Source organism: Vibrio sp. 1288 (assembly GCF_033344475.1).
On record NZ_JAWPOX010000005.1, the window covers coordinates 1 to 115,343 of the forward strand.

The 115,343-nt window shown below is 45.3% G+C and carries 114 protein-coding genes (1 of these 114 running past the window's edge); 48 read left to right on the plus strand and 66 right to left on the minus strand.

What is annotated here, in order from left to right:
- Nucleotides 1–193: 193 nt before the first annotated feature.
- From R8O11_RS05255 to R8O11_RS05265, 3 genes are all read right to left on the minus strand, one after another.
- The gene (locus R8O11_RS05255) at nt 194–460 is read right to left on the minus strand and encodes a hypothetical protein (RefSeq protein WP_005373876.1); all 267 of its coding nucleotides are present in this window, start codon (nt 458–460) and stop codon (nt 194–196) included.
- Nucleotides 461–784: 324 nt separating this feature from the next.
- Nucleotides 785–3,943 (minus strand): efflux RND transporter permease subunit, encoded by a 3,159-nt coding sequence (locus R8O11_RS05260; protein WP_318132668.1) that lies wholly within the window; start codon nt 3,941–3,943, stop codon nt 785–787.
- Between the two features lie 13 nt (nt 3,944–3,956).
- Nucleotides 3,957–5,114, minus strand: coding sequence for an efflux RND transporter periplasmic adaptor subunit (locus R8O11_RS05265; protein WP_025767993.1), 1,158 nt, complete (start codon nt 5,112–5,114; stop codon nt 3,957–3,959).
- 518 nt (nt 5,115–5,632) lie between these two features.
- On the opposite strand from R8O11_RS05265, the gene R8O11_RS05270 reads away from it, so the two are divergent.
- Together R8O11_RS05270 and R8O11_RS05275 are read left to right on the plus strand one after the other, a co-directional pair.
- The gene (locus R8O11_RS05270) at nt 5,633–7,150 is read left to right on the plus strand and encodes a phospholipase D family protein (protein WP_318193972.1); all 1,518 of its coding nucleotides are present in this window, start codon (nt 5,633–5,635) and stop codon (nt 7,148–7,150) included.
- A 90-nt stretch (nt 7,151–7,240) separates the two neighbouring features.
- On the plus strand, nt 7,241–7,828 hold the full coding sequence (locus tag R8O11_RS05275; RefSeq protein ID WP_213972645.1) for a class I SAM-dependent methyltransferase: 588 nt from the start codon (nt 7,241–7,243) through the stop codon (nt 7,826–7,828).
- 54 nt (nt 7,829–7,882) lie between these two features.
- On the opposite strand, the gene R8O11_RS05280 is transcribed toward R8O11_RS05275, so the two are convergent.
- Nucleotides 7,883–8,353 carry an ASCH domain-containing protein gene (locus R8O11_RS05280; RefSeq protein ID WP_033906307.1) on the minus strand — a complete coding sequence of 157 codons (471 nt, stop codon included), beginning with the start codon at nt 8,351–8,353 and terminating at the stop codon, nt 7,883–7,885.
- Between the two features lie 200 nt (nt 8,354–8,553).
- On the opposite strand from R8O11_RS05280, the gene R8O11_RS05285 reads away from it, so the two are divergent.
- Together R8O11_RS05285 and R8O11_RS05290 are read left to right on the plus strand one after the other, a co-directional pair.
- A complete protein-coding gene (locus R8O11_RS05285; protein ID WP_064376187.1) occupies nt 8,554–9,399 on the plus strand; it encodes a tetratricopeptide repeat protein in 846 nt (281 codons plus the stop codon).
- A gap of 13 nt (nt 9,400–9,412) precedes the next feature.
- A complete protein-coding gene (locus tag R8O11_RS05290) occupies nt 9,413–9,808 on the plus strand; it encodes a DUF2391 family protein (protein WP_005373896.1) in 396 nt (131 codons plus the stop codon).
- Nucleotides 9,809–9,817: 9 nt separating this feature from the next.
- Here the strand turns inward: R8O11_RS05290 and soxR are convergent, their stop codons facing one another.
- A complete protein-coding gene (soxR, locus tag R8O11_RS05295; RefSeq protein WP_005373898.1) occupies nt 9,818–10,252 on the minus strand; it encodes a redox-sensitive transcriptional activator SoxR in 435 nt (144 codons plus the stop codon).
- 201 nt (nt 10,253–10,453) lie between these two features.
- Between soxR and R8O11_RS05300 the strand changes: the two genes are divergently transcribed.
- The 5 genes from R8O11_RS05300 to fusA all read left to right on the plus strand — a co-directional run bounded on the left by R8O11_RS05300 (nt 10,454) and on the right by fusA (nt 17,166).
- Complete coding sequence (locus tag R8O11_RS05300) at nt 10,454–11,662, plus strand: MFS transporter (protein ID WP_064376186.1); 1,209 nt, start codon at nt 10,454–10,456, stop codon at nt 11,660–11,662.
- 154 nt (nt 11,663–11,816) lie between these two features.
- Nucleotides 11,817–12,698, plus strand: coding sequence for a LysR family transcriptional regulator (locus R8O11_RS05305; RefSeq protein WP_318119586.1), 882 nt, complete (start codon nt 11,817–11,819; stop codon nt 12,696–12,698).
- 101 nt (nt 12,699–12,799) lie between these two features.
- Nucleotides 12,800–13,822, plus strand: a complete 1,023-nt coding sequence (dgcN, locus tag R8O11_RS05310; RefSeq protein ID WP_064376248.1) for an N-acetyltransferase DgcN — start codon at nt 12,800–12,802, stop codon at nt 13,820–13,822.
- 32 nt (nt 13,823–13,854) lie between these two features.
- Nucleotides 13,855–14,847, plus strand: coding sequence for an N-acetyl-D-Glu racemase DgcA (gene dgcA / locus R8O11_RS05315; RefSeq protein ID WP_064376185.1), 993 nt, complete (start codon nt 13,855–13,857; stop codon nt 14,845–14,847).
- Between the two features lie 294 nt (nt 14,848–15,141).
- Nucleotides 15,142–17,166 (plus strand): elongation factor G, encoded by a 2,025-nt coding sequence (gene fusA, locus R8O11_RS05320; protein ID WP_042523303.1) that lies wholly within the window; start codon nt 15,142–15,144, stop codon nt 17,164–17,166.
- 75 nt (nt 17,167–17,241) lie between these two features.
- Here fusA and R8O11_RS05325 read toward each other — a convergent pair whose 3' ends face one another.
- The gene (locus tag R8O11_RS05325) at nt 17,242–17,436 is read right to left on the minus strand and encodes a hypothetical protein (RefSeq protein WP_005373920.1); all 195 of its coding nucleotides are present in this window, start codon (nt 17,434–17,436) and stop codon (nt 17,242–17,244) included.
- 187 nt (nt 17,437–17,623) lie between these two features.
- Here R8O11_RS05325 and R8O11_RS05330 point away from each other — a divergent pair, with 187 nt between their 5' ends.
- On the plus strand, nt 17,624–18,436 hold the full coding sequence (locus tag R8O11_RS05330) for an aminoglycoside phosphotransferase family protein (RefSeq protein WP_165935375.1): 813 nt from the start codon (nt 17,624–17,626) through the stop codon (nt 18,434–18,436).
- On the opposite strand, the gene nqrM is transcribed toward R8O11_RS05330, so the two are convergent.
- The 3 genes from nqrM to R8O11_RS05345 are packed head-to-tail and all read right to left on the minus strand — an operon-like array spanning nt 18,414 to nt 19,418.
- Nucleotides 18,414–18,623, minus strand: coding sequence for a (Na+)-NQR maturation NqrM (nqrM, locus tag R8O11_RS05335; RefSeq protein ID WP_017635136.1), 210 nt, complete (start codon nt 18,621–18,623; stop codon nt 18,414–18,416). The genes R8O11_RS05330 and nqrM overlap by 23 nt on opposite strands.
- 1 nt (nt 18,624) lies before the next feature.
- A complete protein-coding gene (locus R8O11_RS05340; protein ID WP_005387209.1) occupies nt 18,625–19,131 on the minus strand; it encodes a NifB/NifX family molybdenum-iron cluster-binding protein in 507 nt (168 codons plus the stop codon).
- Nucleotides 19,128–19,418, minus strand: a complete 291-nt coding sequence (locus R8O11_RS05345) for a DUF134 domain-containing protein (protein WP_005373924.1) — start codon at nt 19,416–19,418, stop codon at nt 19,128–19,130. Before R8O11_RS05345 ends, R8O11_RS05340 begins: the two co-directional genes overlap by 4 nt.
- Before the next feature lie 500 nt (nt 19,419–19,918).
- Between R8O11_RS05345 and R8O11_RS05350 the strand changes: the two genes are divergently transcribed.
- From R8O11_RS05350 to ompV, 4 genes are all read left to right on the plus strand, one after another.
- Nucleotides 19,919–20,818, plus strand: a complete 900-nt coding sequence (locus tag R8O11_RS05350) for an ABC transporter permease (RefSeq protein WP_005373926.1) — start codon at nt 19,919–19,921, stop codon at nt 20,816–20,818.
- Nucleotides 20,811–22,040: a quaternary amine ABC transporter ATP-binding protein gene (locus tag R8O11_RS05355; protein ID WP_213907747.1), complete on the plus strand. Its 1,230-nt coding sequence runs from the start codon at nt 20,811–20,813 to the stop codon at nt 22,038–22,040. Before R8O11_RS05350 ends, R8O11_RS05355 begins: the two co-directional genes overlap by 8 nt.
- A 260-nt stretch (nt 22,041–22,300) precedes the next feature.
- Nucleotides 22,301–22,834: a copper resistance protein NlpE gene (locus tag R8O11_RS05360; RefSeq protein ID WP_005373930.1), complete on the plus strand. Its 534-nt coding sequence runs from the start codon at nt 22,301–22,303 to the stop codon at nt 22,832–22,834.
- Nucleotides 22,835–23,056: 222 nt separating this feature from the next.
- On the plus strand, nt 23,057–23,833 hold the full coding sequence (gene ompV / locus R8O11_RS05365; RefSeq protein WP_017635134.1) for an outer membrane protein OmpV: 777 nt from the start codon (nt 23,057–23,059) through the stop codon (nt 23,831–23,833).
- A gap of 75 nt (nt 23,834–23,908) precedes the next feature.
- Here the strand turns inward: ompV and R8O11_RS05370 are convergent, their stop codons facing one another.
- From R8O11_RS05370 to R8O11_RS05380, 3 genes are all read right to left on the minus strand, one after another.
- Complete coding sequence (locus tag R8O11_RS05370; RefSeq protein ID WP_238843201.1) at nt 23,909–25,576, minus strand: ABC transporter substrate-binding protein; 1,668 nt, start codon at nt 25,574–25,576, stop codon at nt 23,909–23,911.
- Nucleotides 25,577–25,736: 160 nt separating this feature from the next.
- Nucleotides 25,737–26,351 carry an outer membrane beta-barrel protein gene (locus R8O11_RS05375; RefSeq protein ID WP_005373936.1) on the minus strand — a complete coding sequence of 205 codons (615 nt, stop codon included), beginning with the start codon at nt 26,349–26,351 and terminating at the stop codon, nt 25,737–25,739.
- A 180-nt stretch (nt 26,352–26,531) separates the two neighbouring features.
- Nucleotides 26,532–27,416 carry a LysR family transcriptional regulator gene (locus R8O11_RS05380; protein ID WP_005387224.1) on the minus strand — a complete coding sequence of 295 codons (885 nt, stop codon included), beginning with the start codon at nt 27,414–27,416 and terminating at the stop codon, nt 26,532–26,534.
- A gap of 92 nt (nt 27,417–27,508) precedes the next feature.
- Between R8O11_RS05380 and R8O11_RS05385 the strand changes: the two genes are divergently transcribed.
- Nucleotides 27,509–28,390 carry a DMT family transporter gene (locus R8O11_RS05385; RefSeq protein WP_005373940.1) on the plus strand — a complete coding sequence of 294 codons (882 nt, stop codon included), beginning with the start codon at nt 27,509–27,511 and terminating at the stop codon, nt 28,388–28,390.
- 63 nt (nt 28,391–28,453) lie between these two features.
- On the opposite strand, the gene R8O11_RS05390 is transcribed toward R8O11_RS05385, so the two are convergent.
- From R8O11_RS05390 to pncB, 4 genes are all read right to left on the minus strand, one after another.
- Nucleotides 28,454–29,233, minus strand: coding sequence for a methyltransferase domain-containing protein (locus R8O11_RS05390; RefSeq protein WP_025768005.1), 780 nt, complete (start codon nt 29,231–29,233; stop codon nt 28,454–28,456).
- Between the two features lie 170 nt (nt 29,234–29,403).
- Nucleotides 29,404–29,922, minus strand: coding sequence for a glycine zipper 2TM domain-containing protein (locus R8O11_RS05395; RefSeq protein WP_005373945.1), 519 nt, complete (start codon nt 29,920–29,922; stop codon nt 29,404–29,406).
- A gap of 214 nt (nt 29,923–30,136) precedes the next feature.
- Nucleotides 30,137–30,496: a hypothetical protein gene (locus R8O11_RS05400; protein WP_005373947.1), complete on the minus strand. Its 360-nt coding sequence runs from the start codon at nt 30,494–30,496 to the stop codon at nt 30,137–30,139.
- 320 nt (nt 30,497–30,816) lie between these two features.
- Nucleotides 30,817–32,127 carry a nicotinate phosphoribosyltransferase gene (gene pncB / locus R8O11_RS05405; RefSeq protein ID WP_042523435.1) on the minus strand — a complete coding sequence of 437 codons (1,311 nt, stop codon included), beginning with the start codon at nt 32,125–32,127 and terminating at the stop codon, nt 30,817–30,819.
- 298 nt (nt 32,128–32,425) lie between these two features.
- On the opposite strand from pncB, the gene R8O11_RS05410 reads away from it, so the two are divergent.
- The 4 genes from R8O11_RS05410 (at nt 32,426) to R8O11_RS05425 (ending at nt 35,271) form a co-directional block, all read left to right on the plus strand.
- Nucleotides 32,426–33,151: an NUDIX domain-containing protein gene (locus R8O11_RS05410; protein ID WP_005373953.1), complete on the plus strand. Its 726-nt coding sequence runs from the start codon at nt 32,426–32,428 to the stop codon at nt 33,149–33,151.
- Between the two features lie 32 nt (nt 33,152–33,183).
- Nucleotides 33,184–33,837, plus strand: coding sequence for an isochorismatase family protein (locus R8O11_RS05415; protein ID WP_053307171.1), 654 nt, complete (start codon nt 33,184–33,186; stop codon nt 33,835–33,837).
- A 29-nt stretch (nt 33,838–33,866) separates the two neighbouring features.
- Nucleotides 33,867–34,223: a VOC family protein gene (locus R8O11_RS05420; protein ID WP_042523322.1), complete on the plus strand. Its 357-nt coding sequence runs from the start codon at nt 33,867–33,869 to the stop codon at nt 34,221–34,223.
- Between the two features lie 154 nt (nt 34,224–34,377).
- Nucleotides 34,378–35,271 carry a DMT family transporter gene (locus R8O11_RS05425; RefSeq protein WP_005373960.1) on the plus strand — a complete coding sequence of 298 codons (894 nt, stop codon included), beginning with the start codon at nt 34,378–34,380 and terminating at the stop codon, nt 35,269–35,271.
- Here the strand turns inward: R8O11_RS05425 and R8O11_RS05430 are convergent, their stop codons facing one another.
- A complete protein-coding gene (locus R8O11_RS05430) occupies nt 35,272–36,012 on the minus strand; it encodes a DNA-binding transcriptional regulator YciT (RefSeq protein WP_054865466.1) in 741 nt (246 codons plus the stop codon).
- A 217-nt stretch (nt 36,013–36,229) separates the two neighbouring features.
- On the opposite strand from R8O11_RS05430, the gene R8O11_RS05435 reads away from it, so the two are divergent.
- Nucleotides 36,230–36,709: a peptide-methionine (S)-S-oxide reductase gene (locus R8O11_RS05435; protein ID WP_132936985.1), complete on the plus strand. Its 480-nt coding sequence runs from the start codon at nt 36,230–36,232 to the stop codon at nt 36,707–36,709.
- 38 nt (nt 36,710–36,747) lie between these two features.
- Here R8O11_RS05435 and R8O11_RS05440 read toward each other — a convergent pair whose 3' ends face one another.
- The 4 genes from R8O11_RS05440 to R8O11_RS05455 form a co-directional block, all read right to left on the minus strand.
- Nucleotides 36,748–37,803, minus strand: coding sequence for a nitronate monooxygenase (locus R8O11_RS05440; protein WP_318193973.1), 1,056 nt, complete (start codon nt 37,801–37,803; stop codon nt 36,748–36,750).
- A gap of 187 nt (nt 37,804–37,990) precedes the next feature.
- Nucleotides 37,991–39,394, minus strand: a complete 1,404-nt coding sequence (gene eat / locus R8O11_RS05445) for an ethanolamine permease (RefSeq protein WP_318193974.1) — start codon at nt 39,392–39,394, stop codon at nt 37,991–37,993.
- 11 nt (nt 39,395–39,405) lie between these two features.
- Nucleotides 39,406–40,290 (minus strand): ethanolamine ammonia-lyase subunit EutC, encoded by an 885-nt coding sequence (gene eutC, locus R8O11_RS05450; RefSeq protein WP_017635123.1) that lies wholly within the window; start codon nt 40,288–40,290, stop codon nt 39,406–39,408.
- Complete coding sequence (locus tag R8O11_RS05455) at nt 40,283–41,695, minus strand: ethanolamine ammonia-lyase subunit EutB (protein WP_318193975.1); 1,413 nt, start codon at nt 41,693–41,695, stop codon at nt 40,283–40,285. Before R8O11_RS05455 ends, eutC begins: the two co-directional genes overlap by 8 nt.
- 184 nt (nt 41,696–41,879) lie before the next feature.
- Between R8O11_RS05455 and R8O11_RS05460 the strand changes: the two genes are divergently transcribed.
- Nucleotides 41,880–42,830: a helix-turn-helix domain-containing protein gene (locus R8O11_RS05460; protein WP_318193976.1), complete on the plus strand. Its 951-nt coding sequence runs from the start codon at nt 41,880–41,882 to the stop codon at nt 42,828–42,830.
- Nucleotides 42,831–42,874: 44 nt separating this feature from the next.
- On the opposite strand, the gene R8O11_RS05465 is transcribed toward R8O11_RS05460, so the two are convergent.
- Complete coding sequence (locus tag R8O11_RS05465; RefSeq protein WP_318193977.1) at nt 42,875–43,402, minus strand: helix-turn-helix domain-containing protein; 528 nt, start codon at nt 43,400–43,402, stop codon at nt 42,875–42,877.
- 122 nt (nt 43,403–43,524) lie between these two features.
- On the opposite strand from R8O11_RS05465, the gene R8O11_RS05470 reads away from it, so the two are divergent.
- On the plus strand, nt 43,525–43,746 hold the full coding sequence (locus tag R8O11_RS05470) for a hypothetical protein (protein WP_017635120.1): 222 nt from the start codon (nt 43,525–43,527) through the stop codon (nt 43,744–43,746).
- Nucleotides 43,747–43,844: 98 nt separating this feature from the next.
- Here R8O11_RS05470 and R8O11_RS05475 read toward each other — a convergent pair whose 3' ends face one another.
- Together R8O11_RS05475 and R8O11_RS05480 are read right to left on the minus strand one after the other, a co-directional pair.
- Nucleotides 43,845–44,216: a VOC family protein gene (locus R8O11_RS05475; protein WP_053304622.1), complete on the minus strand. Its 372-nt coding sequence runs from the start codon at nt 44,214–44,216 to the stop codon at nt 43,845–43,847.
- 59 nt (nt 44,217–44,275) lie between these two features.
- Nucleotides 44,276–45,166 (minus strand): LysR family transcriptional regulator, encoded by an 891-nt coding sequence (locus R8O11_RS05480; RefSeq protein WP_054728666.1) that lies wholly within the window; start codon nt 45,164–45,166, stop codon nt 44,276–44,278.
- 109 nt (nt 45,167–45,275) lie between these two features.
- Here R8O11_RS05480 and R8O11_RS05485 point away from each other — a divergent pair, with 109 nt between their 5' ends.
- Nucleotides 45,276–45,887 carry a LysE family translocator gene (locus R8O11_RS05485; protein ID WP_318193978.1) on the plus strand — a complete coding sequence of 204 codons (612 nt, stop codon included), beginning with the start codon at nt 45,276–45,278 and terminating at the stop codon, nt 45,885–45,887.
- Nucleotides 45,888–46,018: 131 nt separating this feature from the next.
- Here the strand turns inward: R8O11_RS05485 and R8O11_RS05490 are convergent, their stop codons facing one another.
- From R8O11_RS05490 to R8O11_RS05500, 3 genes are all read right to left on the minus strand, one after another.
- Nucleotides 46,019–46,228: a hypothetical protein gene (locus R8O11_RS05490; protein WP_005373984.1), complete on the minus strand. Its 210-nt coding sequence runs from the start codon at nt 46,226–46,228 to the stop codon at nt 46,019–46,021.
- Nucleotides 46,229–46,333: 105 nt separating this feature from the next.
- Nucleotides 46,334–47,932: a chaperonin GroEL gene (gene groL, locus R8O11_RS05495; RefSeq protein WP_053304624.1), complete on the minus strand. Its 1,599-nt coding sequence runs from the start codon at nt 47,930–47,932 to the stop codon at nt 46,334–46,336.
- A 33-nt stretch (nt 47,933–47,965) separates the two neighbouring features.
- Nucleotides 47,966–48,256 carry a co-chaperone GroES gene (locus R8O11_RS05500; protein ID WP_005373989.1) on the minus strand — a complete coding sequence of 97 codons (291 nt, stop codon included), beginning with the start codon at nt 48,254–48,256 and terminating at the stop codon, nt 47,966–47,968.
- 267 nt (nt 48,257–48,523) lie between these two features.
- Here R8O11_RS05500 and R8O11_RS05505 point away from each other — a divergent pair, with 267 nt between their 5' ends.
- A complete protein-coding gene (locus R8O11_RS05505) occupies nt 48,524–48,874 on the plus strand; it encodes a rhodanese-like domain-containing protein (RefSeq protein WP_025768015.1) in 351 nt (116 codons plus the stop codon).
- A gap of 93 nt (nt 48,875–48,967) precedes the next feature.
- Here R8O11_RS05505 and R8O11_RS05510 read toward each other — a convergent pair whose 3' ends face one another.
- The 4 genes from R8O11_RS05510 to R8O11_RS05525 form a co-directional block, all read right to left on the minus strand.
- Nucleotides 48,968–49,366, minus strand: a complete 399-nt coding sequence (locus R8O11_RS05510) for a GFA family protein (RefSeq protein WP_005388696.1) — start codon at nt 49,364–49,366, stop codon at nt 48,968–48,970.
- 252 nt (nt 49,367–49,618) lie between these two features.
- Nucleotides 49,619–49,882 carry a DUF3012 domain-containing protein gene (locus R8O11_RS05515; protein ID WP_005373992.1) on the minus strand — a complete coding sequence of 88 codons (264 nt, stop codon included), beginning with the start codon at nt 49,880–49,882 and terminating at the stop codon, nt 49,619–49,621.
- A 194-nt stretch (nt 49,883–50,076) separates the two neighbouring features.
- Nucleotides 50,077–51,096, minus strand: coding sequence for a type 2 isopentenyl-diphosphate Delta-isomerase (gene fni, locus R8O11_RS05520; RefSeq protein ID WP_258474183.1), 1,020 nt, complete (start codon nt 51,094–51,096; stop codon nt 50,077–50,079).
- Nucleotides 51,097–51,334: 238 nt separating this feature from the next.
- Entirely contained in the window at nt 51,335–53,134 is a 1,800-nt protein-coding gene (locus tag R8O11_RS05525; protein WP_104976290.1) for a cation:proton antiporter, read from the minus strand.
- A gap of 440 nt (nt 53,135–53,574) precedes the next feature.
- Here R8O11_RS05525 and R8O11_RS05530 point away from each other — a divergent pair, with 440 nt between their 5' ends.
- Entirely contained in the window at nt 53,575–56,238 is a 2,664-nt protein-coding gene (locus tag R8O11_RS05530) for a DUF2339 domain-containing protein (protein ID WP_412035059.1), read from the plus strand.
- 88 nt (nt 56,239–56,326) lie between these two features.
- On the opposite strand, the gene R8O11_RS05535 is transcribed toward R8O11_RS05530, so the two are convergent.
- Genes R8O11_RS05535 through flgB form a run of 12 tightly spaced genes read right to left on the minus strand, consistent with a single transcriptional unit; the run spans nt 56,327 to nt 66,317 of the window.
- Entirely contained in the window at nt 56,327–57,367 is a 1,041-nt protein-coding gene (locus R8O11_RS05535) for a flagellin (RefSeq protein ID WP_258662876.1), read from the minus strand.
- Nucleotides 57,368–57,385: 18 nt separating this feature from the next.
- Nucleotides 57,386–58,285, minus strand: a complete 900-nt coding sequence (gene flgL / locus R8O11_RS05540; RefSeq protein ID WP_005373998.1) for a flagellar hook-associated protein FlgL — start codon at nt 58,283–58,285, stop codon at nt 57,386–57,388.
- A gap of 13 nt (nt 58,286–58,298) precedes the next feature.
- On the minus strand, nt 58,299–59,672 hold the full coding sequence (gene flgK / locus R8O11_RS05545) for a flagellar hook-associated protein FlgK (protein ID WP_005374000.1): 1,374 nt from the start codon (nt 59,670–59,672) through the stop codon (nt 58,299–58,301).
- Nucleotides 59,673–60,221 carry a rod-binding protein gene (locus R8O11_RS05550; protein WP_005384422.1) on the minus strand — a complete coding sequence of 183 codons (549 nt, stop codon included), beginning with the start codon at nt 60,219–60,221 and terminating at the stop codon, nt 59,673–59,675.
- A gap of 10 nt (nt 60,222–60,231) precedes the next feature.
- Nucleotides 60,232–61,368: a flagellar basal body P-ring protein FlgI gene (locus R8O11_RS05555; protein WP_412035060.1), complete on the minus strand. Its 1,137-nt coding sequence runs from the start codon at nt 61,366–61,368 to the stop codon at nt 60,232–60,234.
- Nucleotides 61,353–62,024 carry a flagellar basal body L-ring protein FlgH gene (flgH, locus tag R8O11_RS05560; protein WP_017635111.1) on the minus strand — a complete coding sequence of 224 codons (672 nt, stop codon included), beginning with the start codon at nt 62,022–62,024 and terminating at the stop codon, nt 61,353–61,355. Before flgH ends, R8O11_RS05555 begins: the two co-directional genes overlap by 16 nt.
- A 32-nt stretch (nt 62,025–62,056) precedes the next feature.
- A complete protein-coding gene (gene flgG / locus R8O11_RS05565) occupies nt 62,057–62,842 on the minus strand; it encodes a flagellar basal-body rod protein FlgG (protein ID WP_005374008.1) in 786 nt (261 codons plus the stop codon).
- Between the two features lie 24 nt (nt 62,843–62,866).
- Nucleotides 62,867–63,598, minus strand: coding sequence for a flagellar basal-body rod protein FlgF (flgF, locus tag R8O11_RS05570; protein WP_005374009.1), 732 nt, complete (start codon nt 63,596–63,598; stop codon nt 62,867–62,869).
- Between the two features lie 12 nt (nt 63,599–63,610).
- Nucleotides 63,611–64,807 (minus strand): flagellar hook protein FlgE, encoded by a 1,197-nt coding sequence (gene flgE / locus R8O11_RS05575; protein ID WP_005374010.1) that lies wholly within the window; start codon nt 64,805–64,807, stop codon nt 63,611–63,613.
- Nucleotides 64,808–64,834: 27 nt separating this feature from the next.
- On the minus strand, nt 64,835–65,518 hold the full coding sequence (gene flgD, locus R8O11_RS05580; RefSeq protein WP_005384410.1) for a flagellar hook assembly protein FlgD: 684 nt from the start codon (nt 65,516–65,518) through the stop codon (nt 64,835–64,837).
- A complete protein-coding gene (flgC, locus tag R8O11_RS05585; protein ID WP_005374012.1) occupies nt 65,518–65,952 on the minus strand; it encodes a flagellar basal body rod protein FlgC in 435 nt (144 codons plus the stop codon). Before flgC ends, flgD begins: the two co-directional genes overlap by 1 nt.
- A 2-nt stretch (nt 65,953–65,954) precedes the next feature.
- Nucleotides 65,955–66,317, minus strand: a complete 363-nt coding sequence (gene flgB / locus R8O11_RS05590; RefSeq protein ID WP_005374013.1) for a flagellar basal body rod protein FlgB — start codon at nt 66,315–66,317, stop codon at nt 65,955–65,957.
- A gap of 77 nt (nt 66,318–66,394) precedes the next feature.
- Here flgB and flgA point away from each other — a divergent pair, with 77 nt between their 5' ends.
- From flgA to R8O11_RS05610, 4 genes are all read left to right on the plus strand, one after another.
- Nucleotides 66,395–67,192 carry a flagellar basal body P-ring formation chaperone FlgA gene (flgA, locus tag R8O11_RS05595; protein ID WP_054579236.1) on the plus strand — a complete coding sequence of 266 codons (798 nt, stop codon included), beginning with the start codon at nt 66,395–66,397 and terminating at the stop codon, nt 67,190–67,192.
- Nucleotides 67,193–67,327: 135 nt separating this feature from the next.
- On the plus strand, nt 67,328–67,609 hold the full coding sequence (gene flgM, locus R8O11_RS05600; RefSeq protein WP_005374016.1) for a flagellar biosynthesis anti-sigma factor FlgM: 282 nt from the start codon (nt 67,328–67,330) through the stop codon (nt 67,607–67,609).
- A 20-nt stretch (nt 67,610–67,629) separates the two neighbouring features.
- Complete coding sequence (gene flgN, locus R8O11_RS05605; RefSeq protein ID WP_005374018.1) at nt 67,630–68,067, plus strand: flagellar export chaperone FlgN; 438 nt, start codon at nt 67,630–67,632, stop codon at nt 68,065–68,067.
- Nucleotides 68,048–68,794: a lytic transglycosylase domain-containing protein gene (locus R8O11_RS05610; protein WP_031780892.1), complete on the plus strand. Its 747-nt coding sequence runs from the start codon at nt 68,048–68,050 to the stop codon at nt 68,792–68,794. Before flgN ends, R8O11_RS05610 begins: the two co-directional genes overlap by 20 nt.
- Before the next feature lie 435 nt (nt 68,795–69,229).
- Here the strand turns inward: R8O11_RS05610 and R8O11_RS05615 are convergent, their stop codons facing one another.
- The gene (locus tag R8O11_RS05615) at nt 69,230–69,748 is read right to left on the minus strand and encodes an NUDIX hydrolase (protein ID WP_005374021.1); all 519 of its coding nucleotides are present in this window, start codon (nt 69,746–69,748) and stop codon (nt 69,230–69,232) included.
- 277 nt (nt 69,749–70,025) lie between these two features.
- Between R8O11_RS05615 and R8O11_RS05620 the strand changes: the two genes are divergently transcribed.
- On the plus strand, nt 70,026–70,292 hold the full coding sequence (locus R8O11_RS05620) for a DUF333 domain-containing protein (protein WP_005374023.1): 267 nt from the start codon (nt 70,026–70,028) through the stop codon (nt 70,290–70,292).
- Nucleotides 70,293–70,541: 249 nt separating this feature from the next.
- Entirely contained in the window at nt 70,542–71,198 is a 657-nt protein-coding gene (locus R8O11_RS05625) for a hypothetical protein (protein WP_005374025.1), read from the plus strand.
- Here R8O11_RS05625 and R8O11_RS05630 read toward each other — a convergent pair.
- Nucleotides 71,188–72,030 carry a YdcF family protein gene (locus tag R8O11_RS05630; protein WP_258480753.1) on the minus strand — a complete coding sequence of 281 codons (843 nt, stop codon included), beginning with the start codon at nt 72,028–72,030 and terminating at the stop codon, nt 71,188–71,190. The two genes, R8O11_RS05625 and R8O11_RS05630, sit on opposite strands and share 11 nt — an antisense overlap.
- Before the next feature lie 131 nt (nt 72,031–72,161).
- On the opposite strand from R8O11_RS05630, the gene R8O11_RS05635 reads away from it, so the two are divergent.
- Nucleotides 72,162–73,532 (plus strand): L-serine ammonia-lyase, encoded by a 1,371-nt coding sequence (locus R8O11_RS05635; RefSeq protein ID WP_017819764.1) that lies wholly within the window; start codon nt 72,162–72,164, stop codon nt 73,530–73,532.
- Between the two features lie 121 nt (nt 73,533–73,653).
- Here R8O11_RS05635 and R8O11_RS05640 read toward each other — a convergent pair whose 3' ends face one another.
- Entirely contained in the window at nt 73,654–73,890 is a 237-nt protein-coding gene (locus R8O11_RS05640; RefSeq protein ID WP_017819763.1) for a hypothetical protein, read from the minus strand.
- Nucleotides 73,891–74,138: 248 nt separating this feature from the next.
- On the opposite strand from R8O11_RS05640, the gene R8O11_RS05645 reads away from it, so the two are divergent.
- On the plus strand, nt 74,139–75,014 hold the full coding sequence (locus tag R8O11_RS05645; RefSeq protein WP_005374031.1) for a LysR family transcriptional regulator: 876 nt from the start codon (nt 74,139–74,141) through the stop codon (nt 75,012–75,014).
- A gap of 68 nt (nt 75,015–75,082) precedes the next feature.
- On the opposite strand, the gene R8O11_RS05650 is transcribed toward R8O11_RS05645, so the two are convergent.
- From R8O11_RS05650 to R8O11_RS05670, 5 genes are all read right to left on the minus strand, one after another.
- A complete protein-coding gene (locus R8O11_RS05650; RefSeq protein ID WP_005374033.1) occupies nt 75,083–75,952 on the minus strand; it encodes a LysR substrate-binding domain-containing protein in 870 nt (289 codons plus the stop codon).
- A 200-nt stretch (nt 75,953–76,152) separates the two neighbouring features.
- On the minus strand, nt 76,153–77,133 hold the full coding sequence (locus R8O11_RS05655; RefSeq protein WP_005374035.1) for an OmpA family protein: 981 nt from the start codon (nt 77,131–77,133) through the stop codon (nt 76,153–76,155).
- Between the two features lie 455 nt (nt 77,134–77,588).
- On the minus strand, nt 77,589–78,713 hold the full coding sequence (locus R8O11_RS05660; RefSeq protein WP_318193981.1) for a M14-type cytosolic carboxypeptidase: 1,125 nt from the start codon (nt 78,711–78,713) through the stop codon (nt 77,589–77,591).
- A gap of 113 nt (nt 78,714–78,826) precedes the next feature.
- Nucleotides 78,827–80,227: an FAD-dependent oxidoreductase gene (locus tag R8O11_RS05665; RefSeq protein ID WP_318193982.1), complete on the minus strand. Its 1,401-nt coding sequence runs from the start codon at nt 80,225–80,227 to the stop codon at nt 78,827–78,829.
- Nucleotides 80,228–80,446: 219 nt separating this feature from the next.
- Complete coding sequence (locus R8O11_RS05670) at nt 80,447–80,806, minus strand: DUF3316 domain-containing protein (protein ID WP_017819758.1); 360 nt, start codon at nt 80,804–80,806, stop codon at nt 80,447–80,449.
- Between the two features lie 412 nt (nt 80,807–81,218).
- On the opposite strand from R8O11_RS05670, the gene R8O11_RS05675 reads away from it, so the two are divergent.
- Together R8O11_RS05675 and R8O11_RS05680 are read left to right on the plus strand one after the other, a co-directional pair.
- Nucleotides 81,219–82,145: a VirK/YbjX family protein gene (locus R8O11_RS05675; protein ID WP_005384371.1), complete on the plus strand. Its 927-nt coding sequence runs from the start codon at nt 81,219–81,221 to the stop codon at nt 82,143–82,145.
- A gap of 12 nt (nt 82,146–82,157) precedes the next feature.
- The gene (locus R8O11_RS05680; protein WP_005374044.1) at nt 82,158–82,709 is read left to right on the plus strand and encodes an outer membrane beta-barrel protein; all 552 of its coding nucleotides are present in this window, start codon (nt 82,158–82,160) and stop codon (nt 82,707–82,709) included.
- A 68-nt stretch (nt 82,710–82,777) separates the two neighbouring features.
- On the opposite strand, the gene R8O11_RS05685 is transcribed toward R8O11_RS05680, so the two are convergent.
- From R8O11_RS05685 to R8O11_RS05705, 5 genes are all read right to left on the minus strand, one after another.
- Nucleotides 82,778–83,683, minus strand: a complete 906-nt coding sequence (locus R8O11_RS05685; RefSeq protein WP_047102800.1) for an EamA family transporter — start codon at nt 83,681–83,683, stop codon at nt 82,778–82,780.
- 66 nt (nt 83,684–83,749) lie between these two features.
- The gene (gene phnR, locus R8O11_RS05690) at nt 83,750–84,454 is read right to left on the minus strand and encodes a phosphonate utilization transcriptional regulator PhnR (RefSeq protein WP_005442366.1); all 705 of its coding nucleotides are present in this window, start codon (nt 84,452–84,454) and stop codon (nt 83,750–83,752) included.
- A gap of 9 nt (nt 84,455–84,463) precedes the next feature.
- Nucleotides 84,464–86,188, minus strand: a complete 1,725-nt coding sequence (locus tag R8O11_RS05695; RefSeq protein WP_318193983.1) for a putative 2-aminoethylphosphonate ABC transporter permease subunit — start codon at nt 86,186–86,188, stop codon at nt 84,464–84,466.
- Between the two features lie 8 nt (nt 86,189–86,196).
- The gene (locus R8O11_RS05700) at nt 86,197–87,303 is read right to left on the minus strand and encodes a putative 2-aminoethylphosphonate ABC transporter ATP-binding protein (protein WP_239932336.1); all 1,107 of its coding nucleotides are present in this window, start codon (nt 87,301–87,303) and stop codon (nt 86,197–86,199) included.
- Between the two features lie 260 nt (nt 87,304–87,563).
- Nucleotides 87,564–88,574, minus strand: coding sequence for a putative 2-aminoethylphosphonate ABC transporter substrate-binding protein (locus R8O11_RS05705; protein ID WP_005384363.1), 1,011 nt, complete (start codon nt 88,572–88,574; stop codon nt 87,564–87,566).
- Nucleotides 88,575–88,840: 266 nt separating this feature from the next.
- On the opposite strand from R8O11_RS05705, the gene phnW reads away from it, so the two are divergent.
- The 3 genes from phnW to phnX all read left to right on the plus strand — a co-directional run bounded on the left by phnW (nt 88,841) and on the right by phnX (nt 92,255).
- Nucleotides 88,841–89,944, plus strand: a complete 1,104-nt coding sequence (phnW, locus tag R8O11_RS05710) for a 2-aminoethylphosphonate--pyruvate transaminase (protein ID WP_318193984.1) — start codon at nt 88,841–88,843, stop codon at nt 89,942–89,944.
- Between the two features lie 26 nt (nt 89,945–89,970).
- The gene (locus R8O11_RS05715; protein WP_025768031.1) at nt 89,971–91,350 is read left to right on the plus strand and encodes an aspartate aminotransferase family protein; all 1,380 of its coding nucleotides are present in this window, start codon (nt 89,971–89,973) and stop codon (nt 91,348–91,350) included.
- An 89-nt stretch (nt 91,351–91,439) separates the two neighbouring features.
- Nucleotides 91,440–92,255 carry a phosphonoacetaldehyde hydrolase gene (gene phnX / locus R8O11_RS05720; protein WP_025768032.1) on the plus strand — a complete coding sequence of 272 codons (816 nt, stop codon included), beginning with the start codon at nt 91,440–91,442 and terminating at the stop codon, nt 92,253–92,255.
- Nucleotides 92,256–92,339: 84 nt separating this feature from the next.
- Here the strand turns inward: phnX and R8O11_RS05725 are convergent, their stop codons facing one another.
- Both R8O11_RS05725 and R8O11_RS05730 read right to left on the minus strand, forming a co-directional pair.
- Entirely contained in the window at nt 92,340–92,702 is a 363-nt protein-coding gene (locus tag R8O11_RS05725) for a hypothetical protein (RefSeq protein WP_017819750.1), read from the minus strand.
- A gap of 9 nt (nt 92,703–92,711) precedes the next feature.
- Entirely contained in the window at nt 92,712–94,742 is a 2,031-nt protein-coding gene (locus tag R8O11_RS05730) for a S8 family serine peptidase (protein WP_053307150.1), read from the minus strand.
- A gap of 466 nt (nt 94,743–95,208) precedes the next feature.
- On the opposite strand from R8O11_RS05730, the gene R8O11_RS05735 reads away from it, so the two are divergent.
- A complete protein-coding gene (locus tag R8O11_RS05735; protein ID WP_017819748.1) occupies nt 95,209–96,465 on the plus strand; it encodes a type 2 secretion system lipase in 1,257 nt (418 codons plus the stop codon).
- Nucleotides 96,466–96,620: 155 nt separating this feature from the next.
- Here the strand turns inward: R8O11_RS05735 and R8O11_RS05740 are convergent, their stop codons facing one another.
- Nucleotides 96,621–97,220, minus strand: a complete 600-nt coding sequence (locus tag R8O11_RS05740; RefSeq protein WP_005374096.1) for a TetR/AcrR family transcriptional regulator — start codon at nt 97,218–97,220, stop codon at nt 96,621–96,623.
- A gap of 111 nt (nt 97,221–97,331) precedes the next feature.
- Here R8O11_RS05740 and R8O11_RS05745 point away from each other — a divergent pair, with 111 nt between their 5' ends.
- Complete coding sequence (locus R8O11_RS05745) at nt 97,332–97,874, plus strand: carboxymuconolactone decarboxylase family protein (RefSeq protein WP_005374097.1); 543 nt, start codon at nt 97,332–97,334, stop codon at nt 97,872–97,874.
- A gap of 96 nt (nt 97,875–97,970) precedes the next feature.
- Here the strand turns inward: R8O11_RS05745 and R8O11_RS05750 are convergent, their stop codons facing one another.
- The 3 genes from R8O11_RS05750 to R8O11_RS05760 are packed head-to-tail and all read right to left on the minus strand — an operon-like array spanning nt 97,971 to nt 102,503.
- On the minus strand, nt 97,971–99,347 hold the full coding sequence (locus tag R8O11_RS05750; protein WP_318193985.1) for an efflux transporter outer membrane subunit: 1,377 nt from the start codon (nt 99,345–99,347) through the stop codon (nt 97,971–97,973).
- A gap of 14 nt (nt 99,348–99,361) precedes the next feature.
- Nucleotides 99,362–101,326 carry a MacB family efflux pump subunit gene (locus R8O11_RS05755; RefSeq protein ID WP_029855402.1) on the minus strand — a complete coding sequence of 655 codons (1,965 nt, stop codon included), beginning with the start codon at nt 101,324–101,326 and terminating at the stop codon, nt 99,362–99,364.
- Between the two features lies 1 nt (nt 101,327).
- A complete protein-coding gene (locus tag R8O11_RS05760) occupies nt 101,328–102,503 on the minus strand; it encodes an efflux RND transporter periplasmic adaptor subunit (RefSeq protein ID WP_213971496.1) in 1,176 nt (391 codons plus the stop codon).
- Between the two features lie 769 nt (nt 102,504–103,272).
- On the opposite strand from R8O11_RS05760, the gene R8O11_RS05765 reads away from it, so the two are divergent.
- The 4 genes from R8O11_RS05765 to R8O11_RS05780 all read left to right on the plus strand — a co-directional run bounded on the left by R8O11_RS05765 (nt 103,273) and on the right by R8O11_RS05780 (nt 106,500).
- A complete protein-coding gene (locus R8O11_RS05765; protein ID WP_318193986.1) occupies nt 103,273–104,616 on the plus strand; it encodes an OmpP1/FadL family transporter in 1,344 nt (447 codons plus the stop codon).
- A 78-nt stretch (nt 104,617–104,694) separates the two neighbouring features.
- The gene (locus R8O11_RS05770; protein WP_005374104.1) at nt 104,695–105,414 is read left to right on the plus strand and encodes a carbonic anhydrase; all 720 of its coding nucleotides are present in this window, start codon (nt 104,695–104,697) and stop codon (nt 105,412–105,414) included.
- 79 nt (nt 105,415–105,493) lie between these two features.
- The gene (locus tag R8O11_RS05775; RefSeq protein ID WP_258477310.1) at nt 105,494–106,045 is read left to right on the plus strand and encodes a YtfJ family protein; all 552 of its coding nucleotides are present in this window, start codon (nt 105,494–105,496) and stop codon (nt 106,043–106,045) included.
- A 20-nt stretch (nt 106,046–106,065) separates the two neighbouring features.
- Nucleotides 106,066–106,500, plus strand: a complete 435-nt coding sequence (locus R8O11_RS05780) for a hypothetical protein (protein ID WP_318193987.1) — start codon at nt 106,066–106,068, stop codon at nt 106,498–106,500.
- A gap of 79 nt (nt 106,501–106,579) precedes the next feature.
- Here the strand turns inward: R8O11_RS05780 and R8O11_RS05785 are convergent, their stop codons facing one another.
- Together R8O11_RS05785 and yjjG are read right to left on the minus strand one after the other, a co-directional pair.
- The gene (locus tag R8O11_RS05785) at nt 106,580–107,119 is read right to left on the minus strand and encodes an NUDIX hydrolase (protein WP_318193988.1); all 540 of its coding nucleotides are present in this window, start codon (nt 107,117–107,119) and stop codon (nt 106,580–106,582) included.
- Nucleotides 107,120–107,170: 51 nt separating this feature from the next.
- Nucleotides 107,171–107,845: a pyrimidine 5'-nucleotidase gene (yjjG, locus tag R8O11_RS05790; protein WP_005374109.1), complete on the minus strand. Its 675-nt coding sequence runs from the start codon at nt 107,843–107,845 to the stop codon at nt 107,171–107,173.
- 138 nt (nt 107,846–107,983) lie between these two features.
- On the opposite strand from yjjG, the gene R8O11_RS05795 reads away from it, so the two are divergent.
- From R8O11_RS05795 to R8O11_RS05810, 4 genes are all read left to right on the plus strand, one after another.
- A complete protein-coding gene (locus R8O11_RS05795) occupies nt 107,984–108,907 on the plus strand; it encodes a LysR family transcriptional regulator (RefSeq protein ID WP_053307145.1) in 924 nt (307 codons plus the stop codon).
- A 115-nt stretch (nt 108,908–109,022) separates the two neighbouring features.
- Nucleotides 109,023–109,337: a hypothetical protein gene (locus tag R8O11_RS05800; RefSeq protein WP_318193989.1), complete on the plus strand. Its 315-nt coding sequence runs from the start codon at nt 109,023–109,025 to the stop codon at nt 109,335–109,337.
- A 47-nt stretch (nt 109,338–109,384) separates the two neighbouring features.
- Complete coding sequence (locus tag R8O11_RS05805) at nt 109,385–110,071, plus strand: helix-turn-helix transcriptional regulator (RefSeq protein ID WP_006741273.1); 687 nt, start codon at nt 109,385–109,387, stop codon at nt 110,069–110,071.
- Between the two features lie 164 nt (nt 110,072–110,235).
- The gene (locus R8O11_RS05810) at nt 110,236–110,418 is read left to right on the plus strand and encodes a hypothetical protein (RefSeq protein ID WP_042523437.1); all 183 of its coding nucleotides are present in this window, start codon (nt 110,236–110,238) and stop codon (nt 110,416–110,418) included.
- Between the two features lie 70 nt (nt 110,419–110,488).
- Here the strand turns inward: R8O11_RS05810 and R8O11_RS05815 are convergent, their stop codons facing one another.
- Together R8O11_RS05815 and R8O11_RS05820 are read right to left on the minus strand one after the other, a co-directional pair.
- The gene (locus tag R8O11_RS05815; protein ID WP_206946933.1) at nt 110,489–114,607 is read right to left on the minus strand and encodes a M66 family metalloprotease; all 4,119 of its coding nucleotides are present in this window, start codon (nt 114,605–114,607) and stop codon (nt 110,489–110,491) included.
- Between the two features lie 31 nt (nt 114,608–114,638).
- Nucleotides 114,639–115,343 carry the 3' portion of a hypothetical protein gene (locus R8O11_RS05820; protein ID WP_042523383.1) on the minus strand. It continues 165 nt past the right edge of the window, so only the last 705 of its 870 coding nucleotides appear in the window; its start codon lies off the right edge, out of view; its stop codon occupies nt 114,639–114,641.

Below are 115,343 nucleotides of genomic sequence, written 5' to 3' on the forward strand. Positions count from 1 at the left end.
TTAGCATGAGTAGTTTTACAGGCAAAGCCGAAACGGATGATAACCACCTACTGAAGTAGGTGGTTTAGGGCTGAAAACAAAAAAGCCAGCCTTAAAAGGCTGGCAAGTAGAGCAACAAGGTCAGTGCTTACTGCTAACTAACACCGAACTCGTATTGGATTCATTTTCGTCTGTTAGTCTCTTTTATCGGCGTTTATGACTTGCTTGCTTTCTCTTTGTGGCACGTTACCTTTACTAACTGTTCTTGCTCATCTTTAATGTTTTTCACGATACGCTCATCACGTGCGTGAATGGCATCCATGTTCATTTGCTGAATATCTGCTATAGCTTCATGTTTCATTTCAGAAAAGTCCTGACGTAAATCTGAGCTCCACTCCTCTTTGTCTAAAGTGTTAGCAGCAGCGATTGGTGATGACATTACAGCAATAAGACTTAGAGTAGATAGAAATACGCTTTTCATAATAAGCTCCTTGAGGATTAGCAGTTAATTTTAATTACAATTCATATATTGCACATACGATGCCAACTTTTATTTTGTTATTTTTCAACAACTTAAATAAAACCTCATATTCAACGTTATCTTCGTCTGGTAAATTTCGCTAACCAAGTGTCAAATTAACCATGCGAATTTAAAACATTAGAAACATACATATTAGAAATGCTTTGTCAGGCAGTTTTCTCATCAGATAATTACGTAACTGCCCACTAAAAAATCACTTTGAATCAAAATGCGGAAACAAAAAAGCAGCCCGAAGGCTGCTCCTAATCGTTAACATCAAGCTTGTTAACTCGATACGCTTGCTTCAACGCTCGACGTCACTGGCGACTTTCTGAAACGATTAATCAAACGATGGATAAACCTCTTAATCGATCTGAAAATATTTTTAATATCTTCAAGCATTAAATACAAACAAGGCACCAACACTAAAGTCAGAACCGTTGCGTACAACACCGCAAAGCCCAAAGCGACAGCCATCGGTATGACAAAACGCGCCTGCAAACTCGTTTCAAACATTATCGGCAATACACCCGCAAACGTCGTTATTGAGGTGAGCGTGATAGCTCGAAAACGAGCACAACCCGCCTCAACAACCGCTTGTTTGATGTTCATACCCTTTTCTCTCACTTGGTTTACGTAATCTGTCATAACCAGAGAGTCGTTGATAACCACGCCAGCAGCGGCGATCAAACCAAATGTCGACATCATACTTATGTCTAAACCTAGCCAGAAATGGCCCCAAATCGCCCCCGTCAGACTAAACGGAATGACGGACATTACAATCAAAGGTTGGGTATAACTTTTTAACGGTACAGCTAACAAGATGTAGACGATGATCATGCCTGCAATAAAGAACAAAATCTGTTCATTACGCTGCGCAGCCTGCTCTTCAATATCACCGCCCAATTCTGTTTTCACAGTTGGGAAGGCTTGCTTCATGTCCGGTAAGATATTGTCGTCAATGACCTTCACGATTTCTTGAGGTTCAACCAATTCTTCGTCTATGGAACCATAAACATAAACGGTTTGATACCCGCCTTCACGTCGAATGCTACTCACGCCCGGCTGCTCGTTGATCTTCACCACATCACCTAGCATGACCTTCTTACCTGCTGGTGTTGTAATCACAGCGTAACGCAATGATGAGAATGCTTCACGCGTCAGTTGCGGGTAACGCACCATAACTTTAATTTCTTCACCATCACGAATAATGCGCTGTGCTTCGCCACCATAAAAGCTGCCACCAACTTGCTCTGCGATCATGGTGAGATCCAGACCGAGATCGTACGCTACAGGCGCAAGAGACAGGAGTACTTCTTTGCTTCCAGAATCAATAGAAGATGAAATATCATATAACCCTTCTTCCTGCTGTAAACGCTCTATCAAGTAACGACCAGCCTCGTTGAGCTCATTGATGTTAGAACCAAACAACAAGTAGCCAAACTCATCTCTGTCACCACCACCCGCACTCTGCTCGCGGATTTTGATGCTCTTCATACCTGGAATAACAGGCATAGCTTCACGCCAACGTCGAGCCAGCTCAAATGTATTGAACGGGCGTAACTCTTCATCAACCAAAGGTACTAATACACGACCTTCGGTGCGGCTTCTGTTGTACGACAGCACATCACGAATCATTCCTTGACCATGTTCTGCAATGGTCTCAGATTCGATCTTTTGCATGACACGTTCAATAGTCTTGAGTGCACTGATTGTCTGCTCACTTGAAACGGTATCATTCATTTCAATAGTGATCGCAGGATAGTCAGTCGGCACTTTAGGGTTAGGGATCACCCGAACATAATTCGCGTTGATCAAAGCCGCGCTGATCAGCAGTAAACCACAGAACACTGCAAACACTGTCCAGCGCCAATGGGTGCATGTTGTTACAAAGTTACGATACGGACCGTTTACAAAGCCGAAGAAACGTTGGTTGAAACGATCTCGCCATCCACCTGGTTTAACTGGTTTAAAATGGGTATGCGCCAAGTGCGCTGGTAGGATCAACTTTGATTCAATCAAACTGAAGATCAAACACAGAATCACGACACCAGCAATGCCGTAAAAGAAAGCGCTATCAATACCACTCGAAAGCAAGAATGGTGCGAATACAGCAATCGTTGTCAGAACACCAAATGTCGCTGGCGTAGCAACACGTTTCACACCACGAACCACGTTCTCGACACCGCCGCCCTTTTCTTCAATTTCGCTGTAAGCGCTCTCTCCCATCACGATGGCGTCATCAACTACAATTCCGAGCACCATGATGAAAGCGAACAGCGAGACGATGTTCACTGTAATACCCAAAGCTGGCATCATCATCACCGCACCAAGGAAACACACTGGTAAGCCGATCATTACCCACATAGCCAAGCGGAAACGTAGGAAAATGGTCAGCATAATCGCGACTAATGCAGCGCCTTGCAGCAAGTTTTTCAACATCATGTCGAGACGCCCATTTAAATAATAAGTCGTATCAACTAAGACTTTGAGCTTAACATCCTGCGGTAATGTCTTGTTTTTTGTTTCAATATAATTACGAACGGACTGTGCAACAGGGATAATGTTCTGGTCACGAGTTGCTTCAACAGACATGTAGATCGCATTCTGACCTGAGTATTCAAAGTAGCGCTCTTCTTCCGTAAAGCCATCTTTTATTGTGGCAATATCTTGCAACAGAACCTTTGCACCATTTGCGCCAAGCTTTACAGGAATATTTCTAAACTCATCACCACGGTAGTATTGGTTTTCAATCCTTACTGCAATCATCCCTGAGTTTGTTTTTACTTCGCCCGCAGAAAAGTTGGCTGAGTAACGGCTGATCGCGCTGCTGATATCGCTCAACGTCAGGTCGTATTTACGAAGAACAAGTGGGTCAACTTCAATCGCTATTTCTTCTTCTGGCGCACTCAGGTACACCAGCATGACGTTTTCTAACTGAAGTAATTCATCTTCGATTTGCTTAGCAATCGGTTTAAGCTCCTCGAGCGGTCGGTCCCCAACTAACCCCATTTCAATTACATCTTGGCGCCATTCAACTTGGTAAACATTGATTGGTTCCATACCCGCTGGTAAATTAGACAAGGTATCAATACGTTGGTTTACATCATCTAAGACACGCTTGATATCGGCATTAACGTCTACCTCGATAGAAACATAAGCGCTACCTCTAGAGGCCGTTGAGACTGCTTTTTTAATCCCGGTGACGTCTTTAATCGATTCCTCGACCTTAACGAGAATACTCTCTTCTATCTCTTGAGGAGAAGCGCCAGGATAAGTCGCACGAACATCAATGTAGTTCACCTCAATATTCGGAAACATCTGCCTTTGAATAAAGAGAAAACTCACCACACCCATGATAATGATGAACACCATCAAAAGGTTGGCAGCGACGGGGTTATTCGCAAAATAGGCAATCAAGCCCTTTTGTTTAGTATCTTCCATGACATACTCCTACTTACTGTACGACGGTTTCGGAGTCGTCACTCTTTTTTGCGATTTGTACCGCCATGCCTTTTTGAGGGTACTCTGGTAAGGTCAGTACCAACTTATCACTTTGCTCTAAACCTTCGCCCACCAGCAAAAACTCACCTTCTGCTCTCAAAACCGTGACAGTTCTGGGTTGAAGTTGATTATCGCCATTCACTACCCACACGGTACGATTTTTTACTAATTCCTGTGGCAAGCGGTAGATATGCTTAAGTTCCTTACCAGTGAAGCTCACTTCAACGTAGGAGCCGAATTTAATTGGAGGCTGCTGGTTATCGACACCGTATGGGTCCGCGATTTGAATGACCATGTTAATCATTCGGGTAGCGCTATCAATCATGCCTAAATCACGAACTACTCGACCTTCTCTAGTGGTAGAAAACACACCTTGCTGCGTCACTGTCGCAGTGAGTTCACCAATGGATTCGGGTAAAAATGCACTATCAAAACCGGCAATGGGTACGTGCACCTCTGCCACTTCGATGTTGTTTAACGTGGCAACTCGAGAACCAGATGTAACAAATTGACCAACACCAATATCACGCTCAACAACCAGCGCATCGTAAGGTGCAACGACTTTGCAATTTTCTAACTCTCTTTTTGCTCGTTTGAGTGCCGCTTGGGCCGACTTCACTTGCGCTTGTGCGCTCAAAACGTGAGGCTTGCGTAAATACAGATCCGTCACTTGCTTATCGCTCAGTCTCTTTGCCTGACGTTTTGCCACTTCGGCTTTCGCTTGTTCCTCAATCAAGTTTGCGCGTGCACTAGCTAAATCGGCTTCAGCTTGTAAAACCGACGCTTCATAGTTGTCACTTTCAATTGTGAAAAGAACCTCTCCTCGTTTTACGATGCCACCCGTCACAAAATTCGGGTGCCAACTTATCACTTCACCACTAACTTGCGCGGAAAGGTGTGTTTTTTCAAAAGGGACTAATTCACCGTGACTGGTAATCACCACTTTGTGATCGGTAGGAAAAAGAGAAGAAGCCTGAACAGTAGGTTCTGTAATTGCATCTTTGGTTGACTCTTTTTCCGGCGCAGTTGCGGCAATTGCAGCATATCCTGCATAAGAGCCTCCAACGACGACGAAGGGTAAAAGCCAACGTAATATGGGTTTTGCTAACATCGAAAATCCTTTTTTATTGTTGTTTTCAACACCACTCTTTTATTCAGTCCATTGCTCCCGGTAAGCATGGTGGTGAGAGAATTGAATTTGAATAAACATCAAAGCGGCACTTGCCTAGTCTTTTAAGCAGCTAACTAGATAGTTATTGCCAATTCAAAGTTAATAAAATTAACAAAAAATTAACCAACTGCGCAAGTTGCTCTGACTTAACTTTTATTCTAAACAGCAAATGACATGCCAAGCATTTATTTATTAGAAATCATATGGTTATATAAAAACCATTATTTTATCCAGTGTGCTATTGGTCATAATCACCAGATATTAGTGATTATGACCAATACGGCCATAATGATAATTAAAATAAATGATTATCTGCGCTCTAAAAGTTGAACTTAGTGCAGGCTCTATGGCAATTCATTGATTAATCGCTCGTTATCAAACGGTTCTGGGTGCATGTGGCGTCAGCTTAAGTCTATAATTTGGAGTAGGTAACACTCTGTAAGACAAGGAAATGTGCTTTGTTACAAACGCTCGCCAAGTTGCTCTTCCCCTCGCTGCTCACTATTTTATCGGCATGCTCATCCGTATCGTTGAATGACGCCAGTGAAAAGTCCACCAGCTTTCAGCTCGGTTATCAAAAGGATTCTGTTCTTGCGCAGTACTTTGAAGCTTACGGGAGAGACCCTAAGTCCATAACTGGCTTTGCACCGTTAAATCAAGGACACGATGCCCTTCTTGCTCGAACCTCTTTGATCGAGTCCGCCCAGAAAAGCCTTGATCTTCAATACTATATTTACCGTGGTGACGAAACGAGTCAGCTAATAACGTGGCGCTTGTATGAAGCGGCAAAGCGTGGTGTTCGAGTAAGGCTGTTGCTTGACGATATGCAAAAGCGAAACGACGATGTGATGGCTGCCCTCAATGCACATCCTAATATAGAAATCCGCTTATTTAATCCGCATCAGTATCGCGACTCCCGTTGGTTCGCTCTTGCTAGCGATTTTGAACGCCTTAATCGTCGTATGCACAATAAGTCTCTGATTGCAGACAGTGTTTCCGCCATTGTCGGAGGTAGAAATATCGGCAATGAATACTTCTCTTTTGAATCGCAAGTTGAGTTTGGTGATTTTGATCTTCTGCTCTATGGTGAGGCGGTACAACAAACTGCCGATCAGTTCGACCTCTACTGGAATAGCGCCTATTCGATACCAATGGAATGGATTACACCGAATTCACAGCAAATTACCGACCAAGCGATTCAAAAGCAGGTCAATAAACTCCGGTTAGAGGAAAAGTTTTCAACCGGCCGCTATGACTTCACTCAACTGGATATGTACCAAGATCTAAAACAAGGCAAACTCAAGCTCTACTGGGGAGAAGCGAAAGTATGGTTTGACCTGCCCGATAAAGTCGCGACCCGAGAGAGCCAACTTATTGATAATTTGTCGGAATTGGTTAAAAGTGTTGAGAATTCATTTGTGCTCATTTCTCCCTATTTCGTTCCAACTGAAGCAGGTACTCAAGCATTAAGTAACGCGGCCAAGCGAGGCGTTGATATCACGATTGTGACCAATAGCCTCGCGTCTAACGATGTGTTTGCCGTGCATGGTTGGTACGCAAAATATCGAAAAGATCTACTCGAAGCTGGAATCAAGCTTTGGGAAGTAAAAGCGAGCGCAAAACTCAAAAGTAAGTGGAGCCTCACGGGGAGTAGCAGAGCAAGTTTACACGCTAAAGCAATGACGATTGATAACAAAACACTTTTCGTTGGTTCGATGAACTGGGACCCACGTTCGGCCGCTTTGAATACCGAAATGGCCGTTGTTATCGAACAGCCAGAATATGTGCAAATGTTTCTAGAACAACTGCCAAATCAACTGTCGAGTAACGCCTACGCCTTAACTCTGCGCGACGGGGACATTGTCTGGACCGACGTAAAAACAGGCGAAGAATACGACTCCGAACCAGAAGCAGGAGTATGGCGAAAAATGGGCGCTTGGTTCTCCGGAATATTACCGATTGAAGATCAGCTATAACAGCTGCCAATACTGCAAACCTCCCCAGTCAAGCAAAACAAAATGGACGCTAGTTTTGGGCAGGGGACACAACCAACATAAGGAAGTTCAATGCCAGCGCAATGGAATGAATACTATCAGAAAATTTTAAGCCAACCTCACCGCCCAAACGTGGAAAATGCCGTAAACCGACTTAAGATAGAAGGCAAAGTCGCTCTTGATATTGGCTGCGGAATAGGTCGAGACAGCCACTTTCTCCTCGAACAGGGATTTAAGGTTCACGCATGTGATAGCAATGAAGATGCAGTAAAAACTTGTTTAACACGCTTTGAAGGTAATAAGCGATTTTCGGTTTCGCAGTGCTGTTTTACTGAATTTAATTACCCTCAGTGCAGCTTGGTTATCGCAAATGCCAGTTTGTTCTTTTGCCCTGACACAGGCTTCAAACAAGTCTGGACAAAAATAGACAGCGCATTACAACCGGGCGGTATCTTCTGCGGCGATTTCTTGGGAGTGAAAGACTCCTGGGTTACCTCCGAAATGCACCCAAACATTACCGCATTAACAAAAAAGGAAGTGGAAAGCTTATTCGAAGGTTACGACCTCATTTCATTGCATGAAAGAGATGAAGACGGGACCACTGTAGTCGGAAGCCAAAAACATTGGCACATGTTTAGTGTGACCGCTCGAAAGCGCTAAAAATGGTCTCTCAGTAAAGAAAGCAGCACTTCAAATCAGTGCTGCTATCAGAGATTAATTGACGGGATACACCACTTCAAAACGCTCTAAAACCAGCGTACGTTTCTCATGCCAATCGATGTTCAACTCATCGCATTCAGCTTTAAAAAATGCAGTATGAGCATCACGCCACCAGTTTAAGGTTCTATCACCTTCGCCTTCTGCGTAGGCAAACTCTGCGGTTACATTCTCATATTTGCATGTACTTACGTCAGTAATTCGTATCACGCAAACCGGGTCCCCATCCCAATTCGTCACTACTTGTAAATGACCGACTTGGGGCATGATTTCACCATGCTCTCGATACCAAAGCTCCAAACTGCACGATGCAGTTTTCTGTCCAATACGAACCAAATCTGCGCATACATTCGCGTTGTATTCATCGGCACAATAATAGTCAGCACTGACTGATGGTACAGCTTCCCTTTGTTCTGGTGATAATAATTCTAGGAATTGTTCTAAGTAATCCTTAGCTCGCGCGTCCATGCTCACTCCATTAATCATAAATTCGCAAGGAGGATAAAAGATATCACAACAAATAACCACCAGGAACAAACTGAAAAACAACAAGAATATGACTTCTACGAAGACGACTGTGATTTCTTTTGTAATAACTTTGCTAAACGTTTGTGCTATTTGCTATTGTTGCATGGTCTATCTGTACTCTTCTCGTGAAAGGACGTTATATGCGCTTATTTATTGGTATTTTTTTCTCGCTGATGCTTGCCTTGCCAACAATGGCATCGGAGGAAAAGTATTCAGAATCGGATCTGTTAGATAGACCATTAATGGAACGCTATATTTTAGATGAACTAAAAGCGCTGCGTCAGGACTATCAAAGCCTAGAAAAGCGAATGATCACAGAGATCACCGATCGCGAGCTAACGGTCGCAGATAAATCGTTGAACTATGCCAACGTGACCGTTACATACTTCTTCTACATCATTGCTGGTGTCGCATCGCTGATTGCCTTTGTCGGATGGCAATCTCTGCGCGAGTTTAAACACAACACCAAAGAGATGGCTGATAAACGATTGGAGAAGATCGCCCAAGAATACGAGAAAAAGTTTGTCGCCCTTGAGCGAGATTTAAAACGCAAAACTCGCATTATCAGCGAAAACAACAAAGAGATTGAGAAAATCAACGAGATCCATAACTTATGGCTACGTGCACAAAGCTCTCAAACTCCAGAACAACGTATTGAAATCTATGATGAAATCTTATTAATTCGTCCAGGTGATTTAGAAGCGTTGACTTACAAAGCCGACGCAGCGATGGAAATCAACGAATACCATTGGGCACTTAGCATTTGTAACCGCGTACTTGAAGTCGATTACACCAACGGCCCTGCACTGTATCAACGCGCGTGTGCATACTCTCGCCTTGGTATCGAAGAGCAAGCTATTGAAGACTTGGAACGCGCAATTGAATACAGCCCATCCATTCGTGATTTACTTGCCGAAGAACGAGACCTCGAATTGCTGCACGGTAATGAGCGTTTTGAAAAGCTCTTACATCTAGCAAGCGAATAATGGAATAAACAGCATGAGCAGCCACTTTAATCTAGAAGACGCTAGCCAAGTATTGGTTGGCGCTTTTGCCCTAGCAGTCCCGATCTCATTTTCGGAGGAAGCGTGGCGATTAGGTGAGAGCCTACCAATGGCAAACTTGCTCATGCTGTTAAGTCTTTCTGTCATTTTCCTCAGTTTTTTCGCGTATCAAAGCGTGTTTCAAAGCCACATCAAGAATCGCGTATCCATCTTTATTTTTCGTGTGGTTATCGCGTACCTCATTGCGGCCGTTGTGGTAGCGTTAGTTCTTTTCTGTCTTGATAAACTGCCACTCATGAATGAGCCTTTGGTTGCGATAAAACGCGTTATCGTCATCACAATGCCTGCTTCGATGGGCGCGATCGTAGTCGACAGTTTCGACAAAGAATAGAGATAATCGCTACTCTTCTTCTAACGTTAAGTTCGACCCCGAGTGGTCTTTCCCTAATACATCTTCTGGGTTTCGAAGTGCGCAGGTTTCTAACGACAAGCACCCGCAGCCAATGCATCCGCCTAAATCGTTTTGCAACGCTTTAAGTTTTTGAATCTTTTGTTCTAACTGTTCATGCCAATGGCTTGCCATTTCTTCCCATTGCGCTTTGTTAGGGGCTTGGTGTTTCGGCAGTTCATCTAACGCATGTTTAATTTCTTCTAACGACAACCCAACTTGCTGCGCTGCTTTGATCACCGCAACACGGCGCAACACACTGCGATGGTAGCGACGCTGATTACCTTGATTTCTCCAACTCGAAATCAATCCTTTTTGCTCGTAAAAATGTAGGGCAGATACTTTCACTCCAGAACGTTTTGCCACTTCTCCTACGCTGATTTCCATCCTTGACTCCCTGTGTATCAATTTTGTTAAAAAAATGCTTTACCTCAAGTTTACTTGAGGTTTTAAAGTTGCACCATCTTAATTAACGCTAAACCCCGGCGATCTCAAGATAATGTGTTCAGCGCGAACGACTTGGTTGTTAAACACAAGACAGTTGGACATCAACCTTTTGAAATACATCGGGAGTTAGAGGCAAACATAATGAAAAATAAAACTCAGCCGTACTTAGCTGGCCGCTTCTTCGACAGCATTTCCTCTGGCTTATTCATGATGGCACTGCCATGGGTCATGCTTTCCGAACCTAACATGGGTACATTCGTCGCTTTAGTTTCTCTGAGCTGCACCGCGATTTCTTTTCTAGCAACGCCTTTCTTTTCCACTTTAATTGACCGACATTCACGCAAAGTACTACTCGTGCTCAATCAATGGATTCAATCGGGTATGGCTTTGGTGGTGTTCATTGCTTATTGGTTAGGGTTTGAGTCACACTGGTTGCTGGCTTTTGCGCAATTGGTGTATTGGGTTTCGAGTAATTTTGCATGGACGACCAACAACGCCTTCACCCAAGAAAATTATCAGCACCATGAGTATGCGAAAATTTCGGGTCAGCAAGAAATTGTAATGCAATCCACAACCCTCGGAGCTGGCGCGTTGGGTATTGTTTTGCTTGAAATGTGGGGTATGAAAGAGTTTGCTTTGTTTGCGGCCAGCGCCTCTGCGTTAGCAGCGATGTTCTATATTCTGACGCCTTATACCCAACAATTAAGGGCGTCAAAATCCGTTGCTTTCATCGCGCAACTCAAAGAGAGCAAACAAATATTCCGTCTCGAACCCCGATTTTATGGCTTTATTCTGCTCTCTTGCCTCTCTTATCCTGCATTGACGTATTTGAGCAAACTGGTGCCGATTTGGTTTTCTGAACAAGGCATCTCTGGCGATTGGTTTGCAGGGTTCAACATCAGTTTTGGCCTCGGCTCGTTGCTAACCGGCTTTATTGTCACCAAAGTGCTAAGCCGTGCCTCCCATAGCCACATTATGTTCGCTTCGATGGTTATGGTCTCTTTTGCGCTTATCGGGATGAGTTTTGCGATGAGCCCGCTGACCATCTTATTGTTTACGGCGCTGTTTGGCGTATTTAACGCGCTAAATCGCATTGCGAGAGTCAACTGGATGCATCACACCGTAGCGGTTCATCAACGAGGTCGCGTCGATGGCGGCATCAGCATGTTTGCCACCACCATTCAATCTCTCAGTTACGTCCTGATTGCAATGTTGAGTCATTACGAACTAACACAATACGGTTTTGCAATCGCAGCTGCTGTCATGGTGTTAGCAGTGATTTTGATGGGATTACTCAGTCAAGACGTCGAGCCGTTTAACGACCTGCCCCTTCATGCAGCAGCAAAGTGAAGCATAGAAATTGAGAAGTTGAGAAATTGAAAAAGCGAGATAGGAAGGCAACCAACATCGTCTTCCTATTTTTTACGCCAGCACTTTTACCTCTATCGCTTATCAGCAAGGTTGGGTATTCTGAGGTGACCAACATGAGCAGAGGGAAATCTCAGTGAACTTAAGGCAATTAGAAGTCTTTTACGCCATTATGCAAGCAGGAACGGTGTCAGGCGCGGCTCGCTTACTGCACGTTTCCCAACCTAATGTCACTCGAGTTCTCGCCCATACAGAACAACAACTGAGCTTCGCTTTATTTGAGCGTGTAAAGGGCCGTCTCGTTCCAACTCAAGAAGCCAAAGCCTTATTGCCAGAGGCTGAAAAAGTCTATCAACAACTCGGACAATTTCGCTCTCTGACCAACAAAGTCAAACAGGGAACTCAACATTTACGAGTTGGTGCTCCGCCTGTTTTGGCCGCACACTTGTTAGCGCCGACTGTCGCGTTGTTGTCGAAAGAGCACAGCATCTCCTTTGAGCTCTTAACGGCCAATCGCGATGAGCTGTGCTCAGGATTACTGAAACATGAACTGGATGTCGCCATTGCGTTCGGTGAAGAAACACCACCAGCGATCATGGGGCACATGTTATTGAAAGAAAACTTAGCACTGATCGCTCCTAAAAGCGCAGCGATACCCGCAGAAAAAACCGTCATTTTAGAAGAACTCATCAGTCACGATTTACCCATTATCGGTTTAGATAGCCGAGACCCTCTGGGCTTATTGCTGCATCAAACCTTATCAGCGCGTGACGAGCATTATCAACATGCCATTACCGTCCGCAGCTACTCCGCGGCGGCTGAACTGGTGAAAAACGAAGCAGGATTCGCGATTGTAGACCCTTGGACTGCAAAACAATATCGCCAAGATAATGCCGTTTCCGTGCATGCTTTGGAGCCAAATATGTCCTTCTCTGTCTCTATTTTATTCGCAGAGCACACACCTCAATCCATTGCGACAAAGCAATTTATCACCGCCCTAAAACAACAGATGGTTTAAAGGTATAACCTGAAGTTATACCTGCCTAACAAATAAGCATTCGGTTTCCTAAATCAGTCTGGCTACATTAATGAGCAATAACGATGACGAAGGGAACCATCATGCAAATTGCTCAACCTTACCTACTTTTTCTTGGCGATGTAACCGATCCACTCGCAGCAAAAACCGCGCGTGGCATATATCAATGGCGACCTGAGATTTGTCTTGGCCAAATCCGCCTGACGCCAGAAACCGTATCGCTTGGTTTAACCGACATGACACTACAACAAGCGCAGCAGCAAGGAGCAAAAACGCTGGTGCTTGGCACTGCAAATCCAGGAGGCGTCATTCCCGAAGCTTGGCAAGCAACCTTACTTGAAGCGGCAGAGATGGGATTTGAAATTGCATCGGGCATGCACCAACGTTTGGCGGAATTTGCTCTCCTTGCCGATCTAGAACAACGCGGATTAACCAAACTGTATGATGTTCGCCATTATGATGCCCCGCTCAAGGTCGGCAATGGCAAAGCTCGCGCAGGCAAGCGAGTACTTACTGTAGGGACAGATTGCTCCGTTGGCAAAATGTACTCTGCCCTTGCCATTGAGCATGCATTGAAGCGTAAAAACTGTCGTGCAGAGTTCAAAGCAACGGGTCAAACCGGAATTCTCATCGCAGGCAGTGGCATTTCGATTGATGCTGTAGTTGCCGATTTTATCTCCGGCGCAGTAGAAGCGATCAGCCCTGAGTTCACCGATCACGATTGGGACATCATCGAAGGGCAAGGTTCATTGTTTAACCCTTCGTTTGCTGGCGTAAGTTTGGGCTTACTTCACGGCGCACAAGCTGACGCTCTGATACTGTGCCATGAGATTGGTCGACCACACATCCGGAACTTACCACATGTGAGCTTGCCAACCATTGAACAAACGATAGAAGCGAATCTGGCCGCTGCTCGCCTAACAAATCCAAACGCTCAATTAGTGGGTATTTGCTTAAACACTTCTGCGCTCAGCGAAGAAGATGCAGCCCAGTTATGCCAGGATTGGAGCGACAAATACCAAGTGCCCGTCACCGACCCTGTACGTTTTGGCGTTGATGCGGTTGCAGGTAGGCTCCTTACAATTAAAGAAACATTTACGGTTTAGAAAATAACTGCGGTTTAGGGAAAACTAGTGAGATGAAAATTCATGTAGAACCTGTCACGATTGCCATGGCGACACCATTTCGCATCTCTCGCGGCAGTCGGACAGAGTGCCACGTAGTCCGCGTGACAATTGAACATCGAGGCATGACCGCCCAAGGTGAATGCACGCCATACCCTCGTTATGGTGAATCGGTTGAATCGGTGATTAAGGCGATTTCTCACGCCGCGCATGAACTGCAAAGTTTGTATGCCAAAGGCGAAGCTGATGTCATGGTTCTCAAAAGCCAGCTTCAATCGTTATTACCCGCAGGGGCGGCAAGAAATGCATTGGATTGCGCCCTTTGGCATCTTCACGCGCTTTTGAGCCAAAAGCAGCAGGTTCACGACCTCTTTACGTTACCCGAGGCGATTGTGACGGCGATGACGGTTTCTATCGACACGCCGCAAGCGATGGCAAAACAGGCACAAGCTTACCTTAGCCAAGGCGCAAAACTGCTAAAGGTAAAACTGGATGGTGAAAACGTGATTGAGCGCGTTGCAGCAGTACGCGATGCCGCGCCGCACGCACAAATTGTCTTAGATGCGAATGAAGCGTGGCAAAACCTCGACCTCGCGACGGTATTTGCTCAACTCGAACCGTTTAATATCACCATGATCGAGCAACCGTTGCCACAAGACTGCGACGACGTACTCGCCAGCATTCCACACCCCATTCCACTTTGCGCCGATGAGAGTTGTCACACCAGAGAGCAATTGCATCAACTGCTTGGCAAATACGAGATGGTGAACATTAAGCTAGATAAAACTGGCGGGCTCACTGAAGCACTATTATTAGCCGACGACGCCCAAAAACTCGGTTTTAGCCTCATGTCCGGTTGTATGTTGGGGACGTCGCTGGCGATGCGAGCCGCGTTACCCATTGCTGCTCAGGCGAGCGTTGTCGATCTTGATGGCCCGGTGTTACTAGGACAAGATGTAACGCCAAGCTTGGTTTATCGCGACGGCGAAATCGTTCTTTCCAAATAGCCTAAACAATCCAGAGGTTTTACTCCAAAAGTCAGAACCTCTGAGTTTATGATCTCGATAAAAAAAACAATCAGCCCCATCATGAAATAAGTCACATAAATTATATGGTTATTGAGGCATGCTAAGATTCCAGTAGTCCAAGAAGGTGATCTTATGCATCGAGTCATTCGGAAAATGACGTGGAAAACGAATAGGCGGTAATCCCGCCCTACTCCAATGCAGTGCGTGGGTTTCTATAACAACCCACTTCCTAGCAATTCGTAGGTTTTTCACGCCATCTTGCAAGGAGGCTCTATGCCTATCAATAAAATACGCAATATCGCTTTTGTCGGCCAAACCGGGACCGGTAAAACCACGCTGATAGAAAAACTGCTCTTCACCTGCGATGCCACCCACCATTTAGGCAGCGTAGAAAAAGGCGATACTGTTACCGACTTCGACCCTCAATCCATCCAATATCAACACAGTATTGAAGCAACGCCAGTCGCACTGCGCTGGAATAAACACCGGCTCAATATCATCGACACTCCGGGACAAAACGAGTTACTTGGCCGTACTATCAGCGTTTTTCCTGCCGTTGAAACATCCGCCCTTGTCATCGACCCTCAAACACCACTAAACCAAACTTCCGATCGCCTATTCACCTTTGCAAAAGAGCAGCAAAAATGTCAGATGATCATCATCAATAAGCTCGATAACCACGGTAATCAGTTAGAGAGATTGATGGAGAACATCGTTGAGCATTTTGGTGACCACTGCTTGCCGATCAACTTACCTTCGACTGACGGAGAATCTGTAGTTGACTGCTATTTCGAACCAGAATTGGGACGAGAAACCTTACTTGCAACGGTAGATGAAGCTCATGAGACCTTAATTGACCAAGTTATCGAAGTCGATGAAGAACTAATGGAACTGTATCTGGAACAAGGCTCCGAACTCACCGCAGAGCAACTGCATGATCCGTTTGAAGAAGCACTGAGAACTGGACATGTGATTCCTGTCTGTTTTGTCTCAGCACAAACCGGTGCGGGCGTCGAGCTGCTGCTACGCACCTTGGCGGAGATCATGCCCATGCCAAACGAGGGTAACCCTCCTCAACTGGAAAAGAACGGCAAAAAAATCAAAGTAAATTGCGAAACCTTAGAGCACACCGTCGCACACGTGTACAAAGTCAGCGTCGACCCATATATGGGAAAACTTGCCTACTTACGTGTATATCAGGGTGAAATCAATGCGGGCAGCCAGCTTTATATTGGCGAAAGCAACAAGGCATTCAAGGTTGGGCACTTATATCAACTGCAGGGCAAAGATAGAACCGAGATCCCTCGCGCGCTTACAGGCGACTTCTGCGTTTTAGCCAAAGTGGATGATCTCGAATTCGATTCAATCGTTCATGACTCTCACGAAGAAGATGGTGTTCAACTCAAAACGTTGGATCTTCCTGACCCCATGTATTCTTTGTGCTTGAAGCCTCTTAAGCGTGGAGATGAGCAAAAATTAGGAGATGTGCTGAATAAAATTGCCAGTGAAGATCCTTCTCTGCGCATCGAACATCGCGCTCGCACCAACGAAACCATCATCAGCGGCCAAGGGGAGTTTCACCTCAAAGTCGCATTAGAAAAGATGGCGAACGTGTACAAACTGGACGTCGAAACCTGCCAACCAAGCGTCGAATACTTTGAAACCATCACCAAACCTGCCGAAGGGCATTATCGACACAAAAAACAAAGTGGCGGTGCAGGCCAATTTGGTGAAGTGCAATTGAAGGTTCGTCCACTCGAACGTGGTGCCGGATTTAAGTTCATCAACAAAGTGGTGGGTGGCGCCATTCCAACCGCGCTCATTCCTGCTGTTGAAAAAGGTATTTTGCAAGCGTTAGAGGAAGGCGCGATTTCTGGCAACCCAATTAAGGATGTGGAAGTCACCGTTTATGACGGTAAATATCACTCCGTCGATTCGAAAGAAATAGCGTTTGTCATCGCAGGTAAGAAAGCCTTTTTAGATGCGATTAACAACGCAGATCCTATTGTGCTAGAACCCATTGTCCAGATGGAACTGCACATCCCAACCGCGAACGTTGGCGATGTTTCTGGAGATTTATCTGGAAACCGAGGCTTAATCGAAGGCACCGAGCCAATCGACAGTAGCTTCACCTTACTCAGAGCCAAGTCACCAGTAAACGAGCTGCAAGATTACGCTCGTCGATTACGAGCTATCACGGGTGGTGAAGGCAGTTTTAGTATGACTCTAAGCCATTACGAGCCCGCGCCACCAGCAGTGCAAAAACAGGTCTGCCAAGGCAGTGCACAACAAGGTTAATTCCCTACGATTCAAATCAATCACATAAACAAAAAAGCGCCCTCATTTTGAGGGCGCTTTTAGGTAAAAGAAAAATTATTTATCGAGAGACAAACCTATCTGACTGATTTTGCTTTCAAACTCTTCGATGCTGTTCGCTTTGTAAGTCGGAGCACCGTTAAAGTAGCGCGGTTTCTCTGGCAGCATCGCATTTTTCAGCTCTTGTTCTTGATCGATATTGTCATGGTAAACCGTTACACGATTTGGAATATCCTGCTTCATTACAGCCATTTTGGTTCTCCTTTATTAAGACGAATAGTAAGCGTAGAACGAATTTATCGGAGTACAGGCGAGACTGTGTAAAATTTAGACACTCACAGCAAAATCATATTTAAACAGTTGCATTTAATATTTTTGAGGCACTTTGTCGTGGCTATTGGAAAACGTGAGTGCAGCGGTTAAGGTGAGCTCTCTCTACATGAAGACAGGAAGTCCGGTGTCGCAACAAGAACTCAACCAAATGGGCAGTGCCAAAGTTTTTCTCATCGAAAAAGATGGCGTCCAAGTAATAGAAAAACGTAACCCTACTCAAATAGAAGTGGCGTTTTATCAACGCTATGCCGAGCAGTTTAACGCGCTTGGAATACACGTACCGCGCTTGATTCAACTCGACGACCAGAAAAACGTTCTGTACATTGAATACGTTCCCCACGCAGTCGAGCAAGCATTCTTACTTGAAGATGATCGAGTCATTGAACAACTCGTCAAACTGCACCGACTTCCACCAACATCAGATGGTGTTTATCACCGCCACCAGTGGACACCACAAGCGACTCAACAAGCACTCGCAACACTTAAACTGGGCTCAGAGACAGAACAGTTCTTCCACCAGCTACAACAACGATCGGCGCACCTTTTCGATGGGCAGAACTTGATCTCCGGAGACACCAATGCAGGAAACTGGGGACAGCGCCAAAATGGCGAGCTGGTGCTGTTCGACTGGGAGCGCTTTTCTACAGGGCATGTCGCGATAGATTTAGCGCCGCTCATCGAGGGCATGGGCACATTTGATGATTACTTGAACGTAGCAGACAAATATATAAAGTGCGCAGAGAAAGGTGAAACAACAGAATTGGCGCGCGATATCGGACTAGCAAAAGCGTGGATCGTTGTCGAGGTAGTCAACATACTGGTCTCCAGAGAGAATCCGCAGACCAGCAAGTATTTGGACTGGTTTCGGCAAACCTTGCCGCAATGGGCCAAAAGCCTTAGCGCTCAGGTGATGAGTTAGGCTCTGAGATTTGATATAAACGCCTTTCAGGTTCTGCGCATGAGGTTTCGCAGTTGCATACTTTATCAACACCGACGTTGTTTAAACCGCCGCAACTTCCTTGAATGCGCTTGTTGTGAAAAATGACGCCAAGTGACATCAACAAAATGATTGCGAGAAAACCAAGAAAGGTAAATAACCAAACCATATTAACCTGCCTTATTAGCCATCGACTCTAGCTTAAGTATAGCAGGGCTAGATGTTGCTTTGAGTAGCGCCTTAGGTCTTGCCAACAAGGAGGGTTTTGATTTTTGGCCACCACAACCACAGGAGCCGCAGCCGCCTTTTTGTTTGTGAACACTTTTCTTATGATTGTTTGATGGGCGTCCTTGAGAGGGCTCAATCAAAGGCTCTCTTGGAACCGCAAGCACATCTTCCAAGGAACTACGAGTAGACAGCCTAAATACTGGCGTGCCACTGCTAAGTAGCTTTGCCAATACACGTTCACCGATATTTCGCACAAGAACAGCATCCACATTGTACCCTTGTAGAGACTGAATCAACTGAGACTTCGCATTACAACCCGCTTGTGGCATAGAAGCTATGTTCGCTAAGTTTTTTAGCATACCGTCAGTATCAGAATAAATAGCAATGTATGGTGCTTTTACAAAGTGGTTTGCCACCCGCTCACCATCATTAGGAATAGCATAAATCATAAGTTTGACTCCTCATTCGGAAAAACTAATGCATGACCTTCAACTAAACTTTTTGCGACTTTCAATCTTGCACTTTTTACTGTGTTACCAAAAGTTTGTCTAGAAACGCCCATCTGCTCCGCAGCTTGCTGCTGGCTAAGCCCCTCTAAGTCGGCTAAACGTAGCGCTTCTAACTCTTCTGGTAATATGGCGACTTGCTCCAACTGATTAAATGGAATGCCATTGGGCTTAAAGCAATGGTGAGCCGCACGTCCGCATATTCGTCTTTCTATCTTTGGTCTTGCCATCATTGTCCCTCAAAAACACAGAGTCAAATTACGCCTTAAACTGGCATATGCCAATAACATTTTTAGCATATGCCAATAAACTAAGTTTGCAAAAATCAACACGACAAATACGTAATACATCAGCATTAATTAGACATCTAATAATTTAGGGATTTTGATGACAAACGAACAAAAAGATCAATTCTAATTAACCGGATAATAAAAACGTTAGTTTGCGCAGATTTTTCATACAAATACACGCTAATGTGTTCATTTTATTGAAGAAGAAAAACTATAATCCAAGCAAATCATTAGTTTGAACACTAATGATTGTTTTATTTAAAAGGATGTATACCTAAGAAACGAAAAAGAGAAGTTTGACGACATTGGCCTGAGCTTAAAGGGTAATACTTTCGATACAGAACCTGTCGAACGAACATTACTTGGCCTAGGTGCCCTACTCTTCTTGCCAAATTAAGTTTCTTGAGAGCGCTTAGGTATATCAGAAAAAGGAAGTACATATGTCTGACTCAAATTGGCTCAGCGAATTCCCGGAAATGGATGCCTCTGATCTCAGGGCGATTCGCAAAACACTCGACGGCGCCTACAGAGATTTCTCTCGCGAGTATGGTGAACTCATTGAGTCTCTGTTTGATCCACTCCTTGCGTTTCTTGTCTGGTTTGAAAAACTTCTGATTTCTACACCTTGGTTCATTATTTTAGGTGTCTGCACCACTCTCGTTTATGCCGCCAGCCGCTCTTGGAAACTGGCCGCTGCATGTTTTGGTTCGCTGATTCTGATTGGCTATTTTGGAATGTGGGAAGACACTATGCGTACGCTCAGTATCATCACTGTATGTACTATGCTTGCCATCGCACTTGGTATCCCTATAGGCATCGCTATGGCGCGCTCTAATCGCATTCAGTCGGTGGTAACACCATTACTCGACGTCATGCAAACCATGCCGGCATTTGTGTATCTCATTCCAGTTGTGATGTTATTGGGCATCGGGAAAATTCCTGGCCTTATCGCAGTAGTGATCTACGCGATTCCACCGGTTATTCGTTTAACCAATTTGGGCATTCGTCTAGTTGATAAAGAAGTATTGGAAGCCGCAACCGCATTTGGTGCCAGCACTCGGCAACGGCTTTTTGGGGTTCAGCTTCCGCTTGCAATGCCAACCATCATGGCGGGAATTAACCAAACGATCATGATGGCACTGTCAATGGTGGTCATCGCATCAATGATTGGGGTAAAAGGTTTAGGTCAGCCTGTTCTAAAGTCTATTACCAATCAATATTTCACTCTTGGTCTTCTCAATGGTTTAGCAATTGTCGCCCTAGCAATCCTTTTTGATCGTGCTTCACAAGCGTATGCGAAACGCACTCAAGCTCATTTAGGAGACTCAAAACATGACTAGTCCACTTATCGAAATCAGCGGTCTGTATAAAATCTTCGGCCCCAAGCCCAATAGCGTGATTGAGCGCGTTAAGTTGGGACATAGTAAAGAGCAGGTTTTAACGGAAACGGGCCACACGGTCGGACTAAAAGACATCAACCTGCAAATTCAAAAGGGTGAAATTTTTGTCATTATGGGATTATCCGGTTCTGGAAAATCCACCATGATTCGCCACTTCAACCGATTAATCGATCCAACCATGGGGCAGATTTTGGTAGAAGGGGTGGATGTCATGCAACTTTCGAACAAAGAGCTTGAACAGTTTCGCCGTCACAAGATGTCTATGGTGTTCCAGCGCTTTGGTTTGCTGCCTCATCGCACTGTTATCGACAACATCGCATATGGTTTGGAAGTTCAGGGAATGAATAAAGAGGCGCGCTTAGAAAAAGCAAATGAATGGTTAGAAACCGTTGGACTGACGGGTTATAAGCACCAGTATCCTGCTCAACTATCGGGTGGACAGCAACAGCGTGTGGGCCTTGCACGGGCACTGGCTACCGACGCCGAAATACTGTTGATGGACGAGGCTTTTTCAGCATTGGACCCTCTGATTCGGAGCGAAATGCAAGATCAGCTGGTAGAGCTGCAACAGAAGCTGCACAAAACCATTATTTTCATTACTCATGATTTAGATGAAGCGCTTCGACTTGGCGATCGCATCGCGATTCTTAAAGACGGTGAACTTGTCCAACAAGGTTCACCAGACGAAATTTTACTGCATCCTGCCGATGAGTACGTTGAAGCCTTTGTAAAAGACGTCAATAGAGCGCGAGCACTGACAGTCGAAACGCTGATGCAGCCACCTTCGTACTGTGTTCGCGCTGAAACCATTGAAGATGCGCTGAGTGAAATGAAACGTGTTAAACGTGATTATGCCTACCATGAGACCAATGCAGGCTATCAAGGCGTGATAACACAGCAAGGATTGCTAAACGCAGCGAAGTTAACTCACCGATCAGATTGGCGTGATGATATCTATGAAGAGGTGCCTATCATCTCTCCACATTTAGCCATTGAGCAAGTGCTGACTGAAGTCATGTCGTGTGAACATTCACTGCCCGTCATCGATGAGCACGGCCATTTGAAAGGCGAATTAAATCGTCAGGTTATTGCGGAGCTGTTTTCTGATCAACGAAGCACAAAACGAGGCACTTCACACTCAAGCTTCAATAACGTTTCTTAGATGATGTTGATAATACAGCTCACAACAATGTGAGCTGTTATCAATTAACTCGCTCACAATCCCCTTTTAGATATTTGTCTGTGGGCTCAAGCTTGATACCCAAAGCAACATTTACATTGTTCTGATTTTCCTGACAATTTCATGCTCATATCCGGTTTTATTGACATAGTTAGATCATTCTATTGCTTTTTGATGACGCAAATCCTCGATAAATGTCTACTATTACTCTCATACAAAATCTTGATTAAAAGAGGGATAAAATGAAAAAGACAATGTTGGCACTAACAGGCGCGGTAATCATTCTTGCAGGCTGTCAAGATGAGAAACCTGCCGAAACAAGCGCAGTTGAAGTACCTCAGGCAACGGAAACTGAAGTCACCACCAGTGCAGACGTTACGACTGAGACAATTGACACGTTACCAGTAGAAGAAGAACAGGTAATTACTGAAGAGACATTTGTAGACTCTGAACACAACGCACAAAGTGCTCTGGACTGGAACGGCACCTACAAAGGAACACTACCTTGCGCGGATTGTGCTGGTATCGATATGACCATCACACTAAATCAAGATGGCACTTACGTACTTGAAGAAAGCTACCAAGACAAAGAAGACGGTCAATCAAAATCTGAAGGTCAATTCACTTGGGACGCAAATGGCAGCATCGTAACGTTGACAAATGAAGATGCACCAAACCAATACTTTGTTGGTGAAAACGTACTTATGAAGCTAGACATGAATGGCGAAAAAGTAACGGGTGACCTAGCACCACTATACAACTTAACGAAACAGTAAGAAGCTAGTATCAATACCTGATAAATACCCAAAATCCGAGCCACCCCAGCTCGGATTTTTTCGCTGTTTTAACGAAAGCTATTCCAGCAACCTTTCTATTCTGAAGCAACATTCTGCTTCTTACCCTGATTGTTCATTACATTTCCATACGCTTTGCCGATAGATGCTTACAACGTCATTTTGTACAGTGTTCAAAACAAAACAGAACAACTCGGAAAAATGATGAAAAAAACATTAATTGCACTACTTACTCTGACAGCTGCTGGCTCAGCTTTCGCTGGCGATACTTACATTCGTAACGGTAACATCTACAACAACGAAGGCGGTTGGAACGTAGAAGCTGGTGTGGCTCAAGGCAGCGATCTTTTCAAAGATCAAAAGCATAATACAGCACCAATTCTCAACGGTGGTTACCATGGTGACGACTTTAATGCCGACCTAAGTGGCATTAACTACCGCTTCTTCGGTAACACCAATGAGTTAATCAACATGAGTGCCTACCTTGTAGGTAGCGGTGTAATGCGCGACGGTGATACAGCGAAAAGCCTGAAAGGCACAGATAAACGCCGTTTCGCCGTCGATCTAGGTTTAAACGCAGACTTTACACTGGATCAAAACAACGTCATTTCTACATACCTTCAGCACGATATCAGCGGTGCTTACAAAGGTTACTTAGCGGGCGCGACTTACTTCCACATAATGAAATTCGGTAGTGTTGATTTTGTTCCTTTTGCTAACCTAACTTATCAAAGTGAAGACTACGTAGATTACTACTTTGGTGTAAAACAACGCGAAGCAAACGCAAACCGCAAAGCATACAAAGGTGATTCAACGGTAAGCTATGGTGTGGGCTACAAACTTGTTATGCCAATCAACGACAACTGGCAAGTAAGCCAAATGACACAATACACGCGCCTAGGCAGCGGTATCAGCGACTCTTCTATCGTTGATAGTGCAAACCAATGGGTTGTTGGCGCAAGTGTGTCGTACAACTTCTAATCCGACACGCCCTTATAAAGCCATCATTTCGATGGCTTTATGCGTTGGACATTTGCATCATCTTGCACACAGACGTTAGTGTGAATGAGCAATCCATAACCTATGTAAGTCGCTATAGCCTGTATTCTTCACCTGCACACCTCGCACTTGCTGTGTTTTTGTCACTTCTTCGTAGCCAACAAACAAAGGCAAATATAGGTACTGATCGCGCAGCGCTTTCTCTAGGTTTAATAAAGACTGCAGCGAGTGATCATCAGCCATCGCCCTGCGAACCTTTTCTCTGTGGCTTAACATCTGGCTTTGATCAAAACTAAAACGCAGTCCAGTTGCTATCGACAGCCATTCGAAGATGCCATATTCAAATGGTGCTTCCATGACTTCCTCAATGAAGAGCAAATCTGCTTGGTGAGACACTACCTCAGGAAAACTAATGTCATCAATAACGACGATCTCCAACTCCAATCCCGTCGCACGAATCACACTGTGCAACCATTCGGAATGACGAATTAAACTCGGTATCGTCCAGACAGGTTCAGCTAATACCACTTTACCTTTCAGTTTAGGTATCACACCACCATCTGTTATTGATAAATCTTGCTCATGAGTCTCTAACTGAATGCTGTCAACGGCACTTGGCGCATCATAAATTCGCTTTTGCACATGGATGTAATCAGCGAGTTGATACCAAGTCTCTTTTGTGAGTTGGGATTCCGCGCGTTCGCGGTAGATCAGATATGAAAATGCGCTAATTTTTTCCACTTCAACGTGATCGGAGCTTTGGTTAAAGCTCAACATATTTAAGGTTTTAACATCACCATGAGACAGCGTTATTTGATCTAACAATGCGCGTGCTGAAAAATACTCTTTGTGCGCTTCAAGAGTCATACTCTCCTGGTTCCAGCCGCTGATTTTAAATGGCCCAGTCCCTATGTGGTAGGAATAACTAGAACCGAAAGAGACGACATCTCGACACAGAATAGACGCATGAGGAGTTGCTAGCATGTATGGAAACAACTTGTTCGGATACTTCAATATGATTTTTAAGCAGTTAGATGTTTCTGCAACCACGCTATCAATGCATTGCCAGAGCTCGTGAACTGGTCCTTTTATCTCCCTGAGTCTTTCTATACTCCAAACCACATCCTGTATATTAAGGGGCTCGCCATCATGGCGATATATGCCTGGCCGCAACCATAACGTCATTACCTTGCCTTCCATTTTCCATTCGTGTGCTAACGATGGCTCGATACCACCATTGGAATTTTGGGTCAGCAATACGTCATAAACGCTTTTCGCGACGTGTAATTCAGTGTGACGGTAAGTATTCGCAGGGTCGATTTTGGATACCCAAGGGTAAGAAGAAATCAAAATAGCGTTATTTGATTCGTTCAATCGATTCACTTTTTCAGAAGCGATAGTCAGTGCTCTAACCGCGGTTTGACCGAACCAATCAATAAGTTTCGTTATTGAGTTCATTCTTCCTCTGCCAAGCTCCTCAACCAAAAACTCGGTCATCGCTTGTTGGAGGGAAATATTAATACTGAGACGGCTAGCGTTACTTCGGCCAATCGCAGGTTGCCAATCGACCCAATCGTAAGTGGCAAGCTTTTTCATCACAATAGAAACATTGCGCCTCGACGTGCAAATCACCGCTTCTAGCTCAGAAAGCGTAACAAGGTGATACTGGTGAGGTTCAAAGTGCTTTAACAGTAGATCCAGATACCTAAGATTGACATCGTTCACAAAGATTCCTAAGAGTTATTCCAAAGCAAAAAAATAGCACAGGACGCTTAGCAACTAAACTTCCTGTGCTATATCTAAACAAATTCAAAGCTTGGACTCAGCTCGACCAACAGAAGTCAAAAACGTTTACTAAGCCAAGAGGTAACTTGAATAAGTATTCTTAGAAACGGTAGCTCATACCTACAGAGAATACATTGATGTCTGCATCAACCGTTACTTTTTCATTGCCAAATTTCGCAATGTCTAGCTCAGGCATCATGTATTCCCATTCAACTTGTAGAGCAAAGTTTTCAGTAATAGCGAACTCTGCACCTAAACCGTACATGCCTGTTACAGTGCTGTCAGAAATGGTGGTATGGCCTGCGCTACCGTCAATCACAGAGTTGCTAATTTTGAATTCAGCATTGAAGTAAGAAAGACCAGCTTTAGCAAAAAGGTTGAAACGATCGCCAATCGGTAGAGTCGCTTTTGGCTGAATCGATAGATACTTCATATCACCAACAGTAACAACTTTGCCGTCTAAAGCATCGTAGCCACCAATGGCTGCTTCTAGAGAAATGTATTCGTTGAATTTGTAACCACCGAATACTTTGCCTGAAAGGCTTGAGTCATCTTCAAGTTTAAGTTTAGTGCTAGCGTTAGTACCACCACCATTGATAGAGCCATTAACATCACCAAACGATGCTTGACCTACAGATGCACCAACGTAAGGAGCTGCGTTTGCAACAGAACATGTTGCTAGAAGGGCTGTCATTAGCCATGTTTTTTTAAACATTGTATTTCACTGCCTGTTAATTATTGAGGTTGTGTTTTGCCCATCCTTAAGCATGCCATGCTGTCCATTTCACTTGGTTTCAAAACCAAGTGGATGTTAATGAATAAAAACTCAATAAAACATGAAATATTTAGACACAACTTTGCCACTTTCTTTCTTAATTTTGACAATTTAGTCATTTCACAAGCATTGCTGCTTCAACCAGTTAGTGAGCTTGATGATTTCCGCTTGCTTGGCTCGACTCTTTTTATGAATAAAATAAAAGCTGTCTCCGGTTTCCAATCCATGAGAAGGGATATACACCAAATCGTGCGCTTTATCTCTTTCATTGAGCATAAAATCATTCGCAAATGCGATGCCTTGGTCATAACGCGCCGCCTCTATTGCCAACAACATATGACTAAAATGTTGAACATCGACATCTTTCGGCAAGGTGTAACCGCCCGCTCTGCACCACTCAGCCCAGTCTTTTCCTCTCTCACGATAAATTGAGTCTGTCGACAAAATAGGGTATCGCCAAAGCGCTTCTGGAATCGGTTGATCTTGCAACTCTTTCCAAATTTTATGGCTGCAGACCGGATACAGCGTCTCCGCGTATAACTTTACCGACATGTAGTTTCGCTTTGGCTTTTCTACCGTGATAAAACAATCGCCAACGCTGTCTGTCTGTTCAGGATCACCAACGACCATATTGAGTGTCAGATCGATTTCTGGATGTAAGCGCTTAAAATCAGACAAACGCGGAATAAGCCACTTTACGGCAAGCGAGCTATAAATCGCCAACCGTATGCTGCCTTTGTCCCCTTCTCGCACCTTTTGGCTGGCCATCGCAATTGAGCTAATTGCTGGGCTAATATCCTCTAAATAGCGGGTGCCCGTATCGGACAAAGAGAGCTTTCTGCCTTGACGGATAAATAATGATTCACCCAAATAATCTTCTAATAATCGTATCTGGTGGCTAACGGCACTTTGCGTCACATTGAGTTCTTCAGCAGCAAGCGAAAAGCTAGAGTTTCTGGCAACAGATTCAAAACAGTGAACCGCTCTGAGTGGTGGCAATTTCATTATCTAAAAATCTCATACTTAAACTAATAAATATCACTTCACTTCATCCTATGACATCACCTACTCTTTGGCAAAGAAAGAGGAGAGGAAAAGTGAAAGTTACATCGGTCGGAGCAGCGATGCTGCTATTAATTGTTGGAAATCTCATTGCGGTGCTTTCGGACTCTTTAATTAAAAGTGTCGGAAATGAAGTGCCTATTTTTCAATTTGTCTTTTTCCGACAAATTTCAGCGGTGCTTTTCCTGCTGCCAGTCTACTTGCTAACAAAAAATGCGCCTTTTCTTGAAGGGTTTAAGTGGCATGCTGTTCGCGCTCACGTATGGTTACTTGGTGCAATATTCATGGTTTTGGCGATCTCATCTTTACCGCTCGCAACTGCGAACGCGATCTTTTACGCCGCGCCATTGATCATGTTGCCGCTTGCAGCAATCTTTTTTGGAGAACAGTTGTCTAAGCAATCGGTCGCCGCAGCGATAATGGGCTTTGCCGGTGTATTGGTCATCATTCGTCCAGACCAAATCGATTGGGCAGCGATTTCAGCTTTAGTTGTTGCAATTACTCTAGCAATCAATAACTTGCTCATTCGAAAACTGCCAAAAAATCAGTCTGTGATGCAAACGTTATTGATGACAAACTTGGCAGGTATTCCAGTAGCCTTCTTGCTTGTTCTGATCGAAGCAGAACCTTGGGACTGGAGTGCTTTCCCTGTTGCTGCTGGCTCAAGTTTGTTCATCATGATTTATGCAGCAACATGTGTCATCGCTTACCGCTCGATCGATAGCAACAAAATTGCCAGCGCTGAATACAGTGGCTTAATTGGTGCCGTGTTTGTGGGATTGATTTGGTTTGGAGAAGTGCCTGATATATTTATGGCAATAGGAACCATTATGATTGTTGTGCCTCTGGTTTGGCTTTCTAAACGAGAGCGTCGCAAGAAAAAGTTGCAAGAGCAACAAGAAGCGCACGTTACTTAAAGTTGTGCTCTAACCCAAAGACTAAAAAACCGAGCCGTAAGTGCTCGGTTTTTTTATGTGGCTCTAATCGGTTTTTACGTAAGCGACTACGTGAGATAAAAACTGCCTTGCAAAGCGATCATTAAACCGGATGCGATATTCATGATCGGCTTCCGACACTAGACGCCAGCCTTCAGCAAAGTATTCTTTGATATCATCAACCGCCTCTTCTTTATTTTTGATGTGTTTCGCGTTCCACTGATAAGTGCAAGAGACAACGATCAGCCCACCCACCTTGGTGGTTTTTTTTAGAGCATTGATCACGCTAAGTGGCGACTCACATTGATCAATCACATTTAAACATACGACTAAATCAAAGCGAGATTGGAGAGTATCAAGCTCAAAAGGCTGGTTAATTAGCGTCAAATCAACATGAGCACATTTCTGTACGATATCTCTATTCTCTACCTCTAAAGTGTTTAAGGTGTTCACATCGTGAAGGTAAGTAAGCTCGACGCGTTGTTCTTCTATTAATAGTTGCTTCAAGCCATCCATTAACCTATTTGAAGGCTCCACAAGCGTCGCTTCTCTAAGGTTAGGTAAGCGTTGCACTAACTCATAATAATTTCTTCCCAGCGCCGCCCCAACCTCAAGTAGGGAATACGGCTGAACGCTGCTTTCGATTACCGCCTGCGCAATAAAATCAGCAACTTGGGAGCAGTGAGGTGATGACAAAAAAGAAAGTGGGACTTGTTTTGAGCGACTGGTTATCATCTCAATCTGTTGATCCTCAATGAACTTGTCGAACCATTGCGCTTCGAAATAACCAGCCAAACCGTGCTCGGTCAGGTAAAAATCTTCCATGTTTTTTCCGTTCGTACTTTTAGAAAAGTGATTGTATCGAACACGGAAATTAACGGGTATTTCTGGCCGCACATTCCAATAGGAAAACAGATGAAAACGCCGCGTATGTGAAAAAGCCCTTTCATCTCAAAGATAAAAGGGCTTGTTAATCGCTTCGGTTAAGTCGCTAACTATTGTGGTAGAACAACGTTACCATCTTGAATTGGGAACGTTTTTGTCGCTGGCTTGCTCGCCAAACGAACCGTCGTTGGTGCACCTGAAACTTCGTAAGTGACGTCGTAACCCACTACTTTATCAGATGTCGTATATTCTGTATGACACTGTTTTTTCGTCGTTGTTACTACATCACCTTTTTGCACATTCTCCTGGATCTTACGACCTGTCAGTGCACCAGCAATCGTACCAGCTGCAGTTGCAATCACTTTACCTGAGCCACCACCGATTTGGTTGCCCAGCGCTGCTCCAGCTGCTGCGCCACCAACCGTACCAATAATTTTATTGTCATCCGCAGGGGCAACTTGCTCGGTTACTACCACGTCTTTACATACTTGGTGCGGCTTTTTCACCGTTTCAGTCACCGCTTCAACCAAAGTAATGTTTGCTTGAGTTGGAGCTGGTGGCGTTTTGTCTTTACAGCCTGCTAGTACAGCAACAACTGCCGTTGCAATTGCGATAGATTTCATATTCATGATTTACATCCCAGTATGGTTTGCTTTGATGAGCGTTATGGTAAATCGCAAAAGGGAAATCACATCAGACGAAAACAAACCCTCTGTTATTAACAAGTAAAGAAACACTGTTTTATAAGAGGTACGTCAAGAAACACTCAGCAGAATGTCAACAGAGCTAAAACTGTATCACTACTGATTATGATTGGGCTGGACTAGTCTATGAGATTTATTTTTAAGCCAAGCTCAAAAATAGTTCGTCATCCGTTAAATACTTATGACGGTGGCTTAGATTACGCACGTGCATAAACATAAAATCAGGGAAACCAGGCGCTATAATGTTATTTGGTTCCCAGCATACACCGCCAACAAACACATATCGCCCCTGCTTGTCATCTTCGTGAAGGGGGTTATTAAGAGGAGAAGAAAACTCTGCTCGGCAACCTTCAACCACACAAACAATTTGTCCTTTAAAAAGGCCAATCACGCGCTTTACAAGATTTGCCTTGATACCACACTTCCATGCTTGGCGAGTGGCCATCTCATAGCCATATTTTCGGATCGCTTTCTTTTGCAAATGTACTACTAGGTTCATTTTGACTCCTGATTCAAGCAACTACGTGAAGCCCAAAGTCATAAAAGCAGATAGACGTCTATACCCGAGTGAGCTCATGGTACGTGGGAATAAACTACGTGATTAGACTGAGTTTAGTGTCGGATGAGATACACCGTCCACGATGCTGTAACGTATCGATTTACACCAATCAAAGGCAGATAACACATCAACTTTTGAGTGCTTTCCTGCGCTGTGTCTGGTTACTTCTGTATATTACTATAACGAAATCACCCTCCACGTTTACCTATATAAATTTGTCGTAACGATAGAGGGTGCTTATCATGGAGAGAGGATAACGCCTACGCGTCGATGAGATAATTTTGACCTTCAGTTTCTAAACGATCGATCATTTTACGACACTCATTTAAATCAAGAGGTTGTTCAAAGCGGCGCTTGAGATTCATCAAAAAGAAGATATCTTCACACATGGCTTTCTCAGGTTCGTCACTGATTTTGGCGACCGGTGAACCATTGCACGTGACCATTTTTATCACGATAGAAAGTGGCTGGTAGGCTTCACCATCTTTATTGACATAATCACCCATATCATTGGCAAGAAAAGTACCGATACCAAAACTCACCTGAATACGTCCTTGGAAATACTCGCAAATATCTAACGCTTGTTCGAAGTTAAGTCCGTCGGTAAACACCAGTGTTTTTGTTAATGGGTCTATATTCAGCGACTGGTAGTGTGCAATCATTTTTTCACCCCAGCTATAAGGGCAACCACTATCGTGACGTACACCGAAGTACGCGTTACTTAGTTCTTCATCAAAGTCTTTAAGGAAAGCATCGATACCAATCGTATCGGTTAACGCAATACCTAGTGCACCATTAAACATTTTTTGCCAACGTTGCAACGCCACTTTTTGCGAATCTCGCACATTCACCAGAGCTTGGTGTCCCATAAACCATTCATGAGCAACCGTGCCGATAGGCGTCAAGTTTAGCTCTTTTGCTAAGTGATAGTTGCTTGTTCCTGTCAAACATTCCGGCACTTCCTGGCACAAATATTCCAGCATAGTGCGCTGAGCTTGAAAGGAAAAACGTCGACGCGTCGACATGTCAGAAAATTTAAAGTTAGTAATGTTACGACGTTTTAGTTCCGACTTTAGGTGTCGAACTTTCTCTTCTAAAACAGTGGTAAATTGCGCAACAGGGATATCTGACCAACGCTGACGGCTACGAACTTCAGACACGATACTCATGATGATCGTTTCGTACAAGATGGTATCTCGCCACAAACCGTTAATGGTAATTCTTAACTGGCTTGAGCCATCAGCCATGGCTTTATTATGGAAAGAGACATCACTTTGTGGGTTGAAACGGAAATGGCGCAGTGCATCAACAAAGTCAGGATTCAGGTAAGGCGCGACACGCTTAATATATTCAATTTCTTCTTGCGTAAATTGAATATCTTGCAGTTTAAGGACTTCGGCTTTTACCTCAGGCAAAAGCTCAGAGAGGTCTTCCTCACTGCGCACGATAAACTTATATGACACCATCGCATCAGGGTAAAGCGCTGTTACAGCGCTCATCATATTGACTTTGTAGACATCGAAATCCAAAGCGCTTTGAATGATGCGGGAAGAAAATAGTTTGGTGGTCATTAGGTGCCCTTCTACATGCCCTTCCTGGGTATATAACTTTTTGTTACTAACTGATTTGCGTAAACAATAAACACCCATCTATAGTTTGTCAACTTTTGTTACTAACCACTCATTTTTATAAGGTTTTTTTGTCTAGAATTCGAGCAAGCATTGTGAATAAGTCAGAGTCATCCGTAAATTTATGCTCAAACCGTATTACGAACACTACCAAAAACGTTTCTAACAACTCGTTACTTACCCATTGATTGACCACTTGTTATGCGCTAGATTATTTACAAATCAATATTAGGACCCAACCATGATCGTATCTGTCGACATTATTCCATTCAGGCTATCTGGCTGTGCCGATAAGGGATTGGAAGTGTTGTTGATTAAACGTTCAAATCCAAATCGGCCATACCATGGAGTCTGGGCACTACCGGGCGGATTTGTCTTTGATAAAGACTTAACCAGTGAAGGCGGACGCCCGGCCGATGAAAACTTTGAAGCGGCGCGTCGCCGAATTTGCCGTGAGAAAATCCATACCTACCCTCGCCATTTTAGCGAAGCGTTTATCGACGGTGATCCAAAACGCGATCCAGAAGACTGGAGCTTAAACATTACGCACTACGCCTTAGTTGATCGTAACAATGTAGAGCAAATAAATAATGCAGGTGTACCGGAATGCCAACTTAAATGGTTTTCGCTACAGGCTATTCTCAATGGAGAAGAGACTCTCGCATTTGATCATCAAAAAACCATTGAAAAAGCGTGGCAAAAGCTTCGTGCATCCATTGAATACACATCGGTTCTTTTGTTTGCATTAGACAAAGAGTTTTTGGTTGCGGACATCATTTCTGCTTATCAAGAGTTTGGTATTGATATCAGCCGAATGACGATTAAGCGCCGCTTGATAGATTCAGGCGTACTAAAACCCACTAATAAAGTCGCTTCAACCAACAAAGGCAAAGGTGGAAAACCCGCAATGGTATATACGCTGACTAGCGACGAAGTAACCTTTTTTCAAAACTGTTTGCGTGGATAAACGCAGACAATCAGACAGACAAGGAGTCTGCCATGACTGTTCGAGTAAACTATCAAACTACAGCAGTGATCGACGTTGATCCAGAGAAAGGCTTTAGTGAGTTATGTCCAGATGAACTGCCCGTTGCAGGTGCGTTGGAAATCGTACCGGAACTTTTGAACAATCATGCCAAAGGCCGATTAAAACTGGTCAGTCGTGACTTACACCCACCAAAAGCAAAGTGGGATGCAGAATCGCCATCCAATATGCTTGAGCCCGTTGGTTTACCGAATGTGGATATAAAGTGGAACCGTCACTGTGTGCTTGGCACAACAGGTTCTGAGCTGCTAGATGGCTTACCACCCGTGTTGGACTATGATTTTCAAGTTAATAAAGGTATGGATCCTGACGCACACCCTTACGGTATTTTTTTCCATGATATTGCCGACACCAAAACGACAGGCGCGCATGAATTTCTAAAGTTCAACGGGATTGATACCTTAGTTATCGGTGGCCTTGCCTTAGACTTTTGCGTGAAAAAATCCGTCATGCAAGCGCTGGAACTTGGCTACAATGTGGTAGTTAATCTTGCTTCAACTCGTGCGGTGCTGCCTGATAATGTAGAGAATGTGCTGACAGAGCTCAGAGATAATGGCGCATTATTTGTCGAAAAAGCGGACGACATCATCGTAGAAAAGTTCGCTTAGAAACGATAGTAACCGAGAAGGATTTCACCATGCATCAACATGAAAAATTGAATTACGTTGAATTTGGTTCCACTAATGTCAGTGCGACCAAACAATTTTTTGAGCGTGCTTTTGACTGGAGCTTTACCGATTATGGTCCAGAATATTCTGCATTTTCAGGACAAGGGTTGGATGGCGGATTCTTCAAATCTGAGTTTATAAACCAAACCGCAAATGGTGGCGCACTTTTAGTATTTTATAGCTCAGACATTCAGGCCACTCAGACAAAAGTAGAGCAGCATGGTGGAAAAATTATCCGCCCTATTTTCGAATTCCCCGGCGGCTGTCGATTCCACTTCACTGAACCGAGTGGAAATGAATTCGCAGTATGGTCAGAGAGCCATTAAGTCATCACAAATCAACAACACACCATCAACGTGAGCCCAAGCTAGCCAGATCCGGAACTGGCATTACATTTCTGGTTGACCTCATCCTTGGTTTAATTCACTGTTAGCGCAACAATTAATCGATGAGGCGCTAGACCTCGACCAAGGATGTCAAATGACTGCCGTCAGTTTTTTTCGCTTACTCTGCCTCGCTGCTATTTGGGGTGGCTCGTTTCTGTTTATGCGAGTCGCCGCCAACACATTCGGGCCAGCTTACTTAATCGAATTTCGAGTTACATTTGCCGCCGTCGCTTTGTTATTGATCGCCGTATATTTGAAGAAGAAACTCACGTTAACTGCGCATACTAAACACTTCTTTATTATTGGCTTATTCAATAGCGCAGTTCCATTTTTACTCTTTGCGTACGCAGCCCAGACCCTGAATGCATCAACTTTAGCAATATTGAACTCAACCGCCCCAATATGGGGAGCACTAGTTGGCTTTGTTTGGTACCGCAGCCCACTCACAGCGAAATCTGTTCTCGGTATGCTAATAGGCATTGGAGGCGTTGCAGTCTTGGTCGGCTTAGATACTTCAACCATAGGTGAAGAAGCCATGCTCCCTATTGCCGCCAGTTTGATGGCTTCTTTCAGCTATGGCATTGCTACCAACTACACTAAAAATGCGCCACAAGTACCTGCTTTTGACAATGCTCACGGCAGCATGTGGGCGGCGGTTATTTGGGTACTGCCGCTGCTACCATTCTTACCAATGCGTGCAGAACCAAGTCATTTCGAATGGAGCTCTGTTGTCACGCTCGGCGTTGTATGCACAGGGTTCGCTTATTTGCTCTATTTCCGCTTAGTTTCTGATATCGGCCCAGCGTCAGCACTGACTGTCACTTTTCTTGTTCCTGTTTTTGGTATCTTATGGGGCTACTTGGTGCTAGATGAGCCCGTCGGCTCTAACACCATCATTGGAACAATTCTAGTGCTTAGCGGCACTATGCTAGTCACCGGTTTCTCCCCAACAGCAATGCTCGCGAAGCGAAAACGAAGCGTGGCTTAATCAGCCTAATATGACTTCCACACCTCGCTTTTTGATTTGTTCAAGGTCACTTTTCGGAGCGGCTTTGTCAGTCAGCAGCACTGATATTTCGTCAGTCTTACCAATTGATGAGGGATAAATCTGCCCAAATTTACTAGAATCCGTTAGAACAATATTGCGCCTTTTTTTCGCAATGATGGTTTCTGCAATCTCAGCGCGCATCATGTCGCGGCTAGTAAAGCCAGTGTCTTGATGGAAGCCGTCAATACCCAAAAAGGCTGTGCTGAAATGAATGTTCTCAATACACAACTTAGTCAGCGGTCCGACCAAACTCTCGCCTTGGTGCTGATATACGCCACCAAGCAAGATAATGTTGGCAGAAGTGTTACGGATGAGATGGGCGATATACGCCGATGGCGTAATAATGGTCACATCGCCGCGCTCAGCCAATGTCCGAGCCAACAACGCATTGGCACTGCCTCCTTCAATCAGCACTGTCTCATTCGATGCGACCAAATCCGCAGCTTGGTTTGCGAGCGATTGTTTAATATCGAAACGTACTTCTAGGCGGGCATCAATGTCATCACTTTGCAACGCGGTAGCTGCGCCGTGAACGCGCTTTAGGTAGCCCTGTTGCTCCAGAAAGTTCAAATCCTGTCTGATGGTCACACCCGACACGCCAATGATGTCAGAAAGCTCCGTGACTTGAACGCGTTTACGGTCGTTCACTAATTGCAGGATTTCATTTTGTCTTGGGTTCACAGATTCGCTCCTTATTGAAGAGCTTACAGTATACTCACCTGATGTTTCATATGAAAAGAACTTGAAAGTAAAAAGGAAAAAACGCGTGGTCTGATTAGCCAAGCTGCACCTTGCGAATATCGCTCCCATCAACAGATAATAGGGCAACGAAAATGGGATGGAAGAAGAGGGGTTAGATCCCTACATACCAACAACGGTAAAGACTAGGATAAAAGTAATGGAAGAAATTTACTTCGCAGGCGGTTGCCTTTGGGGCGTGCAAGAATTTATGCGCCACCTTCCGGGCGTAATCAACACAGAAGCCGGGCGAGCAAATGGCACAACGGATAACACTCAATCCGAATACGATGGCTACGCAGAGTGCGTGAAAACCCAGTTCGACCCTGAGCAAGTTTCGGTTGAAACTTTAATGGGGTATTTGTTTGAGATAATCGACCCTTACAGCGTTAACAAGCAAGGTGAAGACGTAGGTGAGAAGTACCGTACTGGTGTTTATAGCCAAAACGAACAGCATCTCACCATCGCGAAAGCGTTTATCGCAGCACGACGGGACGCCGACAAGATCGCCGTAGAAGTACTGCCACTCACAAATTATGTACCAAGTGATGATGAGCACCAAGACAGACTCACAAACTTTCCGAATGATTACTGCCACATCCCATTAGATTTACTACATAAGTATAGGGATAACTCGTAACCGTTCAGTCGGCATCGCTTTAAAAGGTAAGACGCACATCAGTTTAAATCGATGCCTTCCACTAATGACAATGTCATTTCTGCCGCCGATATTTCCTTACAACCCGACGAGTTTTGTCCGCACCACAACGGAGTGAATTCATCTCGGTTTTGCTTTTCCATAAGCGCTCTTAGTTGAGCCATTTCAATGGAGGCGTATGGGAATTTCGGCGCAAACTCACTGATGTAGCCTAGCTCCGACATCGCGCGATTCACAATGCCTCTCGCTGGTCGGCCCGAGAAAACATTGGTCACAGCGGTATGTTGCGCGCGTTCACTGGCAATGGCATATCGATGTAAAGACGATGTTTTCGCCTCATCACACAACAAATAGGCGCTGCCAACTTGAACGGCACTCGCTCCTAATCTCAACGCGGCTTCCACCCCTCTTCTATCAGCGATTCCGCCTGCAGCAATAACGGGCAAATTCACCCGTTTGGCGATTTGTGGTAATAACGCCATCAAACTTAATTGAGTAGTTAAATCATCCGATAAAAACATACCTCGGTGTCCACCAGCCTCCAAGCCTTGGGCGATAATACCGTCAACGCCTTTTGCTTCTAGCCAAAGTGCTTCGTCCACCGTGGTCGCTGACGAAAGGATCTTCCCTCCCCACCCTCTAATTCGAGCTAACAGATCATCGTCTGGCAAACCAAAGTGGAAACTGATCACTGGCGGTGCAAATGGTTCAATCGCGTCAGCAATATCATGATTGAAAGGCATCCTTGTCGGAGCGTTTGGCTGAGCCTGAACGGTTGCATCAACCTCGGAAAAATACGGTTGCAGCGTTTTTTGCCACTTTTCGTGCTTGTTGGCGTCATACTCCGGCATTTCATGGCAAAAGAAATTGAGGTTAAACGGTCGGTTAGTTGCCTGCTTGATAAGTTGAAGTTCTTTTACGATGGCGTCTTTGTTCAGCATTCTACAAGGTAACGAGCCAAGCCCGCCAACATTACTGACGGCGATGGTCATTTGGCTGTCTTGCACACCGGCCATTGGCGCTTGAATAATCGGTAACTCTGTTCCCAAAAGTGTATTAAATACCTTGTTTATCATGATCTTTCCTTGAAAACTTAACCTTTACCTGTGATGGATTTGCGCCATCGTTATCCAGACTAGACTTTCACATGATTAAACACTTATAAAGTTAAAGTGATGCATTTGTGCGCTATGCACTTTTGATAGAAATGACAAAGGGAGCCTATGGCTCCCTTAATATGCTGAATAAAAAGAATCAAAGTGACTATCGTACGACATCTGATTCAAGCTCTAGCTCTGCTACAGACAGCATGGCAAACTCTTCCTCGGCGGTTGCTGCCACCAATTTGTTGCGGCTGTATAACCCATAATAAACACCACCGATAAGAAACAATCCCATTGTCATAAAAAAGGCTGAGTGATCAAAAGCATAAACACCTGTCATTGCGACCAAAGAAAGCACCAGAGAAATACTCGAAGTAATTATCCCACCAGGCGTTTTATATGGACGAGTTAATTCCGGCTGTTTAATTCGCAATAAAATATGGCTCAAGGACATTAATGCGTACGATACAGTCGCACCGACAACAGCCATCGCCAAGATTAAGTCCCCCTCACCCGTAAGTGAAACCAAGAACCCAAAAACGCCCGGAACCAAAAGCGCACGAGAAGGCACTTTTTTGTCACTGGTTAATGACAAAGTTTGCGGTAAATAACCCGCGCGGGAAAGCGCAAACACCAAGCGACTGTAACCATAAATGATTGAAAAGAAAGAAGCGATAAGGCCAGCCAATCCAAGTAAGTTCACGGCCATTGCTACCGTTGAGTTGCCCGTAAGCTTTAGGGCGTCAACTAATGGCACCGCGCTATCGCCTATGACCTTTGAGCCAACCGCACCAGCCAAAAGGACGACTACCAGAGTTGCGGTTAGCAATAAAAACAGCATCGCACCAATGATGCCTTTGGGAACATCTTTTGCCGGATTTTTTGCCTCCTCTGCCGCTAAAGGCACACCTTCAACCGCAAGAAACAACCACATTGCAAATGGCAACGCAGCCCATACGCCATACCACCCAAACGGCAAGATTTCTGTTGCCTGAGCCGTCGCCGGAGCAATATCGAATAAGTTATTAACGTCAAAGTGACCAATAAGCACAGCAGCAGTAATGAGAATAGCTAGCACAGCCAAACCGCTGATGACCATCATTACTTTGAGAGCTTCGCCAACCCCTGCCATATGAATAGCGATAAAGACGGCGTAGAAAAGTGCGTAAACAACAGGGCCATCGATACCAACCAATTCATTCACGGCTGAGCCAATAAAAATCACTATCGCAGCAGGCGCGAGCGCATATTCAATCAAAACTGATAAGCCAGTGAAAAAGCCACCTGTCGGCCCCATCGCCTGTCTTGCGAAGCTGTAACCACCACCCGCAGCAGGAATAGCCGCAGACATTTCAGCTAAAGACAATACTAGCGTGAAATACATTACTGCCATCGCGATAGCAGCAATAAGAAAGCCTCCCCATCCTGCTTGAGCGATGCCAAAGTTCCAACCGGCGAAATCACCAGATATAACATACGAGACACCTAAGCCCGCAAGTAAAATCCAACCTGCGGTGCCTCTTTTTAGCTGCCTTTTGGCCAAGTACTCCTGATGTTTAGACATAGTAAATCCTTCTACTTTGATGAAATTAAAAAGTTGTCGCTGTGTTTATCTTCAACGCTTGCGCCACTTGGCTCATTGATATCTGAGCGATCTTTCAGGTTCACTCCTGACAGTTGTAATTTTCGAGCCTCCTTGAGCAAGTAAAATGCGCGTTCACAGGCATCGTCATAGTTGAGCCCCTGGGGACGCACATTGGAAATGCAGTTTCTTTGGGAATCTTTAGAGCCTCGTTTAGCCCCCCAAGTGAGATACATACCCATGCTATCCGGAGAAGTTAGACCGGGTCTCTCTCCAATTAAAACCAGCACGGCCTTGGCGTTAAAACATTCACCAACATCATCCCCTACCGCTACTCTTCCTTGCTTTACGATTGTGATAGGTGCGAATTTCCATTGATGTTCATCATCAGCGCTTAAAAGAGAAATCAATCGAGTAACAACAGGCACGGCATGGTTTTGAATTGCGACGGAAGAAAGTCCATCAGCAATAACAATCGCAAGATCAATGTCAGTGTTATGCTCATTTGCTATCAAGTTGAGCGTTTGCCAAGAAGATTCATCGAGTTGCCTTCCTAAATCGGGCCTTTGCAGGTACATAAGCCGATCACTTACTCGGCTGCTCACTACCACTGGAGGCTCTAAGGTATTTTCAAGAATCGAGTAAGAGTCCGACAAACCAGCAACGAGAGACTCAATATTCAAACTGCAATGCACTGCATCCATAGCTTGGGCATGATCCAGCTGAAATGAGAGTAACTCGTTGGTTGGTACACTGTTCCCGCTACGACCCAGAGCGATCCGAGCAGAGGTGAAGTCACGTAACTTGCCCCACGGGTTGTATGTGACAACTTCAGACTCATCTTGTGGGGACTGAGCAATGGTGATTACTTTACCCATGAGAATACCCCTTATTCAGTTGGTTAATTGCTCCCGAAAACGAGCGAGAGATTTGCTCACTTAACCGAACGTCTTGCACGCTCTCGAAAATCTGCATCTCCATTAACCATTGTTCGAACTCTGGTGCTGGCTTCAAACCGAGTACTTTTCTTGCGTAAAGGGCATCGTGAAATGAGGTAGTTTGATAATTGAGCATGATGTCATCAGACCCTGGAATACCCATGATGAACGAGCACTCGGCCACACCTAATAGTGTCAGCAAGTTATCCATGTCATTCTGATCGGCATAGGCATGATTGGTGTAACAGATGTCGCAACCCATGGGTAAACCAAGCAGCTTCCCACAAAAATGATCTTCAAGCCCAGCACGAATGATCTGTTTGCCATCAAACAGATACTCAGGGCCAATAAACCCAACGACAGTATTAACCAACAAAGGATCGAACTGTTTCGCGACAGCATAAGCGCGGGCTTCACAAGTCTGCTGATCGACCCCATGAAATGCATTCGCAGACAGCGCTGTACCTTGTCCGGTTTCAAAATACATCACATTGTTTCCTACGCTACCTCGATTCAAAGACAACGCGGCTTCATGGGCCTCTTTCAAAATCGACAAGTCGATTCCGAAGGTATCATTCGTCCCTTGCGTGCCGCCTATCGACTGAAAAACGAGATCGACTGGTGCACCCATTTCAATGGCTTCGATCGTGTTCGTGACATGAGTTAACACACAAGACTGAGTCGGTATTTGATAGTGTTGAATCACCTCATCCATTAAGTTCATTAACTTAATAGCTTGAGGTACATTATCTGTTGCCGGATTGATACCGATAACCGCATCGCCATTTCCGTACATCAGACCATCAAAAATGGTCGCTGCGATACCGTTGAGAGAATCAGTGGGATGATTCGGCTGTAAGCGAGTAGACAGGCGACTCGGCAAACCTATCGTATTCCGAAAAGACGTGACAACTTGGCATTTTTTAGCAACGAGAATCAAATCCTGGTTGCGCATAATCTTACTGACTGCGGCCACCATTTCTGGTGTTAAACCTTGACGAATTTTAGCCAACGTTTCACCATCGGCTTCTTCACTCAGCAGCCAATTTCGAAAATCTCCGACCGTCAAGTGCTCAATCGGCTTAAAGGCTTCAAGGTCATGCGTATCGATAATTAGGCGAGTGATATCGTCGCTTTCGTATGGAATAACCGCCTCGTTAAGAAACGTTTTAAGTGGTAACTCAGACAGCGCCATTTGTGCGACTACACGTTCTGCCGCTGACTGAGCACAAACCCCGGCTAACGCATCGCCTGAGCGCTCCGGTGTCGCTTTCGCCATCAAGTCAGCTAATGACTTAAAGGTATAGACTTTACTTCCTTGTTGCCGACGATAAGTTACCGTCATTGCTCTTCCTCTTCACTATTTGGTTCGCTTTTTGCTGAACTATCAATAAGCTTTAAGAAAGTATTGCCAAATGTGTTCCGTAGCGTTATCAAAAACTGGCAACATTTATAAACCAATAATAAACAATGAGTTATGTAAATACTGCTCCAACATGACTCACAAAAAAGGAATGAGCATCACAAGGATGAGTAACCAAATGCCCCAAACTGCACCAATGCTGTGCATCCATCACACTAAGGATGCAAACCAACAAGCTGCGAGTCTGATAAACTGGCAACAGGAATATGACCAACTCAGCGATGGTCGATTTTTAGGTCAAATTCGAGAACGACGATTTCCCAATTTCCATGTGTTTCGTGAAGACAGTAACCGCTCGCTAAGACAGCAATGCAGGGTTGAAGAGGGAGGTATTTGGTTGGGTTTGAGTGCGGAAAATAAGCCGCTACACCTAAATCACAGTCAGTTTAATTCAAGCCAGATTTTGCTTAGGCAAGGTGGCGCTGATTTTGAGTTAATGACACCGGAGCAGTTTTCTATCTATGGAATAGTGCTCGACAAAAACTTCGTTCACATCATAGAAAATCAACTTGAGCTTGGGAGTATCCAAAACAACACATTTCACTTAACGGGTTTGACGGAAAAACACATTCAACAACTTAAATACTACTTAGGCACGTTACTTGGTTCCGCCGAGCCAAGATGGTCTGAAACCACACATCAAGCAATCTTAAAAGATATTGTGCTGGAGTTGTTCTCACTCAGTTCACTGCACACGAGCCATCCGATATCAATCTCTCATCGTCAACACGTGATGCACCGTATAAAACAACAGCTACAGGATCTAGACTACCGTACACCGATAACCGTCAGTGAACTGTGTGATGCAGTACACGTCAGTCGTCGCACACTACAGTATACCTTTGAACATTGCTGTAATACTTCCCCAAAGCAGTTCATACATCGAATGCGCTTGAATCAAGTACGTAGAGTGCTACAAAGCCCTGAAGATAATCGAACAATTGCAGAAATCGCTTTTGACTTTGGTTTTTTCCATCTCGGGCAGTTCAGTCAAAGCTACAAGCGGCTATTTGGTGAGACACCAACTGAAACGAGAAAATGGGAGTCCAGCAAATAAGATGACAGGCAGTATATTCTTTCAGATCCTGCGTTGGGGCCATGTTATGCAGTCGCAATGATTTGCTGAAACTTAGCATGAAGCTCTTCAAGTGCCGCTTCAACATCCGGTCCTGCACGGCTCAAGTGCGAGATTAACGTCATAAAATAGCAGTCAAAAATCAGCGTTATTTTTCCCTCAAGGACGGAGCTTCCGTTTACAAATTGAAACAAAGCTTGGTTAAACGACTGATAATAATCCAAATCCCAAATCACCTCTTTCAACAAAGCTCGGCTCAGTTCAACGTTCGCAAAATAGTAGCGATAGTATTTCTCCGTCAGCGCCAAACCAATGTCGATATCGGTTTTACCTTCCACACTGACTAGCGTTTCTTGGCTGATCTGTTGCAGTTGCGCCAGCATCCCTTCGCGCAAAATCGACAGTTTAGTCGGGAAATGGCTAAACACTGTGCCATCGGCTACTCCTGCTTCTCTCGCTATCTGCCTTGTGGTCGTCATGTCATAGCCATTTTGAGCAAAAGATGCCCATGCGGCTTTTAGAATTTTATCTCTGGTTTGTTGTCGCTTCGTCATTGATGTGTCTGCTTAATGAGCCTGAAAGGATCATACCTTGCGTGGTTGAGATTGACAAATTGAGCGCGCTCATTTATAAAATTGAGCATGCTCATTTTATATAAAAACAAAAGGAATCGCTCATGTACGTATTAAACAAACTAGGCCAAGGATTGATTTTCTTCCCGACCATCTTCTGCTTTTCGTATATTTTAAGACCGATATTAATGGTCATCCTTATTCCAGGAGGACTCGCACTTTTGGCGTTAATCGGTGGCGCAGAAGTCAGAGCGGAACTCAAAGCCATGCTGCTTGAGGAGTTTTTTGGCGTTAGCCCATCGCACACCACCTCGAAAAAGGCGTGAGTGCGCTACAAACGTTGGCAAGGCTAAGTAAAAAAGAAAACGCGCAGATATCGAGATCTCAATACCTGCGCGTAGATGCGGTGAAAATAAGACTGGCTTTAGTCAGTATTCATGTTCTGGCCAATTCGCCATAAAACGCCACTAGGGTCAAACAAACAACATTCGCGTATGCCCCAAGGTTGCTCGACTAGCTCTGTCAAACGCGAACCAAATTCTTCATGACCCACTTTGGATAAGTGCTGATGCCAGCTTTCTGCGTCTTCTACGAGCAAGTGCATCATGAAGTTATTACCGTGTTCTGGCTCATAAAAATTCTGTAAAAGAAACGCGCAGCTACCTTGAGAGAAGTATGCTACATCACCGAAGTCCGATGCCATTTCAAAGCCAATCGCCTCATAAAAACGTTTTGATAGCGCGTAATCTTTCGCCGGAACAAATGATTTGATTTCAACAATATTGAGGTTTTCCATTTCCAATTTCCTAAGCCTTTTTCCATAAAACTGACTGACGTAATCTCGCTCTATGCCTTCTATTCGCCTTGCGTAATCTGCTGTGATGACAGTGGCACACACTCTGCCATTTGCGTTTGTAACCACGTGATAAATTTATGTTCGAGTTCTGTACGCTTTTTATCTTGACTCAATAAAACGTAATTGCAACTTGATGGAGAAAACCCAAATGGTGCGACCAAATTACCACGCTTAATATCGTCCATGACAAAAGGATACGATCCCATTGCGACGCCTAAGCCATCCACCGCTGCTTGTATGCAAAAATAAAAATGCGCGAATGATTGCTGAGTGTTGCCGTTGAAAGTTTCACAACGTGTTGATTGCTGCCAATCCGCCCAAGCATTCGGTCTGGTTTGGCTATTCAACAATCGAGCTGCTTTCAAATTGTCTTTAATGGATTGCCAATACTCAGGAGAAAATACCGGCCCCACCCACTCTTCCACAAGAATGGTTTTGTCGTAATCGTGATGCTGCGCAAAATCGTCTCGACGAACCGCCATCGAAAGCCCAGTTGATCCTAATGTTACCGGGCCACCAGCCGTCGACAAACGAACATCAGCACGGTGTTCATCATTAAACGCGGCCAACCTTGGCATCAACCAGCGCATGGTTAATGTCGGTTCACAAGACACTTCAAGATGCTGATGCTTCTCTTGCATAAGCGTATTCACGCCTGTTTCTAGCGTTTGGAATGCCGTTTCTGTGTATGTCTTGAGTAATTCGCCTTCTGCCGTCAACACGACTTTCCTGCCCTCTTTGAAGAACAAAGGTTGAGACAGATATTGCTCAAGTTGCTTGATCTGCTTACTCACGGCTCCGTGGGTAATGTTCAGTTTGTCAGCCGCTTCAGTGTAGCTTGAAGAACTCGCCGCAACGTGGAAGACATAAAAAGATTTCAGGTGACGCATCTGTGAGTTTTTCTCACCAATATGGGAATATTTTTCGATTATAGTCAGTAATAAAGACGCCTACAATTCCGCTACATCCCAGACTTCATCATTCAAACAGGAAATCGATATGGAATTTGTAACTCTTGCGTTATTAGGTGTGCTTATTGTTATTAGCCCTGGCGCAGACTTTGTTTTGGTATTAAGAAATAGCTTAAATCAAGGACGAAAAGCAGGCGCATACAGTGCGATTGGTATCAGCATGGCGATCAGCATCCACATCGCTTACTCCATGCTGGGGATCAGTTACTTAGTTTCACAAAATGAATGGTTGTTTAATCTCGTGCGCTATCTTGGGGCCGCTTATCTTGTCTACCTTGGGATTAAAGGAATATTCTCCTCGCAACCTGCATCAAACTCAGAAACCGTTCAACAGAGCGAGTATTCAATGTGGCGATTTTTCATGCAGGGGTTTCTGTGTAATTTACTCAATCCCAAGACGATGCTGTTTTTTCTGAGTATTTTTAGCCAAGTGATTTCTCCCGACTCTAGTCAGCAACACATCGCCTTGTTCTACGGGATTTATATGATTGCGCTGCATGGTATTTGGTTTTCTATCGTTGCTGTTTTATTCACGTCATCCCAGCTACAAGCTTTCTTGTTGAAGATTAAGCATCGACTCAATCAAGCATGTGGGGCGGGATTGATCATTTTCGGCGCGATGCTGGGCTTAAAGGTGTAGTACGCTTGCGGTCCGATTACCCCAATTCAAATTGATCATTGAACAAGTGGCAGTAATCAAATAAAAATCTACACTATCAATACTTTAAATTAGAAAAAAACAGCCAACGTGCGCTGGCTGTTTCGATACAGTTAATGGATGACCCGAGCGTCCCCTTTAAATAACTGAGACAGATCGATAGTGAATATCGTCACTGTCGGACGTTTAGGCAGAGCATTTTCGATCGAAAACTCTGGCCCAGCTGGAACGAGGGGGAAGTGAATAGCAGTCGGCCACGTTGACGAAGCTTCATTACCGCCCGGCTCAGATATTGAGAAAGAAAACGCAGGTAAACGGGTCATAACACTTACCTCAAATGACTGATTAGCGGGCTCAAGCGAGCCCGCTTAGGTTTTGCAATGTTATTGTTATTTTAACGCTTACTTAATCACTAACGATTGATGACGTTAGATATCAAGTTCTTTGTCTTCAACGTGGTTGGTGATCATCGCTTCAGTGGTGATCATCAAGCCAGCAACAGACGCTGCGAATTGAAGCGCTGAACGTGTTACTTTCGCAGGGTCCAAGATGCCCATTTCGATCATGTTGCCGTATTCACCTGTTGCAGCGTTGTAACCGTAATCGGAGTCACCAGCTTTGACAGCGTTCGCCACAACAGAAGCTTCGTCACCTGCGTTAGTTGCGATTTGACGAAGAGGCTCTTCCATTGCACGTAGCGCAACTCGGATACCCACGTTTTGGTCATCATTGTCGCCTTTTAGATCCGCCAATTCTTTCGCGATCTTAGTTAGGGCAACACCACCACCAGCAACAATACCTTCTTCAACCGCTGCGCGAGTAGCGTGTAGTGCATCGTCCACGCGATCTTTCTTCTCTTTCATCTCAACTTCGGTTGCAGCGCCGATCTTGATCACCGCTACGCCGCCAGAAAGCTTCGCAACACGTTGTTGAAGCTTGTCTTTATCGTATTGAGAGGTGGTTGTTTCGATTTGTTTTTCAATCGAAGCCACACGATCAGCAATCGCGCTTGCTTCTGCTGCACCACCCACAATGGTTGTTGTGTCTTTGGTGATGGTCACTTTCTTCGCACTACCTAGTTGCTCTAACGTTGCTTTTTCGAGCTCTAGGCCGATTTCTTCAGAGATGACCGTACCAGCAGTTAGTACCGCAATGTCTTCCATCATCGCTTTACGGTTGTCACCAAAGCCAGGCGCTTTCACCGCGGTCGCACGCACGATGCCGCGCATGTTGTTCACAACCAATGTCGCTAGCGCTTCACCTTCGATGTCTTCAGCAATGATCAATAGCGAGCGAGAAGATTTCGCCACTTCTTCTAGTACAGGCAATAGCTCGCGGATGCTGCTGACTTTTTTGTCCACCAATAGGATGTAAGGGTTGTCTAGCTCTACGCTGCCATTTTCTTGGTTAGTGATGAAGTATGGCGACAAGTAACCGCGGTCAAATTGCATACCTTCAACCACAGACAATTCGTTGTTTAGACCTTGGCCTTCTTCAACCGTAATCACGCCATTGCGACCCACTTTCTCCATCGCTTCTGCAATGATTTCACCGATCGCGCGATCGCTGTTTGCAGAAATGCTACCCACTTGGGTGATGGATTCTTTGTCGCTGCATGGTTTAGACATTTCACGTAGTTTCTCAACCGCCGCTTCAGTGGCTTTGTCGATACCACGTTTTAGGTCCATTGGGTTCATGCCAGAGGCTACCGCTTTAAGACCTTCATTGATGAAAGATTGCGCCAGTACGGTAGCGGTCGTTGTACCGTCCCCCGCTTCATCATTCGCTTTGGACGCCACTTGTTTCACCATTTGTGCGCCCATGTTTTCGAACTTATCTTTCAGTTCGATTTCTTTCGCTACAGACACGCCATCTTTGGTGATGGTTGGCGCGCCGTAAGATTTATCAAGCACAACGTTGCGGCCTTTCGGGCCTAGTGTCACTTTTACTGCGTCCGCCAGTAAGTTCACACCTTTCAGCATTTTTTGACGTGCGTCATTAGCAAATAATACGTCTTTTGCAGCCATGGTTATCTCCTCAAAAAACTACTACAAAAATAATTACTCAACGATTGCTAACACATCAGATTCGGACAGAATTAAGTATTCTGCGCCGTCAATTTTCTCGGTTTTCACGCCGTAACCGTCATTGAAAATGATTTGGTCGCCCACTTTGACTTCCATCGCAGCGCGTTCGCCATTTTCAAGACGTTTACCTAAACCAACAGCAATGACTTTCCCGCGGTTTGATTTTTTCACCGACTGAGAAGTTAAAACGATTCCCCCTTCAGATTTATTTTCCACCTCTTGTCTTTCAACAATTAGCTTGTCATTTAAAGGACGAATTTTCATTTTTAAGTGCCTCCTACTTGGAACCAAAAATAAAAGACAAAATAAACATCAAGATGGATTTGCGAGTCGACAGCTCGCTTTCGATGAAAATAATAAGGTCGAAAAATTAGAGTTCAAGAGGTGAATTTGATAAAAATTTTTTATTAAATTAAATAAAATTTTCTATCGAATTATCGCATTCACAACCACTTAGCATCTCTTTATGATGGAAAATGTGCTCAATCAAATCTAGAGTGGTTACGTACTCTTAAAAAGGATAATCAAACAATGAAAAAGGCCGTATCTCTATTTCTTGCAACGTTATGCGTTGGCTTCCTCTCACCCAACGTGTCAGCTTCTGAACGCGCTGAACAAGGTTGGCAATTGATTGACGAGGGCGCGATGATTGTCGATGTGCGCACGCCGCAAGAGTTTTCTGAAGGGCATTTGGATAATGCCGTCAACTTCCCTTTATCTGAACTTGATAAACATTTTCAAGACGTCGATAAAGATCAAGCTATCGTGTTGTACTGTCGCAGTGGTAACCGCTCTGGCAAAGCGTATCAATACTTACAATCGCAAGGCTTTACGAATCTGCACAATGCAGGTGGCTTTGAAGAACTACAAGACGCCAAATAGTCGTCTCCGTTCTAATATACAAAGTAAAAGCACAGAGCGCGTCGCAAGCGTATTGTAACGCGCTCTGTTTCTAAATACTTATCTACAACAACTCTATTTTGGCCCTGCATCAAATTGAGTCAGGTTATCCGATATCTCGAGCCACGGCGCTTTCGACGCGACAAAAATATGGAAATCAGGCTTGTGAGAAGGTGTGTCATCCAAGATACCAAGGCGAATATTGACGATCCCATTGTTCTTTTTCGAATACAGACTTGATCCGCAGTGGCGACAAAAGCATAGCATGGTATTTTCGCTTTTCTGATAAGTTTGAATATCTTCTTTCCCTTGGATAATAAGCAGTTTATCCAACGCAATACCACCGGCAGATGAATAGTCAGAACCTGTGAACTTGCGGCATTCAGAGCAATGGCAATTTCCCATGTACTTGAATTCATCTGCCACTTCCAACTTTACCTTGCCGCACAGACATGAGCCTTTTAGTACTTCCATTTGAATTCCTTTTTGTTATGAATCTAATTGAATTAGATGGCTATCTCGACACCATGCCACTGCAATACGAAAAATTAAAGACAGGCAATACAGGTTTTCAAAAATGAAACGAAAATGTAAAACATTCCATTCAGAGGGAAGTGCGCTCGACACGTGAAAAATCGAGCTATTTTAGATACAAAAACACCAAGCAATAACGCTTGGTGTTTACCTCACAGAATGTCGCCTCAGAAAAGGCGCTTTCCGCTGTGCTTAAAAAATGCAGTGTTTAGTAAAGCTGGTCGCTTCGTTTGCAGTCCAGTCACCTTTCGGCTTATCTTTCAGGTTTTCACACCATTGCTCGCTGCCGACACCATCTTGCAGAACACAATGCTTTGCAAAGTCTACCGCGTTGTCTGCTGTCCATTCTGTTTTTGGCTTATCGCGCATGTCGTTACACCAGCCTTCAGTGCCCACTTCATCACTACAAGCGGTCAAAGCAGAAGCCGCCAACATCAGCATGACTAGTTTTTTCATAAATTTAAGGTTCCAGTTGCAAACAATAGTAAAATTAAACTCAATCTCTTCAACACATGCCCATTCAAGTGTCTGAATAAAGGCGTCACTAGCTGAAGTGACTTTTGTATCAACTATAACGAAATTATCAGTCTACGTGTTAAGACACCGAAAAATTATTGAGCGACTCTGTGTAAAGCGCGCCATTCTAAAAGCTATAGGCAGCGCGCTTTTGTTAGCTCACCAACCTTAAAAGAGCCAGTACCAAAGCACGCTAAACGCAGCTCTAATGCCATTTGTTCAAAGTGATCGACGACAGACTGCGTGCTGATCGTCGCAGCTTTTAATACCGCACCAGCTTGCCCAATGAGATTAGCACCCAAATGAATGGCTTTCGCCGCTTCAAGTCCGTTATGAACACCTCCCGAGGCGATCAACGGTAATGTAGGATGCAGTGCGCGGATTTGAGCCAAACATGTTGCTGTAGGGACACCCCAATCGCGGAAAAGCTCGGCTGCACGCTGCATTTTTGGATTATCTTGGCAATACCCTTCAACCGCACTCCAGCTTGTGCCACCCGCGCCCGCAACGTCAATTGCATCCACACCAGCATCAATTAATCGCTGCGCAATGTGTCCGCTAATACCAAAACCGACTTCTTTGATAATGATAGGAACCTTCACGCGAGATTTAAGCATCTCAATTGCCTGGAGAACACCAACCCAATTGTGGTCGCCATTTTTCTGAAACGCTTCCTGCATTGGATTAATGTGCACAAACAAGGCATCGGCTTGAATCGCCTCTACCGCACGTTGCGCATTATCGAGTTTACCTTTATCGAGCAATTGAGCGGCTCCAAGATTGGAATACAACGGTACTTCTTTCGCCAACTCACGAATGGTTTTACCCAAGCCCGAATGCTGACTTTCTTCTAAGCTAATCCGTTGCGAGCCCACACCCATGGCAATACCTAATTCACTTGCGGCTTCAGCCAAACGACAATTGATCGTTTCTGCGTCTTTTGCTCCGCCAGTCATCGAGCTAATCAAAAACGGTAGCGCTAATTGATGACCAAGAAACTCTGTCGATAAATCGATCGCGTGAAAGTCACATTCTGGCAGCGCACAGTGTTCGAACTCGACAGACTCAAAACCCGCCGTTTTATGCTTCATGCTCATATCATGATGTAAAACAGCATCTAGGTGTAAATCTTTTCGGTTAGTTTGCGGAGCCATAATGTCACCCTAAAGTAAAACAGTCGCGCAGTATTGCGATCCTTATCAGTAACGTCAATGCGAATTTTGTGAATTTGCCGGATTACTTTTCCGAAACGAGTAATGAATCTCGACTGCCCCTGACATTATAAGAAAAGAAACTCGCTTTCCGTTTTAAACAAGCCGGCAAGTTTCTCTTCAAATTGAGATAATCAGCGTACGATACTCATGATGCAAATGGATCACATTGCTCTGTAGTTTACTTTACGCTGTCCGACAGAATTAGCGACACAACAGTGCTTGTCGTCGTTGGTTCAAACTGTTCGGGATCATCACAGAATTGAATTTTTCCTTTTTCTTCTACATGGAACAGCGGTACAACTGAACTACCTTTGTGATGCGCTAAATAATCTTGATACGTGAAGTTATCGCTCAATTTCGTGTGTTTAACCTCCGCACCACGACTTAACATACTGGCTAGCTGGGTATAGCTTACATTGCCGCCCATCAGCAATTTACCATGGTACTCCTGAGCCACGGAGTGCTTCTCGCTGTCATTGCTGTTGGTTTTCACTTTTTGTAAGCAGTGAACTTTATCTTCCCCAAACTCGTCGACGAATTGCATGCAAGCCATAATGTTGAAATGCTGATCGGGCGTTAATGCAACCACTTGACCTATTCCTATCAAGTTCAAGTTGTCGTCCGCGTGACTAGAAATAGGGTTGCCGTAATAGTAATCCAGTCCCAACATACGAACCTGACTGATGTACTCCCAGTTTGAGTCAGTCATTAATACGCGACGGTCATAACGCGACAACGCCTGCCCTATTTCTCTTGCTACTCGGTTAGCACCAATCAACAAGAAGCCGCGTGGTGCTGGCTCTGCGACGCCCAATGTCAGCGCTACAGGACGTGCCGTCGCACTTTGTAACACGACCGTTCCTATAATCACCATGAAGGTCATAGGGACCAGTAAAATCGCTTCATCAATGCCGTATTCAGTCAATTTGATCGCGAAAAGAGACGAAATCGAAGCTGCAACAATACCGCGCGGTGCAACCCAAGACAAAAACAGCTTATCTTTAAGACGCAAGTTGCTGCGGAAGGTTGAAAGAAAAATCGATAACGGACGCGACACTAACTGCATAAATACAAACAGCAATAACGCACCGCTACCTAGCGCAGCAAAATCATCCAGACTGATTCGAGCCGCAAGGAAGATGAACAATCCGGTGATAAGTAAAATGGTTAAATGCTCTTTAAAGTGCAGAATTTGCTGAATATTGATGTCTTTAGCGTTTGCGAGCCACATACCCATTACGGTGACGGTTAGTAACCCAGCTTCAGACTCAATGTGGTTAGAGACCGAAAATACACCTAGAACCACCATCAAAACCGCAAATGGCTGCAAATATTCCGGTAGCCAAGAACGACGCATGATCGTCGCAACTGCATAGCCTGAGGCCGCACCTAGCATGACACCGACAGCAATGATCGTCCCAAACACTTCGACGCTATTTATCGCACTGTGAGATACGATAAACTCGTAAACCATCACAACAAAAAGCGCACCGAGCGGGTCAATCAAAATCCCTTCCCAGCGCAAAATGTTAGCAAGCGTACTGTTAGGTCTTACGGTTCGTAGAAGTGGCACGATGACCGTCGGCCCTGTTACTACGGTTAAGCTGCCGAACAACATGGCAAGCTCCCAAGTAAAGCCGAGGAAATAGTGTGTTGCGATACTGGTCGCTGCCCACGAAATGATCGCCCCGATGGAAACAATGCTCCATACCGAACCACTCACGCCACGAATTTCTTTAAAATTTAAGGTCAAACTGCCTTCAAATAAAATCACTGCCACCGCTAAAGAGACCAACGGAAAGAGCAAATTACCTAATATCTCATCAGGGTTTAACCACTGCATAAATGGCCCGACGATCAGCCCTGCCAACAACAAAAATAAAATCGCTGGCAAACGCAATCGCCAAGCTAACCATTGGCAACCTAAACCAATAACCCCAACCGCTGACAGCACCAGCGCTTCATTACCCACTTGCATCAATAATTACCTGTTTTTGTCTTTTTTCGCGTGAATGCGCTATACCCGAATACATTCAGCCTTACGGTCAAATAGAAACAACCGAACGTGCAAATCAAACGACTGACCTTCGATGACATCGCTACGAAACGTACATGTTTGAAGTCCTTTGGCGATCGCATCAGAATTATGAATATAGTTGACCCCCAATGACTTAACGACTCATTTTTGTTCATCAGGTCTTAAAGTGGCACACAAGTGTGCCACTTTGTCGAATTCATCATTACGCATTGAGTTTCATTATGTAGAATGATTTCTAAAGAAAGCGCGGAACCTAGCACTATATGAGGCTAAGGCATAGAGCATGAACTAAGCTTTAGCGTAAGTGCTCAAAGTTAAGAATCGTGGGTCACGCGACGTACGCAAGGAGAAATGGATTGTACGTAATACTAGCACTGTTCATGGCGTGTCTCGCCATCCTCATCGGAGTGAAAGCCGCCAACCGAGCTGCACTTTTAGAAAAAGAACTAGCCAAACTTCGTGAGGAAGTTACATCACTACGAGCCAGTGTCCATGGGGGCTCAAACCAACAAGTGCACCAACAATCCAGCATCGAAAAAGACACACCATCTGTAGCGACGTCACCTCACATAGAATCACAACAGAAAAATGTCTCATCCTCTGGGGAACATGATCCAGCTGCCAACCTAGACTTAGACCAGAGCGCTGCGAATCAAGAATACGCCCAGACAAGAGAAGTGCAACTGGATGTTTTTAGTCAAGAAAATGAGTCATTCCTTCAGAGTAAAGTTCAGAGCCTACTTAGCAACATTCAAGAAAATTGGTTGGTTTGGGTAGGCGCATTGGCCATGCTGATCGGTGGAGGTTATCTCGTACAGGTGATTGGTAGCCACATCCAGTTTTCGCCATTTATGCGAGTGTCCTTTGCCTTTGTGATCTCATTACTTATGGTGCTTGTTGGCGAGTGGTTTCACCGTAAAGAACAACAGAATCCGCAGCGGGCAGCACGAGCCCAAGGCTTTACGTATGTTCCTGCTGCCGTTACCGGTACGGGATTAACGGGCATTTACTGCACCGTCATTTTTGCCTTTGTGGTTTATCAAATGCTAACGCCGAGTATCTCGTTGATCATTTTGGCTTCAGCGGCATTTTTCAGTTTAGCATTATCATTGCGACAAGGGCCGTTAATGGCCGTGCTTGGCTTAATTGGTGGCTACACAGCACCACTGTGGATTGGAGGTAGTGAACCCAACTACTTTTTGTTAGCCGGATACATCTGCGCGATTTCGTTCGCGGCGACCTTATTGATGCAAAAAGTGCGTAGGTCATGGATTACGCCAAGTATCGCGATTCCACATGTCATTTGGATGTTGCTGTTGATTGAGAGTGTACCAACAGAACTCTTGTTCTCGTGGCTCGCGATTTATCTCTCCATCACTTTGTATCTCATTTTCGCGGTTCCGAGAATGGGTTGGATGCTCAATCCTCGCTTTCGTCACTATCAAAGCAAGTGGACAAACTCGCCGACCGCTACCGCTCTCGCAACTGCTTTATTGACCTTTTCTGCCGTCACCAGAATGCCGGAGCTGAACACTCTACAAATGGCGTACTGTTATACGCTGCTTGTTGCGATCATCTGGCTACCAGCACTTCGTACAGGCTGGTCATTACGTGTATTTTTGCCATCCATACTCGTCTCGGCAACCGCGCTGATTGTTCTTACCATCGCTTTTGATGCGCTGTATATGTTAGAGCGAGAAGCTAGCATCCTATTCGCATTGGCGGTGAGTATTGCGCTGATCTGCTATCGAACATATTGCCAAACACTTAGTGACCGTTCGCAACTCAGTGGGCTGCTTCTGCTGGTACTGGCTCCCGCGATGAGCTTAATTACGTTGTTTTATGTTGACGAATTTATGCAAGGCTACCTGTGGTATTGGACTGCCTTCTGCGCATTGATGGCCACTTACTATGTTGTGCTTGGTCAGCGTGCACGTTCGTTGGCATTAGAATGCTCTGCCGTTATGCATGCTTTAATCGTAGGTATCGCTTTTGTTTGGTTGAGCGATACTTGGTTAACAACAGCAATCTCAATACAAGTTGCGATAATGGCCTTACAGGCTCAAGTCGGGTTATTTCGACCTGCGAGTTGGGCGATTAAAGTGGCAATGGGAATACTGGTTATCCGACTCACGCTGCTACCTTTCATCCCCGAATGGCAACCGGTAGAAGCTGGGCATTGGGCTTGGGTTCTTGTGAGTTATATGCCTTCTCTCTTCATCTTGTCTTATGCTCGTTCAACACTAAAACAAGTGGACCGAGAACTGACCAACTGGTTTGAAGGGGCGTTTTTACATGTATTCTTAATGGCATTGTTCACCCAAACTAACTACTGGTTAACGGGGCAATATGGTTACTTGGGGCACATCGACTTCACAAGTGCGGCAGTCTTTGCCAATCAAGCATTAGTTATGGGTTTGGTATACAGCTACCGCAGCCAATTTGCGCAACGCTTAAGCCGTATCTACGAAATCTATAGTTACTTGCTTTGGTGCGCGTTCGCTATATTGATTATTTTGCTTAATACGGCAGAATCGCCGTTGGTGACTGATAACGTCTCGGCACAAGCACTTCCCATCTTTAACATGCTGAGTATCGGCTGGCTGTTACCAGCTTGCATCCTGCTTATCGCAACCTTTAAACGCTGGAATACGTTGCAAGTTCATCGATTTGCGATTGCTAGTCTAGGCTTTTTACTTGCAGCCATTTGGTTGGGGATGTCTATCCGTCAATTCTGGCAAACCACATCGATGATGCTGTATCAGCCAACCAGCATGGCAGAGTTGTTCAGTTATTCAGTGGCTGGCTTGCTCGTAGGTGGATTGCTGACTTGGCGCGGCGTGACCCAACAGGGGCTGATGATGCAGCGTGTCGGTCTAGTGGTCCTTGCCGGTGTCGCACTGAAAGTATTCTTATGGGATGTGAGCTCTCTGGATGGGTTCTGGCGAGCAATAAGCTTCTTAGGCTTAGGTGCATCTTTGATAGCACTTGGATGGCTATTCCAGAAATTGAATCGTTCGGTGGCAAAAGCACTCGAGCCCTAGACGAGTCAAAGAGAGATTCCCGACAGTGCGCTGTTTTCGTTATTGGGGGACGATAACAGTGTAAAGCCGGGAATCATTGGAGTGTTCGTTACTTCAGTAAAGCGACCACGGTATGACGACGCACGTTTGCTTGCGCATTCAATGCCTGAAAAGTCGAAGTAAACTCGCCAGACTTTTGCATGAATCCATCCAGTTTTGCATTCACTTCATTGACTGAAAGCTGTGCGGTTTTGGTTTGGATAGAACGCATTTGAGTATTCAGTTCACCATGAAAAGCTTTCGCTTCCTGCAAGCTCGTTTGAACTTGTTTCAGATGCTGATTTACTTTGGCAATCGTCTGCTTGATGCCGTCGCGTGAGCCTAGATTAAACCCGAGCTCCGCAATACCATCTGGCTCAGACTTTAAGTTCAAAACGTTAGGCTGTCCCGCAGGGAAGCGGTGCCCTTCCCCCGTTACCATCACCTTTTGCTGCATTTGTTGATAAGCGTTGTCTCTGGCTTCAAATAAAATGCTGCCATCATCGGCTAATGAGGCTCGCATTCCTAACGCAATCAAGCTGCGATCCAGCATTTTGACCGTTCGCTCACCGTCTGATTGTCCATCAAACTGAATCATCACCGCTTGACCTTGAGGAAAATCCAAACGGATTTGCTCGGCCTTGTCGCTTAAGCGATGAACATTCAAACCTGGAATAGAAAAGCGACGAATATCCGCTTTATCCAGTTTTAAGTGCAGTTCGTTATTTAGGACTTTCTGGCCATCGAAACGTGCTTGCTCAACGACTTTTTGGATGGTGGCTTTAGAACGAACCAATGTATCCTGCAAACCAGGAACATTTTGTACGCCTTGATTAATAGCTTGCGTCAAACCACGTTTAATTTGCGTGAGCTCTTTGCCAATCACCTGCAGCGATTTGGACGCGATCTGAACCGCCGTGGCTTGCTGCTGACCCTGTGTAAGCTGAATACCAGATACAGAGTAGGCTGACGCAGTGTCAGCCTGAATTTGCGCCGGGCGCGGTTTAATTGCCGTACTTGAGTCTGCAGAACGGGTCGGCATGATAGAGGCTTGTTCTTGTCCACCTAAGCGTATGCTATGGGGTCTAACCTCTACTGTACTCATTACCATAAAAAGAACTTCCTAACCTTATAAACGGTCAAACAGCGACAAACCATCGATCTTCACATAGCTTGCTTGCGTTGCTTGCAAAGCGGCCATGTAATTACTCAATCGTACCGACGCTTCACCATAGTCCAGAGCAGAGAGGTCTCCAGATACTTTGTCAACGAACAGCTTGTTTTCACTGTGCGCGCCACCAACAAGATCTAAGTTGTTGTGTCGACCACCAATCTCAGTCATGGTCCCTAGTACGTTTGAAAAAGTATCGTCGATAGCACTGATACTCGCCTCAACTTCAGCTCTGAAGTTGGCGGTAGGGCTCTCAAACTCTTTGATCAGCGCATCAATTTGGTTAAGCACGTTATGGCCTCCCCCAAGGTCCAATATTTCTTTTGCAGTCATATTGGAATCCATCGTGACGCCTTTAGCAATTGTTACTACGCGCTTGTCACTATTACCTTCAATTACGTAGCTGCCGCTCGCTTTACTTACAGCCGCAGTATCCGTTTTAGTACCAGAGAAAAGGTAGTGCCCTTCTTCATCCTGCGCGTTAAAAGACGACTCAATAGAATCACGGTAACTCTTAAGCTCTGTAATCATACCGCCACGACTTTCGTCAGTAAGAGAGCCGTTCGCACCCCAAAGCGCGATGTCTCGCATGCTTTTTAAGCTTTCTTTGATCGAATCTAAATGGGTTTCTTGACTCGATAGCGTCGTTTTTACGTTTTCAATGTTGTTTTTGTACTGAGCAATCGCACTGGTTTCTCGGTCTAAGTTAAGCAACTTGATCGAAGCCATTGGATCATCAGACAGCTTGGTCAAGCGCTTGCCAGTAGACATCTGTTGCAGAGCTTCGCCTAGTCCCGCGCTATTGCTCTGCAAGCTGTGCAACATCATTTGACTAAATTGATTGTCACTAATTCGCATCTAAACTTTCCTCTTAGAATAACTGCAGAATAGAATCTAGCAGTTGATTTGCTGTGCTGATCACTTTCATGTTGGCATTGTGCGCATTAGCAAACATCATTAGGTTAGCCGCTTCTTCATCGCTGTTTACGGAACTAACATTATCGCGAGCTGCGTGCGCTTGCTTGTTCATGGCTAACTTCGCTTGATAATCAGCATTAGCTTGGCGTGCTTTAATTGCGGTTTGACCCACCATTGAACTAAAGGCATCGTTCAAGCTTACTGAGCCGTAACCTGATACCGCCACTGGCTTGTTGCTTAACTCGATCAATGATTGCAACGCATCTGCGTTACCAGGTGTTCCATCACTTGAGAACGCAAGCTCATCTGGAGTTAGCTTGGTAATATCCAAACTGGCTGCAGGGTTTGCTGGGTCATAGCTGAACAAAGGTTTACCTGGGTTGCCATTTAAGTCTTTGCCAGTCGCAAGCACGGCGTTGTATTCATCCGCGAGAGCTTTCGCCATGTCATTCAGAGCCAGTTGGTTTGGTTTCAACACTTCGGTTTGATAGTCATTAATCGCACCTAATTTGCCACCAAGCGAGTCACCAATCGCAAAACTTTGATTCGAGAACGTGACGTGTAAGTCCGCCAAGTAAGGATCACTCGGGTCAGGAATGGCTTCCAGTTTGCCATGGTCCGTACCCATCACAAGCGGTTGACCAGAGGTTAGTGTGACCTGAACACTGCCGTCATGCTGCTGTGTTGTTTTGATTTCAATGGTTTGAGATAACTCACCGATTAACCTATCTCGTTCATCCATTAACTGTGATGGGTTACCACCTGTACCTTGCATCTCTACCAGTTGCTTGTTCACCTTCGCGATATTTTCCATAAGGCTATTCGCGTGGTTAAGCGCTGCATTACGTTGATCGCTCATGTCTTTATGTTGATTGTATAAAGATTCGGTAAGCGTATTAAAACGGCGGGCCAAAGCTTCAGATTCGTTAATGATCTGCTGGCGGTAAGGTATGGATTCCGGCTTAACGGTCGCATCGTTAAGCGCAGCGTTTAGCGAGTCCAAGCCAGCCGATATACTGAAACCATCGGCACCAAGCGTATTCTCCAGCTGACTCATGTTACTGGTGTATCCAGATGCGTATGCCGCCATACTGTTAGTCGACCACGTTTGCTTAATCAGAAATTGATCAGTAACGCGGCGAATGCTAGTGACTTCTACCCCTAAACCTGGACTTAAGCGATTGGCTTTACCATCATCGACAGACGCCATCAACGCTTGTTGACGACTGTAACCCACGGTATTCACGTTTGCCACGTTTTGCGCGGTTACGTCTAGGGCCACACGGTTCGCGCCTAAACCTGAAAGGGCAATATTAACTAGGTTCATTTACAGCTCCATTTTTCTGATCAACGGCTGAGAAAACGCGGTAGTCATACCGGCCTCACCGAATACCTGTTTTACAGAGGCGACGGCTTGAGAAGCGGTATTAAATAGGCTTGAATTCTTCTCCACCTCTTTAGAATCTACTTGTGAGATAGATTCAGAATTCGAACCTTTACCATCGTTAGCGGATGAGATGTTGCGCGCAGCATCGAAAGCAACCTCGCGCATAGACGGGCTCAGCTGCTGGATGAGCATATTGGCAATGCCTGAGCTCTGTTTCTTTGCTAGTTCCATCGCCAGCTGACCGTCATACATATCACGGAATACCCCTTGTTGCTGACTGGCAAACGGGCTGTCTTTATCAGCAAGAGCGTCACTACTGCTACGCATTTGGCGTAACACCATTTGTAGGAACATTGCCTCAAATTGACCTGCGACGACTTCAAGTGCGCCTTCTTGATCACGACTATGCTTGATGTTAGCCAATGCACTGTTGTCGTGATAAAGCATCGAATTTAACTGAGTTTGTTCATTGGTACTGTCTAGCTTCATCCTTAACTCCTTATATCACGACCAATTCAGCGTTCAATGCACCCGCTTCACTCAAAGCTTGCAGGATAGACATCAAGTCTGTAGGCGTGGCACCTAAACTATTTACCGCATTAACTATGGTGTTAAGTTCCGTGCCTGGAGGCCAAATCACCATCTGAGCGAGATCTTCATTCACATCAAGATCCGTTTGGTTAACGACTTTCGTATCGCCATTTGCAAACGCATTAGGCTGACTAACTTGTTGTGATTCAGAAATTCGCACGGTTAAGTTACCGTGACTTACTGCTGCTTCACTCACTTTGACACTCTTACCGATCACCACGGTGCCAGTGCGAGAGTTAAAGACAATACGAGCAGGTTTACGGCCTTCAACAACGCTCATTTCTTCAAGCATCGACATCATGACGACACGCTGCTGTGTATCTTTTGGTGCACGCATATCAATGCGCGCTTTATTGATCGCAACTGCAACGTTAGGTCCAAAAGTGTTGTTAATTTCACGCGCAATATTTTTTACTGTAGTGAAGCTAGGCTTGCGCAGGTTTAGGGTGATTTCATCACGTTGGTTGAAATCGGTTTTGATTTCTCTCTCTAAAGTCGCACCATTCGGAACGCGACCCGCCGTTGGTGTGTTTACTTCTACTTTGGAGCCACTTCGCCCCTCTGCAGATAAGCCGCCCACAACCACGTTACCTTGCGCAATCGCGTACACTTCGCCATCAATACCACGTAAAGGCGTTAGCAATAACGTACCACCGCGAAGGCTCTTTGCATCACCGATTGAAGACACAACCACATCCAACGTTTGTCCTGGGCCTGCCATTGGGTCAACGGACGCTGTCACACTCACAGAAGCCACATTTCGTAGCTTAGGGTTCATACTGTCATCAATTTGAACCCCAAACTGACGTAGCATGTTGGTAATAGATTGAGAGGTAAATTTCACTTGGTTTCGGTCACCTTGTCCGGCTAAGCCAACTACCAAACCATAACCAACCAGTTGGTTTTCTCGAATGCCGCGAACATCGACCAAGTCCATGATCGGAATTTCCGCTTCAGCACGTGAAGTGCCTGGTAGTCCCAAGGTCAACACCAATAGGAGAGACATAAAGAAAGATTGCATTGTCTTCATTAGAAAGGTACCCATGGGCTGTTGAAGAACTGAGTTAGCCACCCGGCTGCGTTGCTGTCAGCTAGCGCTCCGCGACCTGCGTAGGTAATTCTTGCATCAGCAATTCGTTGAGAAGAAACTTGGTTACTGCGGTTAATATCATCCACACGGACGATACCGGTTAGACGAATAAACTCGTCGCCTTGATTCAGACGAAGCCATTTTTCACCGCTGATACGCAATACGCCATTAGGTAATACTTCGTGTACCGTTACCGTAATGGCACCTTGAAGCTTGTTGCCTTGTGAACTTGATGCACTGCCATCGAAGTTACGTTTGCCATCCACGCTAACCCCTAACTCATCGATAGTTTTCGTGCCTATGGTCGGCGCCACAAAGTTAATTGCTGAACTTTTACCGAACTTAGTACCCGCATTTTTACTCGATGAGGTTTCTTCTGATAATTGAACCGTTAATACATCGCCAACTCGGTAAGCACGACGATCCTGGAACAGAGTCATCGTGTATTGGTGACGATAAAGGCTACCAGATTGGGTTTCCGGCAGCGTGTAATCGAGCGTTGGTGGTGCATATTCCTCAGCATTCGGCTCAGGCGGAATAAATTCCTGACGGCCAGCACATCCCACCAGCAACACGGCGGCTACTGCCCAACTCTTAGAAAGCCATTTCATTGCTTTTTCCTTCATCATCACCAATTTCATACTTACATTGATTGCGAAACAAACTTCAGCATGTCATCTGCAGCAGAGACCACTTTCGCATTCATCTCATACGCACGTTGAGTGGTGATCATGTCGACCATCTCTTCTACTACTTGTACGTTTGACCCTTCCAGTGCACCTTGCTTGATAATGCCGGCGCCATCAGCCCCTGCAATCAGCTCATCAGCTGGACCGCTGGCTTCCGTTTCACGGAATAAGTTGCCACCCATGGCCTCTAAGCCGGCTGGATTGATGAATTTTGCAAGTGTAATTTGACCAAGCTGCTGAGGTGTTGGATCGTCTGCTGTTGTTGTAGTCACTGTGCCATCAACACCCACAGAGAAAGAGACCGCATTGTCTGGGATCTGGATTTGAGGCTCTAAAGGCAGGCCCTGACTGTTCACCATTAAGCCTTCTGAGTTTCGATGGAACTGACCATTACGTGTATACATGATCTGTCCGTCCGAGTTTTCTATTTGGAAGAAACCCTGACCCATTACAGCAAGATCCAACTCTTGCGTTGTGTTTTGGGTATTACCTTGCGTGAACACTTTTTGTGTGCCAACAACGCGAACACCGCTACCTAGCTGAATACCACTTGGTAGTTCGTTAACTTGGTCTACTTGTGCGCCTGGTTGACGCTGAATGCTGTAGAAAAGATCTTCAAATACGACTCGGTCACGCTTAAAGCCAACCGTGTTTACGTTTGCTAGGTTGTTAGAAATGGCAGTCATCTTCGTGTCTTGCGCTGCCATGCCTGTCTTACTTACCCATAATGCTGAATGCATTTTTTACTCCTTGCGGGGCGAGACTTAGCTCGCCGCCATTAATTTGTTACCAGCTTTTGCTAGAGTTTCCGCCGTTTTCATCATGCGAACTTGCATTTCAAAGTTGCGCGTCAGCGACATCACACTAACCAATTCATCAATAGCAGATACGTTACTGCCCTCAATGTGCTCAGGAGAGAGTTGCACGGTTTCATCTGCCGCGAATGGCACGCCATCTACGCTGTGCAGCAAGCTATCGCTCTCTTTTTGCAGTTGATTAATTTCCGGTTTAACCAACTTCAAAGTGCCTGCCACAATTTCTGCGCCGCCACCTGGTGGGATCACTGAGACTTGACCACGCTCGCTGATTTCAATCTTTTGATAATCCGGCACAACCAAAGGACCATTGTCACCGAGGACAGGGAACCCATTGATTGTTAGAGCGCCAAAAGTATCGACCTGAATATTGCCTGCACGGGTGTAAGCTTCGTTACCCGCTGGGGTTTCTACAGAGAGATATCCCTCCCCCATAACCGCAACGTCCAACGGACGTCCTGTTTTCACAATATCGCCAGCGTCGAAACGTGTTGAGGCAGAGTTGGTCACAACCATAGTGCGACCATCAAAACCTGGGCCTTGCATCTCTACACTACGCACACGCTCCATATCCGCTCGAAAACCCGCAGTATCAGCATTTGATAAGTTGTTTGAACGAACGTGCTGCGCTTTAAGAACTCGGCTGGCACCCGACGTTGCCGTAAATAACAAACTATCCATGCAAAACTCCCATTACACCGCGTTAAACAAAGCTTGAGTAAGCTTGTCGCTGGTAGAAATTGTCTTTGCGTTTGCTTGGTAGTTGCGTTGTGCAGTCATTAGAGCAACAAGCTCGCTGGTTAAGTCAACGTTAGAACCTTCTAATGCACCCGGAGTTAGGTCACCCATCGTACCTGAACCCGGAACACCCATAATTGGAGCACCTGAGCTAAAGCTTTGAGTCCATGATGTTCCACTCACTTTCGCTAAGCCTTGTGTGTTTGCAAAATCAGCAAGAACAACCTGACCTTGTAGCTGTGATTGGCCGTTAGTGTAAGTCGCGTAAACCATGCCGTTACCTTCAACGCGTACACCTGCAAGTTCACCTGATGTGTAACCGTTAGGACTATTAGTACTTACGCCAAAAGCTGCACCAAATTGCGTGCTGCCTTTCAGGTTAATGTCTACACTCATCGCGTTCGCGCCTGCAGCAGGGAATGAAACATTAAACGGCGCAGTTGGTGCTGAAAGCGAGCCATCTTTACCAAACGTTACAGGCACAGTTGCTACTGGCGTCGTACCGCCATCTACTTGAACGTTCACTTCCCACGAGTTAGAAGCAGTCTTAGTAAAGTACTGAGTTACCGTGTGCGAGTTACCCAGTGAGTCGTAGACTTTTGTTGTGTAAGACGAGTTAAATGAGCTTGGATCTTTTGGATTGAATGGCGTTACGGCTTTATCAATAACAGACGCGCTTGCGTCGAAGTTCGCAACAAAATCTAAGCTGTCTGTTGCTTTAGCATTCAGTGAGGAAGTCGATACCTGAATATTACCCACAGAACCTGTCATTAGGTTGTTGTTGCTATCGACACTGTAACCTTGAAGCTTTGCACCGCTGTTAGCCGTAACAAAGTTGTTCTTATCCGTTGAGAACACACCTGAACGTGTGTACAACATTTGACCCATATTATCTTTAGTAACAAAAAAGCCACCGCCATTAATAGCTAGGTCCATCGCACGGCCAGTTCCTGTGATACTGCCGTCTTTGTCGAAGTTCTGTGAAATTGACGCGACTTCCACACCACCAGGTTGCATGCCGTTGTATACAGCGGAGAATTCTGTGCGGCCACCTTTAAAACCATACGTTGATGCGTTGGCAATGTTGTGGCTGATTGTGTTTAGCTCTGTGTTGGTCGCGTCCAGACCACTTAGTGCGATGTTAAAACTCATAAATAGACCTCTGATTTCCGTATTTGGTTAAGCACCAAACTGAGTGATTTGATAGAAAGGAACGTTGCCAACGCCATGGACATTGACTAATGCTGCGCCACCGGTATTAGGAATGCGCACTTGCTCAACAGTGCCTGCCATCAGCACATTTGGACTTGCTTGCCCTTCTTGCACTTCTACGGCCACTGAGTATTTGCCTGGTTTAAGACCAAGTTCTTCAGGATTAATTGAAAAGTCGACGTCACCTTTACCGTGAGCACCTAGTGGCACTTTAGTTGATTGTCCAAATTCATCTTTAACAACTAACGTGACTTGGTTTGAGCTATGAGCGAGTTCGATTTTTCCGTTTTGTACGTCTTCACCAAGCTGAAATTCATCCGCGTTGACGTAAACCGTTTGCCCAACAAGGCCCGCTGTTGACAGCACTTGCATGTTGTCCAGTAACACCATGCTCTGTTGCATTGTCTTAGACATATTCTCGGTACTTTGTACCTGCGAGAACTGAGCCAATTGACCAACGTATTCCGTACCATCAAGGGGATTAAGTGGGTCTTGGTTTTGAATTTGAGCCACCATCAAAGAAATAAACTCATTCTCCAATGAAGAAGCACTGTTCATGTCTTTAGGGTTTGGTGAGATACCGTTGCTGTCTTTTGCTTTTGTATTTACTGGAGCGTCAGACGATAAAGGGGTGTATTGTGCAATACTCATTAGCTACCCTGCCCTAATCTAAGCAGACCTTGCTGCATACTTTTTACATTGGCTAATACTTCAACATTCGTTTCGAAGCTGCGTGTTGCGGACATCATGTCTGCCATTTCAGCAACTACATCAATATCTGGGTAAAACACATAGCCTTCATCATTAGCCAGTGGGTTGTTCGGCTCAAAACGCTTCTCTGCATCTCCAGCATTTTTAACAACGTCAACAATGCGAACTTCTGCATTGGGATAAGCTCCATTTTCTGTTGTCATTTGCGTTTTTTGGTACACAGTCGCAAATACTGGCTTAAGCGCTTTATAAGCATCTTCTGGATTTGCAGATACTGCATCTGCGTTTGCTAAGTTACTGGCTACCGTATTAAGACGCACAGTTTGTGCTGTCATCGCGGAACCAGTGATCGAGTAAATATCAGTGAATGACATAATTAACGTCCCTCAATCGCTTTCGCTAAGCCATTAAATTTCATGTTGAGAAACGTCAGGCTAGTTTGAAAGTCCATGTTGTTTTGCGTGAATTTTGCTTGTTCAACACCAAGCTCTACGGTGTTGCCATTTTTGCTATTCTGGTAAGGCACCGAGTATTGGGCCTGAACCTGGAACTTTGGCACCGGTTTGTTCACACCACCTGCCGTTACTTGGTTCATTACGGTGGTGAAACTTAGGTCTTTCGCCAAATACCCAGGGGTGTCAACATTTGCTAGGTTACTGGCGAGGACTTTGGTACGCTGAACGCGAAAATTAAGTGCCTCTGGATGTACTCCTAAAGCATTTTCAAATGTGATCGCCATGCATCTTCCTTACAGTTGGCTCGAATACGCCAACATACAAACAAGATACGTGCCACAAAAAATAGCTATATATATCAATAATTTACAAACAAGGATGGAAGCCAAACTTCCGGCTCTCGGAAAGCATTAAAAACAAGAGGAAAGTGTCCACTTCCTCAACAATAATGCTGACGTTACTCGCTTTGACATCAGAACAAGCATTCGCCAACACCAATGACAAAACCCTAAGCGTTGAAGAGATAAGGTCCGTTGTAGCAACGGATTTCGAACAAGAGGTGGATCGCGTAGCGCTCTCCAATCAGTGGGGGGAGTACAAACTAGACTTCGACATGTGGGTGCCCGGTTCCGCCAATCACTTGCCAGAATGTGAATCTCCTTTAGTTATCACAGGTCGTGACAACAACACGTTGCCAGTCGGTAACCTCAAGCGCTCAGTCAGCTGCGACAATATCGCATCACCATGGCGAATTAACGTTACGATAAAGTCTTCGCTGACTCTGCCTGTTTTGGTCGCGACAACCACGGTTGGCCGAAATGAAGTCGTAACGGCTAAACACATAAAGCTTGAAACCCGAACCATCTCTCGCCAAGACGATTTTTATACTCGCCCCGAGCAAGCAGTAGGCTTAGAAACCTCTCGTCGTTTGCGGGCTGGACAAGTGGTTAATCCATCCAATTTGTCGGCCCCACCTCTAATCGAGAAAGGCAATGAAGTCATAGTCATTGCGAGCAAAAATGGATTTAGTGCCAGCACAAAAGGAGTCGCCTTAGAAGATGGAGCGAAAGGGCAACAAATTGACGTGGAAAACCCAAGTTCGGGCAAGGTCATAAGAGCAGTCGTAACTGGATTAAACCAAGTTCATACTCAATTTTGATTTTTTGACTCGGGGTAACATTTTTTAATTTTGGCTCTCGTCAGTAACACTGAACTTCGAGTACAAAAAAATATTTAATGTTTATCACATTCTAACCGCCTACTTAATTTAGAACATGATGATGAGGACCACAGCATGAAAATCGACAAAGTCGCGGGCGGTCATGTCCCACAAACAAAATTACAGCAAGCAAGCAAGCAGCCTGTCGACGTCGTCGAACAGAGCAAAGTACACGAGCCTGCATTTCAAGCGAATACCGTAGCGATAGATCGCGCTCAAGCTGAAATGGCATCACTACCTGATGTTGATATGGAAAAAGTAGAACAAGTACGCAACGCATTAGCGCGTGGTGAACTTAGCCTAGATACAAAAGTGTTATCCAAGGCAATCATGCAGTTCCATACAGGTCACGAGTAATAAAACGCTAGGAAGACATCATGGCAAGCGCAGTATCGCAGCGAATTCAACAATTTGTTCGCTCTATATCTGAGGATATTAAGCTTTATCAACAACTGCTTCCTTTGCTGCAGCAGCAAAAGGTATTGTACTTAAAGTTTGATGGAGAGGCACTGAACGACAATGTTCAGAAACAAATGCCGATACTCAATAAACTCAGCCGCTCCGCCAATGACAGAAGCCAGTGTATGCGAGCGCTGGGATTAGCGTGTAATGACGCCAGCGTAAAACGAATTTTCAATGCTTTGCCTGCCCAAATAGGTATGCAAGCTAGAAAACAATGGGCGCTATTGGAAACGTTGGTAAGTCAGTGCCAACAATACAATCAGAGCAATGGCCACAGCTCTGCGGCGTTCCATGAGTTGGTCAGTCAACTCAAACAACCTGTGCAACACACTTATGAAGATAAATCGTTCTAAACGATGTTCGTCTTGCCTACAGATTCAGTCGCCATCTCGGCTGAGTACTGTAGGCCTTTTTATTTTTATTGCCTTTCTGTCCTACCTTCCAATCACATGCCAGGCAAAACCAAATGCTGCCGATATTCAAACGCAGTATCAAGTATTAGCCCCATACAAGCCACAAATTGCCAAGCGTCTCGATTCATCCAAACCGGTAATTAACCACATTTTCAAACAGCTTCAAAACCACTCATTACCAAATAGCCTAGCCTTAGTGCCAATGTTAGAGTCTTCTTACAATCCCAAAGCCGTTTCTCATGCTAACGCCGCCGGACTTTGGCAACTGATACCAGCCACAGCGAAACGATTCGGATTAACGATAAATACAAAACAAGACGATCGCTTTGACACAGAAGCTAGCACAACGGCCGCGCTCAAGTACCTGGCGTTTTTATACAACAAATTCGATCAAAATATGGCTCTCACTTTAGCTGCATACAATGCCGGAGAAGGACGTGTTGCACGTGCTATTCAGCGAGCAGGAAGTCGAGATTTCCAACAACTCACGCTGCCTAACGAGACTCGCCAATACGTCAGCCGCTTCTATGCATTGGAAAAGTTGATAGATATCGGTCAGTTACAATCCTCATCATTTCAACCTTTACTCTTGTTTGCTCCAGACGCTCCTATGATTTCACAACCGCTGGTCGACTTTAGCCGACTGCCTCCGCTAGTTAATTTGTGATAAAAGCTACGACAGAGCCCAATGTCAGAGAAACGTAAAATTACAAGATCCTGTTCGGCGAATTTGAAAACTCGTGATCTCTATGCAAACGTGTGCAAAAAAGTTGAGGTAAGGTATCTCAAAGATAAGAAAGAGTAGTGGTTTACTAAAAAGCGCCCCAATTACGCTTGGCAATTGGGTAGATATGCGTCACATTGTGTTTGCAAAAAAACATGAAAACCAATGGTCAGACCTAATAATTATTTACACACTAAATGTAAAACAGCTATTGTTTTCATAGTTCGAAACAAATCTAACATATCAAGATGACGCTTCGCTTGCGCGTCTGGAATAAGTCCGGGTTCCGGGGGGGAGTCCGGACTTTTTTATTGCTCTAAAATCTTTGCCCACAATAGAGCCAACAGAAGCTAAGTCGTAATGATGCAAACTAGCTGTTTATAGTAATTCTTTAGAAATCAACTGAAGTAAAAACGTTTCGCGCTCAATGCTCATGCCTTTTTTCGGGCTTTCTGCCATCGTTTTTTCATTGTGTGCAATTGCTTCGTGTATGTTCATCCATACTGGGCGCATTCCATTTTTAACTTCGTAATCTTCATACGCCGTTTCGCCTAGCTCACGTTCGATTTTACATGTATAACAATACGACACCATGTGCATCACGTCAGCGTCATCCTTGTACCACGGACGAAACTCCTCAAAGATTCCGAAAGGCTTAATACCATGTATATTTTGGGCGCCCGTTTCTTCCTCTAATTCACGGACTAATCCAGCAATGACATCTTCACCATCATCAATACCACCGCCTGGTAGCGTGTAGTCATGGTAACGTTCTGTATAGAGCAACAGCACATCTTCACCATCAAGTACAATGGCTCGCGCTGCATTGCGCTGAAAAACAATTTTGTCATCCAAATGCTCTATGTCTGGATGAACGGTCGATTTTAAATGTCTCATCGAAAATACCACGGTCAATGTTTTGTGCGCATATTACCGAATTTCACACTTTAAATCATTGTTGTAGGCCAGGTACGTTCGAGCGCTTGTCAGGAAGTGATTGATATGACCGTCACAACAATACGCCAAGAACAGAAGTGTGACGTGCTAATCAGCAATAAATGAGAATATCTAAATTCTTATACGTCCCTCTTACTTTTAACATCGATAAGACAATAATCTCTTAAAGTTGCCTATAATCAATACAATACTCGCCCACCCCATGCGGAGATAAAGAATGAAAAAGACAAATTTAATGATGGCTATGGCTGCAACATTGGTACTGGCTGGTTGTTCAACTTACGAGGGAGCGACCCGATCAACTGAGTATACCTCCGTTGCAAATCCCGCAGCCGTATACTGTGTTCAGCAAGGTGGTGAGCTGGATACCGTGTCGGAAAACGGCGAACGTGTCACTTACTGTGTGCTGTCGGACAATGAACGCGTCGAGCAATGGGAATACTATCGCGAGAATCACAAAGAAAATGAAGGTGACAACTACTAATTATTTTTATCGATACGTCACCTTCCCTCTATCACTTAGGAGCCTTTGGGCTCCTTTTTTATTTGATTTATCAAAGTGTTCTTACGTTGTTTTTACATATCTCTGACTTTACCGCACATCGACCCTATATCGAACAGTGTTCTATTCTTGACATTCCCCTGACATAACTTTCCACTTGGACAATAAAATTCCAAACACAGATCACACTAATTCACATTTCTTCCACATTTTCTGGGACAGGTGAGCAAGATGAAAACACAAATAGTAAAAGAAGCCGAGTCAGCCCCAAGCAACGTTGTTACTGAAAAATCAAAGCGCATTATTTATAAATCGAGTTTAAACGCCTTGATGATTGTCGCTATAAGTATTCTCGTTAACCTTAGTCTTCGTCTTGATTATGTCGTGTTGGGATCAAGCCTTGGCGAGCTTTCCGTTACAGAAACGCTCCAGCTTGTGATGCTTGCTATTGCATCATGGTCGTTTTTCAGCTTATCGAAACAACAGCCTCAGCTAAAGCATGCGGCTATTTTGATTGCAGGATTTTTTGCAGTACTGATTATTCGCGAAACGGACTATTGGACAGACATGATTCATCATGGCTCTTGGGTTTTCCCAGCACTTGCTGTCACCGCACTGGCTTGCGCCAAAGCTTACCAAGGTGGTAAAGGTACCATGAACGAAATGGCGACCATTTTAACGGTGCCACATATGAAGCTATTAGTTGGTGCTGTAATGCTATTATTAGTCTTCTCTCGTTTGTATGGTATGGGTAGTTTTTGGCAACAAGTGATGGACGAAAATTACATCCGTGATGTTAAAAATATCTCAGAAGAAGGTATAGAACTGCTTTGCTACTGTTTGATCGCATTAAGCGCCGTCCGCACAAAACGCGAGCTTAATGAATAGACTCTGGGTCAAAGCGACGGTTCAATGCCGTCAGTATCGGATGGAAGATACTTAATGCCTTTTCCGCAGCACCTACAGATTCATCCAAGGCCGTCATTTCGACGGCCTTTTTCATTTCTTCAATATGTTGCAAAGCCTCTTTATCGAGCGGTAAAGAGAGCAATTTGTGAATAGTATCTCTTGCGATCATAAGTGGCTTTTTTCGGACAATTGATAAATCTCGGAAAAATGCGCCATGCTTGACCCCTTCTAAATAAACTCGGTAGGTTGTGAGTTCATCGAGTAGCAAGAATGTCTCCGCCATAAGCCCTTTATGTGGGTATGGCACGCTAATATGTTTGCTGATATTCAGTGGAATATTGAGGGTCACCCCCATGGATTCGCAATCGGATTTAAGTACTCGTAATAAGCCTTGCTCATCCATCAAATTCTGGATATCAATGATTCGTTCGAGGTGGTAGTCATTAGACAGCAAGATAACCTCAACCGGATGCCCCGACCATAACTCGAACAACCCACGTTTGCACAAAACTTGGGAAACATAACGCATGTTTTGAAACGTGTTCAACGACTCCGTTTCTAAGAGTATATGACTTTCAGGGAACGGATTCACAGAGTCTGTGTTTAGGGCTCTAAAATACGCGTACATCGCCTCTGCTTCAGAAACGCTTTGTCCTTGCGTTACTCCGCCACAAAAAACAATCACCGTTCGCTCTATCGGTAGTGATGCAGTCCTACAAGACAAAGCTTCGACTCTTGTTATGCCCTCAGAGGTCAACCTGTTATTGACGAGGCGTTTACCTAAAACGATGACGATGTTGTCTAACTTCATTTTAAAATCTCGCGCTTAGTTGGCAGTGTTACAAAAATCTTCTTTCACTCCCGACCCACAAGCTTTAACATCTAGTTAACAACACTGTTCTAGAGACCTTTATAAAGGTTCACTGCTAAAGGAAGTCAATTATGCTGTCGATTTTCGATATATTTAAAATTGGTGTCGGGCCATCCAGCTCCCATACTAATGGTCCTATGCTTGCCGGATTCCATTTCACTCAGCTAGTTAGCGACTCTATGGCGAAAGTGCATCGGGTGCAAGTGGACCTTTATGGCTCATTGTCACTGACAGGTCGAGGGCACCATACAGACCGAGCCACGGTCCTTGGTTTGATGGGAAATAAACCTGATACCATCAAAATGAGCAGTGCCAAAAGTGCGCTACAAAATACCATAGACAATAATACGCTCATGCTCGCCGGTACACACCAAATTGAGTTTAGCTACGACCATGACATCGTCTTTCATAGCGACAACCTTCCCTTGCATGAAAATGGCATGACGATTACGGCATTAGACGCTGCTGGAGATCAAGTAGCGTTTGAAATTTATTACTCCATTGGGGGCGGATTCATCGCCACCGCCGACGAACTAGAGAACGGCACGCAACAAGATGAGGTCGCAGTACCATTTCCGTTTACATCCGCAGATGAGATGCTGGAAAAAGCCGAGACGAACGGTTTCAGCTTGGGAGGCATGATCCTCCAAAACGAACTCGCATTTCGCTCAGACGAAGAAATTAACCAAAGAGCAGAGCAAATTTGGAAAGTGATGTCGCTCTGCATGCAACGTGGCTTCGATACGGAAGGGATTTTGGAAGGTGGTCTAAATGTCACTCGTCGAGCACCAAACCTTTTGAAAAAGCTCGAAGCCAACGCTGCAGTTGAAAACGATCCGATGGAGATCATGGATTGGATCAATCTCTTCGCCTTTGCGGTTAGTGAAGAAAATGCAGCAGGAGGGCAAGTCGTTACTTCTCCAACGAATGGCGCAGCAGGGGTGATTCCGGCGGTATTGATGTACTACCATCGCTTCATCAAAGAGCTCGATGTTAAACAGCTAAAAGACTTTCTCGCAGTCGCCGGCGCTATCGGTATCTTATATAAAACTAACGCGTCAATTTCTGGTGCAGAAGTGGGGTGTCAGGGAGAAGTTGGGGTTTCTTCATCCATGGCTGCCGCTGGCTTAACAGCGCTAAGAGGGGGCAGTAACGAGCAGATTTGTATTGCTGCGGAAATTGCGATGGAGCATTCATTGGGTATGACTTGTGACCCGATTGGCGGCTTGGTTCAAGTACCTTGTATTGAAAGAAATGCCATGGGAGCAATGAAAGCGATTAATGCATCGCGTATGGCATTAAAGCGCACAAGTAAATGCTTAATTTCGTTAGATAAAGTTATCGAAACCATGTATCAGACTGGTAAAGATATGAATAAAAAATACCGTGAAACCTCTTTGGGGGGCTTAGCTGTCATTCATATGGCACCGCCATGCGAATAATGGCAAGTGGTCATTGTGCTTAGCTTCTCACCATACGCTTATCTGGTAATTGTGATCTGATGATATTACATATAGAAATGCCGCGTTCTTCGCGGCATTTTCTTAACAAGAAACTATTCGATTAATCACGTCGACCACGAAGTTCAATTTTTTGAGTTGCAGCATCCGAATGGATTGTTACACCGCCATAGGCCATTTCATTGCGACCCTTCAGCGTCAATTGAGAATCTGCACGCTCTACGTCAACCTGATTTTTCGTTGCCATCGTCATATCAATCGTGCCCGTGTATGACCCATCGCCAGCAAATGCTACGTTTGTTGAGCAAATCATCAAAACAAGTGCGATTAGTTTTTTCATACATCACCTCTATTATCGTTCTTACTTTCTTTCGGTGGAAAAACTGTAACAACAGAAACGCGCTCATACGAGGAAAGCCATTATTTACCAAATGGAAATCCATGCTAATAAACTGATGTAACCAAGAATAACTTATCGTTACCTTCAATAAATCAGGGATAAGGCAGCAACTTAAATTGACCGAGCGTTGTCTTTTCTTAAGAAATTCAGCGATATGATTTGTCGACAAACGCCAAGCGAGAGAATGTATGAGCGTTAATCTGGATATTCAAAATATTTTGGTATTAAAACGGATGTATGAGCTACGTAACGTCCGGTTAGTCGCAGAATCACTCGGTAAAACGTCAGGAGCAATCAGCAAAAATCTGACTAAGATGAAAACTCAGCTCAATGATCCGCTATTCGTTCAGACCAAAAATGGCTTTGAACCAACAGCTTTTGTGGAAGCGAACATTACGCATTTTGAGCAAATACTCAACAGCATTGATTCCATCAAACCACAGCATTTTTCACCAGCTCATTTTGACGGCTCAATCACTATTTATGCCAACACATTGTTTTGGGAGTACTTCGGTGACAAGTTTTACTTGGAGTTACTAAAGCACGCTCCAGAAGCAAAATTCTCATGTTTGCGCTGGGGTAGCGAAGCAAAAAAACGATTAATTGACGGTGAAAACGCCATTGCGATTCATTACTTTGATGAAGATCTGCCACAGTCAATTGTTCAGACCGAGCTAGGGCGAGGAAAAGCGGTATTTTTTGTTCGACAAGATCATCCCGCTCAAAACTCCCAAGAACTAGAAGAATACCCTTTTATACTTTTTAAAACGCCGGGATGGAACGACTACCGATACCCAGTGTTGGAAAGGCTCAAACATATGGGTTTTAGAACCACGCCTAAAGTGGAAATTGAGCATCCAGCGATGATTAAAAAAGTGCTTCTGCAAACGAATCATTTTGGCATAACGATGAGTGGACATGTTCCTAAGGGTTGCCGGAGTATCGCGCTTCCTGCTGGGCTAGAGCTTGATGTTCGCTACGTGATGAGCTGTCGTCGCTCTCAACAGCAAGCTCCGGTAAATCAGTGGTTATTAGATGTCATTAAGCATGTCGCTCAGTCCTAGACTGATGACTTGCTACTGCTAATAATAGCCAAACCACACATGCGCTCTACTTACTCGCTGAACGAACATTAAAGACTCTGTATTAACCATTGAGCAAAGGTGTTTACGTGTGATTTTTCGGATGCTCGAACCATCATATAATGTGCACCAGAACTTGGCATATGCCAATTTCCAGCCTGGACTAATACGCCCTGTTGCAGCTCATCCTCAACAAGAAAGTCTCTTACCAGCAACACGCCAAGTTGATTAATCGCAGCATGAATAGCAAGCAATGAGTGTTCAAACTCGGCGACGACTTTGCTCACCTTCCCTTGATAACCTTGGTGCGTAAGCCACTCTTGCCAAGATTCATGATAACCGCTAGTACAGATTTTAGGCGCTTTAGCTAACTGCGAGAGGTCATTTATCGGGTTTAAATGCATAAAGCCGGGGCTTGCGACAACAATCCAGTTTTCTTGGGTTAATCGTATGGCTTCTTGCTCTTGCCAATCTCCATCTCCGTTAATAATTTCGATATCCGCAATCGCACTGGCGTTTGGAACTGTATTAGCAGTTGTCGAGACTTTAAAGGAAATGTCTGGGAATTGTCGCTGAAAATCAGCCAATCTTGGCATTAACCACTGAGAGCAAAAGCTGTGAGCGACATGTAAGTTAACTTGCGTATTCTTGGGACGAGTAAATAAATGCTGCGTCGTGGTCGATAATGTTTGAAGCACATGATTAACCACAGGCCAGTATTCTTGTGCGGAGCAGGTCAGCGTAAGGTGAGTGCCCTTGCGCACGAATAACGTCGCATTGAGCTGTGACTCTAGCGATTTCACCTGTTGGCTTACGGCCGCACGAGTCACATTTAGCTCCTCTGCGGCTTTTGTAAAACTCTGTAGTCGCGCCGTGGCTTCAAAGGCTCGGAGCAAATTGAGCGGCGGTAAACTTTGCATATAATTCTCCCAAACACTTGGCTGTCATGCTATGAACTGGTGATGACAAATTGATGAAGGTGCTGAGTTTACGTATGTTGAGCACATGTCAAAGCGTCCCGATATAATTATGTTTCTACACAACTACTTAGTTTGTTAAGCGGGATCAAAAAAGCCAGCGTGATACACGCTGGCTTTTGGAACTTTATCTTAAGCAGGAATTATTCTGCTTTTTCAGTTGTTTGGTATTCAAACGCAGGAACAACCACTTCAACACGACGGTTCATTTGACGACCTTGACGTGTCTCGTTGCTTGCCACTGGGTTAGCTTCACCCATGCCTTTCACTGTCATACGCTCAGCCGCAATACCTTTTGCTTGGAACTCGTCAGCAACGGCTTTCGCACGTTTTTCTGTGAGTTGCTTGTTGTAAGCAGCAGAACCTGTCGTATCGCTGTAACCCGTGATCTCAACTTGAGCTTGTGGGTAAGTATTCATCAAATCAACGGTACCAGAAAGGTTCGACGCGTCTTTCACTTCTGCACTTTCTAAGTCGAATTGTACTGTCGCTGTTGTTTGAGCAGGGTAAACGTGATCTACAATGCGTGTTGCAGGACGTGCTTCTACCACCTCTTCAACGGCTTTTTCTTGAACGACAGGCTCAGAACCAAACTTGTAGTTGAAACCGATACCGAAGAAATCTGAATCCATGTCTTCAATTACATCATCAGACATATCTTGGTAGCGTTGGTATTCAGCACGTAGGCTCCAGTTGTAGTTGATTTGGTATTCAGCACCCAGAGAGCCAGTTGGTACGAAATCTTTCTCGTCACCAGCCATCATGTATGCAGCACCAACTTTCGCGAATAGATTCCAAGAATCCGTTAGCGGTAGGTTAAATTTAGGAGCAAGCGTCAACGCCCAAAGATCACCATCAACGGTGTTTAGGCCAGGCTTTTTGAAGTTTGCAGTGAAGTCACCAAGGTAATCAACACCATACTCTGCTGCAACGTACTTGTTGAAGCTGTAGCCTAAGTGCATAGATGCTGCAAAACTGTCGTCGTCACAAGGTTCGTTTAGGTAACACGCATCGTTTAGAGAGTTGTAACCTACTTTACCGCCCATGTAAGTGTCAGCAAGTGCAACGTTTGAGATCACACCACCAGCAAGTACAGTAGCCACTGCTATAGCGATTTTTTTCATTATTCTTTTCCTTTTTCTTGTACACAAAGCAACACACCGCGGCAGCATACTGCCGTAAAATATGAAGCCGTAACTTTCTCTTTTCTTCGAATAGAAATAGCTAAATAGCGTAGGAAAGAATCAAAAATGATATTCAAACGCCAATGACGTAAAACGGAAAAAGGTAACCTCAAGACCATCTATTCATGAGCTTCATCCGCATACCCAACCGAAAAATAAAGTTCGTTGCGTTGGTTTAGCCATAGTCAATTCGTTGCGGAGAATATCACAAAGAAGCCAACTTTCTGTGACGCAAATCACCATAAAAAGCCACTTTCTCAAATTTAAGAATCATCATTTAAGCTTGTGAATGGCAACAAATTTTTACAGGGGAGCGTGGATATGGAGAGCACAAAAAAACAGCTCATTTAAAATGAGCTGTTTTCGAAATAATGAAAAAGCGTTAACTCGTCGCGCTAAATTTTATCCGCTACGGTTAACGTTGCAGCTAATACATCTTGTCCAAACAAGACACTACGCTCAGGAGACCAACCGTAAAGTTGATCTGGGTGATTGTTGTTATCTTTAAATGGCATTTCGATTGTGTAAGACAAGCATTTGAACTGCTCTGCAACCCAATTTGAACCGACCGTCAAATTCGCTTTACCAGGCTCATCTTTATCGTAACCAATCTCATCTTGGAACTCTGGCGTAATAGTCAGTAACGCTTGCTTAAATGATGTCTCTAAAGCGGCAAGATTTTCATCGTAAGAAGGAATACCTTCTGAGCCAGCGACGAAGTTATACGGAATCGCTTCATCGCCATGAATATCTAAAAACATGTCAACACCCGTTTCCAGCATGCGCTGACGCACAAGGTAGACTTCTGGGCTCTTTTCCATTGATGGCGTTTGCCATTCACGATTTAGGTTTACGCCTACTGCGTTGGTACGCAAGTGACCGCGAATACCACCGTCTGGGTTCATGTTTGGTACGACGTAAAGCACCGCTTTTTCAAGCAATGCACGCGCAACCGTGTCGTTTTCATCTAACAGACGTTGGATCATACCTTCCATGAACCATTCCGCCATTGTCTCACCTGGGTGCTGACGTGCAATCATCCAGATTTTCTTTTTACCTTCTTCTGGCTCACCGAAAGTAAGCAAGCTCATGTCGTTGCCGTCTAATGTGTGGCCTAGTGTTTCAAGTTGGCAGTGGTGCGCGCTTTGTGCCATGTGTAACAAGTCTAAATGACGATCGTACGTGTATGGCGCAAAGTACGCGAAGTTAATTGAGCTGCGCTCAGGGATTACAGTGAAAGTCAGCGTGTCGCCATCGAACTCTGCCGGTACTCGGAACCATTCTTCACGATCGTAAGACGCAACCACATCGTAACCTTGCCATCCTTCTGGATAAGCCGATTTAGCCAAATCAAGCAATTTGATGGTGTGCGATTGCTCAGCTTCTGTCTCAAGACGGAAGTGGAACCACTGGTAGAATTCCGACATATTGTCGTTAGGAATTTTGAGTTGGATGTCGTTTTTGTCGTCCGCTTTCACTACGTGAATGCTGCCGCTATCGAAGTTGCTGAATACTTTCATTTTATGACTCACCTTTTAAATCTGAGCTTGAAAGACAGAGGCTAACACAAGGCTTCATCGCGCCCCAATGACTTTCACTGCAAACTGTCTCGTTTGTGGCTAAAGTCTTCAGTTTAGTCAAGCTTATCCGCTTTGCCTGCTGGTCCCGCGAGTTTTGCTAGCCACTTATCCCAGATGAATGGCGTCTGCTCGTTATCTTCTGCTTCCTCTTTGCGACGTACCGCGTTGCGTACCATCATTGCTCCCGTCCAACGGAATGGCTCTGGCGGGAAATGCCCCAACGGCCCTTTGGCTAAACCGCTTTTCGTCCATTCATTATCGATTCCCAATGCCAACGAAGATAAGATTTTTCCGCCCATTCGAGTCTGCGCTACACCATTGCCTGAATAACCAAATCCGTAAAAGATATTGCTCTGTTTATCTAGCTCGCCGAAAAAAGGGAAACCAGTAGCAGAACGATCAGAGCCCCCCGTCCATGAATAAGCAAACTCCTCCCCTCTCAAATGAGGAAACAACTTATCGAACGACTTGCGCAGTAGACCTTGGTAGCGTGTTGGCTTGTTAAACATTGCGTCAACTTGGTTATTGAAAGAAAACTGATTGCCGCCTTTCCCCAACATCAAACGGCCATCTGGCGTATCTCGGTAATAGTGGACGAAGATACGTGAATCCAACACGCTAAAACCTGCCTGCCAACCAGATAGAGGTAGTGAATCACCAAGCGGCTTGGTGATCACCATGTCGGAAGAAACCACCACGATACTGTTTTTGAACTGTTTAAACTGCTCCACCATCCATGCATTTAATGCCAATACCACCTGCTGCGCTTGAATGTTTCCTTTAGGTGTACAGACAATGGCAGGTTTTCCATAATCTAGACGCGTCATCGGCGTGTTCTCATAAACTTCTACACCCAGATCAATAGCAACACGGCGTAACCCCCTCACTAATAATGCAGGTTGAACGCTGGCTGCAACTGGAGAGTGAAAGCCTTCTATATGTCGAGGTGAACCCGCATTGGCACGCAGTTCCTCCACCGAGCAACGACGCCAACTGTTCACTTCTAATCGCTTTAACTCGTCCACAACTGGCTGCATTCCCCCAGTTTGAGCCTGATTGGTTGAAGTGTAATAAACCCCTTTCAACGATAAGTGCGCATCGATGTTGTGCTGCTGACAAAAGTCGTCAATCTCTAGCACTGCTTGTTCCGACTCTTTTACTAACCAAGCAGCATGTTCTTCACCGAATAACCGTTTCAATGTCGGAAACTTGGTAGACCAAGTCAGCATACAACCGCCGTTTGCGCCCGATGCACCACTGCCACAAAGGCCTTTTTCAATCACGACTACCTTTTTTTCCGGAGATTGCTGCTTAATCATAATCGCGGTCCAAAGTCCGGTGTATCCGCCACCAACAATCGCAACGTCAGTATTAATGTTCTGCTGTAACGGTTGTGGCGTTTCTGGTTGCTCAGCTTCAATTGCCTGCTTGAACCAATATGAATGATGTGTCATCGGGTATCCTCGTTAGTGCGTTACATCCATTTCCGCAAACACTTTACAAACGATGATGACAATCAACGAGCAAGAAAATCTAACGCTGAGCGATAGAAAATGTTGCACTGAGAGTGTGAAAATTTTCGCTTTCGACAAAAACAAAATGGGGAGCTCGTGGCTCCCCAAAACAAACAGCAAAAAATATTAGTGGTAAACAATTCAAGTCCGTCTTACTGGTTAGTATTTACCGGTATCACGCATGCGGTACTCGTATTGAACATTGAGAATAGGCTGGTAAACAACTTGCCCGTCACTTTGCAAGAACTCATTTACCATGACTTTTGAGTCAGTGATAGAAAACGATTGGCGATCAACATACGTTGTAAGGCTCGTAAACTCATCACGGAGTTGTCCAGATGATTTATTTTGGTAGCTTTGGATCATGTCTCGGCCCATTTCATAAGCCGCTTGTTTGCTATCCATTACGTCGCCATGGATAGTTTCGGTATCGTTTGTCCACTGATAACCACCAGCAAGAGCCATAGAAGGTGCAGCAATCAGAGCAATCGTACTTGCTAAAGTTGTTAAGCGTTTCATAAACCTCTCCTTACTTACCTTTACATCGGGCCAAAATTGGCTCGATACTTATAAGGTACGTATAAAGACCTAAAACACGTCAAAACAATTTCAAATAATGTTCAATTTTCGTTCAACTTATTTCACATTAACTTAGCAACTCAACGTCATATTCAGCCGACATTCGCATTTTCTTTCTTTTGAACAATGGGTTTCAACCTGACACTTCCTTACCAAACCATACAATACCTAAGGTCAATTTTCTCTTAGAATTTCAGCAAAAGAACAGTGTTCAAAACCTTACACAAACGTCGGACACAGCAAAAACCACCTCTTTTCAGTCGTGCTTTGCATTCCTCCTTTTCGGGTTCTTCGCTGCTCGTCCGTCGGTTCTTAATTGTCGCTATTGAGCACAAGTTAATCTGGAGTGAAAATGACCGCGAACAAATCCATTTTTTACCATAGCAAATCGATTTACTCAGATGATTATGCTGATGTCTACAAGCCAATTTGGACCTACAGAGCTAAGTTCATCTTACGTGCGCTTTATTACAAACGTGCATTTAAGCACCTTTCAGACAATATTGAATCGTCATTGTTAGAGTTGCTTTGTACACGTACGCATCGGTTTTTAGAGAAACCGTTTCGTCCGTATATCATCAAAAACAACTCAGCGTTCGATCGTTCTAACTTGGTGGTTGATCACTATAAAACGATTTCAGAACTGTTTTCTAAACAAACAATCGAAGAAATCTACACAGACTCGAAAGGCCTAACATTAGCCTCTTTTGAAATTGACGAAATACTGTACTCGGTGAGATTAGTATACGAAGCACGTTATCAAAAAGAAGGCGACATGAGCCTAGTGCTGCACAGCGCTGAAGATGGCAACTTCTACACGCTCTCTTTTACGCTCGGTCACATCGAATCTGGACGCAGCATTATGATTGGCGGCTTACAAGGACCGCGAAGCAGTGAAGAAAACAACGCGAAAATTAAAAAGCTAACTCGTAAGCTTTACGGACAGAGACCAAAAAGCTTGATGGTGAGCTTGCTCACTTTGCTCGCACAAATTTGGGAAGTGAACACGATTCTAGCAGTGAAAACGCAGTCCCATACTTACGCAGCTAAGCGCTACAGCAAAGGGCGAATCAAAACGGATTACGATGCACTCTGGCAAGAATTGGGCGGCACCGAATACAATCGTCATTTTTACTCAATTGATGTAAATGCACCCCGTCGAGATATCGAAGGCATGTCGCGCTCTAAGCGTTCGATGTATCGTCGCCGTTATGAATGGCTAGACAACACCAAGATCACTTTCGAACAAATATTAAAAGGCGAGCAAGCTAAAAGCTAAGGAGAAGCGTTCATGCGTTATTCATTCATTACTGCTTTAGTGTTGTCGGCTTTTTCTTTGTCAGCCAATGCAGAAACCAGTGAGCACATCATAGGTACAAACATTGGCTATGGCGATGTGAACTACGATGCTCCGACAAGCAAAGAATCAGGCGACATGTTCTTAGGTGAAATATATTACCGCTACATGCCAACACATAACTTTGGTATTGAAGCAGGTTATAAAGGCGCGTTTGACGGTATCGGCTCGATACTCGTGAGTCCGATTTCAGAAGTCACCGATACGAGCTTCTCCGGACCTCGCTTGAGTGGCTATGCTAGCTATCCTCTGGGTTCAGGTTTCGAACTGTACGGCAAGGCAGGTGTCACTCTCTACACTCTCGAATACACTTATAAAGTGAACGGTCAGAGCAAGAACATCGAACACTCAAGTGTCGGAGGTGAAGCGGCTGGCGGTATCGGCTGGAGCTATAAACACTTTGGTTTGAATGCAGAATATGTGTACTCAAAAAACAGCGATTTTGACTCTAGCGGCGTGATGTTTGGTGCGCAACTGCGTTTTTAAACAAGGCTTACAAGTTAATACAAAAGGCAGCGAGAGGCTCATTCGCTGCCTTTTTTCGTGAATATAGGTCAATACGCAAGCGCGAGAATGATCCCCGCCACGATAGAAGTAACGCCAAGCCCTCGGGTGAGATACCATTTCTCAGACAGAAACCAAATCCCCATAAACAATCCAAACACAATGCTGATTTGCCTTAGTGCTACGACCAAACTCACGTTGTCGGTCATGGTCATCGCAAACAGCACCAAGCCGTAGGTGGATGCCATCATTACCCCTGCCATGCTGGCTGTTTTGCGGATCTGCCACGCTGTCTTAATCTCATCTGGCTTGTCCGTAACCAAGCACCACACAAGGGCAGGAATACCAATTGCCCAAAACTGCACGCCCAAGTAGAAGATTGCACTGTACTGATCATTCAAGATCTCTGATGCTTGTCCTGTGAGTAAACTCAGCGCTTCTTTATCGACTACCGAGTAACCCGTTGTGCCTATTGCGGCAATCAATGCCCAGAACACACCGACGTTCAAATAGGAGCCCAATGTCATTTGACGAAAATTCGTCAGTGGCACCAGCATACAACCAAGGGTAATCAGCAAGAACCCAAGCCACTGCTGACTGGATAATTCATGTCCCAATGCCACACTGATTGCGCCGACCATCATCACTGGCAGTGCCCGAGCAATGGGATAAACCACACCCACGTCAGCATGCTTATAAGCGACAATCAAACCAACCAGATAAACCATTTGTGAAATGCCGCTAATGAACAGCAACCCCCAAAACTCACTCGGTAATGATGTCCAGCCAATGGTTGCCAAATACCAAATCAAATAAGGGGTAAGAATGAAACATGCAGAAAAGCTGGCGGCCATAGTAAACGCGAGTCCAGAGCCTGAGTTGCTTTTACCAAGGATATTCCAACCCGCATGGAGAACAGCAGAAAAAACGACGAGACCAATCGCCAACAAATCCATTTCAATGTTCCTGTCTGAATAAAATAAAGGCCCCGAGATGGAGCCTTAGATAATGAGAAAATCCACTTAACGATTGAGTTCCGCCAGAGATTCAATGCTGATGGCATCGTGTCGCCAATACTCGATATCGCAATCAATCAACTCACCATGCTGGTTGTAGTTGATGCGCTCCACTACCATCGCTGGCGTACCGGCTGTCGCACGCAATGCCTGAGCCATTTCACCCAACAAAGTACTGGTTGAAATGCGGTAGCGAATCTTTTGATACGTCACGCCATAATGATCGCGGTAAATGTCCGTCAGTGAATTTGATAAATCGTAGTCCAGCAGGTTCGGAAACAGCTCTGGGCGAATGTAGTTTGTTACGAATACCACAGGTCTATCTTCAAGGTATCGCACACGGTCGACTCGATACACGTCCGAGAAAGGCTGCAAGTCCAGCAAGCGCGCGGCTTGTTTGTTTGCCAAGGTTCCTTTTGCTGCGACCAACTCCGTTTTTGGCACACGATTTTGCGCTTTCGCCATGTTCGGAAAATTAAGTGTTTGAGTAGGGTCGTAGCGTAGTGGCTCAGGTGAAATAAACCAGCCTCTGCGATCTTCACGATAAATTCTCCCTTCGGCTTCCAATAACGACAACGCTTCGCGCAACGTAACTCGGGTTGTGTCGAACGACTCCGCCAACTTGCGCTCCGCAGGCAATTTCTGACGCGGTGATAGCATGCCCGCTTCAATCTGTTCAACAATCGAATCTTTAATTTTTACGTATTGCACGAAGTGTCCTTATCTTTTGCGCCAAGCTTGTGTGCGATTTTCTAACAATTTACCCAAAGTCATCTGAACAATCTTCGCAATTGCGGCAGCCATCATGATCATGACAGCCATTGCCGCTGCAGCGCCAGTTTGACCTGCATCGTCCATATTCAGAATCGAGACCGAAGCCGGAATCGTATCGGTTGAGTAAAGGAATACTACCGCAGAAGTGGTGGTCAATGCATTAACAAACAAGTAAGTCGCAATGTCCAAAATCGCAGGTAAACACACAGGTAATGTCACTTTAAAGAACAACTTGTATTGAGGAAGCTTCACCGATGCCGCCGTGGCTTCAATCTCCGATGGCAACTGCTTTAGAGCTGTCAGGGCGGTCATGTGACCTACTGTGTAGTAATGCACTACCGTGTTAATTACCAAGAATGCCATGGTGCCATAAAGTACGTTTAGAGGATTGTTCGCATCGTTGAAGTAAAAGATGTAACCCAAACCAAGCACCATACCCGGAACCGCCATTGGCACCACGCTAAGCATTTGCATCACTTGGCGAATTGGACCAAACGCACGCCCTTTCTCAATGCAGTAAGCACCGACAAAGATGATGGCTGTACCAATAACTGCCGTCCAACCTGCAAGTGTTAGCGAGTTGAAGAATGGGCTCCAACCGTAAGTGCTCATTTCGGCAAAGTTGTAGTTGTTTAGCGTCAGCGCTTTGTTCCAAGGCCAGAACGTAACTAACGAGCCATACACCGCCATGCCTAGCACTGCCAACACTGCGATAGAAATGGTGCTGCAGTAAACCAAACAAATGCTGTCGCGCGCTTTGTTAGGTTCTGGCTGATAAGGCACCGAGCGAGTGTCAAATAAGCTCTTTTGCTTTTTCTGAACCCAGCGGTCTGCGCCGAACGCCATTACCGCAGGAAATAGAAGCATAATGCTGGTCACCGCACCCATGGCAAAGTTTTGCTGTCCCACAACTTGCTTGAAGATGTCAGTCGCCAGAACGTTATAGCTGCCACCAATCACTTTCGGCACACCAAAGTCCGTGATAACCAGTGTAAAGACGACGATAAGCGTACTGATCAAACCGTATTTCGCCGCAGGTAACGTCACCATAAAGAAAGTTTTGATTGGTGAGGTTTTAAGTGCGCGGGCTGCTTCATACAAACGGGCATCTGAAGTGCGCAGCGAAGTGGTCAAAATCATCAATGCATGAGGAAAGGTCCAGAAAATCAAACCCATCGAGATACCAATCACGCCGTAAATCGAGCTTCCTAACAGCATCTCTTTGGCAATGCCTTGATTACCGAAAAGGAAGATTAAACTGATCGCTGGTAGCAACGAAGGCGCGAGGATCGGCGCAGTGCCTAGGATTTGAAACAAACCTTTAAACGGCATACATGAACGAGTTAGCGCGTAGGCATAACCAAACGCAAGCACACCGACTACCGAGGTCACTATCACGCCCAAAGTGAAGGTGTTGCCTACCGACACCCACAAGCTTGAAGAAGAAAAGTACGTCGCAAAGTTTGCCAGACCGACAAATTCGCCATTGGCATTTTGCACACTCTTGGTCAACATTGCCCAAAGCGGCATTAAGATGAAAAGCACCATCATGGTCGACAAGCCAGCGAGCAAACCAAACAACACAAGGTTGTCGCGGCTAACACGTCCGAGTAAGGATTTTGCTTTGTCTTGTGTGGTCAGGCTATTCATCGTCATTGTCTTCGCATCCATGTTTACACCTACGCTGCTAACGCTTTATCAACCGAGGGCACGGCGTAACCATGCAGCCCTTCTTCAGCAAACTGGACGTAACGTACATCGCCCGCCTTGATATTGAGTTTTTGAACCGTTTCCACAGGCACATCCACGACGATGGTTTTCGTTGAGCTGTCGTTTTGCAATACGCAATCAATACGGAAAAACGCCCCCAAAAACTCGGTTGCGGTAACTCGCACTGGTAAAGAGTTGGTGTAGTTTTCAACGAACTTGATGCTTTCAGGACGCACCGCAAGGTCGAAGCGGTCACCACGTTGGATCTTACGATTGGTCAAGCTTGGCGCTGGCATCAAGGTTTCTGCAATTCGTACTTGGGAGTCCGTTGCGACTGAGGTTTCAATAAAGTTCATGCTGCCGACAAACTCAGCGACAAAGCGCGTTGCTGGTTGTTGGTAGATCTCTTGAGGTGTGCCAACTTGCTCAATCACGCCATGGTTCATTACCACGATACGATCCGCCATCGACAGCGCTTCGTCCTGATCGTGCGTAACCATGATAGTGGTGATGCCAAGCTTACGTTGCAGCTTACAAATCTCGTCACGTAAGTGAACACGTACTTTTGCATCTAGCGCTGACAGCGGCTCATCAAGTAGCAGTAGACCCGGAGATAGCGCCAGTGCACGAGCCAAAGCAACACGTTGCTGTTGACCACCAGAAAGTTGGTTAGGGAATTTCTCGCCAGAGGTTGGAAGACCAATGGTTTCTAGCCAGTAATCCACCTTCTCTAACGCTTCTTTGGTCGACATGCCTTGGTTCTTCAAACCCACCGCAATGTTCTCTTGCACGGTAAGGTTCGGAAACAGCGCGTAAGATTGGAATACAATGCCGAAATCGCGCTTCTCTGGTGGCAAGAATGTGGTCTCTTGACCGTTTTGAAAAATCGCACCAGACGTTGGCAAGTCTAAACCTGCAATAGCACGTAATAGAGTGGTTTTACCGCAGCCAGAAGGGCCAAGAAAACAAACGAACTCGCCCTTTTCAATCGCTAGCGAGATTTTCTTTAATGCAGTGAACTGTCCGAATTGCTTCACTACATTTTCGATATTTAGGTAATGTTGGTTAGTTGACATAACACACGCTCCAAATGGTATATACCAACTTTAGTTTTGGAGTGTTACGTTCCAATGACAAATTTATAGCCAGAAGATGACAAATAGATGAAGGGAGATGAGAGTGGTAATTAGAGATTCCCGACTTTCTTAAGTCCGTCATTCCAGCGAACCTAGGTGAGACTAGGAATCTACTTGCAGCAAACTCTGAAATAACAGAGAAAACAAAAAATCCACCTCAACCGAGGTGGATTTCAGCATTCAACTCAAAGCAAATTCAATTAAGATTTTGGCTCTGATTTCGCATCGAACTTCTCAGACCATGCTGCTAGAATCTCTGCACGCTTACTGCCCATTTGCGCGAAGTCCATCTTCGCCATGTTCTCTTGAACATTAGGGAAGTTAGACACAGTCGCTTTCACTTCTTTATGTGCAACCACCGGATACATTTCTACGTAAAGCTCGTTTGCCGCTTTAGAGATTGACCAGTCGACAACACGTTTCGCTGCATCCGACTCTTTTACTAGACCAACGGCTTCTGATTCCCAACCGATGCCTTTTGGTGTGATCACCGCTAGTGGCGCGCCTTGTGTTTTCAACTTCGCGCCGCGGCTTGCCATCGAAATACCGATAGCCACTTCACCCATGCCCGCTTGAACACATGGCTTAGAGCCAGAGTGCGTGTAGTGTGCAATGTTCTTGTCTAGGTCACGCATATAGTTCCATGCTTGATCTTCACCCATGTTTTGTAACCAAGCAGAAACCTGCATGTAGCCAGTGCCGGAAGACGCTGGGTTCGGCATTGCAATGTGACCTTTGTAAACCGGCTTTGTGAGGTCTTCCCAAGACGTTGGTTTCGGTAGGTTAAGTTGTTTCGCTACCGCTTCGTTGAAACAAACTGCGTTAAAGAACGCATCGTTACCAAACCAAGCTTGGTTTGATTGAGGGTCGTTTAGGTTCGCGTGCAGCTCTTCCAAACCTTTTGGTGTGTAAGGCTTAAGAAGACCTTCATCTTTAAGCAGTGCCATTGACGAGCCAGCAAGACCCCAAACCACTTCCGCTTGAGGGTTGTTCTTTTCTGCCAGCAACTTCGCCGTCATGATACCGGTGGAATCGCGAACCCACTTAATCTTGATATCTGGGTTATCTTTCTCAAACGCAGACTTGTATTTAGCAAGAATGTCAGTTTCGAAAGCGGTGTAAACCGTGACTTCCTGTGCTGCCATTGCATTCGTAGCTAGCAGAGAGACAAGTGCAGCCAGCGATCCTTTCATCAAACGGTTTTTCATCATTTTCTCCAGTTAATTTGGCTAAGTTTCCATTTGGTCTGTACCAGTTGACGATATACACCCTACTGAGCCTTTATGACGAATTCATGACCATTAAATGGCAGTTTTACGAAAATTTGCGATGAATAATTGTTCAATTGATCCGCCATTTTCTGGATATTAAAGTTTTATGAAATTGGATATTCGCCTATTTACTGCCCTTTTCTTCCTCGCTAGAGTGAGCTTGAAATTTGGTGTAGACCAATTAGACTATTCTGATGGAAATCGAGATGAAAAACGAATACCTACTACTGACTCCAGGTCCTCTATCTACTTCTGAAACAGTACGTGAAGCCATGCTAAAAGACTGGTGTACTTGGGATGATGAATACAACAAAGACATTGTAGAAGTGATCCGCACTAAGCTTGTAAAACTAGCGACGGAGCAAGACGGCTACACCAGCGTACTAATGCAAGGTAGCGGCACCGCATCAGTAGAAGCAACGATTGGCAGTGCCATTGGCAAAGGTGGGAAGTTGTTGGTTGTCGACAACGGCGCTTACGGTGCGCGTATCGCTCAGATCGCTGATTACCTAAATATTCCATGCCATGTAGTTTCCCCAGGCGAAACATCACAGCCACACTTGAACGAGGTGGAAACTGCATTGGCATCGGATCCTGCTATCACACACGTGGCAATTGTTCACTGTGAGACAACCACTGGCATGCTTAACCCAATTGAGGCATTTGCTTCTGCAGCGAAAGCACACGGTAAAGTGGTGATTCTCGATGCCATGTCGAGCTTTGGTGGCATTCCTATCGATATCGCAGAGCTAGGCATCGATTTTATGATCAGCTCAGCGAACAAATGTATTCAAGGCGTACCGGGTTTTGGCTTTGTGATTGCAAAACAAACTGAGCTCGAAAAGTGCCAAGGTCAGGCACGTTCTTTGAGCCTTGATCTTTACGACCAGTGGCACTGCATGGAAGTGAACCACGGCAAATGGCGTTTCACGTCTCCAACGCACACAGTTCGCGCTTTCTACCAAGCATTGCTAGAACTGGAACAAGAAGGCGGCATTGAGGCTCGTCATAACCGCTACCAAACTAACCAGAAAACACTGGTTGCAGGTATGCGCTCTTTGGGTTTCGAACCGCTACTGAGTGATGACCTTCACTCGCCAATCATCACCTCTTTCTACTCTCCAACTCACAGTGATTACCAATTCAAAGCGTTCTACACGCGTTTGAAAGAGCAAGGCTTCGTGATTTATCCGGGTAAAGTATCGAACGCAGATTGCTTCCGCATCGGCAACATTGGCGAAGTTTACCCAGCAGATATCGAGCGCTTAATCGGTGCGATTGAAAAAGCAATGTACTGGCAAGTTGCTTAAAGCAGCCTTCTGATTGAGAGAGCGTTATGACTCAGAATATCAAACCGACCCATTTCCGCAGCGAAGGTGATGTCAACACGACACCAGCGCGCCAAGCTTGGAATGCATCGATGGACGACGAACGCACGCAAGCTTTGTTGAAGCGTGATTCGGAGGTCTTTCTTCATCAAGCCATGTCAACGCCTTGCTTAGATACCTTGGAAGCAGCAGAAGGCATCTACATCCAAAACGCCACCGGCAAAAAGTACATGGACTTCCATGGCAATAACGTCCATCAGTTGGGCTACGGTCATCCGCATGTGATTAAACGTGTGCAAGAGCAAATTGCCAAACTGCCGTTTTCACCACGTCGTTTTACCAACGAGACCGCGATTGAGTGTGCCGAAAAACTTACCCAAATATGTGGCGGCGAATTGAATCGCGTGCTGTTTGCGCCGGGTGGCACATCTGCAGTGGGCATGGCACTTAAACTAGCGCGCCATATCACGGGCAACTACAAGGTGGTGTCTCTGTGGGATTCCTTCCACGGCGCATCATTGGATGCCATCTCAGTGGGCGGCGAAGCGTGTTTTCGTCAAGGAATGGGACCATTAATGGCAGGTGTTGAACGCATTCCACCAGCAGTGTCTTACCGAGGCGCTTTTCCAGTCGCGGACGGCAGCGACGTACATTACGCCGACTACCTTGAGTACGTGATTGAGAAAGAAGGTGGCGTGGGCGCGTTTATCGCAGAAGCGGTTCGCAACACGGATGTACAAGTGCCGAGCAAAGCCTACTGGAAACGCATCCGTGAAATCTGTGACAAACACAATGTCATGTTGATCATCGACGACATCCCTAACGGCATGGGTCGCAGCGGTGAATGGTTTACCTACCAAGCCTATGACATCGAGCCAGATATGCTCTGCATCGGTAAAGGTTTGGGCGGAGGCTTAGTGCCTATCGCAGCCATGGTGACCAAAGACAAATACAACACTGCTGAGCAAATCTCCATGGGTCATTACACTCATGAGAAAAGCCCTATCGGTTGTGCTGCAGCATTGGCAACCATGGAAGCCATTGAGCAAGACGGCTTGCTAGATAAAGCCAAAGCCGACAGCCAGTTCATGCGTGAAAAGCTGCTAGAGATGAAAGCCAAGTACCCAGTGATTGGCGATGTGCGTGGCATCGGCATGTTGTGGGGTATTGAGTTGGTCACTGACCAAGAGAGCAAAGCGCGCGCCTATGACGAAGCAGAAGCCGTGCTGTACCAATGCCTCAATAACGGCGTGAGCTTCAAGGTATCGCAAGGCAATGTGATTCAACTCAGCCCACCGCTGATCATCACTCGCGAACAACTGACAGAAGCGTTGGCGATCTTCGAAGAAGCCATCGCCAAAGTGTGTAAAGACTTTAACTACATTTAGGGTCGATAGACCTCAACAAAAACCAATTTATCCAGAGCGCGGTTCCAACGTGTAGGCAGCGCTCTGGCAAGCAAGAAAAAGGATTGAACATGAGCAACTCACCAATTCAAGCAGTGATCTTTGACTGGGCTGGCACTATCGTCGATTTCGGCTCTTTTGCGCCAACCAGCATCTTTGTGGAAGCGTTCAAACAAGGCTTTGATTTTGATATCGATCTTGAAGAAGCGCGGGAACCAATGGGGCTTGGTAAGTGGGATCACATCCAAGCTGTGGGTCGCATCCCTGCAGTTGATAAGCGTTGGAATGAGAAGTTTGGTCGCTCAATGACCAGCGAAGACATCGACGCTATCTACGCAGCATTCATGCCTCTGCAAAAAGCAAAAGTGGCTGACCACGCAGAGCCAATCCTTAATGCGATTGAAGTTGTGAACGGTCTGAAAGACAAAGGCATCAAGATCGGTTCTTGTTCTGGTTACCCTCGCGAAGTGATGGATGTGCTGATTCCTGTGGCTGCGGATTACGGCTACAAACCGGATTACGTAGTAGCAACGGATGACCTGCCGCAAGGTGGTCGCCCAGCACCATTTATGGCACTGAAAAACGTGATTGAGCTGAATGTAACGGACGTTAATGCGTGTATCAAAGTGGATGACGCCGCACCGGGCATCGATGAAGGTCACAACGCCGGTATGTGGACCGTTGGTTTGCTGCTTTCTGGTAACGAAGCAGGTCTAACGTTTGAAGAATACCAAGCTGCGGACGAAGCAACGCTTAATGCTGCTCGTGAAAAAGCGCGTGCAAAATTGCTCAAGAGCTCGCCGCACTACCTTATCGACACCATTGCTGACTTCCCTGAAGTGGTTGCAGATATCGAACGTCGCCTAGCAGCAGGTGAACGTCCGTAATCTTCATCTTCCACTAACAAATGAAACAAACGCCCCTCACGTGAGGGGCGTTTTTCTTTTTGGCACTATCTTAGAAAGTTTGGCTTATTGAAGCGTATTTCCGTTAGATAGCAGCTTTCTTGTCGGCTCTTGCTCAGTGTATTCGACCGCATCGTGATCCGCGAGCTTATCGACTTCCGCCTGTTCACCCACCACAATCAACACATGTTGTTTCACCAGAGCATCGACCACTTCAATGTTGTGCTGACGAAGAAGCGCTCTCACTTCGCTCTCTTTTCCTTCATGATACTTAACAAAGTAACGTGCAGGTTGCTGCTCGGCTTGATCTTGGCGTTCATCCACGAGAGGAAATCCTTGATTGTTTGCCAAGCTGCTTGAGCTCAGTCCGATTGCCAATAGTGCGGTAGCGCCTACCACAGACAAAGAAAGTAAGGTCAACTTCTTCATAGTCACTCCTTATTGAAAGGTCAGAGTCCAACTGTTGATGGTGCCTGTGTCTCTTCTGGCACTGTCCACCGCTTTTAGTTCCCATGTACCTTGCGATTCAAAACCAGAAAAATCCGCTTGGAACGTGTTTTTTATATCGTTAGCGCTGCCGCCAGTATTATTGTGAAGTACAACTTCTCCACCAGTCGGTGACGTTAAAGTCACTCGTAGATCACCGATGTAAGTGTGGCTAATATCAACGTCAATACTTACTGTGCCTGAATCACCAGAGCGATCGACTTCTACTGCACTGATTGCGCCAGAAGATTTATTATCTGGAATCGCAACAGGGCTGGTATTTGAGAAGCTAGAGTCCGAAGAGCTACCACCATCAGGTCCATTACAGCCAGCGTCCAAGAACAGCTTCGCCGCTTCAGCATTAACTAGGCCGTGGCCAGTACGGTTGTCTCGACCAGCAACATCAATATCTGTTGCAGTTTTCACTAGGGCATTACGTACTTGCGCTGCTGTACAGGTTGGGTGGTAACTCCACACCAAGCCAGCTACGCCCGTTACGTGCGGTGTCGCCATTGATGTACCATTGTAGTACTCGTAATCTTCACCAGAGGTTGTTGCAACAGTAATCTCCTGACCAACATACCCCAATAGCTCTTGACCAAATGCACGATCAACCGTTACCGAAACCATACGATAAGCGTTGTTTGTGTCTACCAAGAAAGGGTTTTGTAAACCAGGTAGTTCAGAGTTGCTGTATACGATTGCAGCTCGCGCACCCGCATTGTAACAAGCCTGAACCGCATCTACTTCAGGGTAGTTTCCTGAAGACTGGTTGCCGATACGCTCAGTCAAACAAATTTTGCCCGACATATCACCACAGTTAACGTTACCGCCAGAGACATCACAGCTATCTAGCGTTGCCGTTACTGAACCCGCGATTGGATCCGGAACATACGAAGAACCGTTATTGATCAAACGATTGTGAGGAACAATCCCACGATCAAACTGACTGACACCATTCAAGGTAATATCAGAAAGTTTACCTTCACCTACCGTAACCGTTGATAAGATCGCCACACCCGGGCCTGAGATCTCAACTTGATTAGTAGATTGTGAGAACGCTGCATGATCATTTTGATTATCAACAGCCGCAACAGACATCACTGAGTCATAAGAAGCTGGATAGCTGTGCGCTGTATTGCCATCATTACCCGCTGCGGCGATCAATAGAACGCCTTGATCGTAAATATTTTGCAGTGCATTTTGCTCAGTTCGGCTTGATTGACTACCACCAAGGCTCATGTTCACAACGTTAGCACCATTATCGGCACAGGTCTGGATAGCTTTAACAAGCCCAGATGAGTAACCCCAACCCGATTCGTTAAATACTTTCACGATGTGCAAATTAACATTCTGGTTTGGCATCACACCCTTTACACCTTCGGTGTTGGCAATCGCAGCAATCGTACCCGCGACGTGAGTACCGTGGGCATTGTTGTTACCCGGATCACTCCATGATCCCGTACCACTATCGTTAGTACCAGCAACGCGGTTACCGCTTAGGTCGTTGTGCGAAATGTCGTACCCTGAATCGATAATACATACAGTGCGATTACCCGCATTGAAGTCAGCTAGCAGTTGAGCATTAACCGCTTCATATCCCCATGGGGTCGTTTCGCTGAGCAAATAGCGAGGTGGATCGACTTCCACGTATTCCACATCACTACGATTGCGAAGCGGCTCTAAGTCATCGCCATCCAATTCAACGCTGTAAATGGCGCGATTGCCTAGTTTTTCCACCTTACGTGCCTTCACCTGTTCTAGAACAGACTCCTGCGCGATTCGTGGCCCCCAGAATGAGTTACCACCCATTGAAGAACGGCTGACTGCATCTTCTTTGAATTTGACGATGTACTTCGTCGGTAACTTAGATTCATCAAATCCCATTGGTGGAGCCGCAAACGCTGACATCGAAGTGGTCAGTGCTATTGCTACGGCAGACAACGAAAATAAGCCTTGTTTTTTACTTGTTGTGTAGTGCATTTGCCCTATTCCTTATTTGAGCTAATTTTTATTCACTATATTCTCATGAAAAGTCATCACCATGATGTTTGCATGAGAGCTTCAGCTATAGTTTACAGAGCAAAAATGCCAAACAATTTGTTTCATGAATATACAAATTTGTACAAAAGATCATTCAATAAACACTTTAAGTTAACATTAAAAATCACCGACAAAACCTTATAAAGCAATTACTTAATTAACAAAAAGTGAATGTTAAATTAATGTTAGTGAGTAATTATTCTAAATATCACCCATTTAATCGATTGCTATGCTGAATGGATTTTTTGACCGTGGTGCCAAAACTAAAATATTGAATATTTAGTTGTTGACTGTCTTGAGCATTTACTCAGAATTAGAAGGTTTAGTGAGAAAAATTCTCATCTAAATACTGTTATAGCCGAGCGTATTCACGCATTCGGAACAATAACCATTACAAGAAGAGTGAATGATGAAAAAAACAATCACACTATTAACTGCATTACTTCCGCTTGCCTCCGCCATTGCAGAGGAGCCAACTTTATCACCAGCAATGGTTTCTGCGGCTGAAGTGGTTAGCGCGCAAGAAAATCAAACTTATACGTACGTTCGATGCTGGTATCGTACGAGCCACTCTAAGGACGATGCGGCTACCGATTGGAAATGGGCAAAAAACCAAGATGGTAGTGACTTCACTATCGATGGCTATTGGTGGAGCTCTGTTTCATTTAAAAACATGTTCTACACCAATACCTCACAAAACGTAATTCGTCAGCGTTGTGAAGAAACACTAGATCTAGCGAACGAGAACGCAGACATTACATTTTTTGCTGCTGACAATCGTTATTCTTATAACCACACGATCTGGAGCAATGATGCTGCAATGCAACCAGATCAAATCAACAAGGTAGTGGCTTTGGGCGATAGCTTGTCTGATACAGGCAACATCTTTAACGCGTCCCAATGGCGCTTCCCTAACCCGAATAGCTGGTTCTTGGGTCACTTCTCAAACGGTTTTGTTTGGACGGAATACGTTGCTAAAGCCAAAAACTTACCGCTATACAACTGGGCAGTTGGTGGCGCAGCAGGTGAAAACCAATACATCGCGCTAACTGGTGTCGGCGAACAAGTTTCTTCTTACTTAACCTACACAAAGCTGGCGAAGAACTACAACCCTGCTAACACATTGTTTACGTTAGAGTTTGGTTTAAATGATTTCATGAACTACAACCGTAGCGTGCCGGAAGTAAAAGCGGATTACGCTGAAGCTCTGATTCGTTTAACAGACGCTGGCGCGAAGAACTTCATGTTGATGACACTGCCTGATGCAACCAAAGCACCACAGTTCAAATACTCAACACAGGAAGAAATTGAAACGATTCGTGCGAAAGTATTGAAGATGAACGAGTTCATCAAAGCACAAGCGATGTACTACAAAGCCCAAGGCTACAACATCGCATTGTTTGATACACACGCACTGTTTGAGAAGTTAACCTCGGCACCAGAAGAACACGGTTTCGTAAATGCAAGCGACCCTTGCTTAGACATCAACCGTTCATCCTCTGTTGACTACATGTACACTCACTCATTACGTTCTGAATGTGCAGCATCTGGCGCAGATAAGTTCGTGTTCTGGGATGTGACTCACCCAACCACAGCAACGCATCGTTATGTGGCTGAAAAAATGTTAGAAAGCAGCAATAACTTAGAAGAGTTTCGCTTTTAATAAGCCGTTGTTGTTCATTGCAAGTTAATTTGCATAAAAATGACCACGAAGCATCGTGGTCATTTTTTATCGATATCGAACCTCGATAACGGTTTTATTTGAGCTCGCTTAGTTCAAGCCGTTGATTTAGGGACGTTGACTTTGAGCTGCCTCATTCAGCTTTCTGTTTTTGGTACGTTACCGCGGAAGCTGTCCACCATAATAGAGATCAACGTCTTTAAGGTTACATCATCACTGCGGTATGAGTAGGCTCGTATACCCGTAAACTGAACCTGGAACAACTGAGCCAGAAGCAATGTATCCTGGGCTTCAATTTCGCCATTCTCGATTGCTCGCTCAAACAGCTTTGCAAGAAAAGATTCAAATTGGTTTGCTAAGCTGTTTGTTTGATTGCGCAGCGCATTAAAATCCTCAGCAAATTCACTTGCTGATTTGACTAACATGCACACTTCACTGGGATTGGAGTCTCGCTGATTGATAACCACATCAATCGCGAAAGCTTCTATTGCATCTAGAACCGTTGTGTTCTGAGCTAAATGCAACTCAAACAGGGCTTGTAAGTTCGCAACGTACATTTTTAGCGCTTCACAATATAGCCCCTCTTTTGACCCAAACGTCGCATAAATACTTCCAGGACGCAGATTAACGCTATCTTGTAAATCACGTGTAGATGTTGCATGAAAACCTTTCTTCCAGAATAGATCCGAGGCGGCTTTCACCACTTCATCACGTTGGAATTTCTTTGTATTCGCCATGAGCAATTATCAATTTTGAACATATGCTCAATTTTATATTGAGCGACCGCTCAAAATCAACTATCCTGTTCTTGCCTAATCCGCTCATATCCAATTACAGGAGATTTAAACATGGCAGAATTTAAACTGTATACCGCAGAAAACGCACCCGAAGGATCAAAGCACCTGATTGAAAATTCAGTCAAAGCGTTTGGCATGCTACCAAATCTTCATGCTGTTATGGCTGAAGCGCCAACCTTGCTTGAGGGTTATCAAGTTGTGCATGAGCTATTTCAACAAACATCATTTAACGCAGAAGAATTGACCGTCGTATGGCAAACCATCAACGTTGAACATGGTTGTCACTACTGCGTTCCTGCTCATAGTGCGATCGCGGCGTCAATGAAAGTGGATCAGGAGATTGTTGATGCTCTCGTCAACCAAACACCATTGGCAGACGAAAAACTTGAAACACTACGAGAGACAACGCTTCAAATGGTGCGTCAACGTGGTGTAGTGGAAGAGTCTCAGATAGAGAAATTCTTTGCGGCAGGTTACGGACAGCAGCAACTGCTTGAAATTGTTCTTGGTCTAGCGCAAAAAGTGATGAGTAACTACACCAATCACCTAGCTGACACCCCGGTTGATGCACCTTTCAAGAAGTTCGCCAAGTAACTTAAGCTTTTATTACTGGTCCCATTCATGGGACCAGTAATACCTTCAAAAAAGGCTTTGTTGCATGGCGCTTCGCTAGTGTGAGCTGACCCCTAATTACAACGGCGCGACGTCGGTTCCCCCTAAAGACTGGTAAAGCGTAACCTGAGTGAGAAACTGGTTGTAGCGGTTCTCCAACAAAGAAGCTTGCGCGTTTCTGGTGTCTTCTTGTGCATTCAAATAGTCCATGATCGACGTCGAACCATACTGATACCGCGCAGCATAAATGGACTCAGCGGCACTTGCGGCATCATATTGTTCTTGTAAACGCGCCGCCTGATACTTCAATTTCTCGCGTGCCGACAAGGCATTTTCGACATCTTGGAATGCGGCGTACAACACTTGGCGATAACTCACAATAGCCGATTGATAGTCTAAATCGGCAATGGCTTGGCTATTTTTCATCTCATTCCACTGCAAAAACGGCAACGTCATATCTGCACCTAAACTGCCGATCGGGTTGGAAAGCAGGTCTTTGAGCGCTTGTGACGATCCACCCAAAGCCCCAGTGAGCGTCAGCTTAGGCAAGTAGTCCAAATCTGCTGCGTCTTTATTTGCTAGCGCGGCTTTGACGTCATAAATCGCGGCTTTAATGTCGGGTCTGCGGATCAATAAATCAGACGGAGCACCAACACTCAACGATGGCATATCGCCTTCAGGCAGCATTTGGATGTTTGCACTGATGCTCTTCGGCGGTTGATTGAACAAAATCGCAAAGGCGTTGTTTGCCTCAAGTAAACTCTGTTCAAACTCACTTTGCTGCGCTTGTAAGCTTGCCAACGTACGTTTGGCTTCAAGCACATCTAACTGATCCACAGCGCCAAGTTGGTACTGTTTTTCAATCAATTGCAGCGTTTGAGCTGCGTCTGCCACATTACGTTGACTGAGGTTTAAGCGCTGTTTCAAATAACCGATTTGCCAATATAACGATGCCGTCGTTGCGACCAAACTTTGTGCGGTCGCCTCGCGATCTTGTTGACTTGCCATAGCCGTCCACTTGGCTTGGTCAACGTCTGCCGAGATTTTTCCCCACAAATCCAACTCGTAATTGACGTATAAGTTAGCGCTGTAGTTATCTGCCGATTCCCCGCTATCAAGAGATTTTTGAACTTGTCCTGATGTGGAAGAACTCAACGTAGGGAAAAAGTCATCTTGCGCTAAACCCAGCTGTAAACGCGCTTTCTTTAGCGTTAGCGTTGCCAGCGTCAAATCGTTGTTTTGAGCCAACACCTGAGTAATGTATTGATTAAGCGTTGGGTCGTTAAACGCCAACCACCAAGGATCCATACTGACATCACCCGCAACATGCATCTGTTGCCAATTTGCAGGCACTTGCACCTCAGGAGCTTGATAGTCGCTACGCATAAGCGAACCACAACCTGACAACCACACTGCAATTAAGGCAGCCGCGACCAATCGAGTTTTGAATTTCATTGTGTTACTCATTTTTAGTCTCTCGCTAGCGCTTCTATCGGATCGAGTTTGGCGGCATTGCGAGCGGGTAAAAAGCCGAAAGCGATGCCAATCAACGTTGAGCAAATAAACGCCCAGATGATCGAGTTCATTGAGTAAATCATTTGGAAGCTGCTGCCAGATGTACTGAATGCAAAACCAATCAAAAACGCCAAGCCAATACCAGCAATGCCACCACATAAACACACCAGTACCGCTTCAATCAAAAACTGACGCAAAATATCCGCTTGCCGCGCACCCACAGCCATTCGCACACCGATCTCTTTCGTGCGCTCTGTCACCGACACCAACATAATGTTCATTACGCCAATTCCGCCGACAATTAGGGAGATCACCGCAATCGCTGAGATCAGTAACGTCATGGTTGCGGTGGTTTTCTCGATGCTCTGACGAATGGTGTCAGTGTTAATCGTGAAGAAATCTTCTGTACCGTGGCGCATTTTTAACAAGTTGATGATGCTCTGCTCTACCGCCGCACTTGGGGCGTTCTCATCAATCCGTACAGTAATGCCGTTGAGGTAGCGTTGTCCCATCATGCGTCCCGACATAGTGGTGTATGGCACCCAAATTTTCAGCGCGTCGCTGTTTCCAAACGCGTCTTCTTTTTTCTGCGTGACACCCACAATACGCACTGGCAATGAACCAAGAAAAATCACTTCACCAATCGGATTTCTATCCGCAAACATTTCCTTTCTGGTGTTGTCATCAATCACTGCTTCTTGGGCGAGTGAGTTCACGCTCTCTTCATCCCAAAACTGACCTTTGGCGATCTCATAACCGCGCACACGGAAATAATCTTCCCCAACCCCTTCCACAGACGCGGTTGCATCCTGATTGGCGTAACGCACGGTTAAGCTGTTGGATAAAGACGGCGTGACACTGTCGACAAAAGGTAGACTCTCCAACGATTTAGCATCGTCGGCGGTTAGCGTTTTCACTCGCCCGGAGCGGCGGTCACCAAACCCTTTGCCCGGTCTGACATCAATGGTGTTTGTTCCCATGGATGAAATATTCGACAAAATTTGCTGTTGTGAACCATTACCTAGTGCCACCACGGAAACCACCGAGGCTATACCAATAATGATGCCGAGCATGGTCAAAAACGTGCGCATTCTGTGGCTAGACATCGCCAGCAGCGCCATTTTGAGCGCGTCAATAAAACTGTCCCACTTCCACCACTTACTGGCGGCTTGCGCTGGGCGATGAAAAGACGCGCTCGGTGTCTTTGCTGCTTGTTCATTGATTACAACTTGTGCATTTGGCGTATCTGCAATGATTTCACCATCTTTGATTTCAATGATGCGATCCGCAAAGTTCGCCACGTTCATATCATGAGTCACTAAGATGATCGTATGCCCAAGTTGATGCAACTCTTTAAGCAGTGCCATCATCTCTTGCCCACTGTGACTATCTAATGCGCCAGTGGGCTCATCAGCGAGAATCACCTCACCACCGTTCATCAGTGCACGAGCAACACTCACGCGCTGTTGCTGGCCACCACTCAGTTGGCTGGGCTTGTGAGTCAAACGATCTTCCAGCCCCAAGCGAGCCAATAGTGACTGCGCTCGCTCCGTTCTTTGACGATGAGGAACTCCCGCGTAAACCGCTGGTACTTCCACATTTGCCACCGCGGTTAAATCCCCCAGCAGATGGTAACGCTGAAATATAAAGCCAAAATACTCGCGGCGCAGTTCCGCCAGTTGGTCGGATTCCAACGTCGAGACATCTTGCCCATTAATGAAGTATCGACCGCTGGACGGTTTATCCAAGCAGCCAAGCACATTCATCAGCGTCGATTTACCTGAACCTGATGCACCCACGATCGCGACCATTTCACCGCGTTTTATCTCTAAATTAATGTGGTTCAACACAGTAAGCGATTCGTCGCCAGAGACAAATCGTCGAGTTAAATCCTCAACTTTTAAAAGCACGTCACTCATCTTAGAACCTCATTGGAGGTCGACGACGATCACCTCGGCTTGATGATTCTCCATCCATAGCATTGCCAAGAACAACTTGGTCGCCCTCCTTCAAACCTGAGAGAATTTCTGCGTTCACTTTGTTGTTAATACCCACTGTCACGGGCTTTTGCACCACTTGGCCCTGTTCAAGCACTGGCACGGTATAGTTGCCTTTGCCGCCAGATTTTTGCAGCACTTGTGAAGGGACAATCAAGGTATTTTCCGATTGCTCAAGGACAATCGAAACTTGCGCAGTCATGCCGATGCGCAAAATACCTTGCGGGTTCTTCACATCAAATACAGCGTTGTAGTAAATGGCGTCGCTATCTGAAATGCTCAAATCGCTGTCATCGCCATCCATGATGGTTGGCCCCGGCTCAATGGCGCGCAGTGTGCCTTTAAACTGCTGATTCGGTTTGCCTAAAATGGTGAACAGCGCCATTTGGCCTGGGTGAACAAAAATCACATCGGCTTCCGAAATTTCGGCTTTCACCGTCATCGTATCTAGCTTGGCTAACTCGATAATAGTTGGCGTGGTTTGATTGGCGTTTACGGTTTGTCCTTCTTCCACCGCGGTGTAGACCACCGTGCCATCCATCGGTGCGTTGATGGTGGTGTAACCGAGATCTAACTGCGCATTGTCGACGTTGATTTTGGCTTTCTCGATTTCGGCATCCAGTTGCGCTAACTCGGCTTTGTAGATGGCGAGCGTCGCTTCGGCATTCTCGTAATCAGCTCGTGAGCTCGCTTTCGCTGCCAACATGCCTTTTTGGCGCACGTATTCATAGTTTGCTTGTTTAATCTGCGCTTGCTTAGCCTGGTACTGAGCGTTGAGACTATTAAGAGACGCTTGGGCTTCTTTGAGGCTATTTTGCTGAGTCAGGCTGTCAATCTGTGCAATCAAGTCTCCCTGTTTTATCTCATCCCCTAAGTTCACAGCGAGGCGTTGAATTTGCCCAGATACTTGCGCACCTACATTCACCAATTTGGACGCTTGCAACATGCCGTTGGCTAATACCGCCTTTTCGATATTGCCTTTGCGAACGACTTCTGTCGCGTAAGGAGAAATGGGTTCTGGACGTTGCAGATAATGATAACCACCAGCACCAATAGCAAGTAGGCCACACAAAACGAGCCATTTTTTATTGAGTTTCATAGCAGGAGTGAAGTAAATAATCGTTTTGATTTTATACTGCTATTTGTCTTAGCCGTACAGGGTACGAGACGTAAAGATAGGTAAATTAACGTCAAGAAACTGAGTGAATAACTTCACTAACGTGAAAAATCAGAGATATTATAGTCACTTCAAAACTTTATTATTCAATACGTATAGCAAAGACCATTTTTAATATAGAAATTCAAGTTATAAGTATTATAAACAAAACTTTTAAATACCAAAAAACTAGTAAAAACTAAACTTATTCAATATGCAATCATTTTAAATTTCATGATGGTCACTTTGATGATTGAATTTAAAGAGGAGTTAAGTGGCAAGTTAAATAAAAAATACCCACATAACACAGGTAAGACCGAGAGGAGTGTGTCATGTGGGTTTAAACGATAGTTCTCTTGCTGATTTGAACTACCAACGTTGGGATGCAATGGAAATACAAATGACTCAGAGTTTCCATCACGGACACTTTATCGCTGGATTTCCCTCTATTTGTTAGGGAACAGTCAGTACAATAAAAATAGAGAAGTAATACCGCAAAAATAAAAATAGAGGTTCAGGATTTAATTTACACGTAAAATAACCACTATATTCACGCCATGAAGCATTAATAAATTCAACAATAAATATTTATTAAGTTAAATTTACTTATTGTCAGCACACTGTTAGCTTTACTCTTAAATGCACTGGTCAGATTTGTTTATTTTACTGATTTTCGTTGCAATACAACTTCTAATTAATTCATGAGAAAAACATGCAGCGACAATTAACTCTTTCACCGATTTATTTATTAATCGGGTTAGCCTCCTCGACGGCGTATGCCGGTGGTTTTCAAATTAACGAACATTCTGCGACGGGTCTTGGTCGTGCTTTTGCTGGTGATGCCGTCATTGGTGATAATGCGTCTGTAATCAGCCGCAACGCCGCAGCGATGACGCTGTTTAAACAAAATGCCTTATCGTTCGGTGTCACTTACGTCAAACCTGACGTTACCGTTAAAAATGCGCAATATCATCGAGCTAACATTAATGCGGATGTCAATGTTGGTATGGGCGGTTTTCCTCCGTCCCCTCAAGTTGACATTACCCCGTCCTTCTCTCAAACCGTGACCGACATTGATGACGTCGATGGCGTTGGTCAACCAGCCGTTGTACCCAATTTTTACTTTATTCACCCTATCAACGACGACTGGTATCTAGGCTTATCGGCATATTCCAACTTCGGAACCGACATGGAGTTTAAACCAAACTATGGCGCACCTGTTTTTGGCGGTGTCACCAGCGTAGCGAGTGTCAACCTTGGCGCAAGCTTGGCATACAAGGTGAACGACCGTTTTAGTATCGGTGGTGGTATTGATGTGATTTACGGCTCTGGTGAGCTGTACCGCGATATGGACGTGGGTGTTTGCGTTGGTGGGAACATACTTGGAAACGAACTAGAACAACGCTGTGGATCCGTAAAAGGCAACGCACTTGATGTGGAAGCAGGCGGCATTGGGCTTGGTGCGAATATTGGCATGATGTACGAGTTTAACGAACGTCATCGCTTAGGTTTAAGCTACAAGCACAGCCCTAACATAGATGCCAAGGGCGACATCCACTTTGCGGGCGAATCGTACGACTCGCTTGCTATGCCGCTACCGGATATTGCGGAGTTTTCCGGTTATCACCGCGTCTTACCTAAATTTGCCCTGCACTATTCTGTGCAGTGGATTGGTTGGTCAGCATTTGACAGCTTGAAAGCTGATGATCAGTTGCTAAAAGATTTTCAGTGGCAAGACTCCGCGCACTACTCCATCGGTGCGACTTGGTACGCCAATGAACGTTGGACACTTCGCACGGGTTACATGTTCGACAAAACACCTGTCGATGAGCTGACTTCGCTTTCTATTCCAGATTCGAACCGTCACTGGTTATCTGCGGGGGCCTCTTACCAATGGTCATCAGATACCACGGTTGACATCGGCATGACGTACTTGATTGGTGAAGATGTCAACGTAGAAGAGTACGCGTATGAAGGTGTTCCTGCACCGATGGTGACGGGCGTGCCCCATTCAAATGCGTTCCTAATTGGTGCCCAGCTCAGCCACCGTTTCTAATTTGTCAGGCAGTGATCAAACCTCTAGGTCATTGCCTTGTAACAACGCTTATCGAAGCGACCGAACAGAGACATTATTATGAACAAAACACTACTTGCTTTTTCACTCTCACTTCTCACTCTAAGCGCAGCTCAGGCTTCGGAATGGGGCTATGGCAATGACAAACACGGGCCAGAGCACTGGGGAAAAATCGCCAAAGACTGCGCAACCACGAAAAACCAAAGCCCAATCAACATCGACAACCCAGCCGATGCAAAACTGGAAGCACTGAACCTTTCGTACACTGGTCAGGTCATTGGTTTAACCAACAATGGTCATACGCTGCAAGCGCAAGTGAACGGACGTAACAGCTTCACCATTGATGGCGAGACGTTCGAGCTGCAACAGTTCCATTTCCACACACCATCAGAAAACCAAATCAAAGGCCGCCAATATCCACTTGAAGCGCACTTTGTACACGCCAACGCAGACGGCGAGTTGGCGGTAATTTCGGTGATGTTTGATGCTGGCGATCAAAACGCAGCACTGTCTAAACTGATCAACGCAATCCCACAAGAGAATCAAACCACGTTCTTTAAAGATACGTTTGAGATTAACGACTTACTGCCAAAAACTGCAAACTACTATCGATTTAACGGCTCTTTAACCACACCGCCATGTTCAGAAGGTGTGCGCTGGTTTGTGCTTAAAGACACTCAAACCTTATCCAAAGATCAAGCCGCGAAACTTATGGAAGTCATGGGACAAAACAATCGTCCGCTACAACCGTTAAATGCGCGCGTTGTACTTTCTAACTAATCGCCAAATCCGATAAGGGGCATCGTATTTGCCCCTTATTTTGATTCGCTCTAACCTCACTTCGTTACAGGCCCCCCCAATGAAAACTCCATCTGTTCTGTCACTCTTACTCTCACTCGCCCCGACACTCGCCTTCTCTCATAACCTTTCTGTCGGTCAAACCACCCCTTCCGTCAGCATTGATACCTATGGCGAAATGACGCTGCAAGGAGACGATGTGGCTTATCAACCTTGGACAACTCAGCAGATGTTAGGCAAAGTCTGTGTGATACAAACCATTGCAGGTCGTAGTAAAGCCAAAGAGATGAACGCGCCGCTGATGTCAGCAATCACTGCCGCTCACTTTCCTGAAGATCAGTATCAGACCACAACCGTGATCAACCAAGAAGACGCCATCTGGGGAACCGGTACATTTGTAAAATCGTCGGCAGAGGACAGCAAAAAGACATTCTCTTGGTCTTCCATGGTGTTAGACAAAAATGGCGTATTAGCAACAACTTGGGATCTACAGCAAGAAAGTTCTGCGATTATCGTACAAAATAAACAAGGCGAAGTTTTATTCGTGAAAGAAGGGGCTTTAACTCAAGACGAAGTCACACACGTCATCGAACTGATTAAACAGAATATCTAAACCTAAGGTAAGGAAAAGCTATGAAACTGTTCAACACCCTCGCACTCTGTCTTTTAACGGCTGTAGCCTCTTTCCAATCGGTTGCAGGAGACAACGATTGGGACAAGATTGCAGATAAAACCGTCAGTTTTAAATCGGAAACCGACACAGTCAATCCACTGTCACCATTTGCTAACGCTCGTTTCAGCCACATCAAAATCAAATGTACGCACGGTACGGTCGATCTGAAAAGCGTTAAAGTGTTCATGAAAGATGGTCAGGAAAAGACGTTCGACAGTTTAGGGGTTCTGACTAAAGGCATGTCATCAAGAAGCTTAAGCCTACCAACAAAAGATAACGCGAAGTTAGACAAAATCGAGTTGAACTATGAATCGGTTGGCAGCACTGCGCTGCAAGTCGCGGGGGTGACCAAAAAAGCGCAAGTGGAAATCTTAGGTAAGAAAATCGACGAGTAAGCGATGGCTCAACGAACTCACCCAAACTAAAAACAGCGGCACTAGGCCGCTGTTTTCATTAAAAAATCGTCATGAATAACTAAATGAATTTCTTCAGCTTCGCCAAACCATAAGCAGCGATGGTGACACAATCTTTGATCGTGCTGTCGATCATCATCTGTTCGAACTCCTCAACAGAAAAAGCGCGAGTGATCAAATCCTCTTCTTCACTGTCGAGTTGATTGCCCACGTCCGTTAAATCACTGGCGAAGTAGACGTGACATGTCTGATTCAAAAAGCCGTATGCGATAAACTGCGCGCCGACATACGCCATGGCGCTCGCCTGCATGCCCGTTTCTTCACGCAGCTCGCCTTTGGCAAGCTCAAGATGATCCGCATCTGGATTTGATTCCCACGCCCCTTGTGGGATCTCCCAACAACGTTGACCTACGGTGTAACGGTACTGCTGAACCAAGTGAATCATCCCGTAATCGACAGCCAGAATCGCAGCACAATCAGGTTTGTCGACCACACCATAGATGCCCTCTGCGCCGCTCGGACGTAAAATTTTGTCCTCACGCACCGTCATCCACTTATTCTGGTAAACGACTTTGCTGTCTAGCTGTTTGATGTCTGACATGGTTATTCCTTGATTTTTCTGAGGGTTACTGCGGAATAATACCGGATTCGGTTACGCCACCAAAATGTTCTTTAGTTCACTCAAAGACTCAACGGTGTAATTTGGTGCGATACGCTCATCGACGCTTGCGCCTGTGGTATTTAACCAGCAAGTTTCAATACCAAAATTATTACCACCCAGAATATCGGAATGCAGGTTGTCACCCACCATCAGTACGCGCGTTTTGCATGGGTTGCCCATTTGCTGCATCGCGTATTCAAAAATACCTAAGTCCGGTTTTGCTACGCCCACTTGTTCAGAGATCACCACTTTATCGAAGTACTCAGTCATCCCTGTGCGCTCAAGGCGAATTGCTTGCAACTCTGTAAAACCGTTAGTGATGATGCCCATTTTAGCTTTGCCTTGCAGCGCTTCCATCAGCTCTTTTGCACCTGGCAACAAGCTGCAAATATCGGCCATTGCTTCTAAAAATGCGCTGTTGAGATCTGCTGTTGTGGTATTCAACTTCTCAGCCCACTCGGTAAAACGCTTATGTTTTAGCTCATCTGCCGTTACTTTGCCGTCTTGGTAATCCACCCAAAGCGGTTTGTTTACGGTTTGGTAATGAGCAAAATCTTGTTCAGTAAAATCTACGCCTTTGCGAGAAAACATAAGCTGCAAACCTTTGAAAGCATCAAAGTGGAATAAGGTTTCGTCAGCGTCAAACAGGATCCAATCGTACTTCATTTTCTTCTTCCCAAAATCAAGGTCGTAATACTGGTGCATAGTCTAGATTGTTTTCTTCTTGAAGATAATCTCTATAATTGGAAATTAATTGTATCCTTGTGCTCAACAATAAATGCTTCACGATAATAGGAGATTGAAGTGAACGCGATTGCCTCCCTGCCCGTTTTTGTTGCTGTTGTCGAATGCGGCAGCTTTTCCCTTGCGGCCAAACAGCTGAATCTGACGAAATCGGCGATCAGCAAACGTATCAACCAACTAGAAGACGATTTGGGCATTCGTCTCCTTAATCGAACTACGCGTAAGCTGAGCCTGACCGAAGCAGGAGAACGCTATTTTGAGTACGCCTCTCAAGCGCTCAACCTAGCCCAGCAAGGCGTAGACGCGGTATCGGAACTGCAAGGCTCTCCACAAGGTCGACTCAAAATTACCGTGCCGATGTCTTTCGGTGTACTGCATATCGCGCCTTTGATCAGCGAGTTTCTCGCTCGTTACCCGAAAATTGAAGTGGATTTAAACCTCGAAGACAAAATGGTCGATCTGGTTAAAGACGGTTTTGATTTGGGGATCCGTATTGGTGAACTCACCTCTTCCAATCTCATCGCAAAACGTCTCGCCCCTTGTAAAAGTGTGCTTTGTGCCTCACCAGATTACTTAGCGGAGTTTGGAACACCACAAAAACCAAGTGATTTAGTCGGTCACAACTGCCTGCGCTACTCCTATTTCCGTGGCGGCGTCGAATGGATGTTCATCAACAACGGCAGCGAATACAAGGTACTTCCAAAAGGAAACTTTATCGTCAATAACAGCGAAGCCATTCGCCAGTTGCTGTTAAGAGGTTCGGGCATTGCGCAACTGCCAACATTTATTGCAGGAAGAGACTTTGCCGCAGGAAATCTAAAACCGGTGATGGAAGAGTACTCTCTACCAGAACACGCCATTTATGCGGTGTTCCCTGAGCGCAAGCACATGCCGTTGAAAGTAAGAGCCTTTATCGATTTTATCAGCGAAAAACTCGGCACAGATTTACCTTACTGGGATCGTTACAACAGCCCAGAAAAATAACCATATTGATGATAAGTGAGTGAGATTTCACTACTGACATGTTCTGACATTCCATCCGCGTAACCTTATTTGGAACTCAACAGGCAATCCGCCAAAACCAATAAGGAATCACAATATGGAAACCGTTATCGAAACTGTGCAATTTCGTCTAACCGCAAGCACAACAGAGCAAGACGTGATCGCCGCTGCCAAACAGTCACAAACGTTTGTGAAGAATCTGCCGGGCTTTTTGTATCGCTCACTCAGTCACGAAGCGACTGACGGTGTGTGGACAGACATCATTTACTGGCGTTCAATGGACGATGCAAAACAGGCGGGAAAACAGCTTAAGCAAGCCGCTGAATTTCAGCCTCTGTTATCAATGATTGACTGCGAAAGCTTCGAGCTTAAACATCACAACTTAAAAATGTGCAGTGAGCTAGAGAAGTAATCAGCCGCACTACCACTAACAACCAGTAGGTCTAGATAAGGAACATCATGAGCAAATCAGAACGACTGTTTGAGCTACTGACGCTTTTGCGCGCAAAGCGTTACGCCGTGACAGCGAAAGAGCTCGCAGAAAGAATGGAAGTCAGCGAACGTACGATTTATCGCGATATTCAGTCGTTGCTCAGTTCTGGTGTTCCGATTCAAGGTGAAGCAGGTGTTGGCTACCTGTTGCAAGCGGGCTCTCATCTGCCGCCTTTGATGTTCTCAGAAAAAGAGATGATGGCGCTTGAACTGGGTATGCGGATGGTTCGAGCCTGGTCGGATGCCGAACTCGCCGAAGCGTCTCATTCTGCGTCCGCCAAAATACTTTCGGTATTGCCCGATAAGCTCAAACAACAAGTGGAAGATTGTCCGCTGATTGTGCCCGATTATCACACCCAATCCGAGACTGCCAAACGAGGGCAGCTTCTGCGCCACGCGATTGATCATCAGTTTAAGGTCAGTTTGGATTACCAAGATGAAAGCGGACAGGTGACCGAGAGAAAAATCCAACCGTTAGGCCAGTTCTTTTGGGGCAAAGTCTGGACGCTGGTCGCCTGGTGCGAATTGCGCGATGACTATCGCCAGTTCCGCCTCGACCGTATCCAAGCACTGCGTATGCACGATGAAGAGTTTCAGAGTGCGGAAACCAAATCTCTCAAACATTATATTGCGCAGTATGAATCGAAAGATTGAGTATTTTTCATCCCTCCATCACAAGGATTCCAAATTGCTCTGCTCAATGCGCGATATTTGGAAAGGCACATTTGGTTAAACTAATGTTTCATTTTTAACGGATGCGCAACCAACCTAAGATCGTTAACTTAAGTAGCACGTCAACCACACCGGAGCGTGAAGCTATGAAAGTACTGATTCAATACACCCAAGCAGGGAAATATCGAGATCAAGCGTGGGAGTCTTTAACTCTTCGATCTAAAGGTGATATGCAGGCAGTTACCCCTTCTTATGCTGCCCAACTTATCGAACAAAGCAAAGCGACACTTGTGATGACAGAAGACAGACAGATCATCTTTCACTCCTAAATTCCATCAATCCTATGACGAAAAAGGCCTGCATTGCTGCAGGCCTTTGTATGAGTGAATTAAGAGTTATTTACTGGAAACTCACTGCAGTTGGTAGGCGATCAAGCATCTTGTAGTAATCACCAGCCACAGCGCCGATATCACCACGCAAATACGCTTGAATCATATTGAGATCTTTCAGCCAAAGTTCTTTGTCAGCATCTGAAGACGCCATGTACCCTGCGTACACATTGTCGACCGCGAACATCATGTCTTCGGCGTGATCGTTGTAAATCAAAAGCATCGCATCTGTGTAAGCTTCGAACGCTTTCAGCTCATCGTGCGCTTTACCACCTTTATAGCTCAATGTGCCTGAAGTTGCATCGATGACCAAATCACCCGAAGTCACATTCGCTGTCGTAAAGTTGATGAAAGACTGGCTAAACGACAGCACACCTGCCGCAATATCCGCATCAATGGTTCGCTTCATTGCGTTGACCATTGGCGCATCCAGCAGCAATACAGGATCGTGGAACGCTGGGACAATCGCTGTTCGGAATGGCCCCCAAGCACTATCGATGCTCTCTGCGACCTTGTTTAGTGTTGCAGGCTCATAGCTATCTAGGTAAGTTTTTAGATCGTAACCTTTGGACGTCACCAGTTGATTTGCGTAGTCGTAAGCCAGCTTGTTTGCTTTTGTTGCCACAAACTTCTCGCCGTCGATAACAAACTCAACCTTGTCACCCGCGATAATACCGTAGCGGTCTTGTTGCTTCGTAAACGTATCAAACTGAGATTGACCACGAGTCTTCACTGTGTAGTCGTAAGACTTCATTTGGCGCACACCCATTCTCAAGATGACATCGCCAACACGTCCGCGGCCTTCTGCACCAATATCAAGGAATCTTGCAATACCACGAGGCATTGGTGGTAGGGACTCCATTTGCTCAGTGATGTGTAGGTTCACGGTAACACCTTTTAGATTGGTGTATTCCTTACCGTCTTTACCCACCAATTTAACTGGCGTATTTAACGCATCATTTGCCACGACGTTGCCCATGATGTCTTCGTATTCAGCTTGCACCCCAGGGATATCAAGCAGCGATGCAAAGCTCACCTCATCGGTAAAACGGTTCGAGAATCGACGTGCTAAGAAGTGGCTCGCAAGCGCTTTGTCTGGCCAGTTACCCAACACAGACACCGCATTTGACCAAGGGTAATCCGGGTCAAAGCTACCAATTGAGTTTAGGAAGCGTCCATTCGCAGTTTCCGCAACAGCTATATAGCCCTCATCTGAATCTTCGATAAAGCGTGCTGCCAAATCATCAAAACAGCTGGCTGTTGAAAGATCGTAATCAGCCGGAATTTGGTGTGAGTTGTTGTCTAACAGTTGACCAAAAGAAATCACTTTTTGGTTGCCTGCCGCATTTTCTATCACACATTGATGCTCTGGTGTGCGCAAGATATCAAGGAAGAACGCCGCGGATTTTTTCGCCCCATTCGCGTAATCACAGAACCATGAGTTATCGGCTTTGCCTTCGCTACAGTATTGAGGGTTTGAAGCAATGCGCAATAAGAAATCACCCGGCTTATCCGTTGACGAAGTGTAACCCAGATTGGTGTACAGGTTATCGATGCGCTCAAGATCTTCCATCTTGTCACGGATAGCGCTCATTTCCATATAACGACGCACTAAGTAACCAGGATAATCGGACGAGAATAATCCCGTCGTCCCATATAACTCCAAGTTGCGTCGATCATAGCTATCGAGATAGTTCTGCCACTCGTAAGAAACAATTTCTTCTAGGTTTGTACCTTCGTCAAAACGGTTACAGTCGCTGTTTAGAGAAACGTTCCCATCGGTACAGAAATCGTAAGACTTACGCTCAATTTCATTCACTTTATCTAGGTAGTAAAGTGCGCCATAACGAGTTTTCGCATTCAGTTCTGGATCATCAGACAACGCGGCGGTATCGAATCGGCTGAAGTCACAGTTGTAGAGTGATTTGCCTTTCTCGTTCCCCGTTAGTGCCTTCACTTCAGAACACACCATCAGCGATGTGTTGTCTGGATTGTTGCCAAACTTGTATGCAAAGCTTTGTTGGTAGGCTTGCTGATCAGCGAGGTAACGAGCGTATGCCGCTTTGTCTTCATCGCTCGCACTGTCTGCCGGTTTCGCAATAGGCGCAGGAGCTGAACCTGAAGAACCTTGAATCGTCTCGACTTTACGACCGTAACCAAACTTAAACGCCGCAATATCGTACAGACCCCAAGTTGGCGTTTCATCCAACATGCTTGGTGCGTAGTCCATTGTCGAACTGTAAGCAGGAATGTTGTTCAAACCAAGTTGATGCGCTTGCTCGAGCGTGTAGTAGTTCGCTTTGTCATTTGAGCCTTTAAAGTTATGGCGCAGACCCATGTTATGACCAAGCTCGTGAACAAGCGTATTGCTGTAAGTCGCAACCGTAATCGCATCTGCTGCTTTCACTTGCAACTCTTTTGGCAGGTATTTCCAACGCTTAAGCTGACGCGATACTTCGTGACCGGCGTCATCGAGTTTGATCTCAAAGTAACGCTCGTCATCCAACTTCAAGTTGTCCAACATGGCCTTGTTGGTTGAAGAAACCCACGACGCTTCGATTGGATAGACGTTGTTCTCTGCCCAGAAAGACAAACGGTTCTCTTCAGCTTCAACCACCTTTTCAAACTCCATGTCATCATTGAAGTTTTTCATTAGCTGAGTTGGGCTCTTCGTCGCTGCTTTTCCAGAAACGATGTCTTCTTTTGAAACGAGCGGCGCATGAATGTTTTCATCCGATTTCAGGCTCGCCATCGCCGCCATTGTAGAAAGCGCTTCAATTCTATCCGCGACTTCTGTTTTCACAGATTCGCTGCTGGTTGGCAATGGTTCTAAGCCATCTAAGTCCAGTTGATTACGATTATAGAAACGTGCCAAGTTATCCCAATAGAAAGGCACACCCGTTCTTGCAACACCTGCGTATTGGTTCACGTGGCCTTTGATGATTTCCCCCGTCATCGGGTTAGAAACCGACGGGCCATAGCCAAGCAGACCATTCGCTAAAGGCTCGTCAATCAGGTTAATCACGTTGTAACGCAGATCACCTGGGTGAATACCAGCCGCTTTGGTTTTGTTCACAATCTCGATTTCAGGCTTGCCTGCATCCGCCCCAAATACATTCAGAGCTTGGTTCATCTTTTCGATCGATTGCAGCGTTGCATCCAAGAACAACTTGTTCTTCTCTTCAAAAAAGTTATCGCTCAAGTAGTATTTGATAGAGCCTTGATCTGGGTTGAAACGATTGAGGTAAACCACATCACGGTCGTATTTATTCGTGACTGGGTTAAGCTTTTTCGTCGACGTGGTGAAGAAACCAATGTCGTTCTCATCACCCACTGGGTACAAGATCGGTTGGTAACCTTCGGTTGCCACTTCACTTTCGTGCACTAACGAATAGTAGAACCGAGATTTAAACGCGCCATCCACAAGCGCTTCATCCAAGCTCGCTTTCGTTGCAAAGTTGATGTAGTCGGAAATATTATCTAAATCGATACGGAACGTGCGCTCTAGTTCGAAATTGAGAAGACCGTTTTTAGGGTCAAAGTCCCACGAGATCAATCGTGGTGCGCCAATTTCATCAATGCCCTCAGTAATGCCATACAGATCTTCCATATTGAATTCTGCAATTTCGAGATCTTCAGGACGAGGAGTGAAGTGGGTTTTCTTCTTGTAGTTTAGGCTTGCGTCTTCGTTGGTTTCTTCTTTGTTGGTGCAATCACCATGCGCGTCTTCTTGACAGCGATACGCCGCAAAGTCACCCGGAATCGTCAGCACTTGCGCGAAGTTAACGCCGTCGTCGTCTGCGACAAATTTCTCTTCACCGCAGTAGTTATTAGCATCTTTGCTTAGATGCGCGTCTGGGTAGTTTTTATCGTAACTGCGAACTTCCAGACCTTCTTTGGTAAAACAAAGCTCAACGTAACGAGGTGAACCTTGCAAGAATGGGAATTGGTTCAGAGCAAAGCGTGGCGCGGCACCAGTCGTCGGAACGTAAAACCAACGACCGTCTTTAAGGTCTTTTACTGCGACTTCTTTTGCATCTCTTTCGACATAGTCATACGCCTGATCATCTGCGCCACAGCCTGCAAGTGCGGCCGTTATTGCTGACACCAGAGTCAATTTTTTAAACATTATTTGGATATCCTTAATTGTTGTTATTTTCCTAGAAGGAGTAAGTCACTGTCGCGATGTAAGACGCTTTCTCTTGGTCCAACAAATCGATGTTGCCCAAGGTGCCTCGCTCTGCATCTTGATAGAAACCCGTTGATGACGCCGCGAGTACCAATGACCAGCTTTCATCAAACTCGTATGTGCCGTACAACGCCCCTTCATACTGCCAACTGCTTCTGCGCGTACCTTGATAACTGATGCTGTTACCACCTAACGCCGTGATCCCCACTGCGAACGATTCCCACGACTTTTCCGCAACAGCAAACAATGAGTAAGTCCACTCAGTCAGCGAGCGTCCCCCCATGGTTTTATATTCGTGGAAATTTTTTCTCAGTCTTGGCGAAACCGAAAAATCGACGCTCCAAGCTGAAAAAGAGATCGGCACATCTAAACGAACCGCGGTGTGCAGTTCATCTTTACGAGATGTTTCTGAAGTTGGAATGGTGAGCTGACCCGCAACGCCGATTTTCCCTGTATCTCCAAAGCGATATAGGTTCGTGTATTGCAAGCCCAACACCGAATCTGTCGCGTAGGTGCCGACTTCATCTTCTAGGGCACGATAGCCCCCCGTAGAAAAATAGGCTTTTGTGCCGCTCGAAAAGGAATAAACGAGATCGCCTCCCCACGAGAAATTGCGGACAGAACGGTAGTCGTCTTTATCGTAAATGTTTGTATCGTAAGATAGGTAAACGGCCCC

Excerpts from the sequence above, each read along its gene's own strand:
- R8O11_RS05255 (WP_005373876.1), bottom strand. The coding sequence starts at position 460 with ATGAAAAGCGTATTTCTATCTACTCTAAGTCTTATTGCTGTAATGTCA.
- R8O11_RS05260 (WP_318132668.1), bottom strand. The coding sequence starts at position 3,943 with ATGGAAGATACTAAACAAAAGGGCTTGATTGCCTATTTTGCGAATAAC.
- R8O11_RS05265 (WP_025767993.1), bottom strand. The coding sequence starts at position 5,114 with ATGTTAGCAAAACCCATATTACGTTGGCTTTTACCCTTCGTCGTCGTT.
- R8O11_RS05275 (WP_213972645.1), top strand. The coding sequence starts at position 7,241 with ATGCCAGCGCAATGGAATGAATACTATCAGAAAATTTTAAGCCAACCT.
- R8O11_RS05280 (WP_033906307.1), bottom strand. The coding sequence starts at position 8,353 with ATGGACGCGCGAGCTAAGGATTACTTAGAACAATTCCTAGAATTATTA.
- R8O11_RS05285 (WP_064376187.1), top strand. The coding sequence starts at position 8,554 with ATGCGCTTATTTATTGGTATTTTTTTCTCGCTGATGCTTGCCTTGCCA.
- R8O11_RS05290 (WP_005373896.1), top strand. The coding sequence starts at position 9,413 with ATGAGCAGCCACTTTAATCTAGAAGACGCTAGCCAAGTATTGGTTGGC.
- soxR (WP_005373898.1), bottom strand. The coding sequence starts at position 10,252 with ATGGAAATCAGCGTAGGAGAAGTGGCAAAACGTTCTGGAGTGAAAGTA.
- R8O11_RS05300 (WP_064376186.1), top strand. The coding sequence starts at position 10,454 with ATGAAAAATAAAACTCAGCCGTACTTAGCTGGCCGCTTCTTCGACAGC.
- dgcN (WP_064376248.1), top strand. The coding sequence starts at position 12,800 with ATGCAAATTGCTCAACCTTACCTACTTTTTCTTGGCGATGTAACCGAT.
- dgcA (WP_064376185.1), top strand. The coding sequence starts at position 13,855 with ATGAAAATTCATGTAGAACCTGTCACGATTGCCATGGCGACACCATTT.
- fusA (WP_042523303.1), top strand. The coding sequence starts at position 15,142 with ATGCCTATCAATAAAATACGCAATATCGCTTTTGTCGGCCAAACCGGG.
- R8O11_RS05325 (WP_005373920.1), bottom strand. The coding sequence starts at position 17,436 with ATGGCTGTAATGAAGCAGGATATTCCAAATCGTGTAACGGTTTACCAT.
- R8O11_RS05330 (WP_165935375.1), top strand. The coding sequence starts at position 17,624 with ATGAAGACAGGAAGTCCGGTGTCGCAACAAGAACTCAACCAAATGGGC.
- nqrM (WP_017635136.1), bottom strand. The coding sequence starts at position 18,623 with ATGGTTTGGTTATTTACCTTTCTTGGTTTTCTCGCAATCATTTTGTTG.
- R8O11_RS05340 (WP_005387209.1), bottom strand. The coding sequence starts at position 19,131 with ATGATTTATGCTATTCCTAATGATGGTGAGCGGGTGGCAAACCACTTT.
- R8O11_RS05345 (WP_005373924.1), bottom strand. The coding sequence starts at position 19,418 with ATGGCAAGACCAAAGATAGAAAGACGAATATGCGGACGTGCGGCTCAC.
- R8O11_RS05350 (WP_005373926.1), top strand. The coding sequence starts at position 19,919 with ATGTCTGACTCAAATTGGCTCAGCGAATTCCCGGAAATGGATGCCTCT.
- R8O11_RS05355 (WP_213907747.1), top strand. The coding sequence starts at position 20,811 with ATGACTAGTCCACTTATCGAAATCAGCGGTCTGTATAAAATCTTCGGC.
- R8O11_RS05360 (WP_005373930.1), top strand. The coding sequence starts at position 22,301 with ATGAAAAAGACAATGTTGGCACTAACAGGCGCGGTAATCATTCTTGCA.
- ompV (WP_017635134.1), top strand. The coding sequence starts at position 23,057 with ATGAAAAAAACATTAATTGCACTACTTACTCTGACAGCTGCTGGCTCA.
- R8O11_RS05375 (WP_005373936.1), bottom strand. The coding sequence starts at position 26,351 with ATGTTTAAAAAAACATGGCTAATGACAGCCCTTCTAGCAACATGTTCT.
- R8O11_RS05380 (WP_005387224.1), bottom strand. The coding sequence starts at position 27,416 with ATGAAATTGCCACCACTCAGAGCGGTTCACTGTTTTGAATCTGTTGCC.
- R8O11_RS05390 (WP_025768005.1), bottom strand. The coding sequence starts at position 29,233 with ATGGAAGATTTTTACCTGACCGAGCACGGTTTGGCTGGTTATTTCGAA.
- R8O11_RS05395 (WP_005373945.1), bottom strand. The coding sequence starts at position 29,922 with ATGAATATGAAATCTATCGCAATTGCAACGGCAGTTGTTGCTGTACTA.
- R8O11_RS05400 (WP_005373947.1), bottom strand. The coding sequence starts at position 30,496 with ATGAACCTAGTAGTACATTTGCAAAAGAAAGCGATCCGAAAATATGGC.
- pncB (WP_042523435.1), bottom strand. The coding sequence starts at position 32,127 with ATGACCACCAAACTATTTTCTTCCCGCATCATTCAAAGCGCTTTGGAT.
- R8O11_RS05410 (WP_005373953.1), top strand. The coding sequence starts at position 32,426 with ATGATCGTATCTGTCGACATTATTCCATTCAGGCTATCTGGCTGTGCC.
- R8O11_RS05415 (WP_053307171.1), top strand. The coding sequence starts at position 33,184 with ATGACTGTTCGAGTAAACTATCAAACTACAGCAGTGATCGACGTTGAT.
- R8O11_RS05420 (WP_042523322.1), top strand. The coding sequence starts at position 33,867 with ATGCATCAACATGAAAAATTGAATTACGTTGAATTTGGTTCCACTAAT.
- R8O11_RS05425 (WP_005373960.1), top strand. The coding sequence starts at position 34,378 with ATGACTGCCGTCAGTTTTTTTCGCTTACTCTGCCTCGCTGCTATTTGG.
- R8O11_RS05435 (WP_132936985.1), top strand. The coding sequence starts at position 36,230 with ATGGAAGAAATTTACTTCGCAGGCGGTTGCCTTTGGGGCGTGCAAGAA.
- R8O11_RS05440 (WP_318193973.1), bottom strand. The coding sequence starts at position 37,803 with ATGATAAACAAGGTATTTAATACACTTTTGGGAACAGAGTTACCGATT.
- eat (WP_318193974.1), bottom strand. The coding sequence starts at position 39,394 with ATGTCTAAACATCAGGAGTACTTGGCCAAAAGGCAGCTAAAAAGAGGC.
- eutC (WP_017635123.1), bottom strand. The coding sequence starts at position 40,290 with ATGGGTAAAGTAATCACCATTGCTCAGTCCCCACAAGATGAGTCTGAA.
- R8O11_RS05455 (WP_318193975.1), bottom strand. The coding sequence starts at position 41,695 with ATGACGGTAACTTATCGTCGGCAACAAGGAAGTAAAGTCTATACCTTT.
- R8O11_RS05460 (WP_318193976.1), top strand. The coding sequence starts at position 41,880 with ATGAGTAACCAAATGCCCCAAACTGCACCAATGCTGTGCATCCATCAC.
- R8O11_RS05465 (WP_318193977.1), bottom strand. The coding sequence starts at position 43,402 with ATGACGAAGCGACAACAAACCAGAGATAAAATTCTAAAAGCCGCATGG.
- R8O11_RS05470 (WP_017635120.1), top strand. The coding sequence starts at position 43,525 with ATGTACGTATTAAACAAACTAGGCCAAGGATTGATTTTCTTCCCGACC.
- R8O11_RS05475 (WP_053304622.1), bottom strand. The coding sequence starts at position 44,216 with ATGGAAAACCTCAATATTGTTGAAATCAAATCATTTGTTCCGGCGAAA.
- R8O11_RS05480 (WP_054728666.1), bottom strand. The coding sequence starts at position 45,166 with ATGCGTCACCTGAAATCTTTTTATGTCTTCCACGTTGCGGCGAGTTCT.
- R8O11_RS05485 (WP_318193978.1), top strand. The coding sequence starts at position 45,276 with ATGGAATTTGTAACTCTTGCGTTATTAGGTGTGCTTATTGTTATTAGC.
- R8O11_RS05490 (WP_005373984.1), bottom strand. The coding sequence starts at position 46,228 with ATGACCCGTTTACCTGCGTTTTCTTTCTCAATATCTGAGCCGGGCGGT.
- groL (WP_053304624.1), bottom strand. The coding sequence starts at position 47,932 with ATGGCTGCAAAAGACGTATTATTTGCTAATGACGCACGTCAAAAAATG.
- R8O11_RS05500 (WP_005373989.1), bottom strand. The coding sequence starts at position 48,256 with ATGAAAATTCGTCCTTTAAATGACAAGCTAATTGTTGAAAGACAAGAG.
- R8O11_RS05505 (WP_025768015.1), top strand. The coding sequence starts at position 48,524 with ATGAAAAAGGCCGTATCTCTATTTCTTGCAACGTTATGCGTTGGCTTC.
- R8O11_RS05510 (WP_005388696.1), bottom strand. The coding sequence starts at position 49,366 with ATGGAAGTACTAAAAGGCTCATGTCTGTGCGGCAAGGTAAAGTTGGAA.
- R8O11_RS05515 (WP_005373992.1), bottom strand. The coding sequence starts at position 49,882 with ATGAAAAAACTAGTCATGCTGATGTTGGCGGCTTCTGCTTTGACCGCT.
- fni (WP_258474183.1), bottom strand. The coding sequence starts at position 51,096 with ATGGCTCCGCAAACTAACCGAAAAGATTTACACCTAGATGCTGTTTTA.
- R8O11_RS05525 (WP_104976290.1), bottom strand. The coding sequence starts at position 53,134 with ATGCAAGTGGGTAATGAAGCGCTGGTGCTGTCAGCGGTTGGGGTTATT.
- R8O11_RS05530 (WP_412035059.1), top strand. The coding sequence starts at position 53,575 with ATGGCGTGTCTCGCCATCCTCATCGGAGTGAAAGCCGCCAACCGAGCT.
- R8O11_RS05535 (WP_258662876.1), bottom strand. The coding sequence starts at position 57,367 with ATGGTAATGAGTACAGTAGAGGTTAGACCCCATAGCATACGCTTAGGT.
- flgL (WP_005373998.1), bottom strand. The coding sequence starts at position 58,285 with ATGCGAATTAGTGACAATCAATTTAGTCAAATGATGTTGCACAGCTTG.
- flgK (WP_005374000.1), bottom strand. The coding sequence starts at position 59,672 with ATGAACCTAGTTAATATTGCCCTTTCAGGTTTAGGCGCGAACCGTGTG.
- R8O11_RS05550 (WP_005384422.1), bottom strand. The coding sequence starts at position 60,221 with ATGAAGCTAGACAGTACCAATGAACAAACTCAGTTAAATTCGATGCTT.
- R8O11_RS05555 (WP_412035060.1), bottom strand. The coding sequence starts at position 61,368 with ATGGGTACCTTTCTAATGAAGACAATGCAATCTTTCTTTATGTCTCTC.
- flgH (WP_017635111.1), bottom strand. The coding sequence starts at position 62,024 with ATGAAATGGCTTTCTAAGAGTTGGGCAGTAGCCGCCGTGTTGCTGGTG.
- flgG (WP_005374008.1), bottom strand. The coding sequence starts at position 62,842 with ATGCATTCAGCATTATGGGTAAGTAAGACAGGCATGGCAGCGCAAGAC.
- flgF (WP_005374009.1), bottom strand. The coding sequence starts at position 63,598 with ATGGATAGTTTGTTATTTACGGCAACGTCGGGTGCCAGCCGAGTTCTT.
- flgE (WP_005374010.1), bottom strand. The coding sequence starts at position 64,807 with ATGAGTTTTAACATCGCACTAAGTGGTCTGGACGCGACCAACACAGAG.
- flgD (WP_005384410.1), bottom strand. The coding sequence starts at position 65,518 with ATGAGTATTGCACAATACACCCCTTTATCGTCTGACGCTCCAGTAAAT.
- flgC (WP_005374012.1), bottom strand. The coding sequence starts at position 65,952 with ATGTCATTCACTGATATTTACTCGATCACTGGTTCCGCGATGACAGCA.
- flgB (WP_005374013.1), bottom strand. The coding sequence starts at position 66,317 with ATGGCGATCACATTTGAAAATGCTTTAGGAGTACATCCAGAGGCACTT.
- flgM (WP_005374016.1), top strand. The coding sequence starts at position 67,328 with ATGAAAATCGACAAAGTCGCGGGCGGTCATGTCCCACAAACAAAATTA.
- flgN (WP_005374018.1), top strand. The coding sequence starts at position 67,630 with ATGGCAAGCGCAGTATCGCAGCGAATTCAACAATTTGTTCGCTCTATA.
- R8O11_RS05610 (WP_031780892.1), top strand. The coding sequence starts at position 68,048 with ATGAAGATAAATCGTTCTAAACGATGTTCGTCTTGCCTACAGATTCAG.
- R8O11_RS05615 (WP_005374021.1), bottom strand. The coding sequence starts at position 69,748 with ATGAGACATTTAAAATCGACCGTTCATCCAGACATAGAGCATTTGGAT.
- R8O11_RS05620 (WP_005374023.1), top strand. The coding sequence starts at position 70,026 with ATGAAAAAGACAAATTTAATGATGGCTATGGCTGCAACATTGGTACTG.
- R8O11_RS05625 (WP_005374025.1), top strand. The coding sequence starts at position 70,542 with ATGAAAACACAAATAGTAAAAGAAGCCGAGTCAGCCCCAAGCAACGTT.
- R8O11_RS05630 (WP_258480753.1), bottom strand. The coding sequence starts at position 72,030 with ATGAAGTTAGACAACATCGTCATCGTTTTAGGTAAACGCCTCGTCAAT.
- R8O11_RS05635 (WP_017819764.1), top strand. The coding sequence starts at position 72,162 with ATGCTGTCGATTTTCGATATATTTAAAATTGGTGTCGGGCCATCCAGC.
- R8O11_RS05640 (WP_017819763.1), bottom strand. The coding sequence starts at position 73,890 with ATGAAAAAACTAATCGCACTTGTTTTGATGATTTGCTCAACAAACGTA.
- R8O11_RS05645 (WP_005374031.1), top strand. The coding sequence starts at position 74,139 with ATGAGCGTTAATCTGGATATTCAAAATATTTTGGTATTAAAACGGATG.
- R8O11_RS05650 (WP_005374033.1), bottom strand. The coding sequence starts at position 75,952 with ATGCAAAGTTTACCGCCGCTCAATTTGCTCCGAGCCTTTGAAGCCACG.
- R8O11_RS05655 (WP_005374035.1), bottom strand. The coding sequence starts at position 77,133 with ATGAAAAAAATCGCTATAGCAGTGGCTACTGTACTTGCTGGTGGTGTG.
- R8O11_RS05660 (WP_318193981.1), bottom strand. The coding sequence starts at position 78,713 with ATGAAAGTATTCAGCAACTTCGATAGCGGCAGCATTCACGTAGTGAAA.
- R8O11_RS05665 (WP_318193982.1), bottom strand. The coding sequence starts at position 80,227 with ATGACACATCATTCATATTGGTTCAAGCAGGCAATTGAAGCTGAGCAA.
- R8O11_RS05670 (WP_017819758.1), bottom strand. The coding sequence starts at position 80,806 with ATGAAACGCTTAACAACTTTAGCAAGTACGATTGCTCTGATTGCTGCA.
- R8O11_RS05675 (WP_005384371.1), top strand. The coding sequence starts at position 81,219 with ATGACCGCGAACAAATCCATTTTTTACCATAGCAAATCGATTTACTCA.
- R8O11_RS05680 (WP_005374044.1), top strand. The coding sequence starts at position 82,158 with ATGCGTTATTCATTCATTACTGCTTTAGTGTTGTCGGCTTTTTCTTTG.
- R8O11_RS05685 (WP_047102800.1), bottom strand. The coding sequence starts at position 83,683 with ATGGATTTGTTGGCGATTGGTCTCGTCGTTTTTTCTGCTGTTCTCCAT.
- R8O11_RS05695 (WP_318193983.1), bottom strand. The coding sequence starts at position 86,188 with ATGGATGCGAAGACAATGACGATGAATAGCCTGACCACACAAGACAAA.
- R8O11_RS05700 (WP_239932336.1), bottom strand. The coding sequence starts at position 87,303 with ATGTCAACTAACCAACATTACCTAAATATCGAAAATGTAGTGAAGCAA.
- R8O11_RS05705 (WP_005384363.1), bottom strand. The coding sequence starts at position 88,574 with ATGATGAAAAACCGTTTGATGAAAGGATCGCTGGCTGCACTTGTCTCT.
- phnW (WP_318193984.1), top strand. The coding sequence starts at position 88,841 with ATGAAAAACGAATACCTACTACTGACTCCAGGTCCTCTATCTACTTCT.
- R8O11_RS05715 (WP_025768031.1), top strand. The coding sequence starts at position 89,971 with ATGACTCAGAATATCAAACCGACCCATTTCCGCAGCGAAGGTGATGTC.
- phnX (WP_025768032.1), top strand. The coding sequence starts at position 91,440 with ATGAGCAACTCACCAATTCAAGCAGTGATCTTTGACTGGGCTGGCACT.
- R8O11_RS05725 (WP_017819750.1), bottom strand. The coding sequence starts at position 92,702 with ATGAAGAAGTTGACCTTACTTTCTTTGTCTGTGGTAGGCGCTACCGCA.
- R8O11_RS05730 (WP_053307150.1), bottom strand. The coding sequence starts at position 94,742 with ATGCACTACACAACAAGTAAAAAACAAGGCTTATTTTCGTTGTCTGCC.
- R8O11_RS05735 (WP_017819748.1), top strand. The coding sequence starts at position 95,209 with ATGATGAAAAAAACAATCACACTATTAACTGCATTACTTCCGCTTGCC.
- R8O11_RS05740 (WP_005374096.1), bottom strand. The coding sequence starts at position 97,220 with ATGGCGAATACAAAGAAATTCCAACGTGATGAAGTGGTGAAAGCCGCC.
- R8O11_RS05745 (WP_005374097.1), top strand. The coding sequence starts at position 97,332 with ATGGCAGAATTTAAACTGTATACCGCAGAAAACGCACCCGAAGGATCA.
- R8O11_RS05750 (WP_318193985.1), bottom strand. The coding sequence starts at position 99,347 with ATGAAATTCAAAACTCGATTGGTCGCGGCTGCCTTAATTGCAGTGTGG.
- R8O11_RS05755 (WP_029855402.1), bottom strand. The coding sequence starts at position 101,326 with ATGAGTGACGTGCTTTTAAAAGTTGAGGATTTAACTCGACGATTTGTC.
- R8O11_RS05760 (WP_213971496.1), bottom strand. The coding sequence starts at position 102,503 with ATGAAACTCAATAAAAAATGGCTCGTTTTGTGTGGCCTACTTGCTATT.
- R8O11_RS05765 (WP_318193986.1), top strand. The coding sequence starts at position 103,273 with ATGCAGCGACAATTAACTCTTTCACCGATTTATTTATTAATCGGGTTA.
- R8O11_RS05770 (WP_005374104.1), top strand. The coding sequence starts at position 104,695 with ATGAACAAAACACTACTTGCTTTTTCACTCTCACTTCTCACTCTAAGC.
- R8O11_RS05775 (WP_258477310.1), top strand. The coding sequence starts at position 105,494 with ATGAAAACTCCATCTGTTCTGTCACTCTTACTCTCACTCGCCCCGACA.
- R8O11_RS05780 (WP_318193987.1), top strand. The coding sequence starts at position 106,066 with ATGAAACTGTTCAACACCCTCGCACTCTGTCTTTTAACGGCTGTAGCC.
- R8O11_RS05785 (WP_318193988.1), bottom strand. The coding sequence starts at position 107,119 with ATGTCAGACATCAAACAGCTAGACAGCAAAGTCGTTTACCAGAATAAG.
- yjjG (WP_005374109.1), bottom strand. The coding sequence starts at position 107,845 with ATGAAGTACGATTGGATCCTGTTTGACGCTGACGAAACCTTATTCCAC.
- R8O11_RS05800 (WP_318193989.1), top strand. The coding sequence starts at position 109,023 with ATGGAAACCGTTATCGAAACTGTGCAATTTCGTCTAACCGCAAGCACA.
- R8O11_RS05805 (WP_006741273.1), top strand. The coding sequence starts at position 109,385 with ATGAGCAAATCAGAACGACTGTTTGAGCTACTGACGCTTTTGCGCGCA.
- R8O11_RS05810 (WP_042523437.1), top strand. The coding sequence starts at position 110,236 with ATGAAAGTACTGATTCAATACACCCAAGCAGGGAAATATCGAGATCAA.
- R8O11_RS05815 (WP_206946933.1), bottom strand. The coding sequence starts at position 114,607 with ATGTTTAAAAAATTGACTCTGGTGTCAGCAATAACGGCCGCACTTGCA.